Source organism: Pseudomonas sp. WS 5503, assembly GCF_012985385.1.
Lineage (GTDB): Bacteria > Pseudomonadota > Gammaproteobacteria > Pseudomonadales > Pseudomonadaceae > Aquipseudomonas > Aquipseudomonas paracarnis.
Genome location: NZ_JAAQWI010000015.1, coordinates 1 through 113,603, shown reverse-complemented (window position 1 = coordinate 113,603; position 113,603 = coordinate 1). Strand labels below are relative to the sequence as shown.

At 55.1% G+C, this 113,603-nt stretch carries 109 protein-coding genes and 9 pseudogenes; 56 read left to right on the top strand and 62 right to left on the bottom strand.

Features of this window, described 5'->3' with window-relative positions:
• Positions 1-747 precede the first annotated feature (747 nt).
• Positions 748-1,239 (top strand): hypothetical protein, encoded by a 492-nt coding sequence (locus HBO10_RS29290; RefSeq protein WP_169922234.1) that lies wholly within the window; start codon positions 748-750, stop codon positions 1,237-1,239.
• A gap of 26 nt (positions 1,240-1,265) precedes the next feature.
• Positions 1,266-1,844, top strand: coding sequence for a hypothetical protein (locus HBO10_RS31070; protein WP_178112613.1), 579 nt, complete (start codon positions 1,266-1,268; stop codon positions 1,842-1,844).
• Positions 1,845-1,857: 13 nt separating this feature from the next.
• Here the strand turns inward: HBO10_RS31070 and HBO10_RS29280 are convergent, their stop codons facing one another.
• Both HBO10_RS29280 and HBO10_RS29275 read right to left on the bottom strand, forming a co-directional pair.
• Positions 1,858-2,352: a hypothetical protein gene (locus HBO10_RS29280; protein ID WP_169922233.1), complete on the bottom strand. Its 495-nt coding sequence runs from the start codon at positions 2,350-2,352 to the stop codon at positions 1,858-1,860.
• Positions 2,353-2,939: 587 nt separating this feature from the next.
• On the bottom strand, positions 2,940-3,815 hold the full coding sequence (locus HBO10_RS29275) for a WYL domain-containing protein (protein WP_169922232.1): 876 nt from the start codon (positions 3,813-3,815) through the stop codon (positions 2,940-2,942).
• 384 nt (positions 3,816-4,199) lie between these two features.
• Between HBO10_RS29275 and HBO10_RS29270 the strand changes: the two genes are divergently transcribed.
• The 11 genes and pseudogenes from HBO10_RS29270 (at position 4,200) to HBO10_RS31695 (ending at position 13,625) form a co-directional block, all read left to right on the top strand.
• Positions 4,200-4,346 carry a hypothetical protein gene (locus HBO10_RS29270; RefSeq protein WP_169922231.1) on the top strand — a complete coding sequence of 49 codons (147 nt, stop codon included), beginning with the start codon at positions 4,200-4,202 and terminating at the stop codon, positions 4,344-4,346.
• A gap of 66 nt (positions 4,347-4,412) precedes the next feature.
• Positions 4,413-4,772 (top strand): 4-fold beta flower protein, encoded by a 360-nt coding sequence (locus HBO10_RS29265; RefSeq protein ID WP_169922230.1) that lies wholly within the window; start codon positions 4,413-4,415, stop codon positions 4,770-4,772.
• A 124-nt stretch (positions 4,773-4,896) separates the two neighbouring features.
• Positions 4,897-5,520 (top strand): DUF6338 family protein, encoded by a 624-nt coding sequence (locus HBO10_RS29260; protein WP_169922229.1) that lies wholly within the window; start codon positions 4,897-4,899, stop codon positions 5,518-5,520.
• Between the two features lie 542 nt (positions 5,521-6,062).
• A complete protein-coding gene (locus tag HBO10_RS29255) occupies positions 6,063-6,887 on the top strand; it encodes an inositol monophosphatase family protein (protein ID WP_169922228.1) in 825 nt (274 codons plus the stop codon).
• A gap of 779 nt (positions 6,888-7,666) precedes the next feature.
• Positions 7,667-8,917 (top strand): DUF4297 family anti-phage-associated protein, encoded by a 1,251-nt coding sequence (locus HBO10_RS29250; protein ID WP_169922227.1) that lies wholly within the window; start codon positions 7,667-7,669, stop codon positions 8,915-8,917.
• Positions 8,914-10,677: an anti-phage-associated helicase HerA gene (gene herA / locus HBO10_RS29245; protein WP_169922226.1), complete on the top strand. Its 1,764-nt coding sequence runs from the start codon at positions 8,914-8,916 to the stop codon at positions 10,675-10,677. The genes HBO10_RS29250 and herA overlap by 4 nt, the downstream gene beginning before the upstream one ends.
• 238 nt (positions 10,678-10,915) lie before the next feature.
• Positions 10,916-11,206, top strand: a pseudogene (locus tag HBO10_RS31565) (Sir2 family NAD-dependent protein deacetylase); the annotation flags it as partial.
• A gap of 668 nt (positions 11,207-11,874) precedes the next feature.
• The gene (locus tag HBO10_RS29235) at positions 11,875-12,147 is read left to right on the top strand and encodes a hypothetical protein (RefSeq protein ID WP_169922225.1); all 273 of its coding nucleotides are present in this window, start codon (positions 11,875-11,877) and stop codon (positions 12,145-12,147) included.
• 147 nt (positions 12,148-12,294) lie between these two features.
• Positions 12,295-12,615, top strand: a complete 321-nt coding sequence (locus HBO10_RS29230; RefSeq protein WP_178112612.1) for a hypothetical protein — start codon at positions 12,295-12,297, stop codon at positions 12,613-12,615.
• Positions 12,612-13,211, top strand: coding sequence for a DUF262 domain-containing protein (locus tag HBO10_RS29225; protein WP_169922224.1), 600 nt, complete (start codon positions 12,612-12,614; stop codon positions 13,209-13,211). The genes HBO10_RS29230 and HBO10_RS29225 overlap by 4 nt, the downstream gene beginning before the upstream one ends.
• A 222-nt stretch (positions 13,212-13,433) precedes the next feature.
• On the top strand, positions 13,434-13,625 hold the full coding sequence (locus HBO10_RS31695; RefSeq protein WP_346343139.1) for a hypothetical protein: 192 nt from the start codon (positions 13,434-13,436) through the stop codon (positions 13,623-13,625).
• Positions 13,626-13,712: 87 nt separating this feature from the next.
• Here the strand turns inward: HBO10_RS31695 and HBO10_RS31560 are convergent, their stop codons facing one another.
• The 3 genes from HBO10_RS31560 to HBO10_RS29215 all read right to left on the bottom strand — a co-directional run bounded on the left by HBO10_RS31560 (position 13,713) and on the right by HBO10_RS29215 (position 14,894).
• Positions 13,713-13,922: a hypothetical protein gene (locus tag HBO10_RS31560; RefSeq protein WP_262378139.1), complete on the bottom strand. Its 210-nt coding sequence runs from the start codon at positions 13,920-13,922 to the stop codon at positions 13,713-13,715.
• Positions 13,923-14,088: 166 nt separating this feature from the next.
• Positions 14,089-14,475: a hypothetical protein gene (locus HBO10_RS29220; RefSeq protein ID WP_169922223.1), complete on the bottom strand. Its 387-nt coding sequence runs from the start codon at positions 14,473-14,475 to the stop codon at positions 14,089-14,091.
• Positions 14,476-14,507: 32 nt separating this feature from the next.
• Positions 14,508-14,894 carry a hypothetical protein gene (locus HBO10_RS29215; protein ID WP_169922222.1) on the bottom strand — a complete coding sequence of 129 codons (387 nt, stop codon included), beginning with the start codon at positions 14,892-14,894 and terminating at the stop codon, positions 14,508-14,510.
• Between the two features lie 238 nt (positions 14,895-15,132).
• Between HBO10_RS29215 and HBO10_RS29210 the strand changes: the two are divergent.
• Positions 15,133-15,765 (top strand): annotated as a pseudogene (locus HBO10_RS29210) (NADP-dependent oxidoreductase); the annotation flags it as partial.
• 90 nt (positions 15,766-15,855) lie between these two features.
• Positions 15,856-16,125: a hypothetical protein gene (locus HBO10_RS29205; protein WP_169922221.1), complete on the top strand. Its 270-nt coding sequence runs from the start codon at positions 15,856-15,858 to the stop codon at positions 16,123-16,125.
• An 85-nt stretch (positions 16,126-16,210) separates the two neighbouring features.
• On the opposite strand, the gene HBO10_RS29200 is transcribed toward HBO10_RS29205, so the two are convergent.
• Both HBO10_RS29200 and HBO10_RS29195 read right to left on the bottom strand, forming a co-directional pair.
• Complete coding sequence (locus HBO10_RS29200; protein ID WP_169922220.1) at positions 16,211-16,789, bottom strand: transglutaminase domain-containing protein; 579 nt, start codon at positions 16,787-16,789, stop codon at positions 16,211-16,213.
• Between the two features lie 54 nt (positions 16,790-16,843).
• Positions 16,844-17,596, bottom strand: coding sequence for a hypothetical protein (locus tag HBO10_RS29195; RefSeq protein ID WP_169922219.1), 753 nt, complete (start codon positions 17,594-17,596; stop codon positions 16,844-16,846).
• Positions 17,597-17,829: 233 nt separating this feature from the next.
• On the opposite strand from HBO10_RS29195, the gene HBO10_RS29190 reads away from it, so the two are divergent.
• The 3 genes from HBO10_RS29190 (at position 17,830) to HBO10_RS29180 (ending at position 21,065) form a co-directional block, all read left to right on the top strand.
• Entirely contained in the window at positions 17,830-18,528 is a 699-nt protein-coding gene (locus HBO10_RS29190; protein WP_169922218.1) for a helix-turn-helix domain-containing protein, read from the top strand.
• 194 nt (positions 18,529-18,722) lie between these two features.
• Positions 18,723-19,948 (top strand): IS3 family transposase gene (locus tag HBO10_RS29185; RefSeq protein WP_169922217.1). Its coding sequence is split into 2 segments (ribosomal slippage): positions 18,723-19,074 and positions 19,074-19,948, totalling 1,227 coding nucleotides; the frame shifts between segments, so codons are not numbered across the junction.
• Between the two features lie 91 nt (positions 19,949-20,039).
• Complete coding sequence (locus HBO10_RS29180) at positions 20,040-21,065, top strand: IS110 family transposase (RefSeq protein WP_169922216.1); 1,026 nt, start codon at positions 20,040-20,042, stop codon at positions 21,063-21,065.
• Positions 21,066-21,792: 727 nt separating this feature from the next.
• Here HBO10_RS29180 and HBO10_RS29175 read toward each other — a convergent pair.
• The 5 genes from HBO10_RS29175 to HBO10_RS29155 form a co-directional block, all read right to left on the bottom strand.
• Positions 21,793-24,006, bottom strand: a complete 2,214-nt coding sequence (locus HBO10_RS29175) for a hypothetical protein (RefSeq protein ID WP_262378138.1) — start codon at positions 24,004-24,006, stop codon at positions 21,793-21,795.
• A 55-nt stretch (positions 24,007-24,061) separates the two neighbouring features.
• On the bottom strand, positions 24,062-24,232 hold the full coding sequence (locus HBO10_RS29170) for a hypothetical protein (RefSeq protein WP_155953452.1): 171 nt from the start codon (positions 24,230-24,232) through the stop codon (positions 24,062-24,064).
• A 566-nt stretch (positions 24,233-24,798) separates the two neighbouring features.
• On the bottom strand, positions 24,799-25,242 hold the full coding sequence (locus tag HBO10_RS29165; RefSeq protein WP_169922215.1) for a DUF6527 family protein: 444 nt from the start codon (positions 25,240-25,242) through the stop codon (positions 24,799-24,801).
• Positions 25,239-26,426: a ThiF family adenylyltransferase gene (locus HBO10_RS29160; protein ID WP_169922214.1), complete on the bottom strand. Its 1,188-nt coding sequence runs from the start codon at positions 26,424-26,426 to the stop codon at positions 25,239-25,241. Before HBO10_RS29160 ends, HBO10_RS29165 begins: the two co-directional genes overlap by 4 nt.
• Positions 26,401-27,150, bottom strand: a complete 750-nt coding sequence (locus HBO10_RS29155; RefSeq protein ID WP_169922213.1) for a multiubiquitin domain-containing protein — start codon at positions 27,148-27,150, stop codon at positions 26,401-26,403. Before HBO10_RS29155 ends, HBO10_RS29160 begins: the two co-directional genes overlap by 26 nt.
• A gap of 213 nt (positions 27,151-27,363) precedes the next feature.
• On the opposite strand from HBO10_RS29155, the gene HBO10_RS29150 reads away from it, so the two are divergent.
• Positions 27,364-27,735, top strand: coding sequence for a helix-turn-helix transcriptional regulator (locus HBO10_RS29150; protein ID WP_169922212.1), 372 nt, complete (start codon positions 27,364-27,366; stop codon positions 27,733-27,735).
• A 14-nt stretch (positions 27,736-27,749) separates the two neighbouring features.
• Positions 27,750-28,619, top strand: coding sequence for an ImmA/IrrE family metallo-endopeptidase (locus HBO10_RS29145; protein ID WP_169922211.1), 870 nt, complete (start codon positions 27,750-27,752; stop codon positions 28,617-28,619).
• Positions 28,620-28,800: 181 nt separating this feature from the next.
• On the opposite strand, the gene HBO10_RS29140 is transcribed toward HBO10_RS29145, so the two are convergent.
• The 3 genes from HBO10_RS29140 to HBO10_RS29125 all read right to left on the bottom strand — a co-directional run bounded on the left by HBO10_RS29140 (position 28,801) and on the right by HBO10_RS29125 (position 31,187).
• Positions 28,801-29,511, bottom strand: a complete 711-nt coding sequence (locus HBO10_RS29140; RefSeq protein WP_169922210.1) for a hypothetical protein — start codon at positions 29,509-29,511, stop codon at positions 28,801-28,803.
• Positions 29,511-30,143 carry a DarT ssDNA thymidine ADP-ribosyltransferase family protein gene (locus HBO10_RS29135; RefSeq protein ID WP_169922209.1) on the bottom strand — a complete coding sequence of 211 codons (633 nt, stop codon included), beginning with the start codon at positions 30,141-30,143 and terminating at the stop codon, positions 29,511-29,513. The genes HBO10_RS29140 and HBO10_RS29135 overlap by 1 nt, the downstream gene beginning before the upstream one ends.
• 636 nt (positions 30,144-30,779) lie before the next feature.
• Positions 30,780-31,187: a hypothetical protein gene (locus HBO10_RS29125; protein ID WP_169922208.1), complete on the bottom strand. Its 408-nt coding sequence runs from the start codon at positions 31,185-31,187 to the stop codon at positions 30,780-30,782.
• A gap of 598 nt (positions 31,188-31,785) precedes the next feature.
• Between HBO10_RS29125 and HBO10_RS29120 the strand changes: the two genes are divergently transcribed.
• Both HBO10_RS29120 and HBO10_RS29115 read left to right on the top strand, forming a co-directional pair.
• Positions 31,786-31,980, top strand: a complete 195-nt coding sequence (locus tag HBO10_RS29120; protein ID WP_169922207.1) for a hypothetical protein — start codon at positions 31,786-31,788, stop codon at positions 31,978-31,980.
• 338 nt (positions 31,981-32,318) lie between these two features.
• On the top strand, positions 32,319-32,651 hold the full coding sequence (locus HBO10_RS29115) for a hypothetical protein (RefSeq protein WP_169922206.1): 333 nt from the start codon (positions 32,319-32,321) through the stop codon (positions 32,649-32,651).
• A gap of 71 nt (positions 32,652-32,722) precedes the next feature.
• Here HBO10_RS29115 and HBO10_RS29110 read toward each other — a convergent pair.
• A pseudogene (locus HBO10_RS29110) lies at positions 32,723-33,099 on the bottom strand (helix-turn-helix domain-containing protein); the annotation flags it as partial.
• Here HBO10_RS29110 and HBO10_RS31690 point away from each other — a divergent pair.
• From HBO10_RS31690 to HBO10_RS31545, 11 genes are all read left to right on the top strand, one after another.
• Positions 33,085-33,213: a hypothetical protein gene (locus HBO10_RS31690; RefSeq protein ID WP_346343138.1), complete on the top strand. Its 129-nt coding sequence runs from the start codon at positions 33,085-33,087 to the stop codon at positions 33,211-33,213. The pseudogene HBO10_RS29110 and the gene HBO10_RS31690 sit on opposite strands and share 15 nt — an antisense overlap.
• A 327-nt stretch (positions 33,214-33,540) precedes the next feature.
• Positions 33,541-33,717, top strand: a complete 177-nt coding sequence (locus HBO10_RS29105) for a hypothetical protein (protein WP_169922205.1) — start codon at positions 33,541-33,543, stop codon at positions 33,715-33,717.
• Between the two features lie 577 nt (positions 33,718-34,294).
• The gene (locus tag HBO10_RS29100) at positions 34,295-34,816 is read left to right on the top strand and encodes a hypothetical protein (RefSeq protein ID WP_169922204.1); all 522 of its coding nucleotides are present in this window, start codon (positions 34,295-34,297) and stop codon (positions 34,814-34,816) included.
• A gap of 253 nt (positions 34,817-35,069) precedes the next feature.
• Positions 35,070-35,825 carry a hypothetical protein gene (locus HBO10_RS29095; RefSeq protein ID WP_169922203.1) on the top strand — a complete coding sequence of 252 codons (756 nt, stop codon included), beginning with the start codon at positions 35,070-35,072 and terminating at the stop codon, positions 35,823-35,825.
• Positions 35,826-36,831: 1,006 nt separating this feature from the next.
• Positions 36,832-37,083, top strand: a complete 252-nt coding sequence (locus HBO10_RS29090; RefSeq protein ID WP_262378137.1) for a hypothetical protein — start codon at positions 36,832-36,834, stop codon at positions 37,081-37,083.
• A 928-nt stretch (positions 37,084-38,011) separates the two neighbouring features.
• A complete protein-coding gene (locus HBO10_RS29085) occupies positions 38,012-39,577 on the top strand; it encodes a PAS domain-containing methyl-accepting chemotaxis protein (protein WP_169922202.1) in 1,566 nt (521 codons plus the stop codon).
• Between the two features lie 25 nt (positions 39,578-39,602).
• Complete coding sequence (locus HBO10_RS29080) at positions 39,603-42,251, top strand: EAL domain-containing protein (protein ID WP_186353538.1); 2,649 nt, start codon at positions 39,603-39,605, stop codon at positions 42,249-42,251.
• 1,282 nt (positions 42,252-43,533) lie between these two features.
• Entirely contained in the window at positions 43,534-44,466 is a 933-nt protein-coding gene (locus HBO10_RS29075) for a universal stress protein (protein WP_169922201.1), read from the top strand.
• Between the two features lie 286 nt (positions 44,467-44,752).
• Positions 44,753-45,421: a hypothetical protein gene (locus tag HBO10_RS31555; RefSeq protein ID WP_262378136.1), complete on the top strand. Its 669-nt coding sequence runs from the start codon at positions 44,753-44,755 to the stop codon at positions 45,419-45,421.
• Positions 45,422-45,427: 6 nt separating this feature from the next.
• A complete protein-coding gene (locus HBO10_RS31550) occupies positions 45,428-45,634 on the top strand; it encodes a hypothetical protein (protein ID WP_262378135.1) in 207 nt (68 codons plus the stop codon).
• Between the two features lie 9 nt (positions 45,635-45,643).
• Entirely contained in the window at positions 45,644-46,024 is a 381-nt protein-coding gene (locus HBO10_RS31545) for a phosphatase PAP2 family protein (RefSeq protein ID WP_262378134.1), read from the top strand.
• A gap of 33 nt (positions 46,025-46,057) precedes the next feature.
• On the opposite strand, the gene HBO10_RS29060 is transcribed toward HBO10_RS31545, so the two are convergent.
• The 3 genes from HBO10_RS29060 to HBO10_RS29050 form a co-directional block, all read right to left on the bottom strand.
• On the bottom strand, positions 46,058-47,617 hold the full coding sequence (locus HBO10_RS29060) for a sensor domain-containing diguanylate cyclase (RefSeq protein WP_169922239.1): 1,560 nt from the start codon (positions 47,615-47,617) through the stop codon (positions 46,058-46,060).
• Positions 47,618-47,998: 381 nt separating this feature from the next.
• Positions 47,999-49,369 carry a heavy metal sensor histidine kinase gene (locus HBO10_RS29055; RefSeq protein WP_169922238.1) on the bottom strand — a complete coding sequence of 457 codons (1,371 nt, stop codon included), beginning with the start codon at positions 49,367-49,369 and terminating at the stop codon, positions 47,999-48,001.
• Positions 49,366-50,037 carry a heavy metal response regulator transcription factor gene (locus HBO10_RS29050; protein ID WP_169922200.1) on the bottom strand — a complete coding sequence of 224 codons (672 nt, stop codon included), beginning with the start codon at positions 50,035-50,037 and terminating at the stop codon, positions 49,366-49,368. The genes HBO10_RS29055 and HBO10_RS29050 overlap by 4 nt, the downstream gene beginning before the upstream one ends.
• A gap of 153 nt (positions 50,038-50,190) precedes the next feature.
• Here HBO10_RS29050 and HBO10_RS29045 point away from each other — a divergent pair, with 153 nt between their 5' ends.
• The 4 genes from HBO10_RS29045 (at position 50,191) to HBO10_RS29030 (ending at position 53,701) form a co-directional block, all read left to right on the top strand.
• Positions 50,191-50,694 (top strand): heme-binding protein, encoded by a 504-nt coding sequence (locus HBO10_RS29045; RefSeq protein ID WP_169922199.1) that lies wholly within the window; start codon positions 50,191-50,193, stop codon positions 50,692-50,694.
• A gap of 10 nt (positions 50,695-50,704) precedes the next feature.
• Positions 50,705-51,115 (top strand): hydroxyisourate hydrolase, encoded by a 411-nt coding sequence (gene uraH, locus HBO10_RS29040; RefSeq protein ID WP_169922198.1) that lies wholly within the window; start codon positions 50,705-50,707, stop codon positions 51,113-51,115.
• Positions 51,116-51,524: 409 nt separating this feature from the next.
• Positions 51,525-52,841, top strand: coding sequence for a PAS domain-containing methyl-accepting chemotaxis protein (locus tag HBO10_RS31645; RefSeq protein WP_169922197.1), 1,317 nt, complete (start codon positions 51,525-51,527; stop codon positions 52,839-52,841).
• Between the two features lie 71 nt (positions 52,842-52,912).
• Positions 52,913-53,701 (top strand): EAL domain-containing protein, encoded by a 789-nt coding sequence (locus HBO10_RS29030; RefSeq protein WP_222937099.1) that lies wholly within the window; start codon positions 52,913-52,915, stop codon positions 53,699-53,701.
• 665 nt (positions 53,702-54,366) lie between these two features.
• Here HBO10_RS29030 and HBO10_RS29025 read toward each other — a convergent pair.
• Positions 54,367-54,631 (bottom strand): annotated as a pseudogene (locus HBO10_RS29025) (LysR substrate-binding domain-containing protein); the annotation flags it as partial.
• 9 nt (positions 54,632-54,640) lie between these two features.
• Here HBO10_RS29025 and HBO10_RS29020 point away from each other — a divergent pair.
• The 3 genes and pseudogenes from HBO10_RS29020 to HBO10_RS29010 form a co-directional block, all read left to right on the top strand.
• Positions 54,641-54,793, top strand: a pseudogene (locus HBO10_RS29020) (transposase domain-containing protein); the annotation flags it as partial.
• A 438-nt stretch (positions 54,794-55,231) separates the two neighbouring features.
• Positions 55,232-56,770 (top strand): cryptochrome/photolyase family protein, encoded by a 1,539-nt coding sequence (locus HBO10_RS29015; RefSeq protein WP_169922196.1) that lies wholly within the window; start codon positions 55,232-55,234, stop codon positions 56,768-56,770.
• A complete protein-coding gene (locus tag HBO10_RS29010; RefSeq protein WP_169922236.1) occupies positions 56,767-56,898 on the top strand; it encodes a DUF2256 domain-containing protein in 132 nt (43 codons plus the stop codon). The genes HBO10_RS29015 and HBO10_RS29010 overlap by 4 nt, the downstream gene beginning before the upstream one ends.
• Positions 56,899-56,943: 45 nt before the next feature.
• Here HBO10_RS29010 and HBO10_RS29005 read toward each other — a convergent pair.
• Both HBO10_RS29005 and HBO10_RS29000 read right to left on the bottom strand, forming a co-directional pair.
• Positions 56,944-57,471, bottom strand: a pseudogene (locus HBO10_RS29005) (IS21 family transposase); the annotation flags it as partial.
• Between the two features lie 365 nt (positions 57,472-57,836).
• Positions 57,837-58,436 (bottom strand): TetR/AcrR family transcriptional regulator, encoded by a 600-nt coding sequence (locus HBO10_RS29000; RefSeq protein ID WP_169922195.1) that lies wholly within the window; start codon positions 58,434-58,436, stop codon positions 57,837-57,839.
• A gap of 167 nt (positions 58,437-58,603) precedes the next feature.
• Here HBO10_RS29000 and HBO10_RS28995 point away from each other — a divergent pair, with 167 nt between their 5' ends.
• The 4 genes from HBO10_RS28995 to HBO10_RS28980 all read left to right on the top strand — a co-directional run bounded on the left by HBO10_RS28995 (position 58,604) and on the right by HBO10_RS28980 (position 62,577).
• Entirely contained in the window at positions 58,604-59,704 is a 1,101-nt protein-coding gene (locus HBO10_RS28995) for an alkene reductase (RefSeq protein WP_169922194.1), read from the top strand.
• Positions 59,705-59,778: 74 nt separating this feature from the next.
• Positions 59,779-60,567 carry an SDR family oxidoreductase gene (locus HBO10_RS28990; protein WP_169922193.1) on the top strand — a complete coding sequence of 263 codons (789 nt, stop codon included), beginning with the start codon at positions 59,779-59,781 and terminating at the stop codon, positions 60,565-60,567.
• Positions 60,568-60,663: 96 nt separating this feature from the next.
• Complete coding sequence (locus HBO10_RS28985; RefSeq protein ID WP_169922192.1) at positions 60,664-61,533, top strand: alpha/beta hydrolase; 870 nt, start codon at positions 60,664-60,666, stop codon at positions 61,531-61,533.
• A 45-nt stretch (positions 61,534-61,578) separates the two neighbouring features.
• On the top strand, positions 61,579-62,577 hold the full coding sequence (locus HBO10_RS28980) for an NADP-dependent oxidoreductase (protein ID WP_169922191.1): 999 nt from the start codon (positions 61,579-61,581) through the stop codon (positions 62,575-62,577).
• Between the two features lie 97 nt (positions 62,578-62,674).
• Here the strand turns inward: HBO10_RS28980 and HBO10_RS31530 are convergent.
• From HBO10_RS31530 to HBO10_RS28960, 7 genes and pseudogenes are all read right to left on the bottom strand, one after another.
• Positions 62,675-62,827: pseudogene (locus HBO10_RS31530) on the bottom strand (histone-like nucleoid-structuring protein, MvaT/MvaU family); the annotation flags it as partial.
• Positions 62,828-62,931: 104 nt separating this feature from the next.
• Positions 62,932-63,222, bottom strand: coding sequence for a hypothetical protein (locus HBO10_RS31525; protein WP_262378133.1), 291 nt, complete (start codon positions 63,220-63,222; stop codon positions 62,932-62,934).
• A gap of 475 nt (positions 63,223-63,697) precedes the next feature.
• Positions 63,698-63,772 (bottom strand): annotated as a pseudogene (locus HBO10_RS31065) (DNA-directed DNA polymerase); the annotation flags it as partial.
• 216 nt (positions 63,773-63,988) lie between these two features.
• Positions 63,989-64,237 carry a hypothetical protein gene (locus HBO10_RS28975; RefSeq protein ID WP_169922190.1) on the bottom strand — a complete coding sequence of 83 codons (249 nt, stop codon included), beginning with the start codon at positions 64,235-64,237 and terminating at the stop codon, positions 63,989-63,991.
• Positions 64,238-64,327: 90 nt separating this feature from the next.
• On the bottom strand, positions 64,328-64,708 hold the full coding sequence (locus HBO10_RS28970; protein WP_169922189.1) for a hypothetical protein: 381 nt from the start codon (positions 64,706-64,708) through the stop codon (positions 64,328-64,330).
• Between the two features lie 90 nt (positions 64,709-64,798).
• Positions 64,799-65,089: a hypothetical protein gene (locus HBO10_RS28965; protein WP_262378132.1), complete on the bottom strand. Its 291-nt coding sequence runs from the start codon at positions 65,087-65,089 to the stop codon at positions 64,799-64,801.
• 210 nt (positions 65,090-65,299) lie between these two features.
• Positions 65,300-65,695 carry a hypothetical protein gene (locus HBO10_RS28960; protein WP_169922187.1) on the bottom strand — a complete coding sequence of 132 codons (396 nt, stop codon included), beginning with the start codon at positions 65,693-65,695 and terminating at the stop codon, positions 65,300-65,302.
• 256 nt (positions 65,696-65,951) lie between these two features.
• Here HBO10_RS28960 and HBO10_RS28955 point away from each other — a divergent pair, with 256 nt between their 5' ends.
• Both HBO10_RS28955 and HBO10_RS28950 read left to right on the top strand, forming a co-directional pair.
• Entirely contained in the window at positions 65,952-66,449 is a 498-nt protein-coding gene (locus HBO10_RS28955) for a transcriptional regulator (RefSeq protein ID WP_169922186.1), read from the top strand.
• Positions 66,450-66,573: 124 nt separating this feature from the next.
• Entirely contained in the window at positions 66,574-66,909 is a 336-nt protein-coding gene (locus HBO10_RS28950) for a hypothetical protein (RefSeq protein ID WP_169922185.1), read from the top strand.
• 583 nt (positions 66,910-67,492) lie between these two features.
• Here HBO10_RS28950 and HBO10_RS28945 read toward each other — a convergent pair.
• The 14 genes from HBO10_RS28945 to HBO10_RS28880 form a co-directional block, all read right to left on the bottom strand.
• On the bottom strand, positions 67,493-68,782 hold the full coding sequence (locus HBO10_RS28945; protein ID WP_169922184.1) for a site-specific integrase: 1,290 nt from the start codon (positions 68,780-68,782) through the stop codon (positions 67,493-67,495).
• Positions 68,783-69,760: a hypothetical protein gene (locus HBO10_RS28940; RefSeq protein ID WP_169922183.1), complete on the bottom strand. Its 978-nt coding sequence runs from the start codon at positions 69,758-69,760 to the stop codon at positions 68,783-68,785.
• A 43-nt stretch (positions 69,761-69,803) separates the two neighbouring features.
• Positions 69,804-71,864, bottom strand: coding sequence for a tyrosine-type recombinase/integrase (locus HBO10_RS28935; protein ID WP_169922182.1), 2,061 nt, complete (start codon positions 71,862-71,864; stop codon positions 69,804-69,806).
• A 4-nt stretch (positions 71,865-71,868) separates the two neighbouring features.
• Positions 71,869-73,860: a hypothetical protein gene (locus tag HBO10_RS28930; RefSeq protein WP_169922181.1), complete on the bottom strand. Its 1,992-nt coding sequence runs from the start codon at positions 73,858-73,860 to the stop codon at positions 71,869-71,871.
• Between the two features lie 13 nt (positions 73,861-73,873).
• Entirely contained in the window at positions 73,874-74,509 is a 636-nt protein-coding gene (tmk, locus tag HBO10_RS28925) for a dTMP kinase (RefSeq protein ID WP_169922180.1), read from the bottom strand.
• A gap of 258 nt (positions 74,510-74,767) precedes the next feature.
• Entirely contained in the window at positions 74,768-75,904 is a 1,137-nt protein-coding gene (gene mltG / locus HBO10_RS28920) for an endolytic transglycosylase MltG (RefSeq protein WP_034128436.1), read from the bottom strand.
• A gap of 1 nt (position 75,905) precedes the next feature.
• The gene (pabC, locus tag HBO10_RS28915; protein ID WP_034128437.1) at positions 75,906-76,721 is read right to left on the bottom strand and encodes an aminodeoxychorismate lyase; all 816 of its coding nucleotides are present in this window, start codon (positions 76,719-76,721) and stop codon (positions 75,906-75,908) included.
• Positions 76,721-77,965: a beta-ketoacyl-ACP synthase II gene (gene fabF / locus HBO10_RS28910; protein WP_034128438.1), complete on the bottom strand. Its 1,245-nt coding sequence runs from the start codon at positions 77,963-77,965 to the stop codon at positions 76,721-76,723. Before fabF ends, pabC begins: the two co-directional genes overlap by 1 nt.
• A gap of 110 nt (positions 77,966-78,075) precedes the next feature.
• Positions 78,076-78,312 carry an acyl carrier protein gene (gene acpP / locus HBO10_RS28905; RefSeq protein WP_003175607.1) on the bottom strand — a complete coding sequence of 79 codons (237 nt, stop codon included), beginning with the start codon at positions 78,310-78,312 and terminating at the stop codon, positions 78,076-78,078.
• A gap of 191 nt (positions 78,313-78,503) precedes the next feature.
• On the bottom strand, positions 78,504-79,247 hold the full coding sequence (fabG, locus tag HBO10_RS28900; RefSeq protein WP_003189275.1) for a 3-oxoacyl-ACP reductase FabG: 744 nt from the start codon (positions 79,245-79,247) through the stop codon (positions 78,504-78,506).
• A 24-nt stretch (positions 79,248-79,271) separates the two neighbouring features.
• Positions 79,272-80,210 (bottom strand): ACP S-malonyltransferase, encoded by a 939-nt coding sequence (gene fabD / locus HBO10_RS28895; protein WP_034128439.1) that lies wholly within the window; start codon positions 80,208-80,210, stop codon positions 79,272-79,274.
• Between the two features lie 126 nt (positions 80,211-80,336).
• Positions 80,337-81,347: a phosphate acyltransferase PlsX gene (gene plsX / locus HBO10_RS28890; protein ID WP_080757645.1), complete on the bottom strand. Its 1,011-nt coding sequence runs from the start codon at positions 81,345-81,347 to the stop codon at positions 80,337-80,339.
• A 4-nt stretch (positions 81,348-81,351) separates the two neighbouring features.
• The gene (gene rpmF, locus HBO10_RS28885; protein ID WP_003179396.1) at positions 81,352-81,534 is read right to left on the bottom strand and encodes a 50S ribosomal protein L32; all 183 of its coding nucleotides are present in this window, start codon (positions 81,532-81,534) and stop codon (positions 81,352-81,354) included.
• A gap of 13 nt (positions 81,535-81,547) precedes the next feature.
• The gene (locus tag HBO10_RS28880; protein ID WP_003175611.1) at positions 81,548-82,078 is read right to left on the bottom strand and encodes a YceD family protein; all 531 of its coding nucleotides are present in this window, start codon (positions 82,076-82,078) and stop codon (positions 81,548-81,550) included.
• A gap of 105 nt (positions 82,079-82,183) precedes the next feature.
• Here HBO10_RS28880 and HBO10_RS28875 point away from each other — a divergent pair, with 105 nt between their 5' ends.
• Positions 82,184-82,762: a nucleoside triphosphate pyrophosphatase gene (locus HBO10_RS28875; RefSeq protein ID WP_034128441.1), complete on the top strand. Its 579-nt coding sequence runs from the start codon at positions 82,184-82,186 to the stop codon at positions 82,760-82,762.
• A gap of 131 nt (positions 82,763-82,893) precedes the next feature.
• Here HBO10_RS28875 and HBO10_RS28870 read toward each other — a convergent pair whose 3' ends face one another.
• Genes HBO10_RS28870 through rluC form a run of 3 tightly spaced genes read right to left on the bottom strand, consistent with a single transcriptional unit; the run spans position 82,894 to position 85,507 of the window.
• Positions 82,894-83,877: a S49 family peptidase gene (locus HBO10_RS28870; protein WP_034128442.1), complete on the bottom strand. Its 984-nt coding sequence runs from the start codon at positions 83,875-83,877 to the stop codon at positions 82,894-82,896.
• A gap of 21 nt (positions 83,878-83,898) precedes the next feature.
• Positions 83,899-84,561 (bottom strand): HAD-IA family hydrolase, encoded by a 663-nt coding sequence (locus HBO10_RS28865; RefSeq protein WP_034128443.1) that lies wholly within the window; start codon positions 84,559-84,561, stop codon positions 83,899-83,901.
• Positions 84,548-85,507: a 23S rRNA pseudouridine(955/2504/2580) synthase RluC gene (gene rluC, locus HBO10_RS28860; RefSeq protein WP_034128444.1), complete on the bottom strand. Its 960-nt coding sequence runs from the start codon at positions 85,505-85,507 to the stop codon at positions 84,548-84,550. Before rluC ends, HBO10_RS28865 begins: the two co-directional genes overlap by 14 nt.
• 766 nt (positions 85,508-86,273) lie before the next feature.
• Between rluC and rne the strand changes: the two genes are divergently transcribed.
• The gene (rne, locus tag HBO10_RS28855) at positions 86,274-89,423 is read left to right on the top strand and encodes a ribonuclease E (protein ID WP_052199997.1); all 3,150 of its coding nucleotides are present in this window, start codon (positions 86,274-86,276) and stop codon (positions 89,421-89,423) included.
• A gap of 557 nt (positions 89,424-89,980) precedes the next feature.
• Here the strand turns inward: rne and HBO10_RS28850 are convergent.
• The 3 genes from HBO10_RS28850 to HBO10_RS28840 all read right to left on the bottom strand — a co-directional run bounded on the left by HBO10_RS28850 (position 89,981) and on the right by HBO10_RS28840 (position 93,013).
• Entirely contained in the window at positions 89,981-90,565 is a 585-nt protein-coding gene (locus tag HBO10_RS28850) for a nucleotidyltransferase family protein (protein WP_034128446.1), read from the bottom strand.
• Entirely contained in the window at positions 90,562-91,548 is a 987-nt protein-coding gene (locus HBO10_RS28845) for an XdhC family protein (RefSeq protein WP_034128447.1), read from the bottom strand. The genes HBO10_RS28850 and HBO10_RS28845 overlap by 4 nt, the downstream gene beginning before the upstream one ends.
• A gap of 133 nt (positions 91,549-91,681) precedes the next feature.
• Positions 91,682-93,013 carry a dicarboxylate/amino acid:cation symporter gene (locus HBO10_RS28840; protein WP_003189258.1) on the bottom strand — a complete coding sequence of 444 codons (1,332 nt, stop codon included), beginning with the start codon at positions 93,011-93,013 and terminating at the stop codon, positions 91,682-91,684.
• 338 nt (positions 93,014-93,351) lie between these two features.
• On the opposite strand from HBO10_RS28840, the gene HBO10_RS28835 reads away from it, so the two are divergent.
• Positions 93,352-94,350 (top strand): AraC family transcriptional regulator, encoded by a 999-nt coding sequence (locus HBO10_RS28835; RefSeq protein ID WP_034128448.1) that lies wholly within the window; start codon positions 93,352-93,354, stop codon positions 94,348-94,350.
• 110 nt (positions 94,351-94,460) lie between these two features.
• Here the strand turns inward: HBO10_RS28835 and HBO10_RS28830 are convergent, their stop codons facing one another.
• The 3 genes from HBO10_RS28830 to HBO10_RS28820 are packed head-to-tail and all read right to left on the bottom strand — an operon-like array spanning position 94,461 to position 96,808.
• The gene (locus HBO10_RS28830; protein WP_003193557.1) at positions 94,461-95,807 is read right to left on the bottom strand and encodes an ATP-binding protein; all 1,347 of its coding nucleotides are present in this window, start codon (positions 95,805-95,807) and stop codon (positions 94,461-94,463) included.
• Positions 95,804-96,481, bottom strand: coding sequence for a response regulator (locus HBO10_RS28825; protein ID WP_003193559.1), 678 nt, complete (start codon positions 96,479-96,481; stop codon positions 95,804-95,806). The genes HBO10_RS28830 and HBO10_RS28825 overlap by 4 nt, the downstream gene beginning before the upstream one ends.
• An 18-nt stretch (positions 96,482-96,499) precedes the next feature.
• Positions 96,500-96,808, bottom strand: coding sequence for a hypothetical protein (locus HBO10_RS28820; RefSeq protein ID WP_003193560.1), 309 nt, complete (start codon positions 96,806-96,808; stop codon positions 96,500-96,502).
• A 138-nt stretch (positions 96,809-96,946) separates the two neighbouring features.
• On the opposite strand from HBO10_RS28820, the gene HBO10_RS28815 reads away from it, so the two are divergent.
• Positions 96,947-97,666 carry a 4'-phosphopantetheinyl transferase superfamily protein gene (locus tag HBO10_RS28815; protein WP_034128449.1) on the top strand — a complete coding sequence of 240 codons (720 nt, stop codon included), beginning with the start codon at positions 96,947-96,949 and terminating at the stop codon, positions 97,664-97,666.
• A 79-nt stretch (positions 97,667-97,745) separates the two neighbouring features.
• Here HBO10_RS28815 and HBO10_RS28810 read toward each other — a convergent pair whose 3' ends face one another.
• From HBO10_RS28810 to HBO10_RS31520, 3 genes and pseudogenes are all read right to left on the bottom strand, one after another.
• The gene (locus HBO10_RS28810) at positions 97,746-99,356 is read right to left on the bottom strand and encodes an ATP-binding protein (RefSeq protein WP_034128450.1); all 1,611 of its coding nucleotides are present in this window, start codon (positions 99,354-99,356) and stop codon (positions 97,746-97,748) included.
• Positions 99,353-100,078: a response regulator gene (locus tag HBO10_RS28805; protein ID WP_034128451.1), complete on the bottom strand. Its 726-nt coding sequence runs from the start codon at positions 100,076-100,078 to the stop codon at positions 99,353-99,355. Before HBO10_RS28805 ends, HBO10_RS28810 begins: the two co-directional genes overlap by 4 nt.
• 17 nt (positions 100,079-100,095) lie before the next feature.
• Positions 100,096-100,206, bottom strand: a pseudogene (locus HBO10_RS31520) (outer membrane lipoprotein carrier protein LolA); the annotation flags it as partial.
• Between the two features lie 685 nt (positions 100,207-100,891).
• On the opposite strand from HBO10_RS31520, the gene HBO10_RS28800 reads away from it, so the two are divergent.
• Positions 100,892-103,786 carry a ribonucleoside-diphosphate reductase subunit alpha gene (locus HBO10_RS28800; RefSeq protein WP_034128453.1) on the top strand — a complete coding sequence of 965 codons (2,895 nt, stop codon included), beginning with the start codon at positions 100,892-100,894 and terminating at the stop codon, positions 103,784-103,786.
• Between the two features lie 257 nt (positions 103,787-104,043).
• On the opposite strand, the gene flgE is transcribed toward HBO10_RS28800, so the two are convergent.
• From flgE to HBO10_RS28770, 6 genes are all read right to left on the bottom strand, one after another.
• Positions 104,044-105,360: a flagellar hook protein FlgE gene (gene flgE, locus HBO10_RS28795; protein ID WP_034128454.1), complete on the bottom strand. Its 1,317-nt coding sequence runs from the start codon at positions 105,358-105,360 to the stop codon at positions 104,044-104,046.
• Positions 105,361-105,390: 30 nt separating this feature from the next.
• Positions 105,391-106,110 (bottom strand): flagellar hook assembly protein FlgD, encoded by a 720-nt coding sequence (flgD, locus tag HBO10_RS28790; RefSeq protein WP_034128455.1) that lies wholly within the window; start codon positions 106,108-106,110, stop codon positions 105,391-105,393.
• A 16-nt stretch (positions 106,111-106,126) separates the two neighbouring features.
• Positions 106,127-106,570, bottom strand: coding sequence for a flagellar basal body rod protein FlgC (gene flgC, locus HBO10_RS28785; protein WP_032895649.1), 444 nt, complete (start codon positions 106,568-106,570; stop codon positions 106,127-106,129).
• A gap of 3 nt (positions 106,571-106,573) precedes the next feature.
• Positions 106,574-106,981, bottom strand: a complete 408-nt coding sequence (gene flgB, locus HBO10_RS28780; RefSeq protein WP_034120825.1) for a flagellar basal body rod protein FlgB — start codon at positions 106,979-106,981, stop codon at positions 106,574-106,576.
• Between the two features lie 315 nt (positions 106,982-107,296).
• Positions 107,297-108,124: a protein-glutamate O-methyltransferase CheR gene (cheR, locus tag HBO10_RS28775; protein WP_014719581.1), complete on the bottom strand. Its 828-nt coding sequence runs from the start codon at positions 108,122-108,124 to the stop codon at positions 107,297-107,299.
• 42 nt (positions 108,125-108,166) lie between these two features.
• The gene (locus HBO10_RS28770; RefSeq protein WP_034128456.1) at positions 108,167-109,099 is read right to left on the bottom strand and encodes a chemotaxis protein CheV; all 933 of its coding nucleotides are present in this window, start codon (positions 109,097-109,099) and stop codon (positions 108,167-108,169) included.
• 74 nt (positions 109,100-109,173) lie between these two features.
• Between HBO10_RS28770 and flgA the strand changes: the two genes are divergently transcribed.
• The 4 genes from flgA to HBO10_RS28750 all read left to right on the top strand — a co-directional run bounded on the left by flgA (position 109,174) and on the right by HBO10_RS28750 (position 111,768).
• Positions 109,174-109,938 carry a flagellar basal body P-ring formation chaperone FlgA gene (gene flgA, locus HBO10_RS28765; protein ID WP_054922160.1) on the top strand — a complete coding sequence of 255 codons (765 nt, stop codon included), beginning with the start codon at positions 109,174-109,176 and terminating at the stop codon, positions 109,936-109,938.
• Between the two features lie 141 nt (positions 109,939-110,079).
• A complete protein-coding gene (gene flgM / locus HBO10_RS28760; protein ID WP_034128458.1) occupies positions 110,080-110,403 on the top strand; it encodes a flagellar biosynthesis anti-sigma factor FlgM in 324 nt (107 codons plus the stop codon).
• Between the two features lie 48 nt (positions 110,404-110,451).
• On the top strand, positions 110,452-110,922 hold the full coding sequence (locus HBO10_RS28755; protein ID WP_034128459.1) for a flagellar protein FlgN: 471 nt from the start codon (positions 110,452-110,454) through the stop codon (positions 110,920-110,922).
• Positions 110,923-111,018: 96 nt separating this feature from the next.
• The gene (locus HBO10_RS28750) at positions 111,019-111,768 is read left to right on the top strand and encodes a flagellar brake protein (protein WP_034128460.1); all 750 of its coding nucleotides are present in this window, start codon (positions 111,019-111,021) and stop codon (positions 111,766-111,768) included.
• 60 nt (positions 111,769-111,828) lie between these two features.
• Here HBO10_RS28750 and HBO10_RS28745 read toward each other — a convergent pair whose 3' ends face one another.
• On the bottom strand, positions 111,829-113,202 hold the full coding sequence (locus HBO10_RS28745) for an MFS transporter (protein ID WP_034128461.1): 1,374 nt from the start codon (positions 113,200-113,202) through the stop codon (positions 111,829-111,831).
• Positions 113,203-113,382: 180 nt separating this feature from the next.
• Here HBO10_RS28745 and HBO10_RS31140 point away from each other — a divergent pair.
• A partial coding sequence (locus HBO10_RS31140) for a hypothetical protein (protein WP_222937098.1) occupies positions 113,383-113,603 on the top strand: 221 nt, incomplete at its 3' end.

Sequence of the window (113,603 nt, the reverse complement as noted above, 5' to 3'; positions counted from 1 at the left end):
AAATGTAAACCGCTTTTCGCTCTACCGCACCAACAAGGGATAATCGCGGGGTCGATGGTAGACCGAAATGTAAACCTGCATGAGCCGAGCGCGGATTCTATACCTTTGAACCCCGTCTGTCTGGCGGAATGGGAGATGCTCTCCAGCCCAACCTGGCAAACCAACAACGACCAGCGGCAACTCGGCCCAGCTGCACACTGGGTGTCAACCATAGTTACACCATTCGATCTGCTACCCAGTTCCCGAAAGCACCGATCATGGACGTAGTCGCTACGACCGAGAGCAACTAGCCACTTCCCCACCGTGGATCATCCGGCCCCGCTACCCTTCTATATATAGAAGAAGCCAGCACGAAAAAGCCTGCCCTGAATCCCACCCAACTCAGAGGGTCAGGGCATCAACGCCTCCTGCATCCCTCCCACATCCACCGACCCCGAAGGCTTGGAAAGTCTGAGAAATCACACGCACAACAACCAACAACCATCTGCCCTACCCGCCCCAAAAACTCAGAAATTGAATATAAATTGACAACAACAAAACACATATATCGACCATTAGAAAAACAACATCAAAACATACTTATAGAATACTGTTTGCTCATCTGAAAGCTAGTAGCAAACACAAAAAACCCTTGACTCAGCCCCCTAATTGCATCTCAGTAAATAGAACGACAAAACAGCAACGCAAACGCCCGAATGAGCTGCCCCCGGGCGTAGTGAATTCTTATTATTTGGAAAACCCGACCCCATGCTTTATTCACGATTCCTACATACTGAACTCGAAAGCTCATGTACAGCCGACGACAAGGTGCTTTCTTACACCATATTTTCGTCCTCGCAACCACATACTCCAGCATTGGGATTCCGAAAATCAGTTGGCTTACAGCGGTTTGCCGTAATTTGGGATCAAGAGCAAGATCTGCGGATTATCAGCCTGATTGAAGAAGCTTTAGCTGTAAGGTTCTTTTCGCCGATTAAGTTGCTGCGCTTGAGCAAGGAGCGCCTGGACATCATTGTCGATCAGAATCTGAATGACGAAAAGCTCAAAGCTTTCGTATTTGCCTGGGAAAAACTTATACGAAAGGTAGCCGGGAGTGATTGGAGCTTGGTGGTTTTCACCGAGACCCAAGTACACTCTCCTCTTGATGAAATCGGAATGCTGGACATGTTTAACCAGGAGCTTATGCAACGGGCCAAGCTTGGGATTGAGGACTACTCACCTGACCTCGCCCTTTTATGAGCGCTTAGGAAGATTAGGTGCTAGAGATGAGGCAGGTTATCAAGTGGTGCTCCGGAGTCGTTCGACACCTACTTCGGGACAAGCGGCCAGAACATGTAATCAGGCAAGAAAAGGATTTCATTGCAGCAGTAAATAATCTAAAGACCCTCATGGTGACCGAACGCGGCGGAATGTCGATTGACCCCGAAGAAATTCGCGATCAAATCACAGAGGCACGAGCTGCTTACATACACCTTGTAGATCCTGTTCATCGCCGCGCCACCCACCACCAAGACACACAAGACAACCAAGGCCCACAATCCGTGACCGCACCAAAGCGACCAAACCTCAAAAGTACCGACCCGCACAGTGACTATATTGAGCTGGTTACTTGGCGTTATCTCAGCGGAAGCGCCTCCATAAAATATGCATGCCTACAGAGCCTGGGTGCGTTGAACTTTGCCGTCGCTGCGACTCAATACTTCCCCAACACACACAACGCAACCGAATCAGGCTCGGCAACCCGCCAGGTCGCTGAGCGACTCAAATCATCTGCAGACGGTGAGTTGCTCGCCTGGTTTTCCTCACTCCAAGAAGCTATGGATGCCCACGACGCCAGTTTCTAATAAGCGTCCTTAACTAGCCAAACGGGAAGGCTGGCGCGCGCCCACACACTGCCAATAACTTCTCACTAAGCCACAGAGCATCTTCCCGCGAGAACGAAAAGCACATGTGCTCGAAGACGATTTCAAAGCCGCGCTCTTTAATTCCATTCACTCGGATCAACGTCTCGCCACTCCCGCTCGAAAAGAACTCGTGACTGCCGTTACGCACGCTTACATTGCTCGTTACACCGCCCCACGCGCCCCGCTTGAACACTGCCTCCTCACGCGGAGGTGGAGGGTAGATATCGAATCCATCAGCAAGATAGGAAGTCGCCACTTCTTCTGCCAAGCACAGCCCCAAGTCACTCGCAGTTTCTTGGCTAACCTCAAATCCGCCGACATCGAAAACCAGCTTCACGTAACCATCAGGAGTTTGAGACACAACGCAACCATAAAAATCTGCGAACTCTCTGCTTCTCCAGCAGATAAAATCCCGGTAAACCTCGAGAAACTCTACAGCATCAGACATCAAGCACCTGCATTATTAATGGCTCATCCATATTGAAACGGATGGCCTCACAGAAACTTGAGCTCACTTAAAGAATAAAATTCAGAAAGTTCGTAGGGCTACACGACACCGCTCTAGATGCGCCATTTCCGCATCCCATTCTCGCAAGAACTTTTCCCAATCGTCGAAGTACGCTCCTTCTACGAACCGAGTTGAGCCTCGACTTGCACAGAGAAATCGCTGGCGCCACGGCTGAGGGATACTTTCATCTCGCACGATTTTACGCCCGTCAGAGCGCGATTCTGGGCGCACAAGCTCCTGCAATTCACGAGTTGGGGGGCTGGAATCGCCATGATCGAGCCCTTCAAGAACTTCCAGGATGGGATCGGTTCGAGGATCTCCTGGCGCCAGATGGGCCAGCGCCCAGAGTGCTTTTCGGCGTAAGGACTTCAAGGCGCTCAAGCATCAACTCAGCTTGAACGCCTCTGCGCGAATAAATGGCTGGCACTTGCGCAGCCTCGGCAGGAGGATGCCTCTCGCTGCTCCCCCTCTACGCCCGCTCAGATTCCCTACCGATGAACTCATCTCGATAGGGCCCGACCTGACTGTCAGTTGGGACTTTTATAGCCCGGCGCAAGCTTGGCGCTTTTAACACCATAGAGAGCCAAGGGGTCGCTCAACCAGAGCCGATAGGCCTCGTCGGCAATGCTGTGATCGGTCGAGCAGTCCACGTGGTACTGCTGCAGCACATACCCAGCCATCGCGGCGCGCACCCGCAGCCTAAGCACGCCGTCAGGCATGTCGTAGTCCCGCATCATGATTTGAGCGCAGTTTTTATCAGGGTGCGGGACTAGGGGTAGATCCAGCATCCTATTCCACTGGTCATCATTCTTTAGAGTCTCTTTCTCCAAGGGCTTCTGCCCCTGCTGAATCTGAGCAGCGCCGACTCGGGCTAGAACAAAGTCCACGAAATCTTCGCGCTTTCTATCGTAAGCCCGGACATGCCAGCGAAGGCCATCACAGCTAATGGCAAAGGGCAAAATTTCACGCTCAGATTCACCCGAGGCCGACGTATAGCTGACTTTCACCACCTGGTTCAGGCTAATCGCGCGCGAGATCGGCGCAAGGATTTCCACCTTAGGCTGGCTGAGCAGCGAAACGGATTCGTTGAGAATGAGCGGCTTCTCACCATCCAGGCTGTACCCGTATCCCTGCGTTAGAGCAGTTAGCACTCGCTCAGGCGGATGCGCTACCAGCGGAGAAAATGTTTCCCGGATCACGTAAAGCTTGCTGACGGTGTCGAGCTCAGTGTTGCCTGGAGCTATTTCACGATACTGAGCAAAATCTCGAGTAGCAGCCGCAGCGCCCAAACCGAATCGATCCATCAGATCATTACGCGAGACCACACCCGTGAAATACAGGCGAAAATCGATATAAACCAGGCGCTCACGCTGGGCCTGGCTGTATTCGCTCAATTTACTCATATCCACTCCGTCTTGCCTTTTCACCGTCTTACCTGTCTTGCTGTCCGACCAAAAGCATGGCCGGTCATTTTATATGGTCGCATCGTAGCACACGATCGCTTGACCTAATCAAATTGATGATGATAGGCTTTGCACATGGTTTCGATAGACCCTTATCTACAGCACCTGACGTGAATCGGAAGGGGCATGGATGGAGGCAATCAGCCAGAAACGAAAAAGCCGATCAAGTTCGCACCTTGACCGGCTTTAGGAAAAAGATATCTGAACTGGTTCCAGATATCTCTCGCGCTTTTGTTCAGAAAGCTCTGCGATGGTAGCCCTTGTGGGCTGCTGACGCAAGGGTAGCGAGTTCTGTGTTCGAGCCGCCTCGATAGGAGACAAGCCATGTCTCAGCTCGAAATGTTCGACAAGCCCGAAGCCGAAGGCGAGGTCATCTACCGCATGACCATCCGCACTCGCAACGGCAAGGTGATACGTCGCGCCAACGGCCAGCCGTTTCGCATCGTAATTCGCCCTAAAGCGGCCAATTAATTTTGATCGCTTAACAGAGCTCAGGGCACATCGGTGCCCTGCCCTCCTCTCGGATGGAGAGTTTTCATGTCATTGAATTTCTACGATCGAGCCGGTGCCCCCATCGCGTATACCGATGATGGTGAGCACATCTTCACAATCAGCGGTCGCCCCGTAGCCTACCTATATGATGGCTCCGTTTACTCCTACCAGGGACATCACCTAGGCCTCATGGCTGACGGAGTCATACGCGACAACAGTGGCCATGTCGCCTTTTTCACCGATGGTGCAAGACTTGGCGTAACGAGGCCGATGCTTCGACTGATGCCACTTAAGGGGTTGAAGCAACTGAAGCCTCTTAAGCAGTTGCGACAACTCAGGCCGTTGAAATCGTTGAATCGGAGCACCTGGTCTCAGCTCTCCGGTCAGCAATTTTTCTTCTTCTAATCACCAATCAGATAACTCCCTCACACATGGACGTTTTTGGGTGAGTAACCTTTCAACACCCTTGCTTGGTCATTGAGCGCAATTCCGGGATTCCACCAGTTGGTGGCTTATTTAGAGGTACGTAATGGAAGACCTGGCCACAAAAATAATCCCGCTGGTTCAGACGCTGATCCCAGGCTTCCTTACCGCCATGATTTTCTACTGGCTGGCAGATGTGAAAAAACCTGGCCAGTTCGAACGCACCGTTCAAGCACTGATCGGCACCGGACTGATCACCATGATGGTCGCAGGCATCAAGGCAGGCCTGAGCTGGGTTGGTGAGCACTACTTCACGTTGGGTGAATGGACGATCCAAGTAGAGGGTGTCTGGGGTATCGGCCTGGCGGTGGTGCTGGGCTTGCTTTTAGCCTTCGCGTCGAATCATGACTACCTATACAGGTTCGCCAGATGGCTGACCCTCACCTCCCGCTCCTCGTACCCAGAGTGGATATATGCATTTCGCAAACGGGAAGGTATGACCGTCGTGTTGACCTTGCTCGATGGTCGCCGGCTGTTCGGGTATCCCGCCGTATGGCCGACCGATCCCAAGGAAGGTCATTTCCTGATCACCCAGCCGTGCTGGATGGACGAAAACAATCAGTGGATAGAGACGCCTGGGATCGAGAGCTATCTCATCGCCAACTGCGACGTCTACCTGATCGAATTCTTAGAGGAGGTAACCGAAAGTGAGCAACGAGAACCAACCTAGGCAGCATGTACTAGAGCAGCGGATTGCCAACGATGGCATGAACGTCAGCCCTCCGGCACCAACCAATATCCGCCCTAAAGCACCACCACCAGCGCCGCCAAAGGCTCCAAAAAAATAAGAGGTTGATCATGTACGAAGAAAGAGGCATATCGCCCCAACCACGCCGGCCCAGCGTTGGACAATCAAGTCCATCTAAGCCATTTTCCCAGCGTCCAGCTACGCCTCCCAAGGCGCCACCACCTCCAAGCAAAAGGTGATCAGCATGACCAATCAAACTGGCGGCAAGATTCACGTTAATGACGGCATAAGCAAGCAAACAACAAGTCAGCGCCCGGCTGCTCCACCAGCTGCTCCGCCACCAGCTCCTCCAAAGCGGTAAGACTGTAAAGGGAGGTTGCGGACGTGTGTGGAATTGGCGGCATGCGGCTAAGGATTGGCTAGCTTTCATGATGCTAACATCAGGTCTTGGAATCACACCGATACTACGATGATGCGCCTCCTTCTGAACTCAGAAGTGCCCTCCCCCTGCGTTCGGAGCTAGCTTGAAAAACCTGGACGTGCAGCAAATCCTTCCGTTAGTAATCTCTACAGTTGAACAAGCCGGGCGGTTCCTAGCTCAGGAGTACGTTCGGCCTGCTGGTCGGCGGGGATACGGGGATAAGGCGGATATCGATCTCGAGATTGAAGAAGTGCTCCGAGCTGAGCTCTTGAAGCTTTTGCCCTGTGATTGGTGGGGTGAGGAGACGGGGCATGTGCTGACGGGGAACAGCCTGTGCTGGGTGGTTGATCCGAACGATGGCACTAGCGATTTCTTGCATGGATTTGCGGGCTCGGCGGTGTCCGTAGGTTTGCTTCAGGGAAACATGCCGGTACTAGGTGTTGTGCACGCGCCGGTCACTGCCAAGGGTGAGTCCGATTGCATTGCTTGGGCTGTCGGCATGGATCACCTGTTACGCAATGACACCCCGATTCGAGTCGATCTCTCGCAACAAGATCTCGATGAAGGCAGCCTTGTAATGGTCAGCACTGCAGCGTCCGGTAAGCCCAACACTAATCGAGAGCTCTGCTCCCCTGGAGATTTCCATCCGATGCCGTCAATCGCTTACACGTTGGCTCGGGTTGCCGCTGGAGATGGAGTGTGCGGTGTATCGCTCTACTCAGTCTCGGCTCACGACGTCGTAGCCGGTCATGCGTTGTTGATAGGCGCCAAGGGGGTGCTAGTGGACGAGCATGGATCTCCTATCAAGTATCAGACGGAAGCGGAGATGCATCGGGTATCCAAACGGTGCTTTGGTGGGACTCCAAATGCGTGTGCTGACCTCGTGACACGAGATTGGGACAAAGTCTTTGCGAAGAACGCCGGCTGAAACAAAATCTGGGCGCGCCCTGAGGGGCGGCTATCGTAAACCGAGCCCCTGCAGGGCTCGTCCCGCTGGGCTTCCATCCTCGCGCCTTCGCCATCCTTGGCTGCGCGCTCCGCTCGCATGTCTTGCGCGTGGTCGCATTAGCCTAGGGAGGATCGCCTTACTTGTATCACCTGTGCGTTACCAATGTGCCTGTTGTTAGCGGGAGGGGGTCGTCATATGCTGGTGTGGTACGTGTCTGGCACCAATCCCCCCCCCTTTGAGGAAATGACATCGAGAGCAGCACGCCCAAAGCCCGCTGGCTCGAGCCGGAGACCCCGAGCAAGACCCCTAAACCGCCTTCCGGTGGTTTTTTTCTGCCTGTAAGTCGGATGTGGAGGTAGAAATGCTTAGCCCCGACCACCTCTATTACTCGATGTCGCATGTTCTCAGTAGAACCTAGAGGTATCAGACAAATGAGCAGTTCAACATCAAGATCACCAAAAAAATCATTTAAATCCAATAGGTTAAGCAGCCCGCGACTCTTTTGTGCGCCTCCGCACATCTGACAGATGTCGCCTTGGCACATTCCGCGCGAAACCTATTGCAATCTAGAATTGCATCAATTTGAAACAACCACGCCTAACGCGCTATCACCATGCCACTTTGGTGATAGATACTCTGTCTCCAGGGCGGGCTATAACGACGAAACTATGACGGTCTCATGGGTCTCCTCTCAACGGCAGGTGCAAATATTTGATTCGCGCCGCCTATCTAGATGCCATTGCTAATAGGACATATTAATGGTTAACCGGGCTGCCAACGCGACCATCAAGGGCTACTTTTACCAGTTCGATTTCGCAATTCTTCAGTTGCTGCAAGCAGTCGACGAGGACACCAGTATAACCGTCGAGGGGGTCGAAGACGTCGACATTGATGACGTATCGAACGAAAAGTACATTCAATGCAAATATTATGCAGCCACGGATTACAACCACTCCGTGATCAAGCCTGCAATCGCAGCAATGATTGTTCACTTCAAGAATGTAGGCTCAACAAAGACACCTCTTCCAAAGTACAAACTTTACGGCCATTACAATAGCGGCCAAGAAAAACTGCCAGAAAGACATTTAATAACCGTAGACTTTATTAAAACTCACTTCCTGACAACAACAAAGAAAGAAGGCCCGGCCGAACTGGTTCATGCGAAGAATAACATCACAGATGCTGAAATACTCCAATTCGCGGGGCAACTTGAAATCGACGTATTTGCTCAAAGCTATGAGAGCCAGTTTGAAAGCATCACCAAATTACTGACCTCTACCATACCAGGCGCCACAAAAGAAGACGCCGAAAACCTTTTTTACCCTGCATCGATCAACAACATCCGAGCCCTAGCAATCGAGCAAAATCAGGCGGCGCGAGAAACCAACAAAAAAAGGTTTCTCAGGGAAATCAACAACAAGAACTTGCTATTTAGCAGCTGGCTTAAGCAATATCAAGGCGCGAAAAAGTATGCCACTCTGGTGCGAGACAAATATTTCAAGCAGAGCGCTGCCACATCAATTGAGAACAAGGCAAGGTTCTTCATTGTAAACCTTCCTCACAACAGCTTGAACGTGGGAAACGCGCTAGACTTGGCACTGAAATTCAGTAAAAAGTTCTCTAACCGCGCAAGCTCTAGAATCAGAGATAGCGACAGATTTTGCCCTTACCTTCATCTAGCCAATACAGATGAAATTGGACATAAAGAACTGAAAAAATCTTTACGAGATTCGACTGTCCTTTTCCTTGATGGACATGACTTCAAGGGATCAGAATTCTACGTCGACTCTCTCTTGAAAGGGCCTACTTCTCATACGGAAACACGCCTGAAGCTGATTGACGAACTGACCGACCTCAATAGCACATTGCGTGCAGCGCATCGCCGCCCCATTGAGGTGTTCGAGTTTTACCACGAAACCCCTACAGCCGGCTTGGATCTTCCCCAAGCAGCATTGTACGCAGCAATCAAGGTTGATTCCCTCGAAGACATCAAGGAGATGATCAGATGACAGCAAAACCGCAAGCTGAGGTCATTGCAGTTTACCCTAACAAAGTTCGAATCTGCGTAGATGACCTAGGCAGTTTTACCGATGGCCACCCCTTGTTGCGTGTTGGCTCCTACCTGAGAGTGACAGACCATGAGGATTGCGTTCTCATTGCCATCATCGAGAGCTTTCTGATTGAAGTAGACCATAAATCGGATCGCCGGCATGTCATCGAAGCTTTACCGCTGGGGGTAATCAAGGATGAAAAATTCATTCGAGGTGGAGATGCTCTGACTATACCTCCAACCGGGGTAGAGCCTGCCACACTAAACGACATCAAAAAAATCTTTGAGGATTCCGTACCCGAACACAAGAAACTCGAGTTCTCAGCGTTGCTCGCAGATCCTGAGATCAGGGTACCTGTTGACGGAAACAAGTTCTTCAACAAGCATATTGCCGTTGTGGGCTCAACTGGTGCGGGCAAGTCGAATACCGTCACCCGAATCATTCAAACTTCTACAGCAAAAACCGCAAGCAACTCTCCCAACAACTCTCACGCTATTATTTTTGACATTCACTCCGAGTACAAAACAGCTTTCCCTGATGCCAACCATATCGACATCAATAGCTTGAACCTCCCCTACTGGTTACTCAACAGTGAGGAATTAGAAGAGGTACTCCTCGACACCGGAGAACGCGACAACTACAACCAGTCCTCTGTTTTCCGATACCTAGTAACGGAAAATAAAAAGAAGCACAACAAGGCTTTCGCTAAGATTTTCTACGACAGCCCCGTCTTCTTCGATATCCATGAGGTCATGAACGCGCTCTACAACATCAAGAATGAAACAACAAACGCAAAGAACTCCAACCTCTACATGATCAACGATGGCAGTTACCAGCTATTGAGTGAGGGCAAGACCGACCCAACTACAGGCATCCTACTCAACGATGAGCAACGCCTCCTGAAATATTTTGAAGAAAAACTAGAATTCCACTCAACAAAACCTCAAAGCATTACCAATGGTAGTTATGCTGATGGATCCCTGGATAAATTTTTCACACGCTTTGAGTCTAAGGTTTCTCAGGAGAGGTTGCGCTTCCTGTTTGGCCCTGACGCTAAGGCTGCCTCGCTTGAGGGCACCCTCCGCAACCTAATAGGTTACATGCCAGGTAAAACCGCTAACGTAACCGTCCTCGACCTGAGCGGAATTCCGTTTGAGGTACTGAGCATCACCGTGTCGCTGATCTCCCGGCTGATCTTTGAACATGGCTACCACTATAAGGTATACCGGACGAAAAACGGGGAAACCATCAATAACGATGCCCCTATCCTGCTGGTGTATGAAGAGGCTCATAAATACGTACCCACCAGTGAGCTCACAAAGTACCGAGCAGCAAAACAGTCTATCGAACGGATCGCAAAAGAAGGTCGTAAATACGGTGTTACGTTGCTGCTTTCCAGTCAGCGTCCATCCGAGATCTCAGAAACCATCTTCTCCCAATGTAACAACTTTGTCGCAATGCGCCTTACGAACCCAAGCGATCAGAATTATGTTCGCCGACTGCTGCCGGACACGTTGGGCAAGCTGATTGAGAAAATGCCAAACCTGGGCGCCGGTGAAGCGCTCTTAATCGGCGATTCACTGGTGATGCCATCTCTGGTAAAGATCGACGTCTGTGATCCAGCGCCATCGTCTGCCGACATCCCATATTGGGAGTTGTGGAAGGACGAATGGAAAGATCTCAGCTTCGATGACATTACAACTGAGTGGCTAAAATAAGCGCTGCTGCTCATCTTGAGAACCGAGGAGCACGAACGGCCCGGCCTAGCTTCACATAGGCAATCGCCGGGCCGGTCGCCGATCATTGAAGCCACGCCACCAATCCGCACACCTCTGACCAGCTCCTCTGTCACGGACAGAAACAGAAGGCTGTACTGGAGGCGCTCGAGGACGAGATCGCCTTGGTTGATTCAGAATATTGGGGATGATGTTTGCTTCTGAGCCTGGAGATGAGCCGATGCCGATGGACGAAATAGCGAAGTGCTTAGCAGACGCAAATCACGTCGTGGTTTTCACAGGTGCGAGGGCTTCAGCAGAGAGCGGTATTCCAACATTCCGAGAAGCACTGACGGGAATATAGGAGCGGTTCGGCCCACCAAGGTTGGCTAACCCAGAGGCTTATCTTGCTGACCCAAGCCTGTGCTGGGACTGGTATGAGTGGCGCCGCCGAAAGGTAGCCCAAGCACAACCGAATGACGCGCACCGTGCTATAGCTGAGCTCGCCAAGCATGTACAGGAGCTTACCGTTTGGCCGTTTCAGATGCGCAGGGACAGTCGAGGATTTGGTCTGAACTTGGCAATGGCGAGCGAAAGCGATTCCTGTCGACTGTCTTTGCTCATGCAAGGGTGTCTTTCTGGCGATGAGGTAGCATTGCGCAGGACATACGATCTTTGCGCGCTGGGCGTAGTGCCTCGGTCATTCGATCAACGAGCTGTTCGGTAATCTTTGCATTTCCAATAGTCGGGCGTCCCCCTCCGGGGGCGGCTGTCGTAGACCGAGCCCCGTGATGACGGGTCTCGGCCCTTCGGGCTTCCATCCTTACGCTCTTCGACCATCATGGTCTGCGCGCTCCGCTTACAGAGCGATCCGACTCACCCTCTTGCTTGGACATTGGCTACCGCTCCCACAAACTGCTGAGCATCCGATCAAAGATGAGGCTGGGCAGATGGTTTCATTAGATGAAAATGCGCGCTCGGCCCTGAATCTAATAATTTCCGCAAAATTATGCTCTCTCATCATTTCCCACACAGTGCTTTTCCGTGAAACACAAACTTAAACGGATTATTTCGAGCAAAACTTTAGCGCTGCGCAAAGTATTTTTCAGGCAGATTTATTTTTTAACCCACCACTCAAGTTTCGAATTTCGCCTCCGTTTAAATAGTCATGCGACTTATTTTCTGAGGAATATCGAGACCATGAGTACAAAGCTGCCCCCGAACAGATTCTTCACGCTCAAGTATGGTTCCCTGAAGGGTGACTCGCACGAGTTCAGGCTTGCCGTCTTCACTAGCCCAGGCACTTCAAAGGGGGCGGTCATAGACGATGACAACAGTTACGCAGTTCTCTTGGATACAGAATCCAACGGCGTAATTTCAATCAAAATCGATGAGTCGCGTTTTAGGTTCACGCCTCAGCAGGCGACGGCGCTGGCATCAATACTCACCGAGCTATCAAGTGATGAAGGATGAATTCCGCTTTCTCTTGGCGGGAATGGCGCCGTGAGGCAACAGATCTTCATCCCAGGCAGGTGAGCTTCTGAAAAAAATTTCCGATCGGGCTCAAGGTTTCTCAAAACGAACCGTTTGTCATACCTATGACATCTTGAGAAACCAGTTTTGAACCTACCAACCATCGCATTTGCACGCTGCCTGAAAGGCGCCGTGTCGTTTGCCGAGACCATCCAGGGTCATCGTCAACGCAGGGCGTGGGAACGTTTAGTCAGCTACATCCAGTCCTCTGACTCCCTTTCGGGCTTTGACAAAGCTGCAGCCTTCGCTGAGGGCTATGCGCAGGCGCTCGTCGACGGTGAGCAGATCGAAATTTCCACAGAGCGTGACTTACTGATCATTTCAATCGTTAACGAGTGGCGGCGGCATTTCATCCGCTCAAATGTTTCGTCCACCTCTAGCACTCCCCTCCTCCAAGGACATTCATGACTTCCAAATTTCAGCGCTACGCGGATGACGAAATTTCAGATCCAAGCCTGCGAATGCCTCGTCAAATTTTGGCAACCAGCACCAACCAATATCCGATTGATATCTTGGTTTCTCGTTGGGAAAAACACCTGGTAGAGCCATCTGCTGCTCACGAGAAGTATCCTTGGGCTTCGGGGTTCGTAATGGGCATTCCTATTCCGTCTTGGCATCGGTCAGTGGTGTGGAATGTAGGTCAGAAGTCTCGGTTCATTGTTTCGGTGTGGTCGGGGGCGGATCTCGGGAGCTATATGACGAATGAGTGGTGCGACTCGGGTGGGGGGCGAGCAACGGCGAAGAACAGCGATATTTTGATCGATGGCTTGCAGCGGTTGCATAGCCTAGAGGAGTACCTTCTTGATCGCTTGGCAGTCCCAGATGCTCAAGGGCAACCACGGGTTTGGTCTGAAGTTGGCAATAGGGAACGCAAGCGGTTCTTGTCGACAGTCTTCACGCACACACATGTATCGTCTGATGACGAAGTGTTGTTGCGAAAAACTTATGATCTTTACGCCATGGGTGTAGCTTCTCGTACGAACGATCAGCGCGCGGTTCGATAACCGTTAGATCCTATTTTTTGGGCATGCCCCTCTGGGGATGGCTGTCGTAAACCAAGCCCCGTCTATCGACGGGGCTTGGCCCTGCGGGCTTCCATCCTCATGCCTTCGACCTTCCTGGTCTGCGCGCTCCGCTTGCACGATGACCTAAGTCACTTCTCGGCTTGGACATTACCTGAAGCTGCCACATACTGCTTCCATCCAATCAGTGTTGGAGTTAGCCCGATGTTATGGTCATTTTGGAAAGACAAACGTCCTGAATGGGTTCAAGCAGAAGAGCGAGCGTTCATCAAAGCTGCGAACTCCCTGAAGACACTGCAGGTGACACCACGAGGTGGCATGAGGATTGACCCCGAGGAGATCAGGGATCAGATCCTTGAAGCCCGAGAGTTATACAAAGACCTGGTTCAAAAATAACGGTAGCGAGCACCCAACCTGCTTGCAGCCCCAGCCCTTTAGCATCCTTTCAGAACTACAAAATAAAGGTGTCCTACGAAGCTCGACTTACTGGCACCACGGGGCCCATGTCGGTGGGTTTTCAATGATATCAATTGATGTGCTGAGCTCATCCTGCATGCGCTCAAAGACTCTGTTGAGAGCCGGGTGGGCATTTGACTCTCTCAGTGTGCTCACAAGCTGCAGCAACTCCCGGCCTTGAGCCAAGGGCATTTGAACGTCGCAATAGACTGTGTCGTCATCGTCCGTCATTCCCATCGAATTCTCCACTTAGCCTGGTCGTTTCGCCTCGTAGCCTACCGTGTGGAGGTGGTGCGTGCCCTCCGGGAAAAGGCTGTCGTGAACCGAGTCTGCGTCTCGGCCCTTCGGGCTTCCATCCTGCACGTCCGCGCTCTCCGCTTGCCCACCGCGTAGCGCTTTCTACTCACAACCCAAGGTCTAGCTCCAGTCGCAGCCCTTTGACTGGAGCAGGAATGAGCTCCACAGGCAGTGCTTGAATTAAACTATCTGCGAGGTAGCGCCTGTAGCAGCTCCAAATAGCGACCTTAAATGGCAGTTCATCAAATGCCGGCCAGCCAACTTTTGCGGCTTCTTGTGCTGCGCGCAGAGCTTCAATGGCATCAACTCCTATCCACTCTAGGCGCAGGTATTCGAGGGAGCTGCGGTGAGTTTTTGTGCCATGTTTTTTGAGTAACTCGGTGATGAGCTCTTCAAGTCCGATGCGACCGAAGAAATTGCAGGCCGCTTGCCATATCAAACCCTCACAAGGGACTGTAAGGCGGCTCAACTGCTTATGCATACGCTTTTCCATCGCTCGATCCAGCCGTCCTAACTGCGTACAGCCTACGCGGCTCGGTGCTTTTGAAGATGCTGCATCTCACGCTCCCACTCATTCAGAAACTTTTCCCAGTCATGGGCATATGGCCCATCCGACAACCGGGTCGATCCGATGCTCGCCTGTAGGAAACGCTCTCTCCATGGCTGCGGAATATTCCTTTCTAGGACTATGTCGATGCCGGAGTGATGACGTTCCACTGTAACAGAATCACGAACCTCACTGAGCTCGAATAGCTTATCAGTGGGAAGCGTGTCGTTCTGATCCTGGTCGTCGAGGTCATCAAGGATGGCCAAGGCATCGGCTGCCTCCGGATCACTTGGAAGGAATCTGGCAATTTCCCAAAGAGCCCTCCGCCTGGTGCTCTCAAGCTTGCGGAGTTCATCGTGGGTCATACAGCCTCCAGGTTGGGTGTAACTGGGCAGCGGTACTAGCGTGCCGCCCATGGCGGAGGGCTGTCGTGAACCGGGCCGTGGCAAGCCACGTCTCGGCCCTACGGGCTACCATCCAGCACGTCTGCGCGCTCCGCTTGCCTAGAGCTTGCATGAATATAAGATTGACCCAATTTGGCTCGGAGAGAAAGCGTCCATGAGTGTGCCGTTGTTCGACTTTGATCTCAAACGCGTTTCGCTTGCCCTTCCCTTGGTTGCGCTGACTGCCTGGCAGGTGCTGGTTGAAACAGCCCGGCTGAAGAAGGGGCAAAAAGTCTTTATCCAGGCAGGTTCCGGTGGCGTCGGCACAATTGCCATCCAGCTTGCAAAACATCTGGGCGCTTTCGTCGCGACCACGACCAGCACAAGTAACGTGGATTGGGTTAAAGCGTTAGGTGCGGACGTTGTCATCGACTACAAGCAGCAGAACTTCGAAGAAGTCCTGCGCGACTACGACGTCGTATTGAACAGCCTCGGCCCTGTCGAGCTGGAAAAATCACTCAGGATTCTAAAGCCTGGTGGCCAGCTCATCTCCATCTCGGGGCCTCCGACAGCAGAGTTCGCACAGGAGCAAAAGCTGTTCTGGGGACTGGGTTGGGTAATGCGTTTGTTGAGCAGTGGCATACGCAGAAAAGCCCGCAAAAAGGACGTCAGGTATGCGTTCGTGTTCATGCGCGCGAGCGGTGCTCAATTGAACAAAATCACTGCGTTTGTCGAGTCCGGAGCTATCACACCTGTGATAGACCAAACCTTCCCGTTTGAGTCCACGGCTGAGGCATTGAGCTATGTCGAACGGGGCAGAGCCAAAGGGAAAGTGATCATCAAGCTCATATGACTACAACTGACACTCGATAACTGGAGCTCGGGACAAGGGTTCATATCGTTTTCAGATAGACGTATGCGAGCAGGCTAGGAAATTAGGGTAATGACTGTCGATAATTTTAATACACGTAAATCCGTGCTGCCCCCTGAATCAGCTCAAGGTCAAGGTCAAATATGCACCGTCGACTTATTAATCGGTAATTCAACCAGCCTCCCGGACGAAACGTCTGGCTTAGTTATACGTGAAAATCACTCATCAGAAATGCCCTTTATTAACCCAGCTTCACAGCCAGGAAAAATTGAGCTGCATTCCAAACCAGCGTTGCCAACACCTCCAATAATAGCCTGGCGCAAATTAATGCTGGAGCAATAGCGTCGAACCAGCACTTTGCTATGACTTGCCGTATTCCGTATTCAGCTCCCAGCTCAGCCGTGAATGCCACTTCGAATTTCGTCACTTAGCTCTCAAGTGCTTGCCTGGACAAACCATCCAGAATCCCCAGAATCTGAGCGTTATTGAGAGCAAATTTGGGCACAAACTCCATGCCGACTGGCAAGCTATCGTGGGGGCACATCAGTGCTCCCTTGCCCTCACCGAACTGCTGGCTGACGAAGGTTTTGAGGTTGCTTGGCGTTTTTGTGGCGTAGGCGCTTCGGAAGATCGATAGGTCGCAGAGCACACCTGCGAGCATTACCCAGGCGTGACCATCCCACTTGGCGTCCACAAACTCACCCTCGTAGGTTGCCCCTGGAATGTTCCCCCTGCACTCGAAAGCATAGTGGCCGTTAATCAGTAGGTCTCCGAGAACGACAACTGCGGGTATCCCTTGAGATTTGAGAATGGCAGTGAAGCCAGCACTGACCATGACGCAAGAACCAAATGATGGAGGGATCGAATCGAGCGTTTGCCTAGCGGCGCTAACGATTACATCAGGATCGGTAATTTGGAACTCTGCGTAATCGGTATAGGCCTCCGCGCCACAGTCGCGGGTAATAATGTCTATTAAAGTTGAAGGCACAAAGGATCCCTTGGGCATTTATTCGACCTTGTCGGTCATTTGCGTTCGTTCTGACCAACCATTGCTTCAAACTCAATCGGAAAATGCATCTGGTTGGGGCCAGATAGGAGTGGAGCCAGCGTCGATCTCGCGTTGGCGCTTTCGCTCAAGATAACGCTTATGCAAGATGGTCTCCCCTTGATCCTCTAGCCACTTCACGAATGCAGAGACCTGTGAAACAGCGTGCAGAAATTTCTCGGTAGTGATGTGAATGTGGGGGCGATATAGCCATTGCCGACTCTCACCATCTGCCTCCTCAATCAAGTTTTTCTCTCGATCACTCACGAAAAATGGGTTTGGCATCTTCTGAAGCGCGTCGTCAGAATATCGAGATGTTTCGAAGATCAGGGAGTCGGGATGTTGGATGCTATTCCTCGCCAGCACGAGCTCTTCAATCAAAACGAAATCGAATGGGCCATCCTCAAACCGGTCTGAACCATGGGCCCGGTAGAATGCCCTGTAGCCATTTGGCCATCCGCCATTTTTGAATTCTGATTTAAGTGAAGGCCCTGGAGCAGGCCCAAGCTGATGCTCCCATTCTTTGAAGTATAAGTGTAGCGAAGCAGCGATCATTGATAAGCATGCGCTACCCAGTACCTGCAATGACGAATCAGCTTCCAGCCATTCATTCAAATATGCCGGCTCCTCATCTTCGCTATAGGGCGGGATGAAGGGTTCTTCCTCGTTCTCAATTTTCCTTTGGCGATCTTCAAACGGGCTGACCCCATTTAGATATAGCTGCTTGATAAAAGCCAGCCGCTGTTCAAGGAAGTACCGAATGTCCATTTCGCTGTCCTGGTAGATAATTGTCATTCCCGGCCTACACTCGGTCACGGGCTTGGAGGACGGTATCACGACTACGCTGAGCAAAGACGTGCAAGTGTCTGCAGCCGGCCTCAATTCATCGAGACCTCAGCAAAGCTATAGGCCTTGTGGGCTCTCTGTCGGGTTCCTGTCGTGTTGTGTCATCAGCGGCTTCTTCATCATGAGCCGTACCGACAATCTCATGGAGCTTGAAAATGAATACAAACACCTCGTCTAGCCAGCCTCGCGTGTTGAGCCTCGAAGAATTTGCCACACTCATCCGCAAAATGCGGGAGGTTTTTCAATGGTCACAGGAGACTCTGGCCGAGCTTGCAGGCTTGAACGTACGGACTGTACAGCGCGTTGAGAATGCCAAGTCGGCAAGCACTGATACTCGACGTGCGCTCGCAGTTGCTTTCGAGATCGAAGACATCGATGCCTTTAACAAGCCCTTCGACATCCCCTCAGAAGAGGAGTTGAGAGCAGAGAAAGCCCGTATTGAGCGCGACTACGTCACCCTACCGGCGCTGCCTCTGTCGACTGGACACCAGCTCGCTACGCTTGCAGAAAGCTCCACAGTAGATATTTCCCAACCCGGCTTTGAAATGCAGCGTGATGCCCACGAGGTGTTTGCGTCACTCGTGGACTATTTTCGCGACTACAGGGACTGCGCCCGCGATTATTCAGAAAGCGCCAAATTTGCCGTTTACGACGAGATGCAGGAGCTGATCAATGAGCTGCAAGGGCTTGAGGTATCAATTCAATATGCGACTCGCAAAGTACATCTGAGGGTTTCTGGCGAGCAGTCAGAAGCGAAGCCCTTGACCGTCCAGATGTCATATTTGATCGCTTTCGAACGAGGTAAAGCACCAGGCGAATTTGCGGTGCAGAAAAAACTGGATTTTCCATTCTGATCAGAACTGCGGCGTGCTAGGACGTTTATCTGGCTCGCAGTTGCAACGCGTTAAGCGACTCAAGCGTGTGCACCACCAATTCAACCACGCCTACGTCGAAGTCCTCGCGATTTGCCTCCTCATGGGTGCCTGAACGAGCCCCATGAAAGACAGGACACCGTTTCCCCCTTACGATAAGGGATAGGCAAACGGTTATGTTTATGACTAATAGCAACGACAAGAGTGGGGAGCTTTTGGGCCAGGAGCGGCGGCGCCGCTGGAGTCCAGAGCAAAAGCTGGCCATGGTTCGCGAGAGCCTTGAGCCAGGACAAAGTGTGTCGGTCGTCGCTCGGCGCAACGGCATCAATGCCAATCAGTTGTTCTTGTGGCGCAAGCTGTATCAGGACGGCAGCCTGTCGGCGGTCAGTGCTGGCGAAGCCGTGGTGCCTGCCTCCGAGCTAAGCGATGCGCTCAAGCAGATCCGTGAACTGCAACGGATGCTGGGCAAGAAAACGATGGAAGCCGAAATCCTCAAAGAGGCCGTGGAGATCGCCCGGTCGCGAAAATGGATTGCGCACTCACCCTTGTTGCCGGGGGACGACCAGTGAAGCTGGTCAGCGAATGTCTCGGTGTGGCGCGCTCGCAATTAACGGTTCGAATCAAGCAATCGGTATCGCCCAAAGTGCGGCGAAGCAGGCCTGTGAACGATGTAGAACTGGTCGCTGAAATCCAGCAAGAGGTCAGCGAACTGCCCAGTTATGGATACCGTCGCGTCTGGGGACTGCTGCGTCGTGCACGTGAAAAGCGGTCGCTGCCGGCGGTCAACGTGAAACGGATTTACCGGGTGATGCGTGACCACAACCTTTTGCTTGAACGCCGGATCAAACAGCCCGGCGTGCCGCGTCGGCACGAAGGCCGTATTGCAGTGGAAACCAGTGATACGCGTTGGTGCTCGGACGGCTTTGAGTTCCGTTGCGAGGACGGTGCCAAACTGAGCGTGACCTTCGCCCTCGATTGCTGTGATCGCGAAGCCATCGGCTGGGTCGCGAGCCCGACCGGGTACAGCGGCGATGATATCCGCGACTTGATGCTGGAAAGCGTGGAGAAGCGCTTTGGTGATCAACTGCCCGCTACGCCGGTGCAATGGCTAAGCGACAACGGCTCGGCGTACACCGCCGAACAGACACGCCTGTTTGCTCGACAGATCGGTTTGCAGCCGGTGACCACCCCAGTTCGCAGCCCGCAGAGCAACGGCATGGCCGAGAGCTTCGTGAAGACGCTCAAACGTGATTATGTGGCGCACATGCCCAAGCCGGATCGAGAAACGGCGCTGCGCAACCTGGCAATTGCCTTCGAGCATTACAACGAGCAGCATCCGCACAGCGCCTTGAAATATCGTTCACCGAGGGAGTTCAGGCGCTTAGCGGGAACATCAATTTAACGGGGAGTTGGTGTCCGGTAATGAGATGGTCACCCCCACACCCTGCGAGGGCTACGCTTTCGCAGGGTGCTTTATTTTGGAGGCCATCATCATGAGCGAATTGGCACTGGTCGGTATCGATCTCGGCAAACACACTTTCCACTTGCACGGCCAGGACGTATCGGGTCGAGAGATGTTTCGAAAGAAGCTCTCGCGCGTGCAGATGATGCGTTTTTTCGGCAACTGCCCCACTTGTACTGTCGTGATGGAAGCCTGTGCTGGTTCCCATTTCGTTGCCCGCGAACTGGCTACCATGGGACATGTAACCAAACTGATATCCCCGCAGTTTGTTCGGCCCTTTGTTAAAAGTAACAAAAATGATTTCGTTGACGCCGAGGCGATCTGCGAAGCCGCCTCACGCCCTTCGATGCGATTTGTCTCGCCTAAAACCGAGGCCCAGCAAACGCTCTCAGTACTGCATCGCATGCGTGAGTCGCTGGTGCGTGACCGCACCAAAACAATCAATCAACTCCATGGCTTCCTGCTGGAGTTCGGCATCAGCTTGCCTCTGGGGCGGACGGTCATAAAACGTCTGCCTAGCGTTCTGGCCGAGCATGAGTTGCCGATACGGCTCAGCACATTGTTGCAGCGGTTGCACGCACACTTCGGCTATCTGGATGAGCAAATCACGCAGCTGGATAAAGAGATGGCTGGCCAACTGGCTGACGATGATCTGGGCAGTCGTTTGCTGAGTATGCCCGGCGTCGGCCCGATCACCGCCAGCCTGCTGGCTGTCGAAATGGGAGACGGCAAGCAATTCGGATGCAGTCGTGACTTCGCCGCATCCATAGGGCTGGTTCCCAGACAGTACAGCACGGGTGGCAGGTCTAACTTGAAGGGGATCAGCAAGCGAGGAGACAAGAGCCTCAGATGCCTGTTGGTACAGTGCGCCAGGGTTTATATGCAAAGGCTCGACAGTCAAAAAGGGGCACTGGCTGATTGGGTGCGCTCATTGCTTCAGCGACGACACTCCAATGTCGTGGCGTGCGCTCTGGCCAATAAACTGGCGCGAATTGCCTGGGCAATATCTGCTCACCATACAGTGTTTGAAGCAGGGTCAGACGCCATGGCGGCCTGACCCTACTGTTATTGCAGTACCACGAGGCACCTTCAGGTTTTGCGATAGCTGAAAAATGGATGACGTGAACGGCACACCGGCCTGGCGAAGAACCTGACTTATGAAACGGCTTTAGAAGCCGCTCCGGTTTTCAGGATTGCCAGGCGCGACTCTCATCATGGCGCGGGGCATGCCTCATACAGACGCCGGATAGATTTAAGCAAGCCAACCACTTCACCCGTTAATCAGCATTGCAAAAATGGGGGTGACCATAGATTTATAGGGGCAAGTCCAGTGCCTTTGTTCAGGTACAGCCAAACCAAGGACTGCTCGGGTATACCCAGGATATGATCCAACGCCTGGATGATTGGCGCCTTGTCAGAATGCTCAAAGTTTGGCGCGCCCCTCAGCTTCGCTCATATGCTGACCCCGCACCAAACGGGCTGGTGCAAGATGTGTTCGGCAGACGCTTACCCCTGAGCGGCGTGGATGCGGTCAATAATGAGCCCTTGTAAAGAGGCTCTAGAGGTGGGGTTTGCATGGTTCTCACGCTCGGCATGGCAGAGGCCCGTGCGAGCAGAAACTGGCGATAATTCGATGCGCTTGAGTGTGGATGTGTCGCGAGTTGCGGGGGTACGAACGGATGAAACGCACACAGTGCCTCAGGGCGAAAAGCTGCTGGCTGGCCGAGTGTTTTGCCTGCCTTCAGCAGCACCTTCTACTGCTTCAGAAGGTGCTGCCGTGACACTCACTCCGCCTGCTTGAGCTCCGGATCCGTAGCCACATTTTCTGCTACTGGAGCCGAGGCCTCCGCTACAGCCGGGACTTCCGGTACGGCGACAGCTCGGGGACGCTTCCCACCAAGAACAAACTTTTCAGTCGGGAAGATGGACGAAATCTTCCGAATCGCGTTTTCCAGGTAGACCCCAGGCGTGCTGTAGTCACGACTGTAGCGACCGGATTCAGAGTTCACGTACCAGGTGTGCTTTTTGCCATCAAACTCACACCACATTTCACCTGCAATCCGTGCTGGCTGGAGGCCCGTCATGCTTGGATGGCCAAGCACCACTGGGTGGGTGATGTCTTCAGCGACGTGGAAAATGCCATCCTTGCCGATTGCCCAGATCAGGTTCCGGTACCTGTCCTTCGATATCGCACCGAACAGTGTCCGAAGAAGCTTTTCAGAAGGGTCGTAGAAGCTCTTCGTCGTGCGGTTCTTACCCTCGCCAGTGTCCGAGACTTCGTCATCCTTCAAGTAGTTAGGTGCCCGAAGCGCCCCGTACTTTTTCTGCAGATTACCGGCGTAGTCATCTGCACGTCGCTTCAGGCTTTTCAGGAATGCGTTATAGAAATGCGGCTGCTCAGGTGGATCAAGCTTGCCCATGATCTCCTTGAAGGCCTCCAGCGTGATCCGACCGTAGATCAGATCGAAGATGAACACGCCGGAGATGGCGTTGCCCGAAGGAATGTCTGTAGCGTCAAGCAAAATCCGGAAGGTCTGGTGGTCGCCCCACAGGAAGTCGATCTGCCATTGCCACCGAGCAATGTGGCTGGTCAGAAACTTGATCTTGTCCTGCTCCCACATTTCCACCGTTTTCTCGTCGACGACGTGCTTGAAGTCGCCATTCACCAGCGAGTTGCCCAACTGGCTCGTGGCATCGAACGCAAGCAGCCCCTGTCGCGCCTCTGAAACGGTGACCAACTGGATGGTATGGCCTGTGGGTTGGTTTTCGATACCCAGCACTCGGCTGATGTTGCTCATCCACTTGTCGATCTCAACGTTAATCCGCTGAGCAGTCTTGTAAGCATAGGTGTACGCCAGTCGCGCCTTCTTCGCGGCTAACGCAATGGAGACTTCTGGAAGCAGAAACTCGTGGGCTTTTTTCTCCCAGACGCCGCTGTCACTGCGCTTGGAAATCGCAATCACCCAGGTGTCTGCCATCCCCGGTGGCGTGTCCCTGCCGAGAAGTTTTTTGAGGGTAATGATCTGCGCACGCGCATACGGGCCGAGGCGGTCATCGTGCATGTAGATCGACCGAACCCCATCCCGGAAGTCATACCCGAGCAGCGTTATCGCATGGCCGCCCCGAGCCACGATGTCCCACTTTTTGTCGGGAGTACGATTTAGGCCGTAAACCATACCCGTGAGGATGACGGGCAAGTTGCTGTCGACATGTGCGGCCACGTAGTCAGCGAACCAATCTGAAGAGCGCTCTCTCAACTGAGTCGTATGGTACCGAAGCCCTTCGGCATCGAGTGCACGCTGGATCTGCTCATTGCTGAGCTCATGGTTGGGGAACCCGTTGCCGGAGCTGTCCTCAAGGTCGAGTGCAGTCATAGTGATCTGACTGCAGGAAGTGACGCTTCTGACATCTCGCCCGGGGAAACCGTGGAGCGCCGTCCACACGGCGGTCGTCGCACAGGCTGCAACGACCTTGTCTTGCTCCTGGAAAGCAATGGAATCGACGTAAAGGTCGATGCCGAAGAGACTGACGTCATAACGCCGAGCGATCTTTTTGCGGACTCCCGCACCCATGTTGGGCTCACCCACTACCCGCAGGCACGTCTTGCCCACGAAAGTCTTAGTCAACGGCTTTACGACCATGAAGCCTAGGTAGTTTTCTTGGAGAAATTCGGCAGTCAGCGTAGCGCTGGGCCGTCCAAGGAGCAGATCGTCCATGTCCTTGTGGCTGATGCGGCACTTGAAGAAATGAAGGCGCGAGCAGATGTAGCCATCGTTGCCAAAGCGCTTGACGTAGTAGTTCGAGAAGTCCTCCAAGAACTCGCGGTCAATGTACTCGGGCTCCAGCAGAACACCTTCTGCCCCCAGCTCCTTCAGGTACTTCAAAAGGTACGAAACCTGAGGTTTGGAAAAGATGTCCGCGAAATCAGCATCGAAGCTTTCACGGATCAAGGCACTCAACGTTGCTTTTTCGAATTTGGAAACGAGGTATGGAGTCATTGTTATCGCGCAAAAAAAAGCAGCCTAGAAGGCTGCTTTCTTGAAAAGGTTAGACTTACAGGCTGCAGGTACGGCCCAGTAGTTCGCGGTTCATCTGCTGAGCAGCGAAATCTTCAGCTGCACGGCGGTTGAATTCTTCCGAACGGACGCGGGCAGCCTTCAGTCGCTCTTCGCGATTGGCCCCCATACGCTTACGCGTTTCCTCGAACAGACGCTCCAGGCCCATACTTTCCCTCCCCAAGTCGGTATTTTTCACTGTATCTACAGCCTCTCTCCAATGCGCGACCACTGGACTGCGACGTGGTGCTCGGCGCTTGCGGCGGCGGCGCGGATTATCGAGTCCGCTTACCTAGCTCACAAGCACTACCTTTTGACAGCCGACCAGCGGCATATTCGACTGTAGAACAGACCGAGCAGAAGCTCCAAGGTTCACGACAAAACAGTCTCAAAATCTGTCGAACGGTAGCGTAGCCACCGACCAGCATTCACATGGAAATCTGGCCCGCGCTCGCCTGCTGTGGGAGTTGCAGCTCTAAAACCTCCACGCAGGGAGGTGCCTCAGCAGGGCGAATTCATTGGATGAACCGAGTATGGCACATGGCAATCATACACTTAAAGTGTAAGTTCCACTTTTTTTAGCACCATAATGGTGCGCTAATCGGAGGTATCACGGCCCCACTTCGGTGGCTGGTCATTTTGCGTGATAGCTCTGAGGTAGGGTTTTTCGAGGGGATCGAGGGGCCCATTGCGTCCATTGCGGGCCCTCTTCCCTTAGGTAAATGAGTGAGGCCGTCAGAGTCCGAGCCACGCCTTGATCTTGGTGATCAGCGACGTTGCCTCGGTTGGCTGCTGGGATGGAGGGACAGGCTGACGAACCAGATCCTCCACTGGCCTTGGTGATTGCCGACGTGCTTTCGCTTCGGCATCACGTTTGCGCCCGGCGTTGATCGCCGCCTGGGACATATCGCCTGCCCACTCGATGCGGCCAGACCGTACCCAGTAGTGAGAGCGGCACTTGAACGACCAGTTGCCGATAGAAGGTTTGAGCGACACTGTTTCACCATCGAATGACATCTGCCAATCGGTTGGTGAAAACGGGGTGATCACCTTGTATCCGCAGCCACAGGCACACAGGTGCGCTGCAGTTGCGAACTCCATCGCCAGGTAAAGCTCACCGGGCTCCAGCTTTTGCGGAAAGCTCTCAACGAACTGAGGCGTGAGGCTCTTGATGGTCATGGGCGCTCCTCGCTGTTGCCCATCTCGTTCAAGTTGGTCGAGTAGGTGAAGTGGTCGGCCTGGACTTGGTCGACGTAGAACCCGCAGAGCCGTTTCCAGGTGCCAACTGCGAGTACCGCGTTGAGGGCATTCAGGTCAGCGATCTGAATGTTCGAGCGATAGGCATCCTCTGCAGAGTTCTCGGTGAGCGGCATGGTGCGATTCGCGTGCTCGTGATGCCCTGACGTGAGCGTCGTTACGCGGCACATCCCCCAGACCTGTTGCGTATCGCCCACCAGGTGGACACCCATGCCGACATCAAGAAGCGAGGTTCGCGTACCTCGGAGTGCCTTCACCACCAAATCCCGCACGGCAGCGTTATCGACACTGAGGAATACGTAGTCGAAAGCTCCCAGCTCAGCGACATTCCCTGCAGTGACCATGCAGGGATGGGTACTGATGCTGCGATGCATCTCCCCGTATTTCTCCTTGAGGTACTCCACCTTCTTCATTCCCCGCTGAAGGTCGGTGAAGGAAACAGCGCCAGGGTAGCGAAACGCATTGTGCTGCTGGAGCACATCACCATCGTACAGATGGATCTCCGCCACTGGCGTCTTAGCAACTTGATCCAAGATGTAAGCTCCGGTACCACCCAGCCCAACCACTGCTACCTTCAGCCCCTTGAACCTCCCGGTGGGTGCTCCGATACCAGCGCGTGCCGAGGCTGTGTCGGTGTAGGCGAACACCGTATCCTCCACATCGGATCGGAACGGTGCAAACGTCTTGGCAGTGACGTCCTTGTCTATAGCCTGAGCCTGGCCACTCAGAGTCGAAATGTAAATCGAGACCTTCTCGTAGTAATCGACATAGTTGCCCGCCTTGGGCTTGGCCGAGAAGAAGTGGTTCACGACCAAATCCGACAACAGCTGATTGGTACCACTGCTGTTGATGATTTGCTCGAGGGGACGCCCTTGCGAATCGCAAGGGCAGTCACCAATGAAATGTGCCGTATGGTCGCTCGGACTGATCGCTACATCAGCGGTCAGATTGAGCGCCATGACCAACACGCCTTTGCACACCTGCCGCTGAGCGTTCACGTAGGGCACATCTCGAACCAAGAGATAACCTTCTTTGGTCTCTAGGTTGTACCCCTCGTTACGCAGGCGCAGGAGGTGAGGACTACGACTTATCAGTTGGTGTGACATTGAAGTGCATCCCCTTCTTGATACGGACGTGCTGGCCATCGACCAAGTTGGTCATGGAGTTACCTTCGTGGCCTTTCGCAAACGTAACGGTGAACTGTGCGTTCGGATCCGGCACCGCTTCCGGGTAGGCCAGACGCACCACTTCCCAGTAGGTAAGGTTGCGCGAATGGACGATCACCTGTTGCGTGTTCACGAACACCTTGATGTTGATCTCCACGGCGGCAAAGTGCTCGACACCGGGACGCGCAAGATCGAACAGGTCGCGGTCTTCGATCAGCTCATCGTCATCACCTGGGATCACCAGGAAGATGTCGTACAGCTTCGGATCAACGCCGGCGAGCGACTTCAAGGTGCGCCCAGAAATGCGCTGTGCCCCCCAGTCCTGTGCCCGCCCATCAATGAGGAAGCGGAAGGTGCGATCACTTTTGAATGCCAGGAACTTCTCGATGCCAGCCTGGCGCAGGTCAGTGGTCTCACCAGGACTAAGCAGCTCCAAGTGGCCGTTGGTGAGAACCTGGAACAGCAGGTACTCGTCCATTGGTCGGAGCTCCGCAGCCTCCAAGACTTGCTGCCCGGTTGGAACAGGATCAGCGATCACCAGTGGCCGGTATTCCAGAGCATCGTTGCCGAGCTGGATTTTGTATGGGCCGTGACCCCGCACCTCGCGGCCCGCCAAGACGGCAGCGGCCACGTCCTCAACCTCAAAATCGTTCAACTGTGACATAGGGAAAATCCTCGTATCTGAACCAAATGAGCTGTTGCCTGCACAGACAACACTACCGATCTTAAAAAACGACCCGTGGGTCGTTGCCCTGCCAGACAACAGTGGACTTCAAAAAAAAGCCGCTTATCATGAGTAATGAATCGCGAGCTGTTGTCTAGCTAGGCAACAGACTACTCCCGCCCATCTGGGCATTGCAATAGGTTGGAGAAATAAATGGATTTGGCCGGGTTCATTGCAACCATGCGTGAACGAAAAGAGCTGAGCTTCCGTGACTTGGAGAAACGTGCTGGCGACTTGGATCACGCGTACATCTGGAGATTGGAGAAGGGTGATCGAGCAGCTCCGTCAGAGGACGTTGTCATGCGCTTGAGCCATGCGCTTGAGCTAGATGACCGCGAGGGTGATGTTTTCAAGCTGCTGGCCAAGTCGGTCACTGTGGAGGACTCTCTCTATCATCTGATGGTCTCTCGCACGGACATCCCATGGGAAGATTTTGAAGACGTAGCAACGATGAGCTTCAGAGGTGAACGTCCGAACACCGAAGAGGCCTGGCTCAAACGGATCGAACTCATTCAGCAAATGTAACGGTGAGAAACTTCATGGACGAAAACGTTGTGATCTCAAAGGCCAGGAAACTGTTGAAGGACGCAGGCATCAACACAGCACCTGTTGATGTGGAGGCACTTGCGCTCCACTTAGGCTTCAAGGTTTCACGTGTGGAGCTCCCCGATGGTGAAGCTGGTAACACCTTTGAAAGGCGCGGAAAAAAGCATATCTGGGTCAACGAAAATGACAGCGTTGTTCGACAGCGCTTCACTATCCTCCATGAGATTGCACACCATGTCCTTGAGCTCCCGTCCCAGCATGGTGAGAAAGTGCCTGCAGATGAGCTTGAACGGTTCACTGGGCGTCCTCAGGAAGAGATTGCATGCGACATCTTCGCTGCTGAGTGCCTGGTTCCTTGGGCATTGATCCAGCCGCTTGCAGAGGACAAGGACTTCACTCTGGAGCATATTGTCGAACTGGCAGACCACTTCCAGGCATCCCGCTCGTGTATTGCTTCCAAGTTCGCTCAAGCGTCAGAAGGTCACTTGGCCTTCGTCGTCGCGGAGGACGGCGTGGTCAAGTATTCCATTGGCTCTAAGGCCCTGCGCGATGCAAGAGTGTGGATCAGCAAAGGAATTCCCCTTCCTCAAAACTCTGCTGCAGCCAATGCGTACAAGGCCGGAATCAGCGGCCTTCATGAAGCAGACATTGAGGGGACGGATTGGAGCACCAGTGATGATGCTCGGCGGTTCGCATGCTACGAGCAAGCCACATACCACGCACCGACCAGGCAAACTCAATCGATCCTGAATTTCGAAGAACTCGAGCCCCGCCCGTTGTCGAATGGCTATCAGGCGAAACACGATGACGATGATCTTCTGGAAGAGCTGGATGGCCGCCCAGGCTGGTCTAGGTATCGGTAGTACCCTACCACCAGAGGCGACTTGCCAAAAAACGTGGAAAATCTCGAGGAGTGGCTACAAAAATACAACACTGCTCGGCTATCGCCACTACTTCGCAGGTATCTTGAGCGTTCAGGGCTCACAAAACGGCATGATGAGAAATCATACTGACATCCATAAAGGAGATGGACTGCCAGCTCCCTTATTTCAACATATCTCTTTGTACGTCTTCGCTTTGGCTTGCACTTGAAACCAAAGCATTACTAACTATCGACAAGAACGACTCTTTAGAAGCTACAGCTTCATCTAACAGGCCTTGTTTATGCAAAGAAACAAACAAAGCTATTGAGTATGCCTGACAGTTAATTGACTTTTCAGGATTAAACTCAATATCAGTGAAAGCCGAATACGACAAGATTTCATCAATCATTTCCACAGACTGCTTCTTCAGTGCATTAATATACAACCAGTCATAGAAGGCCGTACGTGGTTCAAGATCCCAGTCCATACCGTAGAAACTGAACTTCACCAATCGACCAGAGTTCTTTATTCTCTCATCGAGTTTTGCTTCGCGAGATGTCTTTCCAAACAAATCCTTAAAGGGGCCTCCAAGCTCAAAAACCTTGCTACCCTGAAAGGCGCATTCCACACTCATCGTAAAATTCTGTTTCAGGGTAGTAAAACTTAAGTTGAAGGCGCTTAGCGCTACACCTAGCTTCTCCTTGGACTTACTCGAAACCTCCAACACGTCACCGATTGCAGGCACCGCCTCCTTGGCAGCGGCGTGTAGCGAGTCAATCGACCGCTGCTTTTGAGACACCGACATCCCTGGGAACCACTTGAAGTCCACAGAGGCAGTTCGGGCAAGAGTCTTTGCCCCTGGTGTTGGAATAAAGACTGGTCTGGATGCCATCAATACAACCTTGCATATGAGCGAGAACCGAAGAACCCGCCAGTAGGGCTTTGAACCAGCAATACCCGATTACCACAAATACCAGCATGGTGGTCTCGAGTTACCTGGCTGTGGAATGCCACACCCCGGATCAGCTCTGGCTCGATCCTGTTGAAGACTAACACCTCAGCTTGAGGATCTGTAGGGTCGAAGCTCCTGAGCTCCTGCTGTTGACGGGTACTCAGCGCCTCGATCTCGTCGAACATACCTTGGAAAGCTGCCAGCGTCCGCAGGTTATCGAGTGACTGTTGAGACATATCGTTCGTAGCCGCATTTCGCTGGCAGAAGCCACAGTCTTTCGTCCACAGCACTGATTGATCAATGCCAAGCACCACCCAATCCGTGTTTGCAAGCTGACGATACTTATAAAACATCTGGTAGTTTGGAAAACCTATGGACAGCGACGTGCCGTCTAGATGCCCATCAAAACGATTTTCGTCGTTGATCACTGGGCTGCTTCGTAGCGTGCCATGCTCACTTACAGCGCGGAGACCGTGCTGCAGGATCGAAGGGAGGTTTGCGAGCCTGGTGAAGTGAAGCAGTAAGGGTATTGTGCGCTCCTGACTGTAAGCCTCTATTTCAGGTCTTGGCATAGCGGTACCTACGAGGTTATGTGGGATACCTCAAGGCTAGTCAAGCAATATGAAACTGTAGTGGCTTAGCGCTATGATTAATGTAACGAATTGCGTCTAACCTCAGGCCATCGCCCCCTACTGATACTATTTCACTGCTCGGCTCATGCGGGACTACCAGCAAATCCGTTCTAGGCCAACCGTACGGTATGTTGAAATGAGCGCTGAGATGTCAGGCCACTGCCGGTATCTGCAGTTGGCCTAATCCGGCAATACCCTTCAGTCTAAGTCGATCTGACCGCTGATGCAGGTTACTGCGCTACCACCAACCTGGATTGAATCATCCTCAATCAAAAGGTAAATCACACCTGCACGCCCCACGATTGCGCCCTGGCTCGCCTGTATGTGCTTGCCAAAAAACTCAGTCTATTTGGTATGACGAATGAATGCAGCCATCGCACCGTTACCACTTCCACACACCGGATCTTCATTTACCCCGCAGGCAGGTGCATAAGCACGTACCTCGACATCCGAGCCTGCGCCGTCCTGATACTCACCAAAAGTTAACGACGCCCGTGGCTCTAGCGTCGAGCCAATGGCATCTGAATGTCGCAGTACACAGTGTCATCGTCGTCTTTTACCATGCCCGTCACTCACTCAATCTGTTCCTCGTTTGTATCTCGCAGCCCTATGCTGCTCCAGGTGCCGCATCTCAGCTTCCCATCTAGCCAGGAATTTATCCCAGTCCGTTGCGTAAGGCCCGTCAACTATCCTGGTAGATCCGATGCTCGCCTGCAGGAAACGCTCTCTCCATGGCTGAGGAATGGTTATTTCCAAGACGATATCGATGCCGCAGTTGTGATGCTGCACCGGGACAGAGGCACGAACTTCATTGAGTTCGAGTGACTCACCCATTGAGGGCGTGCCGCTTCGCTCCTGGTCGTCGAGGTCATCAAGGATGGCTAAGGCGTCAGCTGCCTCGGGGTCACCTGGAAGGAATCTGGCAATCTCCCATAGCGCTCTCCGCCTAGTGTGCTCAAGCTTTCGGAGTTCATCGTGGGTCATTTCAGTCTCTTTCAGGTCGGTTGAAGCTGGGCTGCGGTAGTGGCGTGCCGCCGCTGGCGGAGGGCTGTCGTGAACCGAACCGTGGCAAGCCACGTTTCGGCCCTACGGGCTTTCATCCCGCACGCCTGCGCGCTCCGCTTGCTTGGTGCTCGCATGGCCAGGGTATCTGGCGCAGCACCTGGATTCTGAATGCTATTTCTAGTGGGTGCGGCAACGTTGCACTCAGCTTGCAGGAAGCCCACTTTAGCTACAACCAGATGAGTTAGATCCAGTCTTCTTCACGTAAGTGACACATGTGCTCTCTCCATTGAACGTAGTCATTGGCACTAATCTAGCGCAGTGATGTATCCCAATCCAGCCCAGGAAGGTCTGAGGCTGGATTGACTCGGATGCTTGAAGGAAAATGCGCAAAAAAATCAGAAGATTTATGACGCCTGTAGGCCAGCTACGTCGGGGGCTCAAGCACGCCACGAAATCCATAAAAAATGTCGATGTCCCTACAGACAAGGAGATGCGAATGACGATCACAGAAATCATTCCGACGCCTTCGGCAAGAGCGCGCGGATATACTGCGCTTTACGTTTGATAGCGCCATGTTATGAATCTGACTGATGCCACGCTCGTACTGCTCCTCGCGGCACGCATCCATGGAACAGACGAAGCCATCAGAGCATCCGCGAAAAATGTGGTGAAGAAATTACCAGGCGGTAAGCGTGATCTGATCTACAAGGTGATCGACAGCCGGACTCCGCTAGACTTGGTTAACTATTTGTCACAGCACCTGGATGACTGACCCATAACCCATAGGTAGGTCGCCTGCCCTCTGCCACTCGTCGATAGTGGCTTGCGACAGGAGCGCTGAGAAATTCCTTTGCGTTCAGGGCGTGCCCCCTTGGGGTCGGCTCTCGTAAACCTAACCCGAGCGGTGCCCGCTGGTGTCTGGGCCCTCCGGGCTTTCATCCTCACGCCTGCGTGCTCCGCTTGCTGGAGCAGCCTCACGAAGCGCACCTAGATTCCTGCTGCGCTCAGGTCTCAGCGACTTGGTGGCTGACGCCCCAGGTTTTCCACGCTCTCAAAGCACTGGTCGACTGGTAGAATTAGGCCAGCTACACATCCCCCACGAGAAATCACATGAACCCAGAATTGACTGAGGAAGAGATGCGCCGAGCGCTCTTCGGCAGCCCCGCGCCAGCAGAACAAATTATTGCCTCTCCGGTACAAGCTCCTCCGCCAGAGATCACGCCAGCTCAACCGGTATTACCGCCGCAGAAAAAGAAGGTCGCAAAGACATTCACGCCACGCTTGAAAGTGACCCTGCGCGTCGGCAACGAGTTTGAAGGCAAAACACACGAGATGACCCACGAGGCTGATACCCTGAGTACGCTCCTGGCAGAGCAGGAAGCGGTCAAAGTGGCTAGGAAGAAATATCGATACGTGGAAGTGGTTTCGGTGAAGTCGATGTAGAACGTCAAAGTTGTGACTGATAGTGCCGTAGTTGCAATGCTTTCTACCCAATTCTATCCAGGGTTCACGCCAAGACAGTTGATCAGTTCCTTGCGCAGTTCGCCGACCGGCAGGGCATAGATCGCGTTATAGATCGTCTCGCGGCAGACGTAAGCATCTCTAAGGCTGGGACTGTTCATGCTGCGTAGCTTGCTGGCAAGCTGCTCGCGAGACAAACGCTCGCGCAGCATATGGGCCACCAACTCGAAGCGTTCACTACCCGGCAAAAGTTATCGCATTGGTCGACAGGTTTGACGCGGGCTTGCATCTGTTGCTGGGCCACACGGGCTGAGTAACGACCACTGATCTGTCGATTGCGGCGCAATTCCCGGCTGATGGTCGAGGGAGATCATTCGATCAGCCGAGTAATCCCACCCTGGCTGAAGCCCTGGACATGACCGATTTGAATGGCGGCGCGTTCTTAGACGCTGAGATCGTTCTAGGAAATGAGGCAGCACCGTACTGGAAAGGTCAGGTGTTGCCGTTGCACTCAGCTTTTGCCGCCGCCCACCACAGTGATTGAACCATAGGGACTTGTAATCCGCTCCCAAGCGTTGCGCTTGTCTTCACCAGAAGATCCCAAAGGAATTTATTATCAGAGGATAAAAACCATAAAATTTTCACTCAAGTTTTTGGGTTTCCCTCCGTTTTATATATTAAAGCATTTTTATAAATGGATTAGCCTATGAGCTGCAGAATACCCCCAAATACCTTCGTTACTATCACAAATTCAATCTGTGAAATATCAGTAGCTTCCTTCACATCGCCGCACTTACCAGTACCCAAAGTTGCTGATGACGACAATAGTTATGGAGTTCTTCTAGAAAGAGATTCTGAGCACAAGGTATACATGAAAATCGGCGATGAAAAGTTTTGGTTAACGACCGATCAAGCTATGGCCCTGGCTTCGAAAATGATAGAGATCACGAGTGCCGAATATTTAACCCAGCAAGCCCTCAGGATAGCGCGCGTTGAACAGCATTACGCAGATCAAGATGAGCGGGATGGCATAGCAAATGCTGAATAACGTATAGATGCTTCAGAGTGGGATGTACTTGCACCCTTGCCTATCCGTCATTTGAGTGGTTGCGTGCCCTACGGGGCCGGCTGGCGTGAACCACGCCCCTGCTAACGCAGGATCTTGGCCCTGAGGGCTTTCATCCGTCACGCTTGCGCGCTCCGCTCGCGCGGCACGACCTCCTCCATATGTTATCCGAAACTCAGAAATGGAAATGAATAAGAAGCGAGTACCAAAGCCAGTTTTTACGGTGTTGCCTTCGGCAGATGGCTGTCGTGAAGCCGGCTCGTTTGCAGCGGCGACAGAGGCCGGCTCATGCATGGAAAAAGTGTCGGAGAAAAGGGTTCGTGCGAGCGAGACCTAGGTCGCTCAGACGAGGTGATCTGTCAGCATTTTTTGCACGGAAAACCTGCATAAAAATACGTTCTCTTGCCGAGTATACTGTGGACAGATCTCGAAACGGTATGTTGATAGCATACCGTAACTCATTGATAGCAAAGGATTGTCTCTGAATTATTTCTCAAGATCACCTTGCCAGATTGCCAGAGGTGATCTTGACTTCTCCACACCACGGAGGAGAACCGCCATGCCCCTGTCGACCCTTTTTCATCCCGAGTCTGTCCCCGTCGAACTTGACGAGGTGACCAGCTATCAGGTTTTCAGTTGCCCGCAATGGAAAAGCCCGAACCTTGATCTGATGCCCGAGGCAGCCAAGCAGCGGTTCGCGGTTATGTACCACGTGCCGTTGGAGGAGACCTTTGTAATTCACACCCTGGAACGGGCGTACCTTCGAGGCGCCCTGTCTGGAATCAAGGTGGTCGCAGCATACAAAGACAACATCAAGCTATTTTTGAGCAGCGAGGTGACGGGCAGCAGCTTTGCCACCATCGAGTCATTGTGGCTTGAGATCATCGATACCGATTGGAATCAGCGGCTGATGGCAGATTTCGGCAACGAGCATGAAGTCTATTCGGGCCGCTCCGACTTCGTGTTTTGGATGGCTGTGAAAGAAATCCTTCAGTCCAATACTCTCGGACTTGAAAAATATGAAGTCATTTCCAGCGATGACTACTCAGATGACATGATCGACGACTTTGAAGTTTTTTGAACATTCCGCCAGGACATTGACACCTCGTCCCTTGCGGATCCCTGGCACTTCAAAATTTGTGCGAAGAGATGTGGGTTGGTGGAAATCTGGGAAACTACACGTGCCATTTCAATATCCGGCCTTCCTTGGTCTACGCGCATTACCTGGATAAAAATCAGGCGCGTGACGGCTCTTGCAATCGTCCCGGCCTTGAATCAGTTTGACGGGATCCGCAAGAATTTTTTGCCGTAACCACACCGACGTGGTGACAACTATGAATCTTTCTCGACTGCTGTTCACAGAGTGCGAGCAGCCGGCCGACGCCTCTGGCCATGGTGCCTTTACAGTTCTTAGCACCCAGCAGACGCGGAGTGTTCTTACCAAATGCTTTGATCGTCTCCACATCCAAACATTCGCGGTACTGTGGGCCGACGGCGTTAACGCCTGCGTTATCGACTTGATTGAGAGACTGATTGTCAGTTTTGAGTTTTACCCGGTCATGCTAATACACGCGTCTGAGAATACGGTCACCATTGTCTACAACCATCGATTGAATGGAGCTGAATATGACAAGCTTTTGCCCGCATGGCAGAGAGTTACTGCCGAGGCTATGGGTGACTCATGGTCGGTGCTTGCGATCGAGGATGAAGAAGCAGACGAGTGCGTCGATGCTGGCTGGTTATTTCAAAAATATGCTCACGACATTCTGATCGGCTTTGAACTTGGCATTATGGGTTTCTTAGATCACGCGTGGTTCTTTGACGAATACGGACAGCCAAAAGTCGCCGACGTGTATTGTGAGCCAGACCCACCAGAGGTCGCTCCAACACGGCCAAGGAAGCGAAGCAAATGGCCGGGTAATTTCGGCATTCACGCAAATCATCCACAAGACAATGCGCCTTCTTCACTCGGTGTGGTCGACAGCCTGGAGCTCTCGCCCAAAGAATGCGTCCGCCACCGCCTCCGAGACCATAGCCTATCAATTAATTGCCTACCCATGCGTGCCGCTAATGACGACGGAACAACCTGAGCGAGTCCAATTCACATCAATCTGCATCGTTACCTCGATGCTGTTGAGGTGCTCAGAACCATTTCTGCCCTGCATGACTTGGTCGACGACAACCGCGTAGTCTGCTCCATTCTCACCCACCTCCCGCGAAGTCTCTGTCCTCACGCAGAGAATCGTTGCGCCCTGTCATAAATTGTCTCAGCTCAGTCCTGCATAATGGTTGAAATCATGGAGTGATATCGGTACTCCTAAAGCACCAGTTTCAGCAGGGAACGCACCATGCATTCAAGATTCAGGGTCATCGAAACAACCAGAATGGATAATGGCATCAAGCAGTATCGGGTTGTGGATCTCGTCGAGGGAGGCTCTGCTAGCAAGCACGGTGTGTTTAAGGCGAGGGTAGAGGCAGAGGCCGTTTGCTCGCTCCTGAATGCCGAGCATCCACGTCAGAGAGGTGCAGGTAGCATGCCCTTGAGTAACTGATCCACCCGTTTCGGAACGCCAGGCACCGGATGCCTTTTTGAGGGTGATGAATGCCGAGAGCGCAGTCGTGGATTCTCATTTGGAAAGTGCGTTTTTAAGGCGCGCCAGGTTCAATCGCTGACACTCCTCCTCCGCTAGTTCTCGGGCTTGATAGGTAGTCGTTAGACGTTGTTTCTCTTCGTTGTCATAGATGTCGAACCCTATGGGCGCATTCTTGCAGAAGCTCATTCCGATGCGCAATGATCCCGTTTCTTTCGGGATTGCTGGGACAACAACAAATCTCGAAATCATCTTCAACCCCTCTCCTCGAACCTCATTACTATTAGCGGCTATAAGCCACTACAGCAAGTGATCTTCATCAGTTTCCGATGACAAGTACAAACTGCCTAAGAATGGTTCGCAGCTTCGCAAAAAACTGATGTGAGGTTCACGACACAGCTGGAGATCATCAAGCCCTAAAAATTATTCTATTGCTACGCTGACCTCTTCCTCGGAGGAATCACAGTGCCAATTTCAGACCTGCTCCCTTCACTACCACCCCGCCATGGTGGCGGCCATTGCTGAGAAAAATGCCCGGCTGAATAAACACACGCGCTATCTACATCCCTCAGTTGTGGATTACGCCGAAGAACTGCTCAGCGAGTTTCCCTCGCAGTTCGATAACATGACCATGACCCGTACCGGCACCAGCAGTAAGGCGAACGATCTCGCGCTGGGCATCGCTCGCTGCCACAGCGGCAGTACGGGCACACGTGGCCAGCACATTGGCCGAGGTATCACCATCGCTAGCCACTGACCTTTCCACCGCCAGCCATGTGCGTCTGGTGGGAGCTCCGGATTCCTAATCATCTATGTCGCAAAGATCGATTCGGAACGAAAGGCCTACACCAGCAAGCCAAAAGTTTAAAACAAGGCCTTTGAAAAAGAGCTCGATCAAATGCGCGCGGATGCTGCAGCCGGTGCGGAACATAAACCGACGCACCACCTGATGAACCAAGGTAAATCTAGCCTTGAGTTCGACGATTACCCAGACTGATAAAGATACGTGTTTCACAATGCCATCGGCGGCTGAAAAGGAAGGTTACTAAAATGGCGTACGAATTCCACACGTACTCTCCTCATGCTCCGCTGACCGAACACTATCATCTATAGTCGTAATGAAATATCCAAAAAAGCTGGTAATGTCGTCGTCACGTTCGCCAAACATTAAGGGATGGAGGCGAAAATAGAAGCCCTGGAGCCGCGAACCTCCGGGGCTTTGTCTTTCTACTTGGCGACTACGTAAAAGATCAGCGACACGGCTACGATCCAGCAAACGATCAGTACCATTCCCATCCAAATATATTGCTGATACATCGCCCTTCCTCGTGCGTGGGTTGATGCTCAAAATCAGCTTCGCGCACCAAGGCCCTGACCCACGCCTGGCAAGCCAACAAGCCACCCAGACCTCACCTCGCACGCATACGCCTTGAGTCGATCCACGTCATCGTAAAGCCTAACCATCCGCCCCATCAGCTCCGGCAAGTCAGCATCACTGATGCTGACTTGCGAGACGCCCAAGGTCTACAGCAGAGGCGTACTCCAGATTAATAGCAGCCTGCCGGAAAACCACGCAATGAAACCGGTAACCTTCAATCCAGATCAATAACCATATAAAAAATACGAGAATAGCCGCAGTGATGGCATAATGCCCACAATGTTTGCCTTTTTGTAGAGAATTAAACTTGCGTGCAACTCAAACGATTACGTCTGTTGAGCAAATTTTTCCTGCCCAGCAGCGCTTGATCTCAGCTACTGATTTCAACGGTAAAATCACCTACTGCAATGACGAATTCACAAAAATAAGCGGCTATTCGCGTGAGCAGTTGGTCGGTAGCCCACACAACTTGGTTCGCCATCCCGACATGCCACCTGCTGTTTTTGGGATGATGTGGAGCTATCTGAAGGCCGGCAAAAGCTGGATGGGAATCGTAAAAAATCGCTGCAAGAATGGCGACTATTACTGGGTCAATGCTTACGTCACTCCCATTCTCGAAAATGGCCATCTGGTAGGCTTCGAGTCCGTAAGGGTCAAGCCGACTCGCGAGCAGATTGAGCGTGCGCAAATACTGTATGAGCGGTTGCGGGCTGGCAAACAAGCCGTTCCGAAAAGGCGCCACTGTGCCGCTGTTATTGGCAGGCTGGCCCTACCCGCAATTGCAGCGCTGATCGCTATCGGTGTGGTTAACACGCTGCCGAACCTGCCGGCCCAAACGATAATCGCCATCCTCTTCATAGCTATGGGATGGTGGTCATATACGCGAGAGGAAAATCAACTCAATCGGATAATTAAAGGCGCTCCTGATGCTTTTAGTGATTCGATTAGCGCCCTTACCTACAGCGAAATATACGGCCCCTCGGCGCAACTGGAAATGATATTGATCAGTGAGGATGCGCGTCTTAAAACCGCCCTCACCCGGCTCAGCGATCTGGCTAGCCAAGTGGCTGAAGCTGCTGCAGATTCCTCCTTGCTCTCTAACCAAACTGAACAGGCGTTGTTGGAACAGCGAGCCGAAACGGACATGACCGCAGCCGCGATGACTGAAATGGCTGCTTCAATCAGTGAGGTGGCGGGACATGTTCAACAGACCGCCACTGAGGCGCAAACAGCGAATGAACTGGCCGAACAAGGCGACAAAGTCGCCGGCACCACGAGAGAGGCGATTCAGCTGCTGGCCAACACGGTAACTAACATCAGCACAGCAGTGGACAACCTCGCCAATGAAACGCAGCAGATTATGACGGCTGCCGGGGTGATTCAATCCATTGCAGATCAAACCAACTTGCTGGCTCTCAACGCGGCAATTGAAGCGGCCAGGGCCGGTGAACAGGGCCGAGGTTTTGCGGTGGTCGCTGATGAAGTTCGGGCCTTGGCCAGTAAAACCCGTGTGTCTACCCAACAAATTCAGGGTGTTATTGAAACGCTTAAAAAAGGTGCTGATGAGGCTGTGAGCATTGCCAGGATCGGTATCAGCGAGGCAGATCACGGCGTACAACAAGTTATAGAGGCTCAGGGAGCCCTTCAAGGGATTCGCGAGGCGGTTGAACGCATCAGTGGCATGAGTCAGCAAATGGCAGCCGCTTCAGAAGAGCAGGCCCATGTAGCCGAAGATATTGCTCGGCAAATCAACAACGTCGCCGGGACGGTTGATCGAACAGTTAAAAATGCTAACGCAGCAGTCGCTCGTGGCACTGAACTGGAAACTACTTCTCGTGGTTTACGGGCGCTGGTTGAACGCTTCAACCGGTAACTAGACCAAAAGGAGGGGGGGCTTCTTGATTATCAGCCTAATTAATGGAGCGGCTTTGCTTTTGGCTTTGTGCTGGCTGCACGCATTCATTACGCGCCGCTGGGACAAGCACAGCACAGCCATACAATTGATTTTGGGACTGCTATTCGGGGCTATTTGCGTGATTGGCATGCTAAATCCCATCTCGCCAGAGCCCGGAATATTCTTCGATGGCCGCAGCGTAGTTCTGAGCATGGCCGCACTATTTAACGGGCCACTCGTAGCCGGCGTTGCCGGCCTGATCGCGGGTATTTACCGAATATGGATGGGTGGCAGCGGTATGGCTTTTGGTCTAGCGGAGATCTGCCTATCCATACTGTTTGGCCTGTTGTACCGGCATTGTTCCTTAAGCGGCAAGCTCGCTATCGGCGCTTGGCAGCTTTGGTTTTTAGGCCTGTTAATGCAGGTTTTGGATATGCTGTTGTTGCCCGCAGCACAAGCAGCATCCAGCTTGGAACAGACAGCTGTTCCCTTGCTGCTGGTCATGCCAGTTGCGACAGTTGTACTGGGTTTAATGCTCAAAGAGATCGAGCAACGCCAACGAACCGAGCTCGCCCTGCAACTCAGAGAGTCGCGCCTACGCGCGATCACCGAGGCGATCCCTGACACCCTATTGGTGCTGGATGAAGATGGACTCTACCTTGAGGTGACCCCTTCCAAGAAAGAGGCGCACAACGATGTCCTGACCGCACGTATTGGCCAAAGCGTGCACGATGTATTGCCCCAAAGCGAAGCTGAGCGTTTCATGGACTTCATACGACAGACCTTGGCCAGCGATAGTCCGCAACTCATCGAATACACTCGGCAGAGCGCAGATGGCGTAAAGATACTTGAGGGTCATGCCCAGCGTCTGGATATTCAACTCAATGGCAAGCAGGCGGTGGTGGTACTCGCCCGCGATGTAACCCAGCGGGTCGATGACGAACATGAATTGCGCATCGCAGCCGCCGCGTTTGAAACGCAGCAGGGCATGATCATCACCGACGAGTTCAACCGCATTCTGCGAGTCAATCAGGCCTTCAGCACCATCACCGGCTACAGCCGCGAGGAAGCTGTTGGACAGCGAACCAGCCTGCTCAGCTCTGGACGCCAAAGCTTGGCGTTTTATCAGAGCATGTGGCAACAGCTCAAGGCGGTAGATCGCTGGCAGGGTGAAATCTGGAATCGGCGTAAAAACGGAGAAATTTTCCCCGAGTGGCTGTCAATCAGCGCGGTGCGAAATACCCAGGGCCAGGTTATCAACTACGTTGCATCCATTGACGATACATCCGAGCGTAAGGCGGCCGAGGAGCGTATCCAGCGCCTTGCCTTTTTTGATGGACTAACCGACCTGCCCAATCGGAGCCTTCTCCTCGATCGCTTGCAGCACGCGCTGGATGGTTGCGTGCGTAATGGCGAGTGTGCAGCACTGATGTTTCTCGACCTAGATGGATTTAAGAACATCAACGATATGCATGGGCACCATATTGGTGACAAGGTCTTGTGCCTAGCCGCTGCGCGGCTCAACGGCGCAGTACGGGTGAGTGACACAGTGGCACGCCTTGGCGGCGATGAGTTCGTGGTGCTGCTTGAGCACCTCAACAAGCAACCACAACAGGCTGCCATGCAGGTCGAGCAAATCACTACATCACTGCTAGCGACACTCGCCGCACCTTACCAAATCGACGGACTAGAGTTGCGCAGCAGTGCGAGTATCGGCGTAACTTTGTTCAACGACGGATCATACTCAATAGATGAACTCATGCAACGTGCTGACCTGTCGATGTACGAAGCCAAAGCAGCGGGTAAGCACACGGTGCGGTTCTTCGATCCGCGCATGCAGGAGGCTGTTAGCAAGCGCCTAAACCTGGAACAGGAAATTCGTCGAGGGCTACTGTCCGAAGAGTTCATCCCCTACCTGCAGCCGCAGCTAGATGACACAGGTCGTCTGGTTGGAGCTGAAGTCTTGGCACGCTGGCAACATCCTCAACGTGGCCTGCTTAGTCCAGCTGCCTTTGTTGAGGTGGCCGAGCACGCCGGCTTGATTGAGACGCTGGATTTGCAAATGTTGCAGAATGCTTGCCATCAGCTAGCGTTGTGGCAGCAACAGTCGGCCACGGCATCACTCAGTTTGTCCGTCAACCTTAGTGCACGGCTCCTCTATCAGACAAACTTTGTTGAGCGAGTGCTTCAAATTTTGAAGCAAAGTGGCGCAGACCCACACAGACTGAAACTTGAGCTTACCGAAACGCTACTCCTTGACGACTTACCAGGTGCCATTGCTCGCATATGTGAACTAAAGGCCCATGGAATTCGCTTCTCAATCGACGACTTTGGCACTGGTTACTCGTCGCTGGCCTACTTGCAGCAACTATCACTGGATCAATTGAAGATCGACCAGTCTTTTGTTCGCGAGTTGCCGGGGGACTCAAACAGTCTTGCAATCGTCCGAGCCATCTTTGCCTTGGCCAATAGTCTGCAGCTCGAGATAATTGCCGAAGGGGTGGAGAGTCAAGAGCAACACATCGCTCTACTGGAGCTCGGCTGCCGGAGCTTCCAGGGCTACCTCTTCGGCCGACCAATGCCGCTGATCGAGTTTGAGCGTCTAATGCTGACGCATTCTATGAAAGTTGAGAGTGAAGTCCCTATGCTTTAAATGAGGCAGCGAATTCATGGCAGGCACAATTGCGGAGTGAGTCGCCTAGGCCACACAACGTTAAGACGTGAGGTCGATTTGGGCTTCGGCCCGAAGCAGCAATAGCGAATGTGGCTTAAACACCCAATTCGACAGACCGTTTGATGAACCTCTACAGGCGCTCCCCTCTCCAGTCGACTGATAAGCCGAACACAGCTCTCGTTTCCACCCTCGTCCTCAACATGTCCAGTGGGCGCTTAGAATCCAGCCCTCAAACCGGCAAGCTCATCCACTCCGTTGCAGCGGCGATGTTGTCCTCGAACAGGGTCAATGCTTACTTAAAGACAGCAATCAATGCTCAAGGGGTCGCTTTCGACTGTACTGAAACGTCCTTTGTATGCTTAACGCCCCCATGATGCCGGGGATACGCCGATAATCTGAGAAATGACCTGTCGGCCGACCTGCAGAATGCACGCTATCAAATACCCGAAACGAAGGCCTAGGTGCATGAGGACATGACGTGTTGTAGTGGTCACTTAGATTTAAGTGCACACTATCTCTTGGCCTTGCAGGGCTGAGTAGATGACTTGGCCGGACGGTGACATCTATCCGGGTAACTGGGCTTGAACAAAGCAACCATCCCAGTAGAACTCACCACTTGATGCATCACAATCAGAAAAGCGCTCGCGACAAACTTTCTTGCGTTTTGGCGTACTTTGCATCGAAAAAGATAATCTGCTTCAGGCGTCTCAGCCAGCTAGAGCGGTGCTTTTTTCATCAGATCGAATGGTTTTTTTTCTGAGTTTCCTTAGGTGAAAATCAACTAACTCAGCCGACCAACTACCTAAGTTTTAAGCAAAATTGCCGTCATACTTAACAACCGAGTTGAGCGCACAGAAAAAGCGCTACAAAGCAACTCGATTTGTTTCACCAAGTCGGTAGGTAATCCGCTGCGCGCAATCGCACAACATTGGCGCGGGCGGATAGGCGCAGGCAAGCATTGCATTGAACGCAGCAGATGCTCAAGAGCTTCTTTCCCAGCAACGCAACCAACAGGATGTACACAGTTCATCTGGCACCATGTGTATCGAGCGCGTTACAACTTAATATAGATGCCATGGAAGAACAGCGCCAGTGATACGGAGTCAACTTGCACAGTTGCATGAGCGATCAGCAGCCGCTCCGGTTATTTACGCCAGCGCGATTCAAGCGTCAACAATCGGACTCAGCGGGCAGAATTCGATATTCGCTGTCGCGTGCGGCGTTGCACCTAAAAACTGTACTTATGCACAGGAAGACACTCATGCACACCATTCGCAACACCTTGGTGGTGGTGGATTCGAAGCAGCCTAAGGATCTGATCCTGAATAGAGCCAAAATGATTGCCAGGGCCACTCAGTCGCACCTGCATCTGCTGGCTTGCGACAAGGAACGCCACCACTGCTCCTACCTGAGCGACATGCAAAACGGCTTGGAACAGGAGGGTTATAGCGTCAGCGCCCAGCAGGCCTGGCATGGGAGTTCACACAAGACCATCATCGCCGCCCAACAAGAGCAGGGATGCGGCCTGGTGATCAAGCAACACCTGCCCGACAACCCGCTGATGAAGGCCCTGCTCACCCCCGAGGACTGGAAGCTATTGCGATACTGCCCCAGCCCCGTGCTCATAGTAAAAAGCGCAAGGCCTTGGAACGGTGGCACCATTCTCGCAGCCATCGATGCTGGCAGCAGTGACATGGAACATCGCGTCCTGCATTCCGGCATCGTCAGCCACGGTTATGACATCGCCACACTGGCCGGCGGCACTCTGCACATGTTGAGCGCCCACCCCTACCCCATGCTGTCGGCGGCCGATTCCGTATTCCAACTCAAAGAAAGCATTCAGGTGCTCTATCGCGAACTGTGCAAGACGTTCCAGGCCGAATTCGACGTCAGCGACGAACGCCTGCACATCGAAGAAGGCCCTGCCGATGTGCTGATCCCGTACATCGCGCACAAGCTCGAAGCCGTGCTCACGGTGATCGGTAGCGTGGCTCGCACCGGACTATCCGGCGCATTGATCGGCAACACCGCTGAGATGATTCTGGACACCCTGGACAGCGACGTACTGGTGCTCAAACCGGACGACATCATTACCCACCTGGAGGAACTGGCCGCCCCATCACCCAGTACATCGGCAGATACTGCGGCATCCTCTTGGCCATATAATCACCATAATCATCGGCCACATACTTAGGAGTTAGTCAACTGAACCGGCAAACCCTCTGCCTTGGCATATGAGTTTAACCATGCAGATTCACTCAGTAAGCAAGACCTACCGTCCTGCTAGCCAGCGCCAAGAAGAAGGCGAGGCGCTCCCGCACCGGAGCCAGTTAGCAGCCTTGTCCGCAGGATGCTAGTGCTGTTTGTTTACCGGAGCGAATTGCGGCAATTGCGGTTGAGCGATTGGGCATTCGCCGCGCGGCTACTTCTTCCTGATCACCACTGAGGTCTTGGCTGCTGGGCCGGTGATTCCTCCGGTAATGAAGGACTCAGTACCGATCGTGCTCGCGATTGCCGGCAACATGCGAAGCTCCAGCGTGCCCTGGCGCGCCATTGCCGGGCCGCTGATGTTAGCGGCTTTGGGCATAAGCTTGGTCAACCTGAGCGTGTTTGACTTTAGCAGCGCGACGGTGGTGCGCCCTACAACTTCAATACTATTTGGGCTGGTCGCAACGTTGTTGGCGATCGGATTTTGGACTGGTTTTGGCCTATTAAATGAAAGTGCTTTGGCTCAACGCCCAAGCATGTCCCCCATGCTTTGGTCGGCCATGCTGATCTTCATGTGTAGCGTCGAAATGCTGGCCTTCATCCCCGTTGGTCTGCACTTGAACCTGTCCCACTTCGCTAGCCATCCGAGCGGGTTAGCAGGTACTCAGGCGCTAATAGTATGTGGGTTGATTCAGGGGTTAGGGGCTACCCTTGCAGGTGCCTGGGCATGGTCAATCGCAACTCGGCGTCTACCTCTGGCTCTAAGCGGGCAATTGATTGCCAGCGGAACCCTTTACGCGACTGCGATGGGCCTGCTTATCAACCAACGCTGGCCCTCTCCTATGGAGGCGCTTGGAACAGGGTTGCTATTCGTAGGGGTCGTGTGGGCTATTCACGCTTTTTATCGCAGGCAAATACGTATCGAGAGCATGGCGGGATAACTGGCCTTGTCAGCTGTCCTACTCGTCGGTGCAGCCTGGCTCTTCTTTTGCATCCTCGAAGATGTCGTCACTGGTGACCCATTGCTGCTCGCCGACAGCGCTATATACCACGTGATCCAGGAGCTTCGTACAGCACCGAGCGACGCAGTGATGATCGCCATTACGGAACTCGGTGATACCACGGTCGTGGCGGCGGTCACGCTGGTTGTCTAGTTATGACTAATGTGGAAACGCGCCTGGCGTACAGCTGCCTACTGGCTGATTGCGATTGCTGGCGCTTCAGCGCTCAACTCGGTCATCAAAGTCGCGTTGCATCGAGCTCGCCCAGGCAAACTTCTCTACTCCGGCTGGAGTGCATTTTCCTTCCCTAGCGGCCATAGCACGGTCAATGTCGTGCTCTACGGTTTCCTCGCTTTTCTCATCGCGCGTGATTTCCACCCGGCATGGCGCCTCGTTGTCGCTCTCAGTGCAGCAATCCTGATATTTCTGATCGCCTCCTCGCGCCTCTACCTCGGTGCGCATTGGTTTTCCGACGTTATTGGGGGATTGGCATTCAGGCCGGCCTGGCTGGCGCTGCTCGGACTGTCCTACTTAGGGCGCTAGGTTGGACGCATTGAGCCAAAGGGCTTAACCATCTCAAGCTTCAGGGGACTCAGTCATTGCGACTCCTTTGCGCCCTAGTTGTTTAACGCCGTACATTGCCTGATCCGCCGCTTTCAGCAACGAGCCCAGACTTTGGCCATGATTGGGGCAAAGAGAAACACCGATACTGCACGACAGTGACAGCTCTCCTGCGCTTGTCGCTACTGTCTGCGCAATGACTTCCAGCACTCTTTCAGCGTTGAGTTCAGCACTCTCCGGGTTGACAAGATCCGTGATCAGAATCACGAATTCATCTCCACCGTAGCGTGCGACGGTGTCACAAGAACGAGTAACCTGAAGCATGCGATTGGCGACTTCCGTGAGAACCTGGTCACCGACCTCATGGCCATGCTTATCGTTAATCTCCTTGAAATGATCCAGATCGATTAACAGAACGGCAAACGCAGTTCCGCTCGATGCCCAGTTTGAGAGGGCCTGATCGAAACGATCGGCGAAGAGGTAGCGATTCGGCAATTGGGTTAGAACATCATGGGTCGCGAGATAAGCCGAGCGTTCGAGTTCAACCTCTGCTCTTTCGATCGATTTGAAATGCCGAATCAACACCACCGGCATCAGTACAAATGCCCCCGCGAGAACCGCGAGGATTATCAACGTTTCCGCAGTGAGAATATCCCCTAATCGCAACTGACGCTCAAACAACAAGGTCATCGGTTGTGAAGCACTTGTGATCGCTACTCGGTCTGCCAGAGCCGGCAAGAGGAGGCGATCCAGGATACCGGCTTGCTTGATCTCTGTTGTAAAGACATTGCTTTCAGATCCTGCAGCGGTTTTCAGGACAGCACTGACGCTAACCAGGGGATCTACGTTCGCATAATTCACCGCATCCTGTAGCGCACTCGTCTTGATCAAAAGCAAAGACACCATCGTGCTGCCAAAGAAATTGGGGCGGGTATTCTCTCGCGCCTGTTCAGGCCGACTGACGGACTGCATCAGAATGTAAGCGCTACCGCCCTCGTACATTGAGAAAACCGGTGATACCACAGGTTTCTGGCTACTGTGGGTTCGAGCCAGCGCATAGGAGAGATAGGCGACGGTTTCCAGCCTGACACCATAGATCGAGCTGGATTCAGGGAGTAATGGGTACATGAACAATACAGGCCAAGTCTCGTTGAGATACACCTGAGGTTGTGCAGGTTGATGAGTGAGACTGGGGAAGTCCTTGAGTTCAAAGTCTGGCCGCCAGGTACGCCGCAATAGATCTTCGAACGCAGCCTGTTCGCCGATGGGTACCGCCCTCGCCGCCTCGAGCATGTAAATATGAGGGTAAGCGGATAAAACGGCTGCTGCGTAGCGGGCCGTCGCATCCGTATCGCTTTGATCGACAGCCTGGAGAAATGCAGAGAAACCGGCCAACACTGCCTCATTGGTATCAAGCTGTTTGCGCACAATGCCGGAAATATTCTGCACGTACTCCGAGAATCGCTTTTCTGTACGTTGAGTCTCGGACTTCAGCAGTAACAGGGCTGAAAAGCCAACCAATCCGACAGCGAGGATAATGAACCCTGCCAAGGAGCTGCGCCGCTTAGTAAACATCACTTTAGGGATTCCAAGGCACAGAGGGAGAACCGTGCCTTGGCAAGCAATGTTGAAGCCAAGCGAGATGGGGGCTGAGCGACCGATATGATGCCGTTTTGAAGGTCATTGAGTATTGAAAACAATTCCCAAGGGATCAGATCTGATGCGCATATTTGCGATTCAAAAATGATGCTGGGCACGGTTACATCTCCCTAAAAATGGCGTAGCAGGCTTTCGGATTCATGCTCAGCACTGCCTCTGCCCCTTTCGCATGTGCCCGAAAGACCACTTTTCGAGCTACATTTGCATGCTTGCTACGTGGTCACCACTGCAACGAAATTCATTCTAGGGCAATTTGCCATCATGCGCTGTGTCAGGTGCAATTCTTTTGGTTCGAGTTCAGGCGTTTTTAAGAGGGAATTCCAAGTGAAAGCTCGTACCTGCTTCAGTGCTGTCAACGGATACGCGACCGCCATGCAGTTGCATGATTGAGCGAACAATGGCCAATCCCAGACCACCGGAATCGTCGGGTTGATTGCGTGATGGGTCACACCGGTAAAAGCGATCAAACAATCGCGGTAGATGTTCCGCAGCAATCGGCTCGCCGTGGTTGTGCACCGTAATTTCGAGCGTGTCTTGCGTAACCCTGCTGCTGATCGTCACTGCAGATTCGGGAATGGCGTAGCGCAATGCGTTGGCCAGCAAGTTTGCTAATGCTCGACGGATCAAGCCTGGATCACCCATCAACTGATCCTGAGTCTGGTTAAGCAGTTGCACATCTCGCTCTTGCGCCACGCCGTCGAAATACTCACAGAGCTGCTCAATCAGATCGTGCAGGTTAATTTGCTCGACGTTTACGCAAGCGTTGGCCTGCTCGGTGCGAGCAAGAAACAGCATGCTGTCGATCATTCGTGCCAGCCTTTCATACTCTTCCTGATTGGAAACCAGCAGGTTCTGATAGTCCTCGATAGAGCGACTGCGCCTCAGGGCTTGCTGGGTATGACCCATCAGGTTACCGAGCGGGGTACGCATCTCATGGGCAAGGTCTTCCGAGAAACGTGAAAGCTGGGCGAATCCGTCCTCAAGGCGTGCAAGCATCTGGTTGAGGGCGCTACAGAGCAGCTTGAGCTCATTCAGTTCATTGAACTCATCCAGCCGCAGATGCAGATGCTGCACGTCAATTGCGGCAGCGCGCTTGGCCAGCAGTCGCACAGGGCGCAAGCCTCGTTGACTAACCCACCAGCCGAATACGAAAGCCAGCAGCGCACCGACGGACATGGCCAGCCATAGCTTGAGCCGGTAAACCCCCATCATCTGCTCGCGCTCTGTCAACAACTTGCCAGCGATCAGGGTCAAGCCGCGATCACCCTGCATGACATCCTGCCAGGCAAACCGCACCGGCTCGGAAGAGTGGTCGTCAACGAGGCGAGCATGGGGTGCCGCCGGCAACTTTGGAAACGTCATCCCCACTGGGTTGATTTCGATCAGCACCTTGCCGGTGTCATCGACGATCCAAAGCAAATTGTCGCGATTGCCCAACATGTTTTCGTAGAGCTTGGGCCGACCTCGCAGTTGCTCGATGCTGTCGCTATCGCTGATCAAGGCTTGCATTCGTTCCAGGCGCCCCAGCAGAGCCTGGTCATCACGCCAGGCAATCTCTCGCTGCAAAGATTGATAAAGATAAAAACCAATGGAGCCCAGTAACAGCGTGCTGACGAGTGCGAACATGATCGCCAGGCGCAGGCTCAGGGTGCGCGGAAACAGATTCAGGATTGCACCTCAAGCATGTAACCGATACCACGCACTGTGTGTATCAACTTGAGTGAGTATGGATCGTCAACCTTGGCTCGCAGTCGACGGATAGCGACATCCACCACATTGGTGTCACTGTCGAAGTTCATCTGCCAGATCTGGGAGGCAATCAGCGAGCGCGATAACACCTCCCCTTCACGACTGAGCAGCAGATGCAGCAGGGCGAACTCCTTGTTGGTCAGGGTGAGACGCTCGCCGTTGCGCGTTACCCTTCGTCGCAACAAGTCCAGGCTCAGGTCACCAGCCACAAAATGCTCAACCTCGCGAGGCGGGCCACGGCGCAGCAAAGTGCGCACGCGTGCCAGTAACTCGGCATAGGAAAAGGGTTTCACTAAATAATCATCGGCCCCCAACTCCAGCCCTTTGACCCGATCATCAACCGAATCGCGTGCGGTGAGGAACAGCACCGGGGTCTGCCACTTACGCCGGATGATTTGCAGCAATTGCCAGCCGTCCAACCCCGGCAGCATGACATCCAGAATGATCAGATCGAACTCACTCTCCTGCGCCAGATGCTGGCCGTCCAGCCCGTCAAGGGCGATCTCTACCGCATAGCCCGATTCAGTAAGGGCTTTGCGCAGGTAATCCGCCATTTTCGTTTCATCTTCAACCACCAGGATACGCATTTTTTCCTCCAAGACTGGAGCACAGGCTAGCCCGCTTCGCTGATTTCTCACATTACATATTGGTAATCAGGAGGCAATCATTCTGACGGAGCGGGCTGGTCATGATGTCTGGCAACGACTCAGACAGACTCCTCAACCAACCAAGGAAACACAATGCGTACAAGCCTATCGACTTCATTGCTGATGACACTTGCAATGAGCTCTGCGTTCGCCGTTGCAGCCCCGGATCAGGTTGCGCAGCGCCAGGACGTGTCACTTGCAATGGCCAACGATTTGCTAAATGCCGCGTTGACGGCCTGTCATGCCGATGGCCGCACAGCCGTTGCCGCCGTTGTTGACCGAGGTGGCAATCTGGTTGCCGTGCAACGCGATGACAATGTCGGCCCGCACAACACGTTAGCCGCACAACGCAAAGCCTATACCGCCCTGTCGACCAAGACTTCTACGCGGTTGTTAGCTGAACGCGCTCGCGCTAATCCGGATGCTGAAAACCTCAACACCCTTGATGAATTGTTACTGCTCGGTGGAGGCATGCCATTGAAATTCGATGGTCAGGTCATTGGCGCCATCGGAGTGGCCGGTGCAGGGGGCGCTGCAAACGATGAAGGTTGTGCAGAGGTCGCTATCAACAAAGTTTTACCTGCCGTTAAAAATTAAGGACATCACCATGACTGTTTTGAAAAGTTTCTTCGCTGGCGCTGTATTGAGTGCCCTTTCAACCCTTGCATCAGCGGCAGCAAATCCATTGAGCGTGCATGTACTCAACTTGCAGGATGGCCTGCCCTCCCCTGGAGTCAATGTCACGTTGGAAAAACAGGATGGGAAAAACTGGGACATGCTCAACAGCGCGGCAACCAATGAGCAAGGTCGTATCACCGGGCTGTATCCGGAAGGTCGGGGTCTGGAGAAAGGTACCTATCGTGTCACCTTCAAAACCGGTGAGTGGTTCAAGGCGCACAAAACGTCCAGCTTCTTTCCGGAGGTACCCGTCATTTTTGAGGTGGACGGCACCGTCCCGCACTACCACATCCCATTGCTTCTCAGCCCCTATGGTTTCTCCACATACCGAGGAAATTGATCGTTAAGCGATACCAAAGGATACCGCCCGAAGGTGACAGCCGCCCCGACTCAAAAGGGCGGCACTGTCGCTTAACTTTTCGGTATCAAAACCGTCAGCAATAGCCACGCTCACTCCTTAGGCTTGACTCACGTTACAGGGGGGTGATGCCGGTGACAGAAAACTTCTGATCCTTGACCATGAATTGCAGGCCGCTTATCGAGTGCTCTGCCGATTATGTGACAGCTGCGTAACCCGACAGTCAATTGCCGATGCTCAATCCCCCTACCCGATCAACGCATTACCCCGCGATCAACATGCATGCCTCGTGCTTGACATCAATTATTCTTGTACGGCAAGCCTTGCTTTGTATAGGTTTTGCGTTAACTTGATAGACGTGCCATGCAGCCCCATATCCACTGAGGTACGTATGTTCAACTCGCAAATCAAAAAAGAATTGGCAGTCAGCCAGCAGCGCTTGGCTGACTGCGAAGCTACCCTCGCAGCATTAGGTGGCTCCATGGCTCTGATTGAGTTCCAACCTGATGGCACGATCCTCGGCGCCAATAACAATTTCCTGAGACTAATGGGCTATCGCCTTGAGGAAATTCACTCTCGGCATCACCGCTTATTCTGTACGCCGACATACGCCAACAGCGTCGCTTATCAAGGTTTTTGGTCACGCCTGAGTCATGGTGAGTTCATAAACGACCGCTTCCTGCGCCTGGACAAGCAGGGACGTGAGATCTGGCTGGAGGCCAGTTATAACCCTGTTCGCGACGCCTCCGGACGGGTGATCAAGGTCGTCAAGATTGCGACTGATGTCACTGCCCGGGTGCAGAAGGAACAAGAGCAGGAGAGCCAAATCAAGGCGATTAACCGTTCCATGGCAACCATTGAGTTCAACCGGCAGGGAGAAGTCGTCAGCGCCAACGAAAACTTCCTTGCAGTGATGGGTTACCGGCTGGATGAGATTATTGGCAAGCACCATCGTCTGTTCTGTGAGCGTCGCGAAAGTGAATCCAACGAGTACCGCCAGTTCTGGGAGCGCCTGAATCACGGCGATTTTTTCTCCGGTAACTTCAAGCGCCTCAACAACCAGGGACACACCGTCTGGTTACGTGCGACTTACAATCCGGTGTTCGACGCCAACGGCAGCCTTTACAAAGTCGTTAAGTTTGCGAGCGATATCACTGCTCAGGTTCTCCAGCAGGAAACTGAGTCACGAGCCGCACGCATGGCCTATGAGATTTCGCTGAAAACCGACGATACAGCACACGAAGGTGCACGAGTGGTGCAGGAGACAGTGGATGTCATGCAAAGCCTGGCTGGCGAATTGAATCACGCAGCCGAAGGTATCAATGCTGTCAGTCAGCAGTCGGAAGTAATCAGCAGCATCGTGCAGACCATCCGTGGCATCGCCGAACAAACGAATCTTCTAGCGCTAAACGCAGCCATCGAAGCGGCTCGTGCCGGAGAGCAGGGTCGTGGTTTTGCGGTGGTCGCTGACGAAGTGCGCAATCTGGCTTCGCGCACAAGCCAAGCCACCATCAAGATTGTCGAGGTGGTGCAGCACAATCGTGAATTGGCCAAGGGGGCAGTGACCAGGATGGAGGCGAGTAAAGACAAGGCTGAACAAGGCGTCAAATTAGCCGGCGAGGCTGGTCAAGTGATCCTGGATATTCAGGATAGTGCTCGCCAAGTCGTACACGCGATCAGCAATTTCTCGTCGGCACTAGCACGATGATTCAGCCTTGCGGCATATACGAAATCTTGGTTTGATCGACACCTTCATAGTGATTGAAAAATGGGTTTTGAATGAACGAAAAATCACGACCAGTCCCTCCTTGTAGTGCCTGCAGGGAGGGCAAAGAACTGGATTTTGAGTTCAGTATGGCGTTCCAGCCAATCGTCGATCTGCGCGACAACAGTATTTTTGCCTACGAGGCTTTAGTACGTGGTTGCGATGGCAGTGGTGCCGCTGCCATTCTTGGAAAGGTGAACGAACAGAACCGATATGCCTTTGACCAAGCCTGTCGGGTAAAGGCTGTTGAACTTGCTTCACGCTTGCAAATCCCGTGCTTTGTTAGCATCAACTTCTTACCCAATGCGGTATATCAAGCAGCCACGTGCATTCGAGCGACGCTTGAAGCCGCAAACAGATTTGGATTTCCCACCGAACGGCTGATTTTTGAGATCACCGAAAACGAAGAGCTGGTGGACAAGGAACATCTAAAAAGCATCATTCGAGAATATCGCCTTAAAGGCTTCAAGACAGCCATAGATGATTTCGGTGCTGGATACTCGGGGCTCAATCTGCTGGCAGAGTTTCAACCCGACATCATCAAACTGGACATGGCACTGGTACGCAGCATCTGCACTGACCCGGTAAGACAGGCGATCGTCAAAGGCATCCTCGGTGTATGTATAGCGCTCAATATTGACGTGATTGCAGAGGGCGTAGAGACCAATGCTGAACTACAGCAGTTACTAGCCCTCGGCATTAACTTCTATCAAGGCTATCTACTCGCAAAGCCCGAATATGAAACGCTGCCTAACGTGAATTGGCCAACCCCAACCGTTGGCTATAGAGCGTCCTCGACTTGAATAAATAGGCGACGCTCCGGTAAAACGCGAAGCCTTAATCTGATTCAATGGATAAGCACCGGAAAGCCGGGCTATCATCACACCCACATTGGCTCAGTTCGCATCGACACTATCTACCAGGCAGCAGCACCTGGTCGAGCGCTTGGCACTATCGTCACGTTTGGACTGTATGCTCGGGAATGCGAAAAAGATGGTAGGTCTGTAAACGTCCATGTGGACGGTCAGCTCGTTTTTGGAACTGCCTCACTTATTTTGTTGGGTGCTCGATCAGGTCAAGGCCTCGTACATCTCCCTGAGCAGCAGGTGAAATTGGATATCGAACACGGCAGCTTTATTCGTCCTAGACGACTGGTGCCCGCCGTTTTCTGGGTATCATCTGTACGACCCAAGTCGACGCCAGCCCACCCAGGCTTTTAGCCTCCTTGTGGATGCGTTGCGCTATCGTGCTTGACCCATTTGGCAACGGGTCGTTACGGAGGCCACTGCATCTTCTACCTGTGCGATGCGCCGCCCATGAATGGCCTTGATTACTTGCATTTCTTGCAAACGCCAGGCGTTTCTCCGAGTGCTCGCCCGAATCGTCGTGGTCACACATCCGTGGCAGTCAGGCTGTCATCTGGTGGCAAGCGATCTACCCGTAATGCATCAACGACCAGCGAAAATGCCTAGGAAGGTTGCCGGCGGCTGGGGTAGCTCACACCAGTCTTCCAGAACCCGAACCAGGTGCCCTTGAGCCAGTCGTCCTCGGGCAAGTCAGCGATGCCCGGCCCGCTCACCGCTGCATCGGCGATATGGGTGGTGGAGTTAAATACCAGTTGGCCGTCTACCCGCACTTTCAGTTTCTTGCCCTGGCGTTCGAATTCCCACGCGTCCATGCCGTCATAGGTGGGGGAAACGTATGTCGATGCAGCGATGTGCTGCCAGATCGCTCCGCAGCGAAAAAGGGCGGCAGCGATCATGAGTTTGATCCAGTCGGCGCGCATGAACGGGCATGATCCGTATGCCTATCTGAAGGATGTTCTGCCCCGTCTGCCGCCGCAGCGGGCGAGTGAGATTACGGAGTTGCTGCCGCATAAGTGGGCGTCCGTTTAACTACGCAAAGGCGTGTTCGCCGGACGCTTACCATTGTGTCGTATAACGCGAAAAAGTCATCAACCCGATGAACAACGCTCGCAAAAAACTATACAAGATACTATTGTTGTATAACTTATCTTCGACCTTTCGATCACCATGACTCCCTCAGAACGACTCGTCACTTGGCACAAAAATTGGTGTCTATCACAGGGCACTATCACGTGCAGGTCATGCAGGGCGATGCAGCCTGAGCTCGATAGAGGGAACGATTTTCCTCACAATCCCAAATGCCCCTCAATGCTGGCCGGATATCGTCCTTGGAACGAGCTCGATGAAATCCGACTTGCCTCCCCCACCGCTCAACGCAACTGAAATACCCTATCAACGGCTACTTGACGGTTGAGGTTGTAAAGCTTTGGGTCTTTACGAGCGACCGAATCAAATGGACTCTGATTGATGAATGCGACTCAGCGTTTGTGCCTTGTCTTGGGCGACCAATTATCTTTCGACCTAGCCTCCCTGCAAGGCCTGGATATCGAGAGCGATACAGTGCTTCTGGTCGAGGTGATGGAGGAGGCCAGCCATGTACCCCATCATCCGCAAAAAATCGCCCTGATCTTCAGTGCCATGCGACATTTCGCCGAGGCTCTCCGCCGGCTTGGAGTCCGAGTGCACTACGTCACGCTGACTGATCCGAACAACAGTGGATCGGTGCCGAGCGAGTTGCATCGCTGGCAAGCACTTTTGAAGCCAAGTGAAATACACATGACAGAGTGCGGTGACTGGCGCTTGGAACAATCGCTCAAGGAATGTGGCTTACCCATACAGTGGCATAGCGATGCTCGCTTTCTCTGCACACGTACCGAGTTCTCAAACTGGGCGAAAGGCAAAAAGCAGCTGCGCATGGAGTTCTTTTACCGTGAGATGCGCCGCAAGAGCGGGTTATTACTCAACGGTGATGGTAGTCCGGTCGGAGGCGCCTGGAACTTTGATGCAGACAACCGCAAGGCTTTACCCAAAGGAGTTGTGCCCCCATCACCCGCTCGTTTTAAACCAGACGCAATCACCCAAGATGTGCTTGCATTGGTAGCCCAGCGCTTCGCCAGCCACTATGGAGCTCTCGACACATTCGACTACCCCGTAACTCACGTTGAAGCTCAGGCATTGTGGGATTACTTCCTCGATTGGGGATTGGCAGCGTTCGGTGACTATCAAGACGCCATGGCCAGCAACGAGCCATTTCTGTTTCATGCGCGGATTAGCGCTGCGCTCAACATTGGTCTACTGGATCTTCGCCAGCTTTGCAGTGATGTGCAGTCAGCGTATTGGTCGGGCAGCATTGCACTCAACGCTGCAGAAGGCTTTATTCGTCAACTGATCGGCTGGCGAGAGTACGTCCGTGGCGTCTACTGGCTTAGGATGCCTGGCTACGCCGAAGGAAATGTGTTCGGTAACACCAGGTCGCTTCCAGAGTTTTACTGGACAGGCGAAACGCAGATGAACTGCATGCGCCAGGCAATAGGTCAAAGTCTTAAGCATGCCTACGCTCACCATATCCAAAGGCTGATGGTGACCGGTAATTTCGCCCTGCTCGCTGGTATCGCACCAAGCCAAGTATGCGAGTGGTACCTAGCGATCTACATGGATGCATTCGACTGGGTGGAGCTACCCAATACATTGGGTATGGTCATGCACGCAGATGGCGGTTACCTGGGCTCCAAGCCTTACTGTGCGAGCGGCCAGTACATAAAGCGCATGTCCGACTATTGCCGTGGCTGCGCCTACAAGGTTAGCGAAAGCACCACAGATGACGCCTGCCCGTTCAACTCGCTCTATTGGCACTTCCTGATGCGTCACGGTGACCTTCTGCGTGGTAATCAACGCATGAGCATGATGTATAAAAACCTCGACCGCATGCCTGAACCCAAGCAGCAGGCGCTATGGCAACGCGGCCAATTGTTGCTCGCCCAATTAGATGAAGGTGAGTCGTTTTGAAAAAGATTGAGCTCCCAGTCAAAACCTGCCTGACTTGCGGCCTTCCCTTCACATGGAGGAAAAAATGGGCACGCTGCTGGGATGAAGTGCGCTACTGCTCGGAGCGCTGCCGGCGCAGTAAAAGCTGAACCAACATAAAGACCCTCGGAGAGTACCGGTAATATTTGGCAAGCATGAGCATCGACCAACATCTCATGGCCTTGACTGGGATACGCAACCAACCAAAATGCGCGACTGGCGCACAGCTTCATATGGGAGACCTGGATGCGTCGGAACAGGCCGCCGATCAGCAGACCTTCTTCGCTCCAGTCGAATTGAAAGGCCCCCCCGAGTGCAAAGGTCAGCGGCACAAAGGCTCGTAAAGACTTGCCTTGCTCGCCGCGCCACGAGCGTATAAAGGCGGTGAGTTGGCTGTAGCCGCCGTCGTACCTCTCGGCCTTGATCTGTTCGAAGAGTGCTTTGGCACTCCTGCGGTTGTGCTTTGCCCGAAACGAATCGGCCTTGAGCACCTGCTCCAGCGTCTCGTGAAATGGACTGAGTTTGTTGAAGGTTGCGCACCGTTGGTACGCCGGTTGGGTGGCTTCGGGTGCTCTGACCCATTTTCGAATGGTGTTTCTCGACAGTCCGGTACGCTTGGCTATCTGATGCAGCGAGAGCTTGTCGCGGAAGTACATCCGCCGGATTTTTCCCAACATTTCCATGCTGATCACCCTGTGTTCTCCTGCTCGAAAAGTGAGCAGAAGCAGTTGAACACCTGGGTCAGTTTTCAGTCGGCAGAACAGCCTTTACTGGGTCAGTTTTCGGTCAGCGGCAACACCCTAATTTCTGGTGGCGATTGAACACTAACTATGCGGATCCGCCCGAATACCTGGTTACTATTGGGGGGCGCGGATTTCTCAGGCGCCAGGCGGCTTGAATCGGAATTGCCCCGCCTGCTACGCTTTCCTTTTTTCATGGAGGAAACGCAAAGTCGAACGCAGACCTAGTTCCTTCCCTACTCTTCAAAACCAATCAGAATCAATTAGCCCTTGAAGTCGCTATCAGCGCTCTAACTGAAAGCGACCATCTATGTGTTCCCCTGCGGCTCACTGATTGGCGACAACGGCAATGACGCAATTATCTCGGCGTGGCAAACCTCGAGTATTTCATCAGCCAGAGAAGAATCATCTGGGCAGGCGCGCGACAACATGACGGCACCGATTGCATGCGCCAGCATGTCGATCATTTTTGCCCGTACCCCATCCGGCGGCGCGTCTTGCCTCGTTTTGTACTTTTCTTCGAGCGTCGCCAGCGTGCGTTCTACCCCGCTGGCAAAGGTGGCTTTCAACTCATCTGATTGACGCGCAGCATCTCCACAAAGGGCCGCCATAGTGCAACCGCTGCCCCTGCCGTCTCGGTGATCCCTCGACACATACAGATCGATGAACTCAGCAACGTCGAGACCTTCGGAACTGGTCAGCGAATGCGAAAGACTGTTCGCTGCCGCTTCAGCCATCAAATCAGCCTTGGAGCCGAAGTGCTTGTAGAAACCGCCTTGGGTAAATCCGGCTGCTGCCATGAGTTCAGCCACCCCCACGCCATCGTAGCCACGCTCGCGAAACAGCTCTGAAGCCGTCTCAACGATGTGAGCTCTATTGGCAAGCGATTGAGCCTTGGTGATCTTCATTTCCTGCGCCTCTGCACCTCAAAGCAATGCCCTCATCATACTCTGATGTCGATCATAATCAAAAGCGTTGACAGTTTTGAGTATGATCGACATCATAAATACGCCAACGCGAATCCTCCCTGGCACGGCGCATGTCGTCCTCATTAATCAACGAGTATGGAAACGAAATGAACGATAAGACGTTGTTTGAGCCGTACACGCTCGGCTCGCTGACACTTTCCAACAGAATCGTGATGGCTCCGCTGACGCGTAACCGTGCGGGCGAAGGCTTCGTCCCGAGCGAGTTCGCTGCAACCTATTACAGCCAGAGAGCCTCTACAGGCCTGTTGATCTCCGAAGCCTCGCAGATCTCGCAGCAGGGACAGGGCTACCAGGATACGCCCGGTATCTACACGCTGGCGCAGATCGATGGCTGGCGCCAGGTCACCGATGCCGTCCACGCAAAAGGCGGACGAATTTTCCTGCAACTGTGGCATGTCGGACGCGTGTCGCACGTTGACCTGCAGGAGAACGGTGCCGCTCCGGTAGCACCCTCCGCTCTCCGCCCCGCGACCAAGGTGTTCGTCAACAATAGCTTCGTGGACGTTTCAGAGCCGCGAGCGCTTGATATCAGCGAGCTTCCCGGGATCGTCAATGATTTTCGCCAAGCGGCGGCAAACGCGATCGCTGCGGGATTCGATGGCGTAGAGATCCATGGCGCAAACGGCTATTTGCTGGATCAGTTCGTAAAAGACGGTGCCAACATCCGCACCGATGCTTACGGTGGCTCGATTGAAAATCGCGCTCGCCTACTGCTGGAAGTGACGGCAGCGGTAGTAGCCGAGGTCGGTGCCGGACGCACAGGCATCCGTATTTCGCCAGTTTCGCCAGCCAATGGTGTCTCCAGCAGCGAACCGCAGGCCCAGTTTGACTACATTGTCGACCAACTCGATGCCTTGGGCATTGTGTACCTCCATGTGGTCGAAGGCGCGACTGGCGGGCCACGCGATATTGCGCCCTTCGACTTTGGTTCTCTGCGCCAACGCTTCAAAAACACGTACATCGCGAACAATGGCTACGACGTGAATCTGGCCACCTCTCAACTCATCGATGACAAAGCTGACTTGATCGCCTTCGGACGCCCCTTCATCGGTAACCCGGACTTGGTGGAGCGCCTTGAAAACGCTGCCGCTTTGTCGGCATTCGATCCTGCGACCCTGTATGGCGGTGGTGCAGAAGGCTACATCGACTACCCCACCCTTGCTGAATCCAGTACCCGGCACGGCTAAACATCACGGCTGCGCATGTCCTCCTGACACCGCGCATGACTCGCCTGTCGATATCCCAAACTGAGGATCAATTCATGAGCATCCCTGCCACCGTTCTCATTACCGGCGCCTCCACTGGCATCGGCGCCACCTATGCCGAGCGCTTTGCACAGCGCGGGCACGACCTCGTACTGGTTGCCCGCGACAAAGGGCGGCTGGATGCACTTGCAGCCCGGCTGCGTGAGAAACACAACGTCGCCATCGATGTTCTCCAGGCTGACCTGACCCAAATCAGCGACTTGACCACGGTCGAGGCTCGCCTGCGCGACGACGCCAGTATCGGCATCCTGGTGAACAATGCCGGCGCCGCACAATCGGGCAGCTTTATCGAACTATCCACCGACAGCGTTGCTCAGTTGGTCACGCTCAACACTACCGCACTGGTACGGCTTGCCAGCGCCATCGCCCCACGCCTGGCACAAGCCGGGGACGGAGCGATTATCAACATAGGCTCGGTCGTGGGCCTGGCACCAGAGTTCGGGATGACGGTCTACGGCGCGACCAAGGCGTTTGTGCTGTTTCTATCACAAGGTATGAGCCTGGAACTGTCGCCCAAAGGCGTCTACGTGCAAGCCGTTCTGCCGGCAGCCACTCGCACCGAAATCTGGGAGCGAGCGGGCATCGACATCAATACCCTCAGTGACATCATGGAAGTGGGTGATCTGGTCGATGCGGCCCTGGTGGGTTTCGATCGTCGCGAGCCCGTGACCATCCCCCCCTTGCAGGACGCCGCCCGTTGGGATGCCTTGCAGGCCGCACGCCAGGGCTTGCTGTCAGAGATCAGGCAATCCGATGTCGCCGAGCGCTATCAAGCCAAGGCTTAATCATCGTGCAGCAGGCGCTGGTGTGCAGCACTCGATTTAAAAGCGCCTGCAACACAGTCTCACTTGCAGCTTTTCGAACCGCATCACGGGGCCAACATGAATATTCAAGACACAACACCTCATCCCGGATCGCGCACGCAGTTCGTCAATGCAGCGAACCAATGGATCAAGGTTGAAGGAACAGCGTTCGCTTACCGTGACATAGGCCCCAAGGGTGAGTTGCCGCTCGTTCTGCTTAACCATTGGGGCGCAGTGCTGGACAACTTCGACCCACGGATCATGGATGGGCTCGCAAGCACCCGGCGCATCATCGCCACTGACTATCGGGGTATCGGCGCCTCAGATGGCACCGCCCCTGCGACGGTCGGTGAAATGGCAAACGATGCCATCGCTGTGATTCGTGCGCTGGGTTTCGACAAGGTCGACCTGCTGGGTTTTTCACTTGGAGGGTTCGTGGCCCAGGAAATTGCCCTGAGCGCCCCTGACCTGGTGCGCAGACTGATTCTGACCGGCACCGGGCCTGCTGGCGGAACTGGCATCGACAAGGTCTGGTCAGTGTCATGGCCATTGATGCTTAAAGGTTTGCTGACGTTGCGCGATCCGAAGACCTACCTGTTCTTCACCTCGACGGTCAATGGCCGGCGAGCCGCCAAGGATTTTCTGAATCGCCTGAAGGAGCGCAGGAAAGATCGCGACAAAAATCCAACGCCAAGCGCTTTTTTGCGCCAGTTGAAAGCCATTCACGCATGGGGCAGACAACCCCCACAAAATCTCAGTCGCATACAGATACCGACGCTGATCGCCAACGGTGACCACGACATCATGGTGCCCACGGTGAACTCTGCTGACTTGGCGAACCGGATCCCGAATTCACACCTGATCATTTACGAAGACGCAGGGCATGGCGGAATTTTCCAACATCATGCCGACTTCGTGGCCAAGGCAACGGTATTCCTGGATGCCTGAGCGTGTTCAACCAGTCCCATTTGAAACTATGAGAGTTGAATCAACATGAAGGCATTTCTAATCGACCGTTATGGCAAGAATAATGGACGTGTAGGCGAGGTGCCCGCCCCTGAAGTGGGTGCACATGACGTCCTGGTTCAAGTGCATGCCACAAGTGTCAACGTGCTTGATTCAAAGATCAGTACAGGCGAATTCAAACTGATCTTGCCGTACTCATTTCCGTTGATATTGGGCAATGATTTGGCTGGAGTGGTGGTTGGCGTGGGCTCAGCCGTGCGGCGCTTCAAGCCAGGTGACGAAGTCTACGCGCGCCCTCCTCAAGAGCGCATAGGCACGTTCGCCGAGCTGATTGCGGTGGAAGAAAATGCACTCGCGTTGAAACCCAAAAATATCAGCATGGAAGAAGCGGCTTCCCTCCCCCTGGTCGCTCTGACGGCCTGGCAGGTGTTGGTTGAAACAGCCAGGTTGAAAAAAGGCCAGAAGATCTTTATCCACGCCGGATCCGGCGGCGTTGGCAGCATCGCCATCCAGCTCGCCAAGCATCTGGGGGCCTTCGTTGCGACAACCACCAGCACAACCAATGTTGAATGGGTTAAAGCGCTGGGAGCCGACGTTGTCATCGACTACAAGAAGCAAAACTTCGAAAGCGTTTTGCAGGACTACGACGTCGTATGGAACAGCTTGGGCGCTGATGAACTCGAAAAGTCGCTCACCATTCTGAAGCCTGGGGGGCAGCTCATTTCCATCTCGGGGCCGCCAACGCCGCTGTTCGCTGAAGAGCAAAAGCTGTTTTGGGGATTAGGTTTGGTGATGCGTTTATTGAGCAGCAGTACCCGCAGAAAAGCTCGCAAGCGGAACGTCAGGTATGCTTTCGTTTTTATGCGTGCGAGTGGTGCTCAACTGGGTGAAATCACTGCTCTCATCGAGTCCGGCATTATCAAACCGGTGATCGACCGATCCTTCCCTTTCGAGTCGACAGCCGAGGCGTTGAGCTATGTCGAACAAGGTCGATCCAAAGGTAAGGTAATCATTAAGCTCAAGTGAAATTCGAGAGCGCTAGGAGTATTGCCGACGGCTTAACCGGGTTGAAAGCTGAGCAAGAAAAGTTTCCTTCTCTGGCCCTTTTGTACTCATACCAAAATCACTTGGTCAGCCAGGACTCGACCGTCGCGGAGCCGTGTTCAGCTTTCCACTCCTTCAACGTTTTGTGATTGCCGCCCTTGGTTTCGACGACTTCGCCGGTGTGCGGATTCTTATAGGCCGTCACCTGGCACGGCTTACGGTGGCGGCTTTGGTCTCAACAGCTGAAGCACGACGGCGGCCAATTTTGTGGATCGAGCAGGTTGATCACATACTTCGTATGGCGACCACACCCCCAACCAAGCTGCAGATATAGGTCTAGGCAACATACCTTTCAGTAGGTTTGAGACCAATCGCGAGTCGCCTTGCGCACCCCACGCCCCATGCTAAAGCACGAGTCATTGATTCACCTGGCCTGGACTCAAGCGCCTCTTCATGCAAAGCCATGCCGCTTGCTGAATACACTCCAATGAACATCTGCGTGTTTCCCGAGGGCGACAGCCTCACTTGGACATCAATGAAGGTTCCGTCGTCTAACGTTTCGTCGTGTGTCCGATGGTGAAGCGCCGGATCAGCCCATTGCCAAAACACATCCCCGCGAATTCGCATGCTCCGCCCTCCTACGACTTTAGTCTTATATGTCGGAAAACTTACCATAGCGCAGAGATGCGCGGAGGCCACGGCTTGCTTCACGATTGACTGCTAAATCGGATAACTGGCCACGATTCCTATACACGGCTAGAAATCCTGCATAGGTTTGTGAGTGCACATTTCATCTTAGTTGGGACATGAGTGTTTTATGGCGGTTTGAATTGCTCCAGATTTCGTAGGCAACCCTCACCGCCTGCTGTGGGTCGAACTCTGCCGGTCACTCATCTCGAGTAATGGGTGCTGGTGACCTGGATTAGCTCAACCAGGCACTCGGCAGTCTCAGGTGCGTGAAGACCCGAAAGGCATGCTGTCTTCATCACAAGCTCGTTTGCACTTTCCAGAATGGAATCCGGGAATGCTCGGGCTGAAGCCGACTGACACCAGAACTTAGTATTCATCTAGGTGAGGATGCCTTACTGGAAAACACTGTACCGAACCCTGGCCGGGAGAGACGGGTCACTGCCTCGGTCGCAGCCTTGGTCATGAGCCTGACGTCGTTGGTTGTATATGCGGTGAACTACATCGCCCTTCGCGAAACGCAAGCGGAGCGCGCAGGCCATAGGCCGAAGGCGTGCGGATGGAAGCCTGCAAGGGCCAAGACCCGGAACGGGGCTTGGTTCACGACAGCCAGCCCGCAGGGCACGCCAATAAACGCTGATGAAAGAAAAACTCGACCCGAGAGAACCACGAATACGAGGTTCGACCGCTCAAAGAGGAAGTGTTTTCAAGTGCCGTACTCCTCTACCCTACTTCCGATTTCGCCCATAGATCCGAGGAAGTTCCTGTGACAAGGCAGCTCGGCGATAAAATCTAACTTGATGAGCATTTCAGGGATGCCATCAAGTAGTTCAGCCACCTCCAACCTCTTCATGCTAGCAAAGGCCCTCTCGGCAACGAATCCCTCAATATCGAAATCCTGGAGGGCAACAAACCACCCTTCACGGCTGTACGAATCAAAGATTCTAGAGGCCAAAGTAACACCCCCCCTTTCTTGACGATCATGACCAGCCCCGAGGATCAAGTTGTACAGGGAAAACGCCTTTGATGATGGCCTTCCCGAAAATCACTGCAGTATCGGAGGTGTCTGATGAACTGTTTGAGCAAGACGAAGGTAGTCGCGCAAGCTGGCACGTCCATTTTCCCGTTGGAAAGTAGCGAGCACATACCGCGAATTCACGGTTGTCATCACCCAAAATCTTCCCTCGCGCTCGACCTTCAGCACATCAGAAGTCCGGATCAGATGGCCGTCGCCAAACCGACCGTACTGGTCTTTACGCTTGTGGCCGAAAACTACGCCGATGCCTGCGCGCGCTTTAATGGAAACCCCGCAAAGGTAAGCGGTCACCGGCAAATCGAAGCCTTGAGCTTCGGCTTTTATGATGCGGATGAGATCAAAGTCTGTATGGCGTTTTCCATGGAAATTTACATCTAAGGTGTCCAGCATAATTGCGCTCCATTGGGCAGTCCGTATGGCGTTATCAGGAATTGCGCACGGAACCAATGGCGCAGATACCGTGCAGGATATTTGTTAATCTCAATTCCCTTGGATCATGCTCGAGAGAAAGATGAGCGTCAGATTAGTCAGCGCTTCGACTTTGAAATCTGAGTGATGCGAGGTGTGGTAAACCGCCCCCTCAGCCACTTCCAGTAGGCAAACCTCGGAGCCAGTCTTGTCCTCGCCTACTGTTACTTTGGTTAACCTCTCCATTTGCCAACCTGCAGTCTTATTCATCCAAGAAGGCGTTACAGCCATTATCTCGGTGATCGCTAAATCAGCTCCCTGACTCACCAACATCTCTTGAAGCTTGCGCGTGTCATCAACCATCAACGCACACTCGGTGAATCGCCCCTCGTTTTCGACCCTCAGGGTGAGGTGATACCAAGGCGTTCGCAGCAACCTCGACACTCCACGCCAATGGGATACGCCCTCCCCGAACATACCTGGGATGCCTATAAGGTCATTATCTATGGTTCTGAACATGTGTCGCCTCAAGCTGCTGGAGCACATCAGTTGCCCAGCAGAAACCGGTTGGTATCAGAAGATGGAAAATATCGCTTCGATGGACGAAGACTTACGATGGCCCGGCCCGAGCAAAACGTAAACAGAGTTCCGCGTGGCGAACAGGAAGCCATCTTTGAAGGTGGTGCCCATACTTGAGCGCACCCAATGACCGGGCTCAAAACGACGCTGCTCGTCATGCACAACTTTGTGGGCAAACAGGAACATTGGCTGGCAACCGGCAGCGATTACTTTGGCTCGCTCGGCGTCGGTGACTATGGCGTCAAGGATGATCCATTCCTCGACGGCGCAGAGGGGCATCCATTTGTAGCGCTTTCGGGCCGCAGCCATCGCGTCTTCGAGGTTGAGTTCTGAGCCGACTAGAGAAGCGCCGCTGTCTCCCAAAATCCCTTCATCGAAAACTTCAACCATCTGCAGCCTCTTGAATTTATGACGAGTGATAGACCGACTAGAGGAGATTTGGGGCTTACTTGCCGGCCGGCCCTGTGCACCCAGGCCGATTCACCGCTCTCCAGTAATTTCCATAAATTGCCAACAACGACTCGGCGGACGCATTGGGAGGGCTAGCCTGTTCTGCCATCCGAACCAAACTATGCGCAATACTACCTCATTTTGATATTTAACGGAAACCCTCCTGTGTGGCTATATCCTGACTTTTGAGTGAGCCATGCAGCTTAGAATCGCACTCGCAGGCGTAATCCGAGCGCTGCGCCTGCAGCGTCAGCTTCGACACGAAGACCTTTCCGACGCCTCCGCAAAATCCAAACTCAGCGCCCTAGAGCGAGGCGAAACAAGCATTACTCTTGAGAAGTTCGAGAGCCTAGCCGAGGGCCTTCGCATAGATCCTCTAGCTCTGCTAGCTCTTTGTATGTCCAAACGGCTAAATACCCCCTATCCCGCTCTCATGGAGACAGCTTTAAAGCAGCTTCGCGCGTTTGAGAAAGAAGGAGGTCTAGGGACTCTTGCTGAGCAGCTTCCTGATGGAGAGGTCGCCCACCGTAAGCCTGGCAAACCTCAGAATAAGGAGAGCGAAAGCATCGTTCGCGAGCTAAAGGCGGCAGGGATGAATCAATCGCAGATTGCACGTGAGACCGGCCTAGCTCTTTCGACTGTCCATCGATACTGGAAGAGGGTTAATACGACCGACCCTGGAGTGGATGGATGAGGAGCATGGCGCAGGTTTACCGCTAACACTCTTGAGCGTACTGGCGATAATTCGAGTAGACGAGTAGTTGAACATTAATCCTAGTGAGTTTTTTTAGCCAAGTACCACCCCGTTGAGATGTTTTATGAATCCAGATTTAACTGAAGAAGAAATGCGTCGTGCTCTATTCGGTACGCCTCAGCACGAAGATCAGGTGTCTACTCCTCTAGTGCAGGAGCCTTTGCCAGAGATCGTTTTCACGAAGCCGGTAGCAGCTCCAGTCGCCAAGAAGAAAGCGGCAAAAGCGTTTACACCTAGGCTCCGGGTCACGCTCCGGGTTGGGAACAAGTTTGAGGGGGAAATGACCGAGTTGATTCACGAGGCTGATACGTTGAGCTCGTTGCTTGCTGAGCAAGAGGCAGTGAAGGCTGCTAGGAAAAAGTACAAGTACGTAAAAGTGGTGTCGATCAAATCGATGTAGACGCCCCTTCTGACGTGGTGAGGCGGCTGGGCGTGCGCTCACTATGATCACTGATTGCGGCAACTGTATGGAACGGCTAATCGTCGAGATAACGACGTACGTTGTGGTCAAAAGTGCAAGCGGAGGGCGCCGGCCCACGACGGGCCAAAGGCTTGAGGATGAACGCCCGGAGGGCCAAAATCTGGCGTAGTCAGGGTTTGGTTCACGACAGCCGTACCCCGAAGGGGGCAAGCCCAAAGCAGAGACAATGTGAACCTTCCTCAAACTGCGAGACAGGAAAGTCGCCGAAGGTCTCGCGAAGCAGACTTTGCATCATTACTGAGGCAGCACAAGTAGTTGCTGAAGCACGGGGCAGGAAGGAACAGATTCAGCTATTGAAGGCATAGGGCTACAGCCGTCTGAAGCTGCACGCGAACTCGGATACACATGGACGACGATCAATAGGCTATGGTCAGCGTGATTAGCGTGCAGATAAGACATGGCGAAGAAGGCGTGCGGGGTCGATTGCCGGCCACATAGAATTCCCTACGCCCTGCCCCGCCTCCAAAATGCTTCCGTTTAGCTACCTTGGAGGAGTAGAAACTTACTCACTGAATACCGGCTTTTCGAGAAACTCACTTACGGTTTGATCAGCATTGAAATAGAGCTCGTTCACATACCCTTCATGCGCGAGCAGAATCACTCGAGCCACATCAACGTAATGATCATAGGTAGTGTGCAAAGAAGAATGACCCATTTGAGCTTTCAATACTTGTTGAGCCGCGACATCTTTAACCTCACTGAGTTCACCTAGCAATTTAGACCCAAACCGCTTGATCAAAAACATTGTCGGCCACCAGTGCCTGCTGTCATAGAAACAAACATCAGCACGCATCTGTGAACCGTTTCGTATAGCTCGCTCCTTCGCAGCATTGGAGCGAGTGGAAATCATCTTAGGCGTGACGGGCTCGCCAGCAGCGTTCAAGAACAGAATAGAAGGCGGACAAGGCCTACCATACCGCGCAGCGTAGAGGTTCGCCCTTTCAGGGTAAAGCGTGTTGGTATAATGCTCGGATAACGCTTTTAGATCACCTTGATGAATTCTAATGTCACGGTGTTTCTTACCCTTGCTGTAAAATATCCGATACTCAGTAGTCGCATCATCAAACTCCATGTTGTCATAGGGCTGAATATGTTTATTAACACCATTACCAACATAAGGGAAATCACATAGATCCATAGGGCGCATTGCTGTGCCTAATGCCAGCTTGAACATAGCAACGTACACAGCGTCGTGAAAACCACCCAAGAAGTCCTTGATTTCCTGATTTGTGATCAGCGAATAGCTTTGCTGCTGCCGCCACTCCCGATCCAACGCTTTAATACCTTTACCATCCAACGCAACGCGCGCCTCGCGCTTTATATAACTAAGCAGCTCCTCATTTTTAAAATTCGGCAGCCAAGTCTTAAGTTTGAAATTCAAACAACTTGAATAGCCTTCCAAGCTCAGCCAATAAAAAAAACCGTAGATAAGCTTTCCCTCATCAACAATTGTTTTGGTACTTGGCTTCAAAGACTGCTTGGCTTGACGTTCAATTTCACGTTGAACTTGCCAACTCTTAATATCGTCATTATCGACTAGAGCATGGTATTGAGAAATATCAACACCCACATATTTTGACAAGGTAGCTAAATACCTATAAAACACCGAAATAACATTTGAGTATTTACTAGAGGTATCCTTGGACTGAGATGTAGCGGCACGAAGATACAGATTGGCATGACTAAGCAAAAAATGCTTCTTGCCGAACCCCGCAATAAGTATGAAATGAGTGGTCTCTTTACCCGAAACCGGGCATGTATAGGTAATTAGCTTTCTAGAAATATCGAGCATTTAATCACCTTGAGCGATTTTATGCACAACCACCCGATCAAAGCCGTCTTGAATTGTCGGGAGGGATTCTTTATCAAAACTCCGAAATTCCGGCACGGGTATTTGTCCGTATAGAAAACCGCGCTGAGCTTTGATTGTCGCCTCGCTATCACAATGAGGAACGAATATCTCAAGGGGCTTCGCGCCGGATAACCCACGTAGAAAATCTCTTATTTCTGACCTGGCTGCCAAGGGTAGATCAACCACCACTAACGAGCCTTCTGATGCCGAGTAATGGCTATCGACAAACTTATCAAATGACGAGATAAAACGATTTTGAAAAAGTACAACCCTCACAACTCCTTTCCTGAGAATGCGTTGCAGTTTTTCTTTGAGCTTCGCAATGGCGGTGGCTTTCGCAGAATAATACGCAGCAAGATCCCCTGCTTCTAAAAATCTTGTACAGGCATCCGCCAGATTAGGTTGGAGCTTCATGAGTAAAGTTTCTGGCTTAGCACCAGGTGGGCCAAGCCTTGCATTTTCTTCAATTCCTGAGAGCTGTATCTCCTTTTCCGTCAACTGACGTTTGAGGATTTCATTATGCAAGGCCTTCTTCTTTAACTCGTTTGAAAGCTCGCGTGAATGATGGATTAGTACGTCACCATTCATGAGGGTGGTGACGAGATTATTCTCAAGCTTTTGGTATTCCTTCTGCTGGTTCTCCCGCATATGTCTCAACTCCGCTTGTGCCTCTCTAACCAATTTCTGACACTGAATGATGGTCTTGCCAGCATCAGCCTGATCACCTACAAGCAGTTCGTCAACATTCCTGGCACCCGTCAAATACGGCTTTAAGTGGCTGTAAGACTTATGAAAGGCTTGTCGAGAGATGTCAGCACGAGCACAAACCTCTATGATTGTCAGCCGCGCTGCATTGCCACTGAGATAATGATCGCAAATAATTTTTTTGAGACGCCGCTCAGTATCGATAGCCGTCATAAGGTCTTACCTCCTATCTTAGGTCGTTTACCGCAAGGAACATTCAAGGCCGCGCTACCTCACGCTCACGAACAGGAGGTTTAGGGGTCAACAACTCTTCCAACAACTTCTCATTGATGCAGATCTTTTGGTCTAATTCAAACAAGGCAGCATAACTAAGCTTCTTATTGGAAGCCTTGATCGTCCGATAGAATTTTAGGTTTTGTTCGATCGAACTCTGAGCAGAACCCAGCACCAAGTTGCGCGAACAACTGATATGACAGTTCGTCAGGTCAGGACTTACTGGATAGATGAGATTTTCCTGACTAGCAAGACAAGGAGGCAATGATTCCCCAAGATGAATAAGTCCGCTCATACAAAATGTACTTAGCGTCGTACGTTGAACCAGAAAAGCCTCACCGCCTTGGAACATGTGGTTAACATACTCAAGCACTGTGAGCTTCAAAAGCTTACCTACGAATATATCGGGCCTTTCGACCATGCGTCCGGCGAGATCATGAGCAGCTTCACCGGCATAACAGCCAGAATTAATAGACTGGAGAATATCAACGAAATCTTTAGCGAAATGCTCCTTTAAAGTTTCGACAACCGACGACACCAAAAATGGGTTGCGCGCGATATACCGAAGCCCCATGACGTAACTGCTGTGTCCAAAAAGCATCCGAATAATATCGATATTACGCTCGGATTTATTGATCAAGATCTCAGCAATCGTTTTCCGGAAACGATGGATATGTAGACCATCGACCCCTACTTCAGCAGAGAGATTGATGGCGAGCTTGGTAATCATCCTGTCAGCCAGATTCATCTCATGAGAGGGGATAATAGGCTGAAATAGGTAGCCCTTAAGCATGTACTTATCGTACTCTCTAAGCTTCTTGTACGACTCAATCGCCTCCCCTAGGTAGTCAGGCAAAGGAATTTCATCAGCCTCCCCAAAATAATTCGGATCATCACTCGTTTTATACCTAACAAACGATACATACCAAAGGCCGTCACTCTGCTTTTTGTAAACATCGTCGAATTTTAGTGCGGCTAATTCACGCCTACGCAGCCCCGTCATTATACCGAAGAGAATAAAAATGGCGTTTCGCACTCGATCAACAGCGTACTGAAACCCCCTACGCCAAGTGTACAAATTAGTATAATATGACAGGTTCTTGCCACCACTACCTTTTTGTCTGAGTTTTTGGGGAGTATGGGAGAACCCAACGATTTCGACGCCGTCGACTTTCTTACCAACAACAGCTTCAAATTCAAGATCGCGCTTGCCGTAACTATAATATTTATTTTCAATTTCGGGCCGAACTTTGCAATATTCCAGTATATCGTTAATTACCGGAATCCCCTTATCAATCCAAAAGAAAGAATAGGTTAGCAGATCACGCAATTCATCTTCGGAAAAAGGCTTCCAGCCTACAACGGTTGCACGAATTACGTCTTGAATATCCTTTCGACGCGACACCGTATCAACATCATTCAAATCCACTTTCAGACGGAATTTTTCTGGAATCATTCTTTCAGCAGACAGAAATATCCAGAAGTTAATATGAAAGAATAGAAGCCAATAAGCTCGCATGACTCCAGAGTCTCGCGCATCGTCAAGCGCCGCGTTCAGCACACCAGCAGTGATTAGATCGATATGCTCTGGCGATGCATTTAGAAAATTAGGTTCAAAAACATGCCGCTGCAGATATTTAAAGCCTTCACTATAGGTATCAGTTGACCGAAAACTTCGGATAGTTCCAATTGGATGGAAGTGGGGTATGAAGTGGTAACAGATGACGCGCTTCAACTCCTGCAGGTCTTCCCGAGCGCGATCGATAAATACCTCAACATCTTTGAAGCCCTCAGCACGCAACAGTACCCATCGCATCTCGTTATAACTAGAATACTCTGAAACTGGGAAACCCCCATCAGGGGATACCGCGAGCTTTTCCACCAATCCGCTCGTCCGCTGCCTGGATGTTCCTTCGACAACACCATGCGACGCCTCGTACAACTCCGAGAAGTACGCATCAGCGGCGTCACAGGCTTCGCGTTCTATTTCATCTAAAAGTGATTGGAAAGAGTCATCGTCTGCTGGATTATCTTTTTTAGCCATGAGATTAATCCTCAATGTAGGCGATGAGCGAGCGCATATCAAATGGGAGTAAAGCTTCGAAGCCCCTCATGTAGATAAGAGCCTCAGCAATGACTGATTCATTTCCCCAATTCCTTATCAGGAACTCCAGAATCTCAATTTCATCTTTGTGTACCTCAAGGCGTTCTTCGTCCATCTCAACCGCTCGTTGAAGCGTGGACAACCGCTCCATTAAGAAAGGCAGTGAGTCGCCAAGGACATAGATACGGCTGCAAAATAGGCACTTATCCAGGCGCGTACAACGCTCATTTTTAGTAAGTTCAGTTGCTTCCGGATAGTCTGGTTTGCTTGAGTCAGTGCATGCCCACAAAGCCCGTTCATGACCCATAATCGTAAAGATACGAAATGTAGGATCAGTTGGCTTCGTTCGACCGGTGCTACCGATGATTCCGTGAAACTTATTGTTCCGAAACCTTTCCACCAATTCTTCCTGAATGCTGCGATAGCGAACCTTTCTGTCTTTGATAGCCATCGCCGAGCTATCGTAATGAGCACTGGTAGTTTCGAGGCTGGAATGGCCAAGTTTCAGAGCGGTAAGCGATAGAGGGTGCTTGGTCTTTTTGACATCGTAGTATTCCCACGTGACCCTAAGCCGGCCCTCAAGGTCGATTGCGGTTTTAAGTTGTGCACCGGCGTCAACCAGCTGGTGCTTCCCCAAAAAGTCAGCGACACCAATGTTCCAATACTTCTGATTATTGAGCGAATTGATCCTAATATCAGGGCCAGATTCTGTGATTTCCCAGTCAGATTCATGTTCAGAAATACATAGAAATACGGTATGTCTAAGCGTATCATCCGACGCGAAATTCTCCGAACTATCCACGACTGCAGCCAGAGGCTCTGACAGTGCTTTAGCAAGCTCTATCAAATTAAAAATAGAGTATTTATCTGACCTGCTTGATGAGGCGGTTGCCAGTTTTGGCGATTCATAACTGTATTTGGCCGACTGGGATTTTCTTTTTTCAGATACAACGAGAACCACATCAGAATGCGCAACCTCAGACATAGGATGCAGAAAGTGATTTTTATCAGTGGCGATAACCGTCTCTTTGTTCCAACCCGACTGCCGCTGAATGAAAAGCCCCAAAGTTGATTGATTTAGTGCAGTAGGATAATACATACGCACCAGATCATCATAAGCAATTGAATCTGAAGTTTGCTTCCTGAGAATCGAATAACTATAAGGCAGACAGCAACTCAGTACAAAATCGCTAGGACGGGTAATTGATTGTACATATGGAGTTTTCCGCAGTTTTTTGCGCAATATTGAGGAGTCGGACTTGGTCACCTTGAATGGGTAACCATCCTCCATTAGAGTCTTCAACGCGCGAGCAGGATCAATAACCCATTCGGATTTCTTACTCATCAACAAGAGCTCAGAGATCAATGGGCGGATCTCGTCCAAGCGATATGGCTCAGCTAGCTCGACCTGCTTGCGAAACTCAAGCATGAGTCTCATATCATCAACTTCCGACCGCATTGACTCATAAAAACTGGCGTCAGCAGCTTGATCGAATGGCTCTCTCACCTTAGTTTTAATCAACACACTAGGCAACGTTAAAAGTGGAAGCCCATCATCGTTGTGGTTTGCCACTTTTAAAACTGCAGATCTTATGCTTCTCGCAGGATAGAGAGTTTGGCCATTGCGCCGCAACCTATCCATAAAAAGCTTAAACTGTTCAACACCGATATCCCCAACCCCCTTCAGATGAAGGTCAGGGTGGAGCTTATTATTGTGATCTTGCCTGAAATCTAGAAAATCCTTTATCGCCGAACGCAGAGCATACCCTTTCGAATAACTGACATCTGGCACATACTTTATAAACACGTAGTGAAAAGCGCAGCACAAAGCATCCGTAAAACTGAACAGCGGATGCTCTATGTAATTTGCGGGGATGACCTTTGCATCTACGGATGTCGCTGAAAGCTCAGCGTGATACATGGAGAGGTATCGCATGCCTGGCCCGCTCTTACACTGAACGAGCCAACAGATTCTCTACGATCGCTTTTACATCTGCGGACACAGCTTCAAAGCTTCGAGAGGCATCCACTACCGCAAAGGTGTCTGGATTGTCTTGGGCTTGCGCGAGAAAGCCATCGCGAGCACGTGATAGAAATTCGGCCTTCTGCAGCTCCATTCTGTCTAAAACCTCCCCCCTTCCGGCAACCCGCTGCATACCGACCGTAGGATCAATATCCAGAATGATGTTGAGGTGAGGCTGGAAGCCACCCAGGGCGATCTCATTGATTGCCAACACAAGATCCAGGGGCAGCCCTCGACCATAGTGCTGAAACGCGATGGTGGCGGGTGTGAAGCGGTCACAGATCACAATCGCTCCACGCTGGACGGCTGGAATGATTTTCTCTTGGAGATGTTGAGCCCGGGCGGCGGCAAAGAGGAGAAGCTCAGTCGTATCGCAGAGCTCAGGGGTCATTGGATCAAGCACCACCTCTCTGATCTTCTCTCCAATCGGAGTTCCACCAGGTTCGCGAGTGACTACAACGTCATGACCAGCCTCACTCAACCACCCACTGAGATGCTTGATCACCGACGATTTACCAGCTCCGTTGTTACCGTCACAGACGATCAGGCATCCATTTGACATTGAGATTCACCACTACTGAAAGACTTGAGTGGTTTACATGATGGGGAGGAGATGTGTAGTCGTCAAGGAATAAAACACAAGGCCACACTGGGCGGAAGGTCTCTAAAACTAGAAGACCTCGCACCTCAAGTTAGTTTACATTTGAATCTAAGAGACTATAACGACACTGGTTTACACTGAATACCAAAGAGATATAAGGCGCCTTCCGGGCCTTCCAGGGTAATAAACAAGCCAGTCACAGGCAGTCCTTAGTCAGAGTCATTGCGGGCTTTGCGGCGCGGTCGTGTCCGGCGCGGGCTCGATCGGAGCGTCGGGGGTAGGCGCATCACTGGAAGGTGCCGAATCTTCAGGCGGTTTCACCACCGGTGCCGGGCTGGAACGGTAATCGGCACGGCGCTTGAGTTGGAACTCACGCACGGCGGCATTATGCGCATCCAGGTTATCCGAGAATATATGGCTACCATCGCCACGGGCGACGAAATACAGGCTGCTGCCCGGTACCGGGTTCAGTGCTGCATGGATCGCCTCGCGACCGACCATCGCGATGGGCGTGGGCGGCAGGCCAGCAACCATGTAGGTGTTGTAGGGGTTGGCTTCCTTGAGGTGGGTGCGGGTCAATTTACCGTTGTAGCGCTCACCCAAGCCGTAGATCACGGTGGGGTCGGTCTGCAGCAACATGCCGATCTTCAGGCGACGCACAAACACACCGGCAATCTGCCCGCGCTCCTGAGGCACCCCGGTCTCCTTTTCCACGAGCGACGCCATGATCAGTGCTTGGTAAGGGTCGGTGTAGGGCGCGTCGGCGGCACGCTTGCTCCACTCCTGGGCGAGTACATCGTCCAGGCGGTTGTAAGCTTTTTTCAGGAACTCGACATCAGTCATGCCGCGGACAAAACGGTAGGTGTCGGGGAAGAACCGCCCTTCAGGAAACACACCTGGGTGGCCGAGCTTATCCATCACTTCGCTGTCAGTCAGGCCCGCGAGGGTCTGCACGATCTTTTCATGCTTGGCCAGGGCGGTGCGCACCTGACGGAAATTCCAGCCCTCCACCAAGGTCAGGCTGTACTGCACCACTTCGCCGCGCTGCCACAGGCCGATCAAACCCTCGGCGGTAAGGCCCGGGCTCATGCGGTACTCGCCGCTGTGCAGTGGCTGGCCTTCGAGGTTGAAGCGCCAGTACAGACGCAACCAGAATGCATCGTCGAGCACGCCGTCGGCTTCCAGACGATTGAAGGTGCCCGTCGGCGTAGCGCCAGCAGGTACATCGAGCAACTGCTCCTGAGGCAGCTTCAGGGGCTGCTTGAGGGCAGAGTCGAGTTTCCAGGCAGAAAAGCCCACGAGCAAAGCCGCCGAGATCAGGCTGATCTGCAGCAGTAACACCAGTTTTCGTATCAACTCAAATATCCAATAGCGCGCGAACAATGCCCTGCAGTTTACGGGTGAGCGGCCCAACCGGCCAGCTCATCGCAGCGCAGCCTCGCACCGGCCAAATGCCATAAACGCTGTTGCAGACGAAGACTTCATCGGCCTGTTGCAACTGCTCCAAACTGATGTCGGCCACGGCCACCGGGACGCCCAGCGCTTGTGCCTGGGCCAGAACTTCGGCGCGCATCACGCCCGCAACGCCACAACGGCTCAGATCAGCGGTTAGTAACAAGCCGTTGCTCACCAGGAAAAGATTGCTGAATATGCCTTCGATCACCCGGCCAGACATATCCAGCATCAGGCCTTCGGCATGCTCGGTATCTTGCCATTCGGCACGCGCGATCACCTGTTCCAGGCGATTGAGGTGCTTGATACCGGCCAGCAACGGCTGCTGCGCCAAGCGCGTGGCACACGCGAACAGGTGCACGCCTTCGACTTCATGGATGGGCGGGTAAACAGCGGGCGCGCTGCCCTGCAAGATGCGGCGCACCGGGGCGCCAGGGTTGATGCCGTAACCGCGCAAGCTGTCGCCACGGGTGAGGATCAATTTGAGAATACCGTCGCCAAGGGCGGCGGCGAAGCTCAGCACTTCGTGGCGAATCAACCCGTGATCCACCACCAATGCCAAACGCCTGCAACCCTCTTCCAGGCGTTGCAGGTGACGGTCGAGCAGCAACGGCTGCCCGGCCTTGACGGCGATGGTCTCGAACACCCCATCGCCATAGGCCAGGCCGCGATCTTTCAGGGGCACGCTGTCCGCTGGCTGACCGTCGACCCAGCTGTGCATCACTCGGCGAACCGGCGGAACACCAGGGAACCGTTGGTGCCACCGAAACCGAACGAGTTGGAAATCGCCACGTCGATCGGCATGGGCTGCGCTTCGTGGGGCACGAAGTTCAGGTCGCAGCCTTCGTCCGGCTCATCAAGGTTGATAGTCGGCGGAGCGACCTGATCCCTGATTGCCATCACACTGAAGATCGCCTCGACCGCGCCCGCCGCACCCAACAGGTGGCCGGTCATGGACTTGGTGGAGCTGACCGCCAGCTTATAGGCGTGCTCGCCGAACACCGACTTGATGGCCTCTGCTTCCGCCAGGTCGCCGGTCGGGGTCGAAGTGCCATGGGCGTTGATGTACTGCACCTGGTTGGGGTTGACCTTCGCATCGCGCAGGGCATTGGTGATGCAACGCGCAGCACCCGCTCCGTCGGACGGCGGTGAAGTCATGTGGTAAGCGTCGCCGCTCATGCCAAACCCGATCAATTCGGCGTAGATAGTGGCACCACGCGCCTTGGCGTGCTCCAGCTCTTCGAGCACCAGCGCACCGGCACCGTCGGAGAGCACAAAGCCGTCACGGCCCTTGTCCCACGGACGACTGGCACGGGTCGGCTCGTCGTTGCGGGTCGACAGCGCACGGGACGCGCCGAAGCCGCCCATGCCCAGGCCGCACGCGGCCATTTCGGCGCCGCCGGCGATCATCACGTCGGCTTCGTCGTAGGCAATGTTGCGTGCCGCCATGCCAATGCAGTGCGTACCTGTGGTACAAGCCGTGGCGATTGCGTAGTTCGGTCCCTGTGCACCCAGATGAATGGACAGGAAGCCGGAAATCATATTGATGATCGAGCCCGGTACGAAGAACGGTGAAATTCGACGTGGGCCAGTCTCATGCAAGGTGCGGCTGGTTTCTTCGATATTGGTCAGACCGCCAATACCTGAACCCATGGCCACGCCGATGCGGTCACGGTTGGCGTCGGTGACTTCCAGGCCGGCGTTACGCACAGCCTGAAACCCGGCAGCCAGGCCGTACTGAATGAACAGGTCGAGCTTGCGGGATTCTTTGATCGAGAGATATTCCTCGACATTGAAGCCCTTTACCGAGCCGCCAAAACGGGTGGAATAGGCAGAAAGGTCCGTGTGTTCGATCAGACCAATACCACTGCGGCCAGCCAGAATGCCCTGCCAACTGCTCGGCACATCCGTACCCAGTGGCGACAACATACCCATACCGGTGACTACGACGCGTCTACGCGACACAGCACTCTCCTTTTTCTAATGACGACACTTTTCATCGCCGCTAAAGAAAAAACCGCACGCCTTTACAGCAGTGCGGTTTTTCCCTGACAGCAAGCGACGACTACAAACTATTACGCCTGGTGGCTAGTAACGTAGTCGATGGCAGCTTGAACAGTAGTGATTTTTTCAGCTTCTTCGTCCGGGATTTCGGTCTCGAATTCCTCTTCCAGAGCCATCACCAGCTCAACGGTGTCAAGGGAATCGGCACCCAGGTCTTCTACGAAGGAAGCAGTGTTGACCACTTCTTCTTCCTTAACGCCCAGTTGCTCGGCGACGATTTTCTTGACGCGCTCTTCGATGGTGCTCATACCTTGTTTAACTCCTAATGGACAAATTCAGGCAGCTGGCCAGTGGGTAAGTGTATAGAAAGCCATTTCAGCTTTTCAACTGAAAGCTTCACCCTGTACCCGGTCGGCCACCTGCCTATAAATTAAGTTGCAGCTTTATAACGGATTTTAGACAGCTCGTATGACATTTTTTTGAAGCGATCCGTCACAATTTAACTCATGTACATCCCGCCGTTAACCGGGATTGTAGCCCCAGTCACGTATGCCGCACCGTCAGATGCCAGGAAAGTGACCACATTCGCGATCTCTTGGGCCTGGCCCAGACGGCCCAGCGGAATCTGCGTCAGCAAGGCTTCGCGCTGTGCTTCCGGCAGTTCGCGGGTCATATCGGTGTCGATGAACCCAGGGGCCACCGAGTTGACCGTAATCGACCGCGAGCCGACTTCACGCGCCAGTGCGCGGCTGAAACCTTCCAGGCCGGCCTTGGCAGAGGCGTAGTTTACTTGGCCTGCGTTGCCCATGGCACCCACTACGGAGCCAATATTGATAATTCGGCCCCAACGCGCCTTGGTCATGCCGCGCAAAACGCCCTTGGACAGGCGAAACAGACTGTTCAGGTTGGTATCGACCACGTCGTACCACTCGTCGTCTTTCATGCGCATCATCAGGTTGTCACGGGTGATCCCGGCGTTGTTCACCAGGATAGCCGGTGCACCGAACTGAGCAGTGATCTGGGCCAGTACGGCAGCCACGGACTCATCGCTGGTCACATTCAGTTCAAGACCGGTACCTTGCACGCCGTTTTCCTTCAGGGTCGCGGCGATACGCTCGGCGCCCGAGGCGGAGGTGGCGGTGCCGATCACAACGGCGCCCTGACGGCCCAGCTCCAGGGCGATCGCCTGGCCAATGCCACGGCTTGCGCCGGTAACCAGTGCAACTTTACCTTGCAGACTCATGCAGGCTTCTCCTAAGTACGGGATTCAGGCCAGTGCCGCGCGAGCGGCAGCGAAGGCTTCTGGGGTATTGAGGTTGGCGGTCGACACACCGTCGGCGCAGCGCTTGTTCAAGCCGGCCAGGACTTTGCCCGGGCCGCACTCGACCAGTTCGGCGGCACCGTTGGCGGCCAGGGTCTGGACCGATTCAACCCAGCGAACTGGCTTGTACAGTTGCTCCAGCAGGTCGCGCTTGAGGGTGTCGAGGTCGGCGGCCACGGCCGCGCTGACGTTCTGCACCAGCGGGATCTGCGGCGCCTGCCAGTTGATGGCAGCGATAGACTCGGCAAAGCGCTCTGCCGCCGGGCGCATCAGTTCGCAGTGGGACGGTACGCTCACCGGCAATGGCAGCGCTCGCTTGGCGCCACGGGCCTTGCAACCCTCGATGGCACGCTCGACGGCCGCCTTGGCACCGGCGATCACCACCTGGCCTGGGGAGTTGAAGTTCACCGCGCTGACCACTTCGCCTTGCGCCGCTTCGGCGCAGGCCTCGATCACAACCGCGTCGTCCAGGCCCAGGATAGCGGCCATGCCGCCCTGCCCGGCCGGAACGGCTTCTTGCATCAGTTGACCACGACGCTCGACCAGCTTGACCGCTTCAGCCAAGGTCAGGCTGCCCGCGGCCACCAGGGCGCTGTATTCGCCCAGGCTGTGACCCGCGACGAAGGCAGGGCGTGCGCCGCCTTCAGCCAGCCACAAGCGCCACAGGGCGATCGAAGCGGTCAGGATGGCCGGCTGGGTTCTATCTGTTTGGTTGAGCAATGCTTCCGGACCTTGCTGGGTCAGTGCCCACAGGTCATACCCCAGGGCGTCGGAAGCTTCCTTGAAGGTGTCCAGGATCAGCGGGTATTGCGCGCCCAGCTCGGCCAACATGCCGAGGGACTGCGAACCCTGCCCTGGAAAGACGAATGCGAGGGATGTAGACATGTAACAAGCCCCTAATGATCTGGTCGTCAAAAATGCTCGTGCCTACGATGGGCGCGAACGAAACTGACTGATTGGATGGTCAATTGAACTGGCCGGTCACATTTAAGCACTCCCGGGCCAATTCGCCTAAGGCAACAGATCCTCGAGACGGCCGTGCAAGCGTTGCGGCAGGTTCTCCTGAATCTCGATCAAGGCCCGCGCAATTGCACTTTGAAAGCCCAGCACACCGGCCGAGCCATGGCTTTTTACCACAATGCCCTGCAAGCCAAGAAAGCTTGCACCGTTGTGCCGTGCTGGCGCCAGGTCAGCCTGCAAGCGTCGCATCAGGGGTAACGCCAAGGCTCCCACCATACGCGCCCCCAGGTTGCGCTTGAACAAAGCTTCAATACGCGTAGCAATCATGGTTGCCAGGCCTTCGCTGGATTTGAGCAGGATATTACCGACAAAGCCGTCGCACACCACCACATCAGCTTCACCACGGTACAAACCATCACCCTCAACAAAGCCGATGTAGTTCAAGCCCCGCGCGCTTTGTAGCAAGGTGGCGGCAAGCTTGACTTGCTGGTTGCCCTTGATGTCCTCGGTACCGATATTCAGCAGGGCAACCCTGGGTCGGGCCACGCCCAGCGCTTCGGCGGCCACCGAGCCCATTACGGCGAACTGCAGCAGGTGCTCGGCGCTGCAATCAACATTGGCGCCCAGGTCCAGCAGTTGGCAATAGCCCTTCTGCGTCGGGATCGCCGCCACCATCGCCGGCCGATCAATACCCGGCAGGGTTTTGAGCACGTGCCGCGACAAGGCCATCAACGCGCCGGTATTACCGGCACTGACACAGGCGTGCACCTTGCCATCACGCAACAGCTCAAGGGCCACCCGCATTGAAGAATCGGGCTTGCCACGCAGGGCAACCGCCGGCTTTTCATCCATGCTGATGGTTTCGCTGGCTGGCCTAATCGTCAGGCGCGCGCGATCCACCGCCGGATGGCTGGCAATCAGTTCTTCAAGTAGGGAGGGTTGACCGACGAGGGTCAGATGCAGCGAGGGCGTGGCAGACAGGCTGGCAATGCAGGCCTGAACAATGCTGCGGGGACCGAAGTCCCCGCCCATTGCGTCAATCGCGATGACTTGAGCAGACAAGTGATTACTCGTCAGCGCCCTTGTCGATCACTTTACGGCCACGGTATACGCCTTCTGGCGATACGTGGTGACGCAGGTGAACTTCACCAGTGGTCTTTTCCACGGACAGGGTGCTAGCCTCGAGAGCGTCGTGCGAACGGCGCATGTCACGGGCGGAGCGGGATTTTTTGTTCTGCTGAACAGCCATAATTGATTAACTCCTAAACGTTTGGGTCACGCTTTAACTGCGCCAATACACTGAACGGGTTGGACCGCGTTACCTCGTCCTCGCTCGGCTCGGCCTCGTCATCGAGACCCTCCGGCTGCTGGCATTCTTCCGGATGATGAGCAGGCACAATGGGCAAGGCGAGCAAAAGCTCCTCCTCGATCAGTGCATGCAGATCCAATGGATCTTCGCCCAGTTCCAGCACGTCATAACCTTTCGGCAACGACTGGGTATTCGCACCCTCTTTCACCACAGCATAACTGCATTCGCTGTGGATCGGCAGGGTGACCAGCTCAAGACAACGCTGGCAAACCATTTTGACTTCGGTGTCGATAACGCTGTGGATTACCACAGATTTACGTTCATCTCGTTCAAAAACGAATTTCGCCTGCACCGTACCGACAGTGTCGGAAAGCGGGTCGCAGAGTCTCTCCAAATCGGCCAGCAGCACTTCACCTTGAAGGGTGGTGCCACGATCAGCCAATTTGCGCGGGTCAACGTGAGGTGGAATCGGGTCATTCAACATAGGCGCAGCATTATAGGGATGCACCCGGCCATGTCAAAGGAAATTCAGCCCTGTGCGTCAGCCGGTCACGTCGCTAGAATCGGCGACTGCCTTGAGGAGACGTATATGCTGCCTTTATTACTCGCGTCCAGCTCGGTTTATCGCCGGGAATTACTGAGCCGCCTGCACCTGCCGTTCACCTGCAGCTCGCCGGATATCGACGAAAGCCACCGCCCGGATGAATCCGCCATCGAACTGGTCAAGCGCCTGGCCGAACAAAAGGCCCGCGCCCTCGCCGCCAGCCATCCTGGGCATTTAATCATTGGCTCGGATCAGGTCGCCGCACTGGAAGGCCGGATCATCGGCAAGCCGCACACCTTCGAAAATGCCCGCGAGCAATTACTGGCTGCCAGCGGCAAGCGTGTGAGCTTTCTTACCGGGCTGGCACTGCTCAACAGCGAGACCGGGCGCTGCCAGGTGGACTGCGTGCCGTTTACCGTACACATGCGCGAACTGGATGCAGAACGTATCGAGCGCTATCTGCGGATCGAGCAGCCTTATGACTGTGCGGGCAGCTTCAAAGCAGAAGGGCTCGGTGTGAGCTTGTTCCGGAGCACCGAGGGACCGGATGCGACCAGCCTGGTTGGGCTGCCACTGATTCGACTGGTGGACATGCTGCTGACCGAAGGCGTACAGATTCCTTGAAACCTTCGTAAAGCAATGTGGGAGCTGGCTTGCCTGCGATAGCGATGTACCAGGCGACACTTATATCGACTGATCCATCGCTATCGCGGGCAAGCCCGCTCCCACAGCTGATCTACACCTAGCTTGGAATTTCAGCGCAGGGACGGCCCCTGGAAGCCCATGTACAGGGCTAGCTTCTCCGCCACGCTAGCACCGAGCTTCTTGGAGAAGCGATCAAACGGCGATTCCTCGACCGTAAAATCCACCAACTCCTTCTCACCCACTACATCCCGCGCCACCGAGCTGGCGCTGCCCAAGCCGTCAATCAAGCCCAGCGGCAATGCCTGCTCGCCCGACCAGACAAGGCCGGAGAACAGCTCCGGATGCTCTTTATCTTTCAAGCGATCCCCACGCCCCTGCTTGACGCTGGCGATGAACTGACGATGGGTAGTGTCGAGCACGCCCTGCCAGAACGCGGTTTCATCCGCCTTCTGCGGCTGGAAAGGATCGAGGAACGACTTGTGCTCACCCGAGGTATAGGTGCGACGCTCGACCCCCAGTTTCTCCATGGCACCGACAAAACCGTAACCGGCCGCCGTCACACCGATAGAACCCACCAGGCTGGCCTTGTCGGCATAGATCTGGTCTGCAGCACTGGCAATGTAATAGGCACCCGAAGCACCCAGGTCGGAGATCACGGCATAGAGCTTGGTATCCGGATGCAAGGCGCGCAGACGACGAATCTCGTCATACACATAACCCGACTGCACTGGGCTGCCACCTGGGCTGTTGATGCGCAGGATAACGCCCTTGACCTTGGCATCCTCGAAAGCCGCGCGCAGGCTGGTGACAATATTGTCGGCACTGGCGGGCTCCTTGTCGGCAATCACGCCGCGCACTTCGATCAAGGCGGTGTAGTGACTGCCACGGGTGGCGCTCTTTTCCATGTCCATCAGCGGACTGAACAGCGCCAGCATCCCAAGCAGGTACACAAAGGTCAGCAGCTTGAAGAAAATCCCCCAGCGCCGCGAACGCCGCTGTTCCTGGACGCTGGCCAGGAGGGTCTTCTCCAAAAGCTTCCAGCTTTTATCATCACTGCTCTCGGCCTTTTCAGGCGCCTTCCACTCGTCACTCATGCCATCAACCCCAGCAAAGACTTATCGGGCCCGGCTGAGCCAGACCTGCAGTTCGGAAAAATGATCAATCGTCAGCCTCGGCTCGTACTGCTGCAACGCCTCGGCAGACTGGGCGCCGTAGCTGACGGCGACACTATCCATGCCTGCATTGCGCGCCATCATCAGGTCGAAAGACGCATCACCCACCATCAATGCCTCGCGTGGCGTAACGCCACAGTGCGCAAGGATCTGCTCCAGCATCAAGGGATGAGGCTTGCTGGCGGTTTCATCCGCAGCGCGGGTGATATCAAAGTAATCTTCCCAGCCGTGAGCCTTGAGCACACGGTCCAGGCCGCGACGAGCCTTGCCGGTGGCGACCGCCAGGTGATAGCCCTCGGCACGAAACGCTTGCAGCGATTGCACCACACCTTCAAACAGCGGCGAAGGCGTAGCTTCCAGCGCAATGTAGTGGTCGGCGTAGTGCTCGCGAAACGCTACCAACTCGGCGTCGCTGATGTCGGGGTACAAGGTGCGAATAGCTTCAGGCAAACCCAGGCCGATAATGCCCTTGACCGCCAGGTCCGTGCACAACTCAAAGCCCGAGCGGGTCGACGCCATGTGCATGGACTCGACGATGCGGCCAATGGAATTGGCCAGCGTCCCGTCCCAATCGAAGATCAGCAGCTTGTAGTCAAGGTGCGACACTCAAACGCTCCACGGTCTTGGCCCACATCTCATCGACCGGCGCCTGCAGTTTCAGCTCGCCGCCATCGGGTAGCGGCACGGTGAGCATGTAGGCGTGCAGGAACAGGCGCTTACCGCCCAGGTCGCGAATTTCCTTGGAAAAATCTTCGTCGCCGTACTTGGTGTCGCCCGCAATGCAGTGGCCCGCATGCAGGGTGTGCACACGAATCTGGTGAGTGCGGCCAGTGACCGGCTTGGCCTCGACCATCGTGGCGAAGTCACCGAAGCGACGCAACACCTTGAACAGGGTCAGGGCTTCTTTGCCCTCCTCGTCCACTTCGACCATGCGCTCGCCGGAGCGCAGGTTGCTCTTCTGCAGCGGCGCACGCACGCTCTTGATCGAGCTGGCCCAGTTGCCGCGCACCAGCGCCATGTAGCGTTTGTCCACGCCATCGCCACGCAGGGCGGTGTGCAAGTGGCGCAACATGCTGCGCTTCTTGGCGATCATCAACAGGCCGGAGGTGTCACGGTCCAGGCGATGCACCAGTTCCAGTTCCTTGGCATCCGGGCGCAACTGACGAAAGGCTTCGATCACGCCGAAGTTCAAGCCACTGCCACCATGAACCGCAATGCCACAGGGCTTGTTGATCACGATCAGCTTGTTGTCTTCGAACACGATCGACGCTTCCAGGCGCTGCAACAACCCCTGGGCCAGCGGTACCGGTTCGTCGCGTTCAGGCACGCGCACTGGCGGCACACGGACGATATCGCCCGCCTGCAGCTTGTACTCAGGCTTGATGCGCCCCTTGTTCACGCGCACTTCGCCTTTACGCAAAATGCGATAAATCAAGGTCTTGGGCACGCCTTTGAGCCTGGCCAAAAGAAAGTTGTCGATGCGTTGGCCGGCATATTCCGGCGAGACCTCAAGCAGCTGGACGCTGGGGGTCGGGGGGGTGGTAGTCGTCATGGCGGCGATGATAACAATTTTTTATGGAATTGAAGCACTTAATCATTACTGCTATAGTCGCGAACGCCGCCAAAAGCGGCCTGGACAGAGGACATGCGGCAAACTGCCGGCCCTGACCATCGCAATTCATCAGGACGCGAGGCCGTCCTACGGGGCTTTCGCCACCCAGGAAGGCTCAAGATTGTAACAAGCGCAGGTGACATGAGGCCTGAAGCGAGTGCAGAAAGCAGAGTGAATACTCGCCTTTTGCGCCGATATTTACGGCCAGTTCACAAAGTGCAGTCAGTTTTGAGCCAGACCATGGCGAATGCTTCGGAAACAACGCCTGTTAAGAGCTGAGTGAGAGCGCAACCGCCCACACCTAGTCTTGTTTAGCCATGAGCGTGGACTCCCCATTGGAGAACACGGTAAATGCCAACCCGCTGCGGATTCTGCGCGCGGCAGCACCCGAATTATCAGGGATACGTGTAGGGTGGAGATGCACAACCGTCGGACTGTGTAGCACTAGGCTTGTTTTAGACGCTTCATCTCGTCCACAGTCGCCGGTTGATTCCTCCTCCTGACCTTAGCTTTTGTTGAAGTGGTGCCTTTGTCACCACCGCTAACGAGCAGGACGCGTCCGTCGCGATACCGGCCCAATTGGCCGATTTTGCTGGACACTGGAGTGGCCAACCACTCTTGACGCACCTGACACCGACCGTGAGAAGTCGTGTGTGCCGAACGCCGTTTCCGGCAGCCCGGAAACCGACGGTACAACATGAAAAGAATGCTGATTAACGCAACTCAACCCGAAGAGTTGCGTGTTGCACTGGTAGATGGCCAACGCCTCTACGACCTGGACATCGAATCCGGTGCACGCGAGCAGAAAAAGGCCAACATCTATAAAGGCCGTATCACTCGCATCGAACCAAGCCTTGAGGCTGCCTTTGTCGATTTCGGCTCCGAGCGCCACGGCTTCCTGCCCCTCAAAGAAATCTCCCGCGAATACTTCAAGAAAGCCCCTGAAGGCCGCGTGAACATCAAGGACGTCCTGAGCGAAGGCCAGGAAGTCATCGTCCAGGTCGAAAAAGAAGAACGTGGCAACAAGGGCGCAGCCCTGACCACCTTCATCAGCCTCGCCGGTCGTTACCTGGTGCTGATGCCGAACAACCCACGTGCCGGCGGTATTTCCCGTCGCATCGAAGGCGAAGAGCGCAACGAACTGCGTGAAGCGCTGAACGGCCTGATCGCACCGGCCGACATGGGCCTGATCGTTCGCACTGCCGGCCTTGGCCGCAGCAGCGAAGAAATGCAGTGGGACCTCGACTACCTGTTGCAGTTGTGGACCGCTATCAAAGAAGCGTCCCTGGATCGTTCCGCGCCGTTCCTGATCTACCAGGAAAGCAACGTAATCATCCGCGCCATCCGCGATTACCTGCGCCAGGACATCGGCGAAGTGCTGATCGACAGCGTTGAAGCTCAGGACGAAGCCCTGACCTTCATCCGCCAGGTAATGCCGCAGTACGCCAGCAAGATCAAGCTGTACGAAGACAGCGTTCCGCTGTTCAACCGTTTCCAGATCGAAAGCCAGATCGAGACCGCTTTCCAGCGCGTGGTCGAGCTGCCTTCCGGCGGCTCCATCGTGATCGACCCGACCGAAGCCCTGGTGTCCATCGACATCAACTCGGCACGTGCGACCAAAGGCAGCGACATCGAAGAAACCGCCCTGCAGACCAACCTGGAAGCGGCTGAAGAAATCGCCCGCCAGCTGCGCCTGCGTGACATCGGCGGCCTGATCGTGATCGACTTCATCGACATGACCCCTGCCAAGAACCAGCGCGCCGTGGAAGAGAAAGTCCGCGAGTGCCTGGAAGCTGACCGCGCTCGCGTGCAAGTCGGCCGCATCTCGCGCTTCGGCCTGCTGGAAATGTCCCGTCAGCGCCTGCGTCCATCCCTGGGCGAGAGCAGCGGCATCGTCTGCCCGCGTTGCAACGGCACAGGCATCATCCGTGACGTTGAATCGCTGTCCCTAGCGATCCTGCGCCTGATCGAAGAAGAAGCCCTGAAAGACCGTACCGCCGAAGTTCGCGCCCAAGTGCCGATTCCGGTTGCCGCCTTCCTGCTCAATGAAAAACGCAACTCGATCACCAAGATCGAACTGCGCACCCGTGCCCGTATCGTCATCCTGCCGAACGATCACCTCGAAACGCCGCACTTCGAAGTACAGCGCCTGCGTGACGACAGCCCGGAAGCCCATAGCGGGCAGTCCAGCTATGAAATCGCCGCGGCTGCCGCCGAAGTCGAAGAAGTCCAGCCAGCCGCTGCGACCCGCACCCTGGTTCGCCAGGAAGCCGCGGTGAAGACTGCACCGGCCCGTGCCAACGCACCGGTACCGACCGAAGCTGCCGCACCGGTTGCCGCGCCGGCCGCCCTGCCTGAGCCAAGCCTGTTCAAGGGCCTGGTGAAGTCGCTGGTCAGCCTGTTCGCCACCAAGGAAGAGCCTGCTGCCCCGGTTGTGGTTGAAAAACCTGCCACCGAGCGCCCGGCGCGCAATGAAGAACGTCGCAACGGTCGCCAGCAGAGCCGTAACCGCAATGGCCGCCGTGACGAAGAGCGCAAGCCTCGCGAAGAACGTGCCCCGCGTGAAGAACGCGCACCACGTGAAGAACGTGCGCCTCGCGAAGCCCGTGAAGACACCCCGACCGTAGCCCGTGAAGAACGTGCACCGCGTGAAGAGCGCGCCCCACGTACCCCACGCACTCCACGTGAAGATCGCAAGCCGCGTGGCGAGCGTGAAGAACGCGTGCGTGAACTGCGTGAGCCTCTGGACGCGGCACCTGCCGTTGCCGCTGCCGCAGCCGTTAGCGCTGAAGAACGCCCGGCCCGCCAGCCGCGTGAAGAACGCGCACCACGCGAAGAGCGCCAACCGCGCCCGCCACGTGAAGAGCGTCAACCACGCGCCGAGCAAGCCGCTGCTGCCACCGAAGAAGAAGTACTGACCGGCGAAGAGCAGTTGCAGGAAGACGGCCAGGACAACGCCGAAGGCGATCGTCCACGCCGCCGCTCCCGTGGCCAGCGTCGTCGCAGCAACCGTCGTGAGCGTCAGCGTGATGCCAACGGCAACGTAATCGAAGGTTCGGAAGAAACCGGCGAAAACCCAGAAGCTGCCAACAACGAGCCAACAGGCGCCGAACTGGCTGCCGGCTTGGCCGTTACCGCTGCCGTTGCCAGCTCAGTCATCAGCGCACCTGCTGAAGCCCAGGCTCACGAGCAAGCCGAACGCGCTACCGCTGCCGTCGAAGACACTGTTGCCGTAGAAGCGCCAGCCGCCGAAACCCCAGCGGTTGAAGCGCCGGTTGTTGAAGCGCCAGTCGTTGAAGCCACGACCCCTGTCGAAGCCCCAGCGGTTCCGGAAGTGGAAGTTGCCCCGGTTCGCGATGCACAGCCAGAAACCGACGTGGTTGCCGTTGAACCAGCTCCATCGGTTGAGCCTCAGCCAGTAGTCGAAGCGGCTGTAGAAGCTCCGGTGGTCGAAGAAGCTGCCCCGGCTGTGCGTGAAGTTCGCGAAGAACAGACCGCCTTCCAGTGGACCGCCGAACCGGCTGCACCGGTTGAAGCGCCAGCGCCTGCCCCAGTGGTAGAAGAAGCACCGGCACCGGTTGCTGAAGTCGTCGCCGAGCCAGCCCTAGTGGTTGAACCGACGCCGGTTGCTGAGCCTGCGCCCGTGGTTGAAGTTGAAGCCCCAGTGGTTGCCGAAGTGGCCGCCCCTGTGGTTGAAGCTGCACCTGCAAGCGCCCTCACCGAAAACGGCCGTGCGCCGAACGACCCGCGTGAAGTGCGTCGTCGCCGCAAGGAAGCCGAAGCTGCTGCAGCCGCAGCCAAGGCGGTAGAGCACGAGGCCCAGGAAGCAGAGCACGAGCCTAAACCCCTCGTCTGATTCCATAAGCCACTAAAAAGCCCCGCCTGAGTGATCAGGCGGGGCTTTTTTATGGCTGATTATCTCGACCTGGAATGCGATCACTGTGGGAGCTGGCTTGCCTGCGATAGCGTCGATTCAGCCAGCGTGGCGGTGACTGACACACCGCTATCGCAGCAGAGGTATCTACACAACTTTGTGGGCTGTAACGGCAGACGGTAACCACGATGCGAAGCGAGTCGCTCTTGATCTGCTTTTGATCTTAGGCGCCCCGTCAAACCACGCTGGCCGGAATTCGACAGGGATTTGGGGGGTAAACCGGCAGGGATGCCGGTTTAGCCGCCGTCAGGGCGGAACCTTAAGTGGTCGTTACCGCAGTAATGGATATGTACACAATCCAACTGTGTTGACTGTCAGGCCGCTATCGCAGGCAAGCCAGCTACCACATTGGACGGTGGTGCGTCAGGTAGATAAGCGCCGGCTATCAGGCCGTTACGGGAGCAAGCTCCCTCGCCACAGGTCCAACGTCGGCTCTAAGTAGATACCTATGGCTATCGCAGGCAAGCCAGCTGCCACACTTAACCTGCAGTAAAACTCAACCGTTGCGGCACATCCACATCCCAAAGCACACCAGGATCATCTACCTGCACCTCTCGCACCTGAGTTTGTGCAAACAACGGCCTGGCCCCACGATCCCCACTCAGAGCCATCAGCGCCGACCCAAACCTGTGATGGAAAGCCACCGGGTGCCCGTACTGCCCGGCAGATACCGGCACAGTGACGCCCTCCACGCTGGCGATCACCCGTTCGATACTCGATGACCGAATAAACGGCATATCCCCCAACACCACCAGCCACCCATCCGCTGCACCGCTGGCCTTGACCGCCGCCGCAATGCTGTCGCCCATACCGCTCGAATCCAGCAGTACAACCTGACAGCCATAAGCCTCTGCCAGGCGGATAACCTCCCCGCGCTCCGGCGACGTCACCAGCCAGCGCGTTACCACACGCTCAGGCAAGTTGCGCAGCACCTGCTCGATGACCGGCCGGCTAACGCCATCCAGCCCCACACACGCGGCGAGCAATTTGTCTTGATCAGCTCCAGCTTCGGCACGAAAACGACTGCCCTGCCCCGCCGCCAGCACAATCGCCGTCACCGTCACTCGGCCACCACTGCCATCGGTTTTTTTTGCATCGGTGCCACCCCGTTTTTGATCGCAACAATTTCCGCCATCAGCGATAGCGCAATTTCCGCCGGCGTATGGCTGCCGATGTGCAGGCCGATCGGCCCGTGCAAGCGCGCAATGGCCTCCGCCGACAGGCCCAGCGCGGCCAGGTTCTCCCGACGCTTCTGGGTATTGACCCGCGAACCCAGGGCGCCGATATAGAACGCCGTGGAGTTCAGCGCCGTCAGCAACGCCATGTCATCCAGACGTGGATCGTGGGTCAGGCAAACAATAGCCGTGCGTTCATCGGTATGGATATTCAACACCGCCTCGTCGGGCATGCCCGGCACAAAGCGGCCATGCTGGTCTTCCCAGCCATAGACGAACTCTTCGCGGGGGTCGCAGATCAGCACTTCGAAATCCAGCAGGCGCGCCATTTCCGCTACGTAGCGCGACAGCTGCCCGGCGCCGATCAACAGCAGGCGCCAGCGCGGGCCATAGATGGCGCGCAAGCGTTCGCCGTCGAAGCTCACCACGTCGGTCTTGCTGGCGGCGCTCAAAATCACTTCGCCGGTGGCCAGGTTCAGCTCGCGAGCGACAATCTGATGATCTTCACAACGCGCCAGCAGCGTTTCGACCCAACCCCACTCTTCCACGCGCTCCTCGGTGAGCCGCAGGGTGCCGCCGCAGGGCAGGCCAAAACGCGCCGCCTCGTCGCGAGTGACGCCGTAGGTCACCAACTGCACGGGCGGGCCGTCAGCGGGTAAGCGGCCGTCCTGCAGGCGCGCGATCAAGTCATCCTCGATGCAACCGCCCGACACCGAGCCAATCACCACACCATCACCGCGCAGGGCCAGCATTGCTCCTGGCGGGCGCGGCGCGCTGCCCCAGGTTTGCACCACGCTGTACAACATCACGCGCTGCCCGGCGCGGCGCCATTGCAGCACGCTGCGCAGGACGTTCAGATCCACACTGTCCATCAGGCCTCCGGTAAGTACTGTCGCGCTCACTGTAAACCAAAAATATCGGTTGTATCCCGCCAGAAACGCAAACGCCCCGAACCAGTCGGGGCGTTTACGGATAGCGTTGGCGTCAGTTCACGCCAGCAGCCACTTACTTGACGACAGGCGCCGGGCCTTCAGCCACGCCCAGGTCATCGAGCTCGCGGGTTTCGGAGATACCGGTCCCGCCAGACGCCAGCTCGCTTTGCAGCTTGTCGGTGTCCAGTTCCTTGACCCACTTGGCCACAACGATGGTGGCAACTGCGTTACCCACCAGGTTGGTCAGGGCACGGGCTTCGGACATGAAGCGGTCGATACCCAGGATCAGCGCCAGGCCGGCAACCGGCAAGTGGCCGACAGCCGACAGGGTGGCGGCCAGTACGATGAAGCCCGAACCGGTCACGCCAGCCGCGCCTTTGGACGACAGCAGCAACACCAGCAGCAGAGTGATCTGGTGGGTGATGTCCATGTGGGTGTCGGTCGCCTGGGCGATGAACACGGCCGCCATGGTCAGGTAGATCGAAGTACCGTCGAGGTTGAAGGAGTAACCGGTTGGAATCACCAGGCCGACCACGGACTTCTTCGCGCCCAGGCGCTCCATCTTGATCAACATACGCGGCAGTGCGGATTCCGACGACGAGGTGCCCAGTACGATCAGCAGTTCTTCACGGATGTAGCGGATCAGCTTCAACACGCTGAAACCGTGAGCGCGGCAGATAGCGCCCAGCACCAGCACCACGAACAGAATGCAGGTGATGTAGAAGCAGATCATCAACTGGCCCAACTGCACCAGGGAACCGACACCGTAGGCGCCGATGGTGAATGCCATCGCACCCAGGGCACCGATTGGCGCGAGCTTCATGATCATGTTGATGATGTTGAACATCACATGGGCGAAGCGATCGATGAAGTCCAGCACGGGCTTGCCGTAGGCACCCAGGCGGTGCAGGGCGAAACCGAAGATCACCGAGAACATCAGCACTTGCAGGATGTCGCCGTTGGCGAAGGCGCCGACGATGGTGTTCGGGATGACGTTGAGGATAAAGCCGACGATGCTCTGGTCTTTACCGGCGGTGACGTAGGCCGCCACTTTGGAAGCATCCAGGGTCGCGACGTCGATGTGCATGCCGGCGCCCGGCTGCACCACGTTGACCACGACCAGGCCAATCAGCAGGGCGATGGTGGAAACGATTTCGAAGTACAGCAGCGCGTAGCCGCCGGTCTTGCCCACCGACTTCATGCTTTGCATGCCAGCGATGCCGCTGACCACGGTACAGAAGATGATCGGGGCGATGACCATTTTGATCAGCTTGATAAAGCCGTCACCCAGTGGCTTGAGTGCCACGCCGGTCTGCGGGTAGAAGTGGCCGAGCAAGATACCGATAACGATTGCAACGATCACCTGGAAATACAGGGATTTGTAGATTGGCTGACGAGTCGTCATTGCAAAGTTCCTCAATCGTCCCGTGTGGCAAATATCCGCCATTGCCCACGGCACTTGAATTGCGAACCCTCCTGCACTGGAGGGATTTGTTGTTTGCGAAGCCTGTAGGAGCAAGCCTGCGCTGTAATCCTTATCGCAAACAGCGTGCCACTTTGCTTAAACGCGCTGAAGGCCTTTAGACATCAGGGCTTTGGGTTCACGGGCGACTCCGGAGAGTGCAACACAGTGGCGGATTTCCGCCCACTCATCCTGTCTCGTCCTACAATTTGGCGGATATCCGCCTTGTCGCGCCACTGGGTGATGGCTACCATCCGCCACTCCATGGATGAGGCCCCTGCATGCGTGAACGTACCATCGCCAGCCATTACGCCCGAGCGGCCCTCGGCGGTGCGCGCCGAGCCGGTTTCGACTACTCGGGGGTGTTGCAGCAGGTGGGCATCACCCCGGAACTACTGACCGAACCCCGCGCCCGCATCGCTCCAGAGCAATTTACCCGCTTGCTGCAAATGCTCTGGCTGGGGTTGGATGACGAATACCTGGGGTTTGCCGAAGCGCCGAGCAAACGCGGCACTTTCGCCATGATGTGCCACGCGCTGATCCATTGCCGCACGCTGGAGAAGGCGCTGGAGCGCGGCTTATTGTTTTATAGCCTGTTCCCCCAAGGCCCACGCTGGCAACTGACCAAAGAAGGCGACATGGCGCGCCTGAGCCTGGACGACTCACAGCTATGGGACCCGGACCACTTCCTCAGTGAATGCCTGCTGGTGATCTGGCATCGCCTGGGCAGTTGGTTGATCGGCCAGCGTATCCGGCTGCAGCAGGCCACCTTCAGTTACCCGATGCCGGCCCATGCCGGTGAATATGACCTGCTGTTCCCCTGCCCCCAGGTGTTCGGCGCGCCGACCAGCAGCCTGGTGTTTCCCAGCCGCTACCTGAGCCTGCCGCTGTTGCAGGATGAACGCACCCTCAAGCACTTCTTGCAGCGCTCCCCTGCCGACTTGTTGTCCCGGCCGGATGAAGGTGACAGCCTGAGCAGCCAGTTGCGCCGCCTGCTGAGCCGCGACCGCACGCCCTGGCCAGACCTGGAAGCCGTCGCCCAGCACTTGCACATCAGCCCACAGACCCTGCGTCGGCACCTGCGCGAAGAAGGCACGAGCTTTCAGGCATTGAAAGATGAGTTACGCCGGGATATCGCCATTTACCACTTGGGGCGGGCGGATTTGTCTTTGCAGGAGATCGCCGAGCAGTTGGGGTTTTCCGAACCGTCGGCGTTTCATCGGGCGTTCAAGAAGTGGACAGGACTGACGCCGGGGGCCTACAGAGCGCAGGAGAGTTAGCGGTGTATTGGCTGGGAGGGCCTCATCGCAGGCAAGCCAGCTCCCACAGTTGAATGTATTCACACATCAAAATGTGGGAGCTGGCTTGCCTGCGATGAGGCCAGTGCAGATCACAAGGCAGGAAAGTGAATCCTGAACGCCGCCCCACCCAACGCTGAATCCCCCAACGTCAACCGCGCGTGATAGCTTTCGATGATGTCCTTGACCACCGCCAGCCCGATCCCCTGCCCCGGGTGCTGGCGATCTAGCCGTTCGCCGCGCTGCAGGATCCGTGCATGCTGGTCCGGTGGTACGCCGGGGCCGTCGTCTTCGATACACAGCTCAATGCCATCGAGGTTTTCCACCAGGCTGATACGCACTTGCTTGAGACACAGGCGGTAGGCGTTTTCCAGCAGGTTGCCGAGCATTTCGAGCAACGCGCCCTTCTCGATGGGCACTTCGCAGGCCTGCGGTAAATCGAAGGTCACGGTGACCCGCTTGTCGCGGTAAACTTTTTCCAATGTATCGCACAGGCTTTGCACCACCGGTTCCAGGCGGACCTGGTGGCGCACCAGGCCACTTTTACGCAGGCTGGCACGCTGCAGTTGGTAACCGATCTGCTGGCTCATGCGTTCGATCTGCGATTGCAGCACCCACGCCTGGCTACGTTCTTCAGGCCGCTGGGCCATGTCTTCGCTCACGCCCTGCAACACCGCCAGTGGCGTTTTCAGGCTGTGAGCCAAGTCATCAAGAGAATCGCGGTAGCGCGCACGCTGTTCGCGCTCGCTGTGCAGCAAGCGGTTCAGGGAGCCGGTCAGGCGCAGCAGCTCACGGGGGTGTTCTTCGCTGAGGCTTTCGCGGGTGCCGCCTTCGATCTGGTCGAGCTCATGGCTCAGGCGCCGCAGGGCTTGCAGGCCCCAGGTCAGGCCCAGCCACAACAGCGTCAACAGCACCAGCAACGCCGCGCCGAACCCGAGGTAGAGGTTCTCACGCAGGCCTTCGAGGGTCAGTTGGTATTCGCGTACCGGCTGCAAGGCGACAATGCTGAACGCCGCGCTCTTGCCTCCCAGTAGGCGCACCTCGACGTCATACACGAAGAATTCCTGGCCATTGGCCTCGCGAATCCGCGCAAATTCGTTGCCGCGCCCGTCATATCGCGGTTTGTAGTTGATGTTTTCTTCCTGGGTCGCCCGCGAGCGCCATACCAGATGGCCTTCACGGTCGTAGATATAACCCAGCAGCCGACTGTCGGTGAGGTTGAAACGCTCATCGGGCAGCTGCGCCGGCATCAGCAGGCGGTTATTGTCGACCCGCGCCGCAGATATCAGGGTGGTCACATCCGACGCCAGGCGCTGTTCGATGGAATCCTGCAACGCCAGGCTGAACGCGCCTTGCATGGCCGGCAACAGGCCGAGCATAAACAGCACGGCCAGGGTGGCGGCCGCCAGCATCAGGCGCACACGTAGCGAACGAATCAACGGCAGCGCTCATTGAACAGGTAGCCCAGGCCACGCACGGTGTCGATCGGCTTGAACCCGGCCGGGCCTTCCAGCTTGCGGCGCAGGCGGCCGACCAGCACTTCGATCACGTTTGGATCGCGCTCGTCGTCATCCGGGTACAGTTGCTCCATCAAACGGTCTTTGGCGACCACTTGTTGATGATGACGCATCAAGTATTCGAGGATCCGATACTCGTAGGCGGTCAGCGCCAAGGGTTGCTCGTCCAGGGAGGCTTGCTTGCGGTTGAGGTCCAGCAGCAGCGGCCCGGCAACGATAGTCGACTGGGTAAAACCGCTGGAGCGGCGCAGCAAGGCGTTCATGCGTGCCTCCAGCTCTTCGAACTGGAACGGCTTGACCACGTAGTCGTCGGCCCCGGCCGCCAAGCCTTCAACCTTGTCCTGCCAGTTGCCGCGGGCGGTGAGGATCAGGATCGGGAAAGTCTTGGTCTGGGTGCGCAACTGGCGAATCAGGTCCAGGCCGCCCATGCCGGGCAGGCCAAGGTCGATGATCGCCAGGTCATGGTTGAACTGGCCGGTCTGGTACAGGGCTTCTTCGGCATTGGCCACGGCTTCGACCACATGCCCGCTGTCGGTCAGGCGGGTAAACAGGTGATGACGCAGCAGCGCCTCATCTTCCACCACCAGCAATTTCATAAGGTTCTCCACTGCAATTCAACTAGCCGACAGGGGGATATCATAGCGGCCCTGCAGCTCTTGGGGGCGCAGTTTTATGCCATTGTAGTGGCCAGTCAGGTGCGCGTAGCCGCTGCGATAGTCGGGTTGCGCAGGGGTAGCGCCCAGGGCCTGGCCCCACGGCGCGGCCTGGGTGCCGGCGTCTTCGAAGCTGACACGATGGATCAGGTTGCTGGATTTCTTGGTTTTCTCGCTGCCAAAGGCCGCAAAGGCGCCATCGGACGCCTGCACGCCGGCAGTGGCGCCGAGCATGGTCAAGGCCAACATCAGCTTTTTGATCGCAGTCATGGTGGTTACCTCATACGCATTTAGGCTGTGGGGCCCAGACTACGCAGGCGCCCCTGAACTCCCCCTGAACAGGCTCTGAACCGCAGCTGAACCGAATCGGGCTATCCACTGGCGCACCAACTCGGCAAAATACCGCGCATGACGCCCCTACCCGCTTGCTGCACCCCACTCGATGATCATTGGCCGTTGCCGGTTTCTTTGCCGGGCACGGTGTTTTTGAGCACGCGATTCGACCCGGCTTTATTGAGCCACGGCGATTTCCAGCGCTGCGATGTGCCGCCGCCCGCGAGCATCCAACGCTCGGTCGCCAAGCGCCAGGCGGAATTTCTCGCCGGCCGCCTGTGCGCGCGCGAAGCGCTGCAACGACTCGATCATCTGCACTGCATCCCGGCCATCGGCGAAGACCGTGCCCCGGTCTGGCCAGGACATATCAGTGGTTCCATCACCCACAGCACCGGGCACGCTGCGGCGATTGTCGGGCACAAGGCGCAATGGCGCGGGCTGGGCATGGACCTGGAGCATCTGCTGACGGTGGAACGGGCCGAACGCCTGGCCGGGGAAATTTTGACGGCCGATGAGCTCCAGCGCATGGCCGCCCTGCCCCGTGAGCAACACGCCTTGCTGGTGACGCTGACGTTTTCGGTGAAGGAAAGCTTGTTCAAGGCGCTCTATCCGATCGTGCACAAGCGCTTTTATTTCGAGCATGCCGAGGTGTTGGAGTGGTCAGCGGCTGGGAAGGTGCGCCTGCGGTTGCTGACCGATCTTTCGCAAGAGTGGGGCCATGGCAAAGAGCTGGAAGGGCAGTTTGTGGTGCAAGGGGAGCAGTTGTTGAGCCTGGTGGCTATCAGCGCCTGGTAGGCCACCATCGCGGGCAAGCCCGGCTCCCACATTGGGAACGCATTCACCTGTGGGAGCTGGCTTGCCTACGATAGCGGTTTCAGGGTTTATTCTGATCCCTGGGCCAGCTCAGGCTGAAACACGCCCCACCCAGGTTATTGCTCTTGCTGATCAGCGCCCGCCCGCCGTGCCAATAGATAATCCGCCGCACGATCGACAAGCCCAGGCCATGCCCGCCAGAAGCGCGGGTACGGCTGTCATCCAAGCGCAGGAACGGCGTGAAGATCCGCTCCCAGGCGCTTTCCGGCACACCGGGGCCGTCGTCTTCCACATCGATGCGACAGCGCACCTGCCCCACCTGATAACTGATCAACACCTGGCCTCTGGCGTGGCGCATGGCGTTACTCACCAGATTTTGCAGGGCACGGTGCAAGTAGCGCGGTTCAGCGTCGACCCAGGCGTCATCCCAATGTGCCGAAGACAGGCAAATACCCCGAGTGACGCTGACCTGCGGGCGCAATGGCGATAATTCGCCAATCACCTGATCGAGCAATGCATCAAGGTCTACGCGCTGGAAATTCAGCTCCGGTGCACCCTGTTCCAAGCGCGCATAAGTGAGCATCTCGTCCACCAGGCCATCGAGGTCCTGGATATCGCCATCCATGCCTTCCAGGTATTTGCGCCGCGCCTCGGGCGTGGCGGCGTCACCGATCATCTCCAGGCCAAAACGCAGGCGCGCGACCGGTGTGCGCAGCTCGTGGGAGACCGCGCGCACCAGCTCACGCTGAATCGCCAGCAATTGCTGCAGGTGCTCGGCCATGCCATTGAAGGCTGCCGCCAGCCGTCCGACCGAGTCTGCACCGCGAGCGGGTACGCGCACTTCCAGGTTGCCCTTGGCGATACGCGTAGCCGCCGCCTCAAGGCCTTTGAGCCGACGCTCAAGTTGACGCACCAGCAAATAGACGATCAAGCCGATCAGAGTCAGGCCGATCAAGGTGATCAGGATCAGCCATTGCGCCGGGTACGGGTTCATCTGGTACAGCGGGCCGATCTCCAGTACCCACGGGGTGCCGACCATGCCGGCAAACACGCGAATCGAATCGCCGCCCTTGCCCAGCGCCATCACCGTATCGCCCTCCGCCACGCGACGACGCTGGTCGTCGTCCATATCGGCCTGGTCAAGGGCCATCAGGTGCATTTCAAAACCAAAACCCTTGGCGTGTTTGATGTCGGCCAGACGCTGGGGCTGTTCGGCCACCGGGAAACGCACCAGTTCGTCGGCCAGCAGGTAAATAGTCGCACGGGCCAATTGCTCGCTGATCTGCTGCACTTCGCCGGTGAGCACCAATTGCTCTTGCTCGCTGACCAACCGCAGCACCCGCGCCGCATGAGGCCCGGTCTGCTCAACCAGGACCTGGCCGCGTTGCAGGCGGTTGCGCTGGCCCAGGTCCAATTGCGCATCGGTGAACGTGCGCAACTCCAGCGGGATGCCCAGCAAGCGCTCCCACACCGCCAAGGCGCGCTGCCGTTCAATGGTGCTCATGGGTTGCAGGTTATCGCCCATCAACGCAAAGGTGCCGTGGGCCAGGCGCTCACGGTACTGGCCGCTGCGCACGTCATTAAGCAGGTGCAGTGCCAGGGCGCCGAGCAACGCCACCAGGATCAGGGCCGCGCACATGCCGCCGTAGATGCGCAGGAAGATCGAGTTCACAGCGGCATATCGGCAGCGGCTTCGGGGACGAACAGGTAGCCTTTGCTGCGGATGGTCTTGATCAGGCGTGGGTGGAGCGGATCGTCGCCGATCTTTGGCCGAATGCGCGAGATACGCACGTCAATGGAACGATCCTGGCCGTCATAGCCGATACCACGCAGCGCTATGAAGATTTCTTCGCGGGACAGGATGCGCCCGGCGTTCGCAACCAGCAGCCACAGCAAGTCGAATTCAGCGCTGGTCAGTTCGATGCTGCTCTCATGCAACCAGGCTTCGCGCAAGGCATTGTCCACCACCAGTGGGCCAAACTGCAGGCGGCGTTGATGTTCCATTGCGGGCGGCAACACCGGCTCGCTGCGGCGTAGCAGCGCCTGGATACGCGCCAGCAACAACCGCGGGCGCACGGGTTTGCACACGTAGTCGTCGGCGCCCATGTCGAGGCCCAGCACCTGGTCCATGTCGTCGGTGCGCGCGGTGAGCATCAGGATCACGCCGTCATAGCGCTCGCGCACTTTACGGCAGATGCTCAGGCCGTCTTCGCCGGGCAGCATCAGGTCGAGGATCACCAGGTCCGGCTGCTCGGCGATGATGCGCGCCGCGGCCTTGGCACCATCGCCTTCCACCGACACACGCAGGCCGTTGCTTTCCAGGTACTCACGGGTCAATTCGGCGAGTCGCTCGTCGTCCTCGACGATCAGTATCTGCCAGGCTTCTTGCTCCATGCGCTACCTCGGTTCTCTATTGTAGGAGCGAGCTTGCTCGCGAAGAACGCAAGGGCACCGCGGTTATCCGGGTTTACCGCATTATCGTTGACGATTTTCGCGAGCAAGCTCGCTCCTACAGTTGTCATATGGAGCAAGCATGCTATTGCCCTGATCAAGGCCGATTGTAGCCATGCACCGGCCCTTGAACACAAGCCGGGAAATCCATTCGGTCATGGCGATTTTTTGTGGTAGGGTTCGCGCCCTCAAAATTCCCGCCGGCAGTTTCTATCTGGGAATATTCGGTGACAAACGGTGTAATCCAGCAGTAATGCGGCCTACACGGGTGTTCCATGATTCATACACATTTTACCCACAGCGTTATCCACAGGTAGTGCGTTGCTAAGCCCCCAAAAACGCATTATCTTGTACCTCGGCGCTAAAAAAACCCTACATGTAGGGTTTTCAGCGAAAAGACCAAACACAGATCAGACAAGAAACTCAAGCGCTTTCTTGCTCGCGTTTGGTTGAACCAAAGCATTTTTTGAAAGCCCAAACCGCGCACGCGGATGGCGGCCGTTTTCCAACCCGATTGGCAGAAAACGGTACGGGTGTTGCAGGGCTTGAATGGGGCCACTGTCACCCACCAGGAATACGGCGAAGGGCTCCCCGGCCCCGAACCAAAGACTTCGGCATGGAAGCGGCGCGATGAGCTCCCTTCCTCCTGTCCCGAAGTTGTTATGCCAGGCCCAGGCCTGCTGTAAGTGCTTCAGGACGGAACGGTGGGCACCGTGATGGTGCCCAAATAAATATAGAATGTGGAGACACCCCCTCATGCAAACCGACACAACTCGCGAGAACCCGCAGGGCTCCGTGCCGCAGGCCGCTGATTCGAACCTGGATCTGTCCGCCACCGCACCTGGCCAACTGCGCGTGATCAAGCGTAACGGCACTGTCGTTCCTTATACCGATGACAAAATCACCGTCGCCATCACCAAAGCGTTTCTTGCAGTTGAAGGCGGCACCGCTGCCGCTTCGTCGCGCATCCACGACACCGTTGCACGCCTGACCGAACAGGTCACCGCGACCTTCAAGCGTCGCATGCCATCGGGCGGCACTATCCACATCGAAGAAATCCAGGACCAGGTAGAACTGGCCCTGATGCGTGCCGGCGAGCAAAAAGTGGCCCGCGACTACGTGATCTACCGTGATTCGCGCGCCAAGGAGCGTGCCGTACGTTCCCCGGCCGAAGAAGCCGCCGTACAAGCGCACCCGTCGATCCGCATCACCCTGGCCGATGGCGGCTTTGCCCCGCTGGACCTGGGCCGCCTGAACACGATCATCACCGAGGCCTGCGAAGGCCTGGAAGAAGTCGACGGTGACCTGATCCAGCGCGAAACCCTGAAGAACCTGTACGACGGCGTGGCCCTGACCGACGTCAACACCGCGCTGGTGATGACCGCCCGTACCCTGGTCGAGCGTGAGCCGAACTACTCGTTCGTGACCGCCCGCCTGCTGATGGACACCCTGCGCGCCGAAGGCCTGGGCTTCCTGAAAGTCGCCGACAGCGCCACTCACCACGAGATGGCCGACCTGTACGCCAAGGCCCTGCCGGCCTACATCGCCAAAGGTATCGAATTCGAATTGCTGAACCCGATCCTGGCCACTTTCGACCTGGAAAAACTCGGCAAGGCCATCAACCACGAGCGTGACCAGCAGTTCACCTACCTGGGCCTGCAAACCCTGTACGACCGTTACTTCATCCACAAGGACGGCATCCGCTTCGAACTGCCGCAAGTGTTCTTCATGCGCGTGGCCATGGGCCTGGCGATCGAAGAGAAGAACAAAGAAGACCGTGCGATCGAGTTCTACAACCTGCTGTCGTCCTTCGACTACATGTCGTCGACCCCGACCCTGTTCAACGCCGGCACCCTACGTCCACAGCTGTCGAGCTGCTACCTGACCACCGTGCCGGATGACCTGTCGGGCATCTACCACGCGATCCACGACAACGCCATGTTGTCCAAATTCGCCGGTGGCCTGGGCAACGACTGGACCCCAGTGCGTGCACTGGGCTCGTACATCAAGGGCACCAACGGCAAGTCCCAGGGCGTCGTACCGTTCCTGAAAGTGGTGAACGACACCGCCGTTGCCGTGAACCAGGGTGGCAAGCGCAAAGGCGCTGTATGTGCCTACCTGGAAACCTGGCACATGGACATTGAAGAGTTCATCGAGCTGCGCAAGAACACCGGTGATGACCGTCGTCGTACCCACGACATGAACACCGCCAACTGGATCCCTGACCTGTTCATGAAGCGCGTCTTCGATGACGGCAAGTGGACCCTGTTCTCGCCATCCGAAGTGCCGGACCTGCACGACCTGACCGGCAAGGCCTTCGAAGAGCGCTACGAGTACTACGAAGCCCTCACCGAGTACCCAGGCAAGGTCAAGCTGTTCAAGACCATCCAGGCCAAAGACCTGTGGCGCAAAATGCTGTCCATGCTGTTCGAAACCGGCCACCCATGGTTGACCTTCAAGGACCCATGCAACCTGCGCAGCCCGCAGCAGCACGTGGGCGTGGTCCACAGCTCGAACCTGTGCACCGAGATCACCTTGAACACCAACAAGGACGAGATCGCCGTTTGCAACCTGGGCTCGATCAACCTGCCGAACCACATCGTCAACGGCAAGCTGGACACCGCCAAGCTGGAGCGTACCGTCAACACCGCCGTACGCATGCTCGATAACGTCATCGACATCAACTACTACTCGGTGCCACAGGCGCAGAACTCCAACTTCAAGCACCGTCCGGTTGGCCTGGGGATCATGGGCTTCCAGGACGCGTTGTACCTGCAGCACATCCCTTACGGTTCCGATGCAGCGGTCGAGTTCGCCGACAAGTCCATGGAAGCGGTCAGCTACTACGCGATCCAGGCTTCCTGCGACCTGGCCGACGAGCGCGGCGCCTACGAGACGTTCCAGGGTTCACTGTGGTCCAAGGGCATCCTGCCGCTGGATTCGCAACAGATCCTGATCGAAGCCCGTGGCCAGAAGTACATCGACGTCGACCTGAACGAAACCCTGGACTGGGCCCCGGTACGTGCCCGTGTGCAGAAAGGTATTCGTAACTCCAACATCATGGCCATCGCACCGACCGCCACCATCGCCAACATCACTGGCGTGTCGCAGTCGATCGAACCGACCTACCAGAACCTGTATGTGAAATCGAACCTGTCGGGCGAATTCACAGTGATCAACCCGTACCTGGTTCGCGATCTGAAGGCCCGTGGCCTGTGGGACTCGGTCATGATCAACGACCTGAAGTACTACGACGGTTCCGTGCAGCAGATCGAGCGCATCCCGCAAGAACTCAAAGAGCTCTACGCGACCGCCTTCGAAGTGGACACCAAGTGGATCGTTGACGCCGCCAGCCGTCGTCAGAAGTGGATCGACCAGGCCCAGTCCCTGAACCTGTACATCGCCGGCGCCTCGGGCAAGAAGCTGGACGTGACCTACCGCATGGCGTGGTACCGTGGCCTGAAAACCACTTACTACCTCCGTGCGCTGGCCGCCACCAGCACCGAGAAGTCGACCATCAACACTGGCAAGCTGAACGCAGTGTCCAGCGGCAACCACGGTGATGACTCGGTACTCGCAGCGCCAGCCGGCCCGGCACCTGTGCCAAAGGCCTGCGCGATTGACGAGCCGGATTGCGAAGCTTGCCAATAAGCTGAACCTGCCCTGGGTTTAACCACCCGAGGCAGAAAAGCCCCCGATACACCTAGGGTGTATCGGGGGCTTTTTCTTGGGCGGGTATAAAGCCCTTGTTGCTGTATTGCTGTTCGGTCAATACCTGGATGGACAGCGTGAAGCAGATGCAAATGTGGGAGGGGGCTTGCTCCCGATAGGGTGTCAGTCAATGGATACTTGGCTGATACACCGCTATCGGGGGCAAGCCCCCTCCCACATTTTAAAGCGCTAACCTATCAGGTCATCTGAATGATGGTCTGCATGATGGTGCTTTGGGTGGAGATGGTCTTGGCGTTCGCCTGGTAGTTGCTCTGGGCCTTGATCAGGTCCACCAGCTCGTTGGTCAAGTTGACGTTGGAGTTCTCTAGGGAGGAGGCCTTGATCGACCCCAGAGTGCCAGATTCCGGGGCGTCGTAGCCCGGCTGGCCCGACGCGAAGGTCTCTTTCCAGGTCGTACCGCCGGCGGGCTGCAGGCCCTGCTCGTTGTTGAAGCTGGCCAGGGAAATCTGGCCGATGGCCTTGCTCTGCTGGTTACTGAAGGTGGCGAAGAGCACGCCGCTGCCATCGATCTTCAGGCCGGTGATCTGGCCGGTGGCGTAACCATCTGTGACCGGCGGGTTACGGTAGCTGGCCGAGTTGTACTGGGTGACGGTGCCCATGTTGATGGCGATGCCGTCCTTGTTAGCCGTCGCATCGTTAGCTTTCCATACGCCATCGGTCACCGTGCCAGGTATCCAATCCTTGATGGTCAAGGTGTTACCGGCAACACCGCCGGTCACGATGCTCTTGAGGTTACCAGCACCATCGAAGCTCAATGTCGACGGCACAGGCGCCTTCACGTCAGCACCGGTACCGGTAGGAGCCGAACCATCAGGATTGCGGCCATCGATCAAGGTGTAGGCCTGCCATTGGTTGGCATCGGTTTTGACCAGGTACTGCACCATCGGGTGCGCATTGCCCTGGGAGTCGTACAAGGTGGTGCTGTATTGCGTGGTGAAGCTTTCGGACTTGGTTGGATCAAACGGGTTCTTGGACTGATCGATCACCGGCGACGAGGAGTTCAGGTTGCTGGAAGAGTCCACCTTGGTAGACGCCTTCGGCGGCAGGTTCGCCAGGTTCAGCTGCAGGTCAACCAGGCCGCCTTTGGTGATTTTGCCATTCTCGTCCGCGGCATAGCCTTGCAGGCGCGAGGTGCCGGTGTTGTTGGTGATATAGCCGTCTTTGTCCGCACGGAAAGCACCGCTACGGGTGTATTCCAGCGAACCGTCGCTGCCCTTCTGCACGAAGAAGCCACCACCCTGGATCGCCATGTCGAGGATGCCGCCACTGCCGTTGACGTCGCCCTGGGTGAACTGCTGGGACACCGCCGCCAGGTTCACACCGTTGCCGATGCTGTTCTGGCCAGTGCCCAGCTTGGAGGCCGCGTAGATATCCGCGAATTCCGCACGGGATGACTTGAAGCCAGTGGTCGCGACGTTGGCGATGTTGTTGCCGGTCACGTCCAGTTGTTTGTTGGCCGCATAGAGGCCGCTAAGGCCGATGTTAAAAGACATGTTTCTCTCCTCTGCCGTATTTAGCCGGCTCTATGTACCGATAGTCTGAATTTGCGACAGCTTGACGCTGCCCATGCCGCCTGCAAGGTTGAGCAGCATTTCGCCGCCGGTCTTGCTCAGGGTCACGCTGGTGACCGTGGCTGGTAGCGAGGTGGTCAGGGCCACCGCGTCACCTTTGTCGTTCTTGGTGGAGGCATTGAAGGTGTAGGTGCCGGCTGGGGCGACCTCACCCTTGTCGTTCTTGCCGTCCCAGATAAAGCTCTGGCTGCCGGCACTCTGCGCGCCCATATCCACGGTGCGTACGACGTTGCCGTCCTTGTCGGTGATCTTGACGGACACGTTGCCCACCGCCGATGGCACCGCCACTGAACCGTTCATGCTCTTGCTGGTATCCACCATGGCTTTGTCGGTCTGGATAATGATCGACCGCCCCACCAGCGACGAAGCCTGCAGCGCTTGAGAAGAGCTGAAGTTGCTGGAGATGTTGTTCACCGAGTCGTTCAGGGTGTTGATGCCTTCCAGGCTGCTGAACTGGGCAAGCTGGGCCACGAACGCGCCGTTGTCCTGGGGCGACAGCGGGTTCTGGTTTTTCAGCTGGGTCACCAGCAACTGCAGGAATGCGTCCTTGCCCAGCGCCTGGTTACCCGTGGCCGCTTTGGAAACATTCGAGACATTGTTCGACGCGTCCTTGACCTTGGAGTTGAACAGGTCCTGGACAGCCGTGTTGTTTGACGTATCAACGATGGCCATTATTTGGCGCCCCTTATCACTGACCCAGGGTCAGGACCTTCTGCATCATGGTTTTGGCGGTGTTCATCATTTCCGCGTTGGTCTGGAACGAACGGCTGGCGGAAATCATGTCAGCCATTTCCTCGACCACATTGACGTTGGGGTAGTAGACGTAACCCTTTTCGTTCGCGGCAGGATGGTTGGGCTCGTAACGGGCCTCCAGGTTGCTCTGGTCTTCGACCACGCCCAACACCTGCACGCCGGAGCCAGCTGCGTCCTGATTCTGGAACAGCGACTCGCTGCCGCCTGCCTGGCCACCCTGGAACATGGTGGCGAATACCGGATGGCGGGCGCGATAGGTCTGGTCAATGCTCGAGGAGACGGTCTCGGCGTTGGCGATGTTACTGGCGACGGTGTTCAAACGCGTGGTCTGCGCGCTCATGCCACTGCCGGCAATATTGAAAACACTGGACAGGGACATGGCTTACTCTCCGCGCAGGGCTGACATCAGCCCTTTGAATTTGCTGTTGAGCAGGGTGAAGCTGGCTTGGAAGTTCACCGAGTTTTCGGCGTAGTTCGATTGCTCCAGCTGGGCGTCAACGGTGTTCTGGTCGATCGACGGCTGCATCGGCGTGCGATACAGCAGCGACTCGTCACCATTGCCCAGGCCTTGCGCTTCGATATGACGGCTATTGGTCATGTTCAAGGCGAAGGTGCCGTTCTTGGTCTTGTCCTGTTGTGCGGCGAGCACGGCGGAGAAGTCCAGGTCCCGAGCTTTGTAGTTCGGGGTGTCGGCGTTGGCGATGTTGTTGGCCAGGACTTCGGCACGCTGGGCGCGGAAGCCCAGGGCTTGTTCGTGGATACCGAGCGCTTTATCGAAGCTGATGCTCATGGCGGAAACCTTTAGGCTGACCTGCTGTTCGTTAGCAGGGTTATAGCAAGGTGTATGCCAAACTTGCGAGAGCCCCGTATATCAAGGGTTTCGAAGGGAGTTGCCGGCGACTATGCCAGAAAAGCGGCAAGCGATTTCCGCGTAGTGCCAGTAAAGCGGCAATGGGCAGTTGCCGCTTTACGCCAGCTTGCCGAGAAAACAAATGTGGGAGCTGGCTTGCCTGCGATGGCGGAGTGCCTGCCGACCTATTCGTCGACTGACAAAACGCTATCGCGGGCAAGCCCGGCTCCCACAGTTTTATTGCATACACCCAGGCTACTTGGCCTGGTAGATGATCCCCGGGCTGCATTGCACCATTTGGAAGTGATCCGGCAGCCCATTGAGCGCCTCGGAAGCACCGAGGAACAGATAACCTCCGCGCTTGAGCGTGCCATGGATACGCAGCAGGATGTCTTTCTTCACTTCAGCGGAGAAATAGATCAGCACATTGCGGCAGAACACCATGTCGAACTTGCCCAGGCTGGCGTAGCTGTCGAGCAGATTGAACGAGCGGAATTCGACGCGATTCTTGATCGGCGCCTTGATCGCCCAACGCCCCGCCCCTTTGGGATCGAAGTAACGTTGAAGGCGCTCCTGGGACAAGCCTCGGCCCAACGCCAGGCTGTCGTACTCACCGGTCTTGCAGTTGGTGAGCATAGTGCCGGACAAGTCCGTGGCCACAATTTGCGCGCCGGCTTTCAACTGGCCCATGTTGGTCCGCTCGAACTCGTCGATGGACATCGAGATCGAGTACGGCTCCTGCCCCGAGGAACAGGCCGCCGACCAGATACGCAGGCGCTGGCCCGGGCTGGCCTTGATGGCTTCCGGCAAGACTTTGTTCTTGAGCACTTCAAAGGGATAGGTATCGCGAAACCACAAGGTTTCGTTGGTAGTCATGGCATCGACCACCATTTCCTTGAGCCCACTGCGCGGCTGCCCCTGGATCCGCTGGACCAACTCACCCAGGGACTTGATGCCCTGCTGTTCCATCAGCTTGTTGAGACGGCTGGATACCAGGTACTGCTTGTTTTCACCGAGCAATATGCCACAGGCTTTTTCCAGGAAGACCCGGAACTGTTCGAAATCCAAATTACCCGTAGACAATGATGCCGCCTCTTAAATCGTGTGACCGCCAGGGGAAATCCCCTAGCCGTGATCTGCTGCCTTGATCCGGTCGACTACCCGGGATGCGAGGTCATCAGGACGGAACTTGGCCAGAAAGTCATCCGCACCGACCTTCTTGACCATTGCCTGATTGAATACCCCCGACAACGAAGTATGCAGGATGATATGCAACTTTTGCATGCGTGGATCGTTACGTATTTCGGCCGTGAGCGTGTAGCCATCCATTTCCGGCATCTCGATGTCAGAGATCATCATCAAGAATTCTTCTTCAGGCCTCTTGCCTTCGTCTGCCAGCTTGCGCAGGTAATCCAAGGCCTGGCGGCCATCATTGAGCGCTACCACCTCAACCCCGACCGTTTGCAGGCAACGCGTGACCTGCTTGCGCGCTACAGAAGAGTCGTCCACGGTCAACACACGCAGCGAAACCGCCTTGTGTGCCGTTTCGGCATCCACCACCCCGACGGAAATGGTTTCCGAGGTGGGGGCCACTTCGGCGAGGATCTTCTCCACGTCGATGATTTCCACCAACTGGTTATCGACCCGCGTCACCGCCGTCAGGTAGTGATCGCGCCCCGTGCCCTTGGGCGGCGGATGGATTTCTTCCCAGTTCATATTGACGATGCGCTCCACCGAGCGCACCAGGAAACCCTGGGTCTTGGTGTTGTATTCGGTGATGATCACGAAGGGGTTCTGGCGGTCTTGCAAACCCGCGGCCCCCGTGGCCATGGCCAGGTCAAGAATCGGAATGGTCGCGCCACGGATGTTGGCCACGCCGCACACCACTGGACTGGACTTGGGCATGATCGTCAACTTGGGACATTGCAGCACTTCACGCACTTTAAACACGTTGATGCCATACAACTGTTTGCCATCCAGGCGGAAAAGCAACAACTCCAGGCGATTCTGCCCTACCAGCTGTGTGCGCTGGTTTACTGAATCCATTACACCTGCCATGCCCAGACTCCTAAATCCTAGGGGTACGACGCGTACCCAACACTAAACGGCACGAGCTTTGCTATTTACTGAGTATGGATATTAAAACGACAGTTTCCCGACACCCTGGCCGCTCACGCTACCGTAGACTGCTCTGCGCCGCGATGGCACTGCTTGTCTCGGGCCTGGGCGTCACGGCCCGTGCCGACAACGTCACCCTGCCTGATCTACTTATCGGCGTCACCCAAGGCTTTCTTGAGTTCACTGTAGAAGATTATCTGGCGACTACCCAGACGCCGGGGCGTTATGAAATTCAGGTCAACCAGTTGGACCCTCGCTTGCGCATGCCAATGTGCGACAAGGAATTGACAGCCACTCTGGAAAGCCCCGCCCAGCCCATCGGTCGTGTGACCGTAAAGGTACGCTGTGAGGGCGCCTCGCCCTGGACGGTTTTCGTACCAGCTCAGGTCAAGCTGTATCGCGATGTGGTGGTAGTGGCGCGACCGTTGAAGCGCACGGGCATCATCGGCTACGACGACGTGGCGTTGCGCGAGCGGGATATAAGCTTGATCAACCAGGGCTACCTGACGTCGCTGGACCAGGCCGTCGGGCAGAAACTCACGCGGCCAGTGGTCACCGACCAAGTCCTCACGCTGGTTCATCTGGAACAGGCCGAAGTGATTCGCAAGGGTGACCAGGTGGTAATTTCCGCCAGCAGCGGCGGCCTGAACGTCAGGATGCCGGGCGAGGCGCTGTCAAATGGCGGCATGAGCGAACAGATCCGCGTCAAGAACCTCAACTCCAATCGCGTGATCAAGGCGCGGGTCACGGCACCAGGCCAGGTCGAGGTGGCGCTATAGATGACTGGAATCAAATGCCAGCTTTTCCTACACTGTGTGCTGGATATTGAGCCGAACAGGTTTATTGTCAATCGAGCCTAAAGTTTGCCCGGGTATGGCCGAAAACATGGCAAGCGTCCAAATACCCAGAGGTTTTTCAACATGGTCATTGATTTCAGTCGTTTGAATAACGCCCCGGCTTTGCCCGGCAATACGCGCACCGGCGGTACCAAGGACAGCGTAGAGGCCAAGCCGCAGCCCTTGCCTGCCAAAGCAGAACAGGCCGCCGCCAGCCAGAGTGGGGAATCGGTACACCTGAGCAATGAGGCTCAACAGTTGCAGAAGGTCACTGACTCGCTGCGCGATCAACCCGTCGTCAATAAAGCCCGCGTGGCCGAGTTGAAACAGGCTATCGCCGATGGCAGCTATAAAGTCGACAGCAACCGTGTAGCCAGCAAGCTGCTCAACTTCGAAGCCGAGCGCTAGGCAAAAGCCTGCGCAGGGCTTTTGGACGCTTAAAACCCAAGGCCAGCCATGCACCACGACGAACATTTGCTCCAACTGATCATTGATGATCTGGCGCCGACGCAACAATTGCTCGAGCTGCTCAAGGAAGAATCACTGGCCTTGTACGGCCGGGATATGCCCTTGCTGGAAGAAATCCTGGCGCGCAAACAGTCGCTGATTGTCTTGCTCGAACAGCACGGCAAGAAACGCAGCGAGATTCTGATCAGCCTGGGCCTGCCCGCCGATCATGATGGCCTGGCACAACTGGCCAGCCACTCCTCAGTCGGCGATCAACTGCTGGCACAAAGCAAAGAACTCAATCATTTGCTCGCCCAGTGCCAGGAAGCCAACCTGCTCAACGGTCAGTCGATCCAGCTTCAGCAAGCCACCACCGCCAATCAGTTGCGCATACTGCACGGCGGAGAACCTCCGGCCCTGTATAACGCCCAAGGCTCCACCTCACGCCTGATCAAACCAAGCACCCGCAGCCAAGCCTGACGCCGGTTTACAGCGCGACCTATCCAAGGCGCGCTACATACTGGCAAAATGCCGGTTCTTGCGTGTAGTCGTATTTTGCCTGGAGATGGAAGAACCGTGTTCAACGCCCTTAATGCGGAAGATGCACCGCAGCCACCCAAGGTGCTCACCACGCCTCTGGAAATCGCCAGCACGTTGCGGATGCTGCAAGAAAGCCATGACCCGCTGATCATCACTTTCCACGAACGTAGCCAGCGCTTCCAGAGCTACCTGGTGGACATCGACCGGGACAGCAAGACGCTGGTACTGGACGAAATGATTCCCCGCGACGGTGAACGCTATCTTGAGAATGGCGAAGCCTTCCGTATCGAAGGCTTCCATGAGGGCGTGCGGGTTGCCTGGGAAAGCAACGGCACCTTGACCATCAGCGAGAAAGGCGGCCACCGCATCTACAGCGGCAGCCTGCCCGGCGAAGTGGTTTACCATCAAAGACGCAATGCCTTCCGCGCCGCACTGAAACTCGCGCAATTGGTGGATATTCAGTTAGGTGGCGAGAAGCTCAAGGCCCCTGTCAGCGGTAAGCTGTTGGATATCTCGGCAACCGGCTGCAAATTGCGCTTTGAAGGCGACATCTCCGAGCGTCTGCAGTTGGGCCAGGTCTATGATCGCTTTATCGCCGCCCTGCCCTTCGGCAGCATGTCCACCTCCGTGGAACTGCGCTATCTGCACTTCGAAGACAAGATCAACACCACCTTTGCCGGCGTGCGCTTTCACAACATGAGTGGCTTGGTGCAGCGACAAGTGGAACGCTTTGTCTACCAATTACAGCGTGAAGCTCGGCGCTTCGATAAAGACGACGATCTTTAAGCGTTAGACGCTGAGATAAAAAAACGGGCAGATCCTGATGGGATCTGCCCGTTTTTTCGTTCAGGGGCGTGCCCTGCTCAAGTCATGGGGATGTTCGTCCGGGTCTGGTGGCTCGTGCGGCTCTTCGCTCGTCGGCTCATCGGTTTCAGGGGCAGGCTCTGGCTCGGGCACAGTGACTTGCATCTGATCCTGTACCACCTGCTCATCCACCCGCGGGTCAAGGGCAGCCACCAAAGGCGAACTGGACATGCTGTCGGGCATCGCCACGTGATGCAGCGGCGCGTCATCGACCTGATGCAGGTTGGTCACCGCCTTGGGGCGAATGCGCCACACCAGGATCAATGCACACAGGCTGAAAAACGCATAGAGCATCTGGCTGCCGAATAGCTTCATTACCACACCGGCCAACAGCGGCCCCACGCTGGCGCCGATCCCGTAGGTCACCAGCAACATGGCCGTCAGCGATACCCGACGATCGCCTTCCACATGGTCGTTGGAAAAGGCCACTGCCAAAGGGTAAAGGCAGAACTGCACCAGCGAACAGAAGAAGCCTGCCACGAACAACACTTCCAGCGGAACCTGCGTCATGATTGCCAACGGCAAGGCCGTCACCGCCAGGCACAAGGCGAAGCAGCGAATCAGCAGCGCGCGGTCATAGCGGTCCGACAACCAGCCCAGTGGCCACTGCACGACCAATCCAGCAAAAATGCAGCTACCCATGAACAGGCCGACTTGCTCGGTCGTCAGGCCCTGCTGAGAGGCGTACAGCGGTGCCAAGCCGTAGAACGAACCGACGATCAACCCAGCGCCTAACACGGTGCTGAGCGACTGCGGCACACGCTTGATAAAGAAGCGCGGCTCCATCGGGGCCGGGTGCAGTGGGGCCGGGTGAATGCGTCGAGTCATTGCCACCGGGACCAGGCACAGCGCAAAGCACAACGCCACGAGCATCAACAGCTCAAGCCCAAGATGGGGATGCATGACCAGGATCAGTTGGCCCAGCACCAACCCAAGGTAGGACGCAATCATGTAGCCGCTGAACACTACACCGCGCTGCTTGGCATCCGCCTGCTCGTTGAGCCAACTCTCGATGACCATGTACTGGCACATCATCCCCAGGCCCACGATCATCCGCAGCACGATCCAGGCTGGCAGCCAATCAATCAAACCGTGCCCCAGCACCGCTGCACCGACGATGCCCGCGCAGGTGGCGTAGGCGCGAATATGCCCGACCCGGGCGATGAGGCGGTGTCCGAGCTTGCCGCCCAGCACCAAGCCAAAATAGTTGGCGGCCATTAGCGCACCGACCCACAGGCTGTCGACATTGTCTGCTGCCAGACGCAAAGCCAGATAAGTACTAAGTAGGCCGGAGCCGATCAGCATCATCAAAGAGGCGAAATAAAGGGCTCGAAAAGATTTCCAGATCTGGCGCATCGGCGTTCCGAGCGGCTCCTTGCGGTGAGGGGTAGGGCTATCAGCATGATAGTCCGGGGCGGTTGGATCCGGACAGGCAGCAGGGCCTGTTCCCGGCGATTATTTTGTTTCACAGCTCAGACGCTACGTGGGTGTCTGCGAGGTACATAACCGTGGAGATAAATACATGGCGCACCACCTGTGAACCTTGATAACACGCAAGGTTCGACTGGTATTCGGGTATCTGTACAAAAGGTTTCAATGGAACGCTATGCAGGCTTTGGAAGTTGGCGTGCTTTTCGAGCGCCCAAAACAAAACCCCAACTGCTTTCGCAATTGGGGTTTCGGAATTTAATCTTGACGATGACCTACTCTCACATGGGGAAACCCCACACTACCATCGGCGATGCATCGTTTCACTG

What these genes read in the sequence shown, in the direction of transcription:
- HBO10_RS29290 (WP_169922234.1), top strand. Translation starts at nt 748, where the DNA reads ATGCTTTATTCACGATTCCTACATACTGAACTCGAAAGCTCATGTACA.
- HBO10_RS31070 (WP_178112613.1), top strand. Translation starts at nt 1,266, where the DNA reads ATGAGGCAGGTTATCAAGTGGTGCTCCGGAGTCGTTCGACACCTACTT.
- HBO10_RS29280 (WP_169922233.1), bottom strand. Translation starts at nt 2,352, where the DNA reads ATGTCTGATGCTGTAGAGTTTCTCGAGGTTTACCGGGATTTTATCTGC.
- HBO10_RS29275 (WP_169922232.1), bottom strand. Translation starts at nt 3,815, where the DNA reads ATGAGTAAATTGAGCGAATACAGCCAGGCCCAGCGTGAGCGCCTGGTT.
- HBO10_RS29270 (WP_169922231.1), top strand. Translation starts at nt 4,200, where the DNA reads ATGTCTCAGCTCGAAATGTTCGACAAGCCCGAAGCCGAAGGCGAGGTC.
- HBO10_RS29265 (WP_169922230.1), top strand. Translation starts at nt 4,413, where the DNA reads ATGTCATTGAATTTCTACGATCGAGCCGGTGCCCCCATCGCGTATACC.
- HBO10_RS29260 (WP_169922229.1), top strand. Translation starts at nt 4,897, where the DNA reads ATGGAAGACCTGGCCACAAAAATAATCCCGCTGGTTCAGACGCTGATC.
- HBO10_RS29250 (WP_169922227.1), top strand. Translation starts at nt 7,667, where the DNA reads ATGGTTAACCGGGCTGCCAACGCGACCATCAAGGGCTACTTTTACCAG.
- herA (WP_169922226.1), top strand. Translation starts at nt 8,914, where the DNA reads ATGACAGCAAAACCGCAAGCTGAGGTCATTGCAGTTTACCCTAACAAA.
- HBO10_RS29235 (WP_169922225.1), top strand. Translation starts at nt 11,875, where the DNA reads ATGAGTACAAAGCTGCCCCCGAACAGATTCTTCACGCTCAAGTATGGT.
- HBO10_RS29225 (WP_169922224.1), top strand. Translation starts at nt 12,612, where the DNA reads ATGACTTCCAAATTTCAGCGCTACGCGGATGACGAAATTTCAGATCCA.
- HBO10_RS31695 (WP_346343139.1), top strand. Translation starts at nt 13,434, where the DNA reads ATGTTATGGTCATTTTGGAAAGACAAACGTCCTGAATGGGTTCAAGCA.
- HBO10_RS31560 (WP_262378139.1), bottom strand. Translation starts at nt 13,922, where the DNA reads ATGGGAATGACGGACGATGACGACACAGTCTATTGCGACGTTCAAATG.
- HBO10_RS29220 (WP_169922223.1), bottom strand. Translation starts at nt 14,475, where the DNA reads ATGGAAAAGCGTATGCATAAGCAGTTGAGCCGCCTTACAGTCCCTTGT.
- HBO10_RS29215 (WP_169922222.1), bottom strand. Translation starts at nt 14,894, where the DNA reads ATGACCCACGATGAACTCCGCAAGCTTGAGAGCACCAGGCGGAGGGCT.
- HBO10_RS29205 (WP_169922221.1), top strand. Translation starts at nt 15,856, where the DNA reads ATGACTGTCGATAATTTTAATACACGTAAATCCGTGCTGCCCCCTGAA.
- HBO10_RS29200 (WP_169922220.1), bottom strand. Translation starts at nt 16,789, where the DNA reads ATGCCCAAGGGATCCTTTGTGCCTTCAACTTTAATAGACATTATTACC.
- HBO10_RS29195 (WP_169922219.1), bottom strand. Translation starts at nt 17,596, where the DNA reads ATGGACATTCGGTACTTCCTTGAACAGCGGCTGGCTTTTATCAAGCAG.
- HBO10_RS29190 (WP_169922218.1), top strand. Translation starts at nt 17,830, where the DNA reads ATGAATACAAACACCTCGTCTAGCCAGCCTCGCGTGTTGAGCCTCGAA.
- HBO10_RS29180 (WP_169922216.1), top strand. Translation starts at nt 20,040, where the DNA reads ATGAGCGAATTGGCACTGGTCGGTATCGATCTCGGCAAACACACTTTC.
- HBO10_RS29175 (WP_262378138.1), bottom strand. Translation starts at nt 24,006, where the DNA reads ATGACTCCATACCTCGTTTCCAAATTCGAAAAAGCAACGTTGAGTGCC.
- HBO10_RS29170 (WP_155953452.1), bottom strand. Translation starts at nt 24,232, where the DNA reads ATGGGCCTGGAGCGTCTGTTCGAGGAAACGCGTAAGCGTATGGGGGCC.
- HBO10_RS29165 (WP_169922215.1), bottom strand. Translation starts at nt 25,242, where the DNA reads ATGACCATCAAGAGCCTCACGCCTCAGTTCGTTGAGAGCTTTCCGCAA.
- HBO10_RS29160 (WP_169922214.1), bottom strand. Translation starts at nt 26,426, where the DNA reads ATGTCACACCAACTGATAAGTCGTAGTCCTCACCTCCTGCGCCTGCGT.
- HBO10_RS29155 (WP_169922213.1), bottom strand. Translation starts at nt 27,150, where the DNA reads ATGTCACAGTTGAACGATTTTGAGGTTGAGGACGTGGCCGCTGCCGTC.
- HBO10_RS29150 (WP_169922212.1), top strand. Translation starts at nt 27,364, where the DNA reads ATGGATTTGGCCGGGTTCATTGCAACCATGCGTGAACGAAAAGAGCTG.
- HBO10_RS29145 (WP_169922211.1), top strand. Translation starts at nt 27,750, where the DNA reads ATGGACGAAAACGTTGTGATCTCAAAGGCCAGGAAACTGTTGAAGGAC.
- HBO10_RS29140 (WP_169922210.1), bottom strand. Translation starts at nt 29,511, where the DNA reads ATGGCATCCAGACCAGTCTTTATTCCAACACCAGGGGCAAAGACTCTT.
- HBO10_RS29135 (WP_169922209.1), bottom strand. Translation starts at nt 30,143, where the DNA reads ATGCCAAGACCTGAAATAGAGGCTTACAGTCAGGAGCGCACAATACCC.
- HBO10_RS29125 (WP_169922208.1), bottom strand. Translation starts at nt 31,187, where the DNA reads ATGACCCACGATGAACTCCGAAAGCTTGAGCACACTAGGCGGAGAGCG.
- HBO10_RS29120 (WP_169922207.1), top strand. Translation starts at nt 31,786, where the DNA reads ATGAATCTGACTGATGCCACGCTCGTACTGCTCCTCGCGGCACGCATC.
- HBO10_RS29115 (WP_169922206.1), top strand. Translation starts at nt 32,319, where the DNA reads ATGAACCCAGAATTGACTGAGGAAGAGATGCGCCGAGCGCTCTTCGGC.
- HBO10_RS31690 (WP_346343138.1), top strand. Translation starts at nt 33,085, where the DNA reads ATGACCGATTTGAATGGCGGCGCGTTCTTAGACGCTGAGATCGTTCTA.
- HBO10_RS29105 (WP_169922205.1), top strand. Translation starts at nt 33,541, where the DNA reads ATGAAAATCGGCGATGAAAAGTTTTGGTTAACGACCGATCAAGCTATG.
- HBO10_RS29100 (WP_169922204.1), top strand. Translation starts at nt 34,295, where the DNA reads ATGCCCCTGTCGACCCTTTTTCATCCCGAGTCTGTCCCCGTCGAACTT.
- HBO10_RS29095 (WP_169922203.1), top strand. Translation starts at nt 35,070, where the DNA reads ATGAATCTTTCTCGACTGCTGTTCACAGAGTGCGAGCAGCCGGCCGAC.
- HBO10_RS29090 (WP_262378137.1), top strand. Translation starts at nt 36,832, where the DNA reads ATGGTGGCGGCCATTGCTGAGAAAAATGCCCGGCTGAATAAACACACG.
- HBO10_RS29075 (WP_169922201.1), top strand. Translation starts at nt 43,534, where the DNA reads ATGCACACCATTCGCAACACCTTGGTGGTGGTGGATTCGAAGCAGCCT.
- HBO10_RS31555 (WP_262378136.1), top strand. Translation starts at nt 44,753, where the DNA reads ATGAAGGACTCAGTACCGATCGTGCTCGCGATTGCCGGCAACATGCGA.
- HBO10_RS31545 (WP_262378134.1), top strand. Translation starts at nt 45,644, where the DNA reads ATGTGGAAACGCGCCTGGCGTACAGCTGCCTACTGGCTGATTGCGATT.
- HBO10_RS29060 (WP_169922239.1), bottom strand. Translation starts at nt 47,617, where the DNA reads ATGTTTACTAAGCGGCGCAGCTCCTTGGCAGGGTTCATTATCCTCGCT.
- HBO10_RS29050 (WP_169922200.1), bottom strand. Translation starts at nt 50,037, where the DNA reads ATGCGTATCCTGGTGGTTGAAGATGAAACGAAAATGGCGGATTACCTG.
- HBO10_RS29045 (WP_169922199.1), top strand. Translation starts at nt 50,191, where the DNA reads ATGCGTACAAGCCTATCGACTTCATTGCTGATGACACTTGCAATGAGC.
- uraH (WP_169922198.1), top strand. Translation starts at nt 50,705, where the DNA reads ATGACTGTTTTGAAAAGTTTCTTCGCTGGCGCTGTATTGAGTGCCCTT.
- HBO10_RS31645 (WP_169922197.1), top strand. Translation starts at nt 51,525, where the DNA reads ATGTTCAACTCGCAAATCAAAAAAGAATTGGCAGTCAGCCAGCAGCGC.
- HBO10_RS29030 (WP_222937099.1), top strand. Translation starts at nt 52,913, where the DNA reads ATGAACGAAAAATCACGACCAGTCCCTCCTTGTAGTGCCTGCAGGGAG.
- HBO10_RS29015 (WP_169922196.1), top strand. Translation starts at nt 55,232, where the DNA reads ATGAATGCGACTCAGCGTTTGTGCCTTGTCTTGGGCGACCAATTATCT.
- HBO10_RS29000 (WP_169922195.1), bottom strand. Translation starts at nt 58,436, where the DNA reads ATGAAGATCACCAAGGCTCAATCGCTTGCCAATAGAGCTCACATCGTT.
- HBO10_RS28995 (WP_169922194.1), top strand. Translation starts at nt 58,604, where the DNA reads ATGAACGATAAGACGTTGTTTGAGCCGTACACGCTCGGCTCGCTGACA.
- HBO10_RS28990 (WP_169922193.1), top strand. Translation starts at nt 59,779, where the DNA reads ATGAGCATCCCTGCCACCGTTCTCATTACCGGCGCCTCCACTGGCATC.
- HBO10_RS28985 (WP_169922192.1), top strand. Translation starts at nt 60,664, where the DNA reads ATGAATATTCAAGACACAACACCTCATCCCGGATCGCGCACGCAGTTC.
- HBO10_RS28980 (WP_169922191.1), top strand. Translation starts at nt 61,579, where the DNA reads ATGAAGGCATTTCTAATCGACCGTTATGGCAAGAATAATGGACGTGTA.
- HBO10_RS31525 (WP_262378133.1), bottom strand. Translation starts at nt 63,222, where the DNA reads ATGCGAATTCGCGGGGATGTGTTTTGGCAATGGGCTGATCCGGCGCTT.
- HBO10_RS28970 (WP_169922189.1), bottom strand. Translation starts at nt 64,708, where the DNA reads ATGCTGGACACCTTAGATGTAAATTTCCATGGAAAACGCCATACAGAC.
- HBO10_RS28965 (WP_262378132.1), bottom strand. Translation starts at nt 65,089, where the DNA reads ATGGTTGATGACACGCGCAAGCTTCAAGAGATGTTGGTGAGTCAGGGA.
- HBO10_RS28960 (WP_169922187.1), bottom strand. Translation starts at nt 65,695, where the DNA reads ATGGTTGAAGTTTTCGATGAAGGGATTTTGGGAGACAGCGGCGCTTCT.
- HBO10_RS28955 (WP_169922186.1), top strand. Translation starts at nt 65,952, where the DNA reads ATGCAGCTTAGAATCGCACTCGCAGGCGTAATCCGAGCGCTGCGCCTG.
- HBO10_RS28950 (WP_169922185.1), top strand. Translation starts at nt 66,574, where the DNA reads ATGAATCCAGATTTAACTGAAGAAGAAATGCGTCGTGCTCTATTCGGT.
- HBO10_RS28945 (WP_169922184.1), bottom strand. Translation starts at nt 68,782, where the DNA reads ATGCTCGATATTTCTAGAAAGCTAATTACCTATACATGCCCGGTTTCG.
- HBO10_RS28940 (WP_169922183.1), bottom strand. Translation starts at nt 69,760, where the DNA reads ATGACGGCTATCGATACTGAGCGGCGTCTCAAAAAAATTATTTGCGAT.
- HBO10_RS28935 (WP_169922182.1), bottom strand. Translation starts at nt 71,864, where the DNA reads ATGGCTAAAAAAGATAATCCAGCAGACGATGACTCTTTCCAATCACTT.
- HBO10_RS28930 (WP_169922181.1), bottom strand. Translation starts at nt 73,860, where the DNA reads ATGCGATACCTCTCCATGTATCACGCTGAGCTTTCAGCGACATCCGTA.
- tmk (WP_169922180.1), bottom strand. Translation starts at nt 74,509, where the DNA reads ATGTCAAATGGATGCCTGATCGTCTGTGACGGTAACAACGGAGCTGGT.
- pabC (WP_034128437.1), bottom strand. Translation starts at nt 76,721, where the DNA reads ATGCACAGCTGGGTCGACGGTCAGCCAGCGGACAGCGTGCCCCTGAAA.
- acpP (WP_003175607.1), bottom strand. Translation starts at nt 78,312, where the DNA reads ATGAGCACCATCGAAGAGCGCGTCAAGAAAATCGTCGCCGAGCAACTG.
- fabG (WP_003189275.1), bottom strand. Translation starts at nt 79,247, where the DNA reads ATGAGTCTGCAAGGTAAAGTTGCACTGGTTACCGGCGCAAGCCGTGGC.
- fabD (WP_034128439.1), bottom strand. Translation starts at nt 80,210, where the DNA reads ATGTCTACATCCCTCGCATTCGTCTTTCCAGGGCAGGGTTCGCAGTCC.
- rpmF (WP_003179396.1), bottom strand. Translation starts at nt 81,534, where the DNA reads ATGGCTGTTCAGCAGAACAAAAAATCCCGCTCCGCCCGTGACATGCGC.
- HBO10_RS28880 (WP_003175611.1), bottom strand. Translation starts at nt 82,078, where the DNA reads ATGTTGAATGACCCGATTCCACCTCACGTTGACCCGCGCAAATTGGCT.
- HBO10_RS28875 (WP_034128441.1), top strand. Translation starts at nt 82,184, where the DNA reads ATGCTGCCTTTATTACTCGCGTCCAGCTCGGTTTATCGCCGGGAATTA.
- HBO10_RS28870 (WP_034128442.1), bottom strand. Translation starts at nt 83,877, where the DNA reads ATGAGTGACGAGTGGAAGGCGCCTGAAAAGGCCGAGAGCAGTGATGAT.
- rluC (WP_034128444.1), bottom strand. Translation starts at nt 85,507, where the DNA reads ATGACGACTACCACCCCCCCGACCCCCAGCGTCCAGCTGCTTGAGGTC.
- rne (WP_052199997.1), top strand. Translation starts at nt 86,274, where the DNA reads ATGCTGATTAACGCAACTCAACCCGAAGAGTTGCGTGTTGCACTGGTA.
- HBO10_RS28845 (WP_034128447.1), bottom strand. Translation starts at nt 91,548, where the DNA reads ATGGACAGTGTGGATCTGAACGTCCTGCGCAGCGTGCTGCAATGGCGC.
- HBO10_RS28840 (WP_003189258.1), bottom strand. Translation starts at nt 93,013, where the DNA reads ATGACGACTCGTCAGCCAATCTACAAATCCCTGTATTTCCAGGTGATC.
- HBO10_RS28835 (WP_034128448.1), top strand. Translation starts at nt 93,352, where the DNA reads ATGCGTGAACGTACCATCGCCAGCCATTACGCCCGAGCGGCCCTCGGC.
- HBO10_RS28825 (WP_003193559.1), bottom strand. Translation starts at nt 96,481, where the DNA reads ATGAAATTGCTGGTGGTGGAAGATGAGGCGCTGCTGCGTCATCACCTG.
- HBO10_RS28820 (WP_003193560.1), bottom strand. Translation starts at nt 96,808, where the DNA reads ATGACTGCGATCAAAAAGCTGATGTTGGCCTTGACCATGCTCGGCGCC.
- HBO10_RS28815 (WP_034128449.1), top strand. Translation starts at nt 96,947, where the DNA reads ATGACGCCCCTACCCGCTTGCTGCACCCCACTCGATGATCATTGGCCG.
- HBO10_RS28805 (WP_034128451.1), bottom strand. Translation starts at nt 100,078, where the DNA reads ATGGAGCAAGAAGCCTGGCAGATACTGATCGTCGAGGACGACGAGCGA.
- HBO10_RS28800 (WP_034128453.1), top strand. Translation starts at nt 100,892, where the DNA reads ATGCAAACCGACACAACTCGCGAGAACCCGCAGGGCTCCGTGCCGCAG.
- flgE (WP_034128454.1), bottom strand. Translation starts at nt 105,360, where the DNA reads ATGTCTTTTAACATCGGCCTTAGCGGCCTCTATGCGGCCAACAAACAA.
- flgD (WP_034128455.1), bottom strand. Translation starts at nt 106,110, where the DNA reads ATGGCCATCGTTGATACGTCAAACAACACGGCTGTCCAGGACCTGTTC.
- flgC (WP_032895649.1), bottom strand. Translation starts at nt 106,570, where the DNA reads ATGTCCCTGTCCAGTGTTTTCAATATTGCCGGCAGTGGCATGAGCGCG.
- flgB (WP_034120825.1), bottom strand. Translation starts at nt 106,981, where the DNA reads ATGAGCATCAGCTTCGATAAAGCGCTCGGTATCCACGAACAAGCCCTG.
- HBO10_RS28770 (WP_034128456.1), bottom strand. Translation starts at nt 109,099, where the DNA reads ATGGCAGGTGTAATGGATTCAGTAAACCAGCGCACACAGCTGGTAGGG.
- flgA (WP_054922160.1), top strand. Translation starts at nt 109,174, where the DNA reads ATGGATATTAAAACGACAGTTTCCCGACACCCTGGCCGCTCACGCTAC.
- flgM (WP_034128458.1), top strand. Translation starts at nt 110,080, where the DNA reads ATGGTCATTGATTTCAGTCGTTTGAATAACGCCCCGGCTTTGCCCGGC.
- HBO10_RS28755 (WP_034128459.1), top strand. Translation starts at nt 110,452, where the DNA reads ATGCACCACGACGAACATTTGCTCCAACTGATCATTGATGATCTGGCG.
- HBO10_RS28745 (WP_034128461.1), bottom strand. Translation starts at nt 113,202, where the DNA reads ATGCGCCAGATCTGGAAATCTTTTCGAGCCCTTTATTTCGCCTCTTTG.